This window comes from Natrinema sp. CBA1119, assembly GCF_002572525.1.
Classification (GTDB): domain Archaea; phylum Halobacteriota; class Halobacteria; order Halobacteriales; family Natrialbaceae; genus Natrinema.
This window is the reverse complement of record NZ_PDBS01000008.1, coordinates 1-115343: the sequence shown is the minus strand read 5'-3', so window position 1 is coordinate 115343 and position 115343 is coordinate 1. Positions and strand designations below refer to the sequence as shown.

Below are 115343 nucleotides of genomic sequence, written 5' to 3'. Positions count from 1 at the left end.
TCTGCCCGAGATCGAGGACTCGAACACCGTCCAGTGGTTGTGACATACACCACTCTGTATCTGACGAAGATATATGTACTTTCCCTCTGTCTCCCCGTCGCATTTCACCGAATCGTCCATTCAGAGAGTAAGATAGTCCGAACGGACACGCCGCGGATACCGCAGTCGTGTGCGGGACTGGTACACCACCGATCCCTGGGTAAAGTTATAAAGGCGAGCAGTAGATGTAGTACCCATGGGACAGAATACCCAGCAACGCCACGAAGACGGCGAAACGGTTCGGTTAGCGAAGTTCTGTACCGGCCTGGAGTACGAGTCGTTAGACGACGAGGTGATCGAGGCGGCGAAAAAGGCGCTCGTCGACACGCTCGCGGCGGCATATGCAGGGATCGATACCGAGCCGGGAGAGCGCATTCTCAGTTACGTCGACCAGTACGATAGCGGCGAAGCGACGGTCATCGGTAACGAGAGCGCTCCGCCCGCACAGTTCGCAGCGCTCGCCAACGGAACGCTCGCTCACGCGTTAGACGTCGATGATGGACACAGAAGTGCTGCCGGGCACCCTGGGAGTGCCGTCATTCCGGCAGCACTCGCCACCGCTGAGAAAACGAACGCGTCCGGAACGGAACTCATCACTGCCATCGTCGCTGGATACGAAGGGATGGTACAGACCGCAAAGTCCGTCCAGACCTCTCACCGCGAACGGGGCTTTCATGCGACGGCAACGTGTGGCTGTTTCGGGGCCGCTGCGGCGGTGAGTTGCATTCTCGATCTCGACGAGACGGAGACGGCTCACGCCATCGGTCTGGCGGGGACGCAGGCGGGAGGGCTCTTCGAGTTCCTCGAAAAGGGATCGATGGCCAAGCGGTTCCACCCGGGACGAGCCGCAATGGCCGGCATTCTCGCCGGCGAACTCGCCGCAACCGGGTTCGACGGACCGGACACGATCATCGAGGGAAAAGACGGATTCGCGAGAGCGTTCACCGACGAGTACGATCTCGAGCCGTTCGAGAACCTGGGCGACCCGTTCTCGGTGACCGAAAACTACCTGAAGGCGTTCCCATGCTGTCGCCATATTCACGGTCCGATCGAGGCCGTACAGACGATTCGTGACGAGGGAGTGACGGCGGCCGACGTCGAGTCGATCCGGGTCGAAACGTACGGGACCGCGTCGCATCACGACAAGAAGACGGTCGAGAATCTGCTCGATACGCAGATGAGTATCCCGTACGGAGTCGCGGTCGCACTCGTCACGGGATCGGCGAAACTCGCTCAGTTCGACCCGTCGAACGCGGACAATCCGGAGATTAACGCGCTCATCGACAACGTCGACGTAGTCAAAACCGACGAGATGGAGGCGATCTATCCGGAGACGCGACCAGCACGCGTGGTCGTGACGCTGCACTCCGGCGAACAGTACGAGGAGGTCGTGAAATATCCGTTAGGTGCCCCCGAGAAACCGCTCTCGCGGGAGCAGATCGAAGAGAAGTTCCACGACATCACCGGCGCAGCCCTCTCCGAAGCGCAACGAGAGACGATCATCGAGAACGCGTTCTCGATTACCGAGTACGATTCGGTCGCGACGTTCACGGAATCCCTGTAACGGCTCGTCGCTGCGCTGTCATCCAGCTATCCACCTATCGCATCGAATACGGAACCACAGCCCACCCACGATAGCGACGACCGTTTCCGCTCGAGAATTTAGGACCTCGTCCGGAGGCCGTCTCCCACCGAGTTATCCCGGAGCGTACAGCAGTTACTCGAGACCGTATTTCTTGAGGTAGCTGGCAATTCCGTTCCGCTGGACCTCGACCGTCCCGCCGGCGATCTTCCATCCGCGGACCCACCGGTACATGTACTCGAGCGGCGAATCCTGCATATAGCCGATCGCCCCGTGAATCTGGAGCGCCTCATCGACGACGTGCTGACCGACCTCGTTGGCTTTGACCTTCGCAATCGACGTCTCGAGACGCGACGGATCGCTGTCCTGTGCGTTGGCCGCCGCCCTGTATATGAGAAGGCGCGCTGCCTCGAGGTCGATCGCCATGTCCGCAAGTTTCCACTCGATACCCTGGAAATCGCCGATCGGCTGTCCGAACTGTTCTCGCTCCTTTGCGTACGTGAGAGCCTTGTCGAAGGCGTTCAACCCACACGCGACGCACATCATCGCGTTGTGACAACGTTCCACGTTGAACTCGATCATCAGTTCCTTGAACGCCTCTTTCTCGTGGACCAGAACCTGCTCTTCCGGAACGCGGCAGTCGTCGAAATACAGTTCGTTCTGGACGTGTCCCGCCATGTTCGTCGTCCCATCGTCGAGCGAGAGGCCATCAGTATCCTTGTCGACGACGATGGCACCGATGTTATCGTCGGGGAAGCGAGCGTAGACGAGAAACGCAGCGCACTGTTGGGCTTTCGTTACCCACATCTTGCTTCCGTTGAGGACGAGCTGATCACCGTCATACTCGACGCTCGTTTGCATGTTCCCCGCATCGGATCCAGCCCTGGATTCCGAGATCGCGACGGAGATAATCGCATCGCCGGCACAGACACGCGGGAGATATTTTTCCTTCAGGTAGTCACTCCCGAGTTCGGCGATGACTCGAGGCGGTCCCATTGACGACCGCGACAGAATGTGTGCGGTATCCGGGCAGACTCGGCCGACGGCTTCCTGAGCGAGCAACACTTCGATAGGTGAGTAACCGCCACCACCGTACTCTCTCGGAAGCCCAATACCGAGAAGTTCCTGTTCCGCGAGAACGGTCTGGTTTGGGGCCGGAAACTCGTCTTCCCACGTGAATGCGTCGGCTTCGAACTCCTGTTCCGCAATGTCGGACGCAGTCTCATACACTAACTGCTGCTCATCAGTCAGGTGAAAGTCCATACTGCACGATTGCGGTAACGGACTATGAGAGTTGTGGTAGCGGCGACCACAGTTTCGAACACCAACTGATGTGATTTTACACGGTAATTGCTGTGTGACCGTTTTCGCTCTCGGAAACTGCATGTGTGGCAGTATACCGTATTAATACGCTAATTTCAACAGCTATTATACAATATTCATGTAGGAAGAACCCATCTGTGAATGATAAGCCCAGATAACGACGTACTATGCCAATTGTGCGGATTCGCCGGTCAGAAATTTCCCGGTAAAATCCACGATTTCTAGAGAAGAAATTATATAAATCCGCTTACTATAACATGCGTCATGAGTTCGCATAACAAGGGAGGGATTGCGACTATCGTCACAGAGCGTTCTCACAGACTAAGAAATACAAATTGATTCACCATGCATGAATGAGTGTTAGATGCTTTCCCAGGCATGAATTTTATATAGTGGCCCTTCCATTGGCCACTATGGCAAACAACCGGCAACAGATTAACGCGGTCGGGATTAGCCTCAGCGTCGTTCAAGAACTCGTAAGACGGGATGGGGCGCGTGTAACGGAAATTGCAAACGAACTCGATATCGCTCCGAGCACCTCACACAAACACCTCCAGACGTTGTTAGACGAGGGGTACGTGATCAAAGAGGGTGACCTGTACTATCCGAGCATGGAATATCTCCATATTGGAGAATACACACGACGCCGAAAACCAGCATATCGAAAAGCCGAAACGCGGGTTGAGTCCCTTGCTGAGGAAACCGGTGGTCGCACTCACTTCGTCATCGAAGAGCACGGTCGCGGTCGATACGTGTATACGAGAACGGGGAATCTCGCTGTGGAGACGTTTACTGGAAAAGGAACGGACTTCCCGCTTCACGTCACAGCAGCGGGAAAAGCGATTCTCGCCTATCTCTCCGACGATCGAGTACATGAGATCATTGAGGAACACGGGCTCAACGCCGCCACGGAGCACAGCATCGCTACTGAGGAATCCCTGTTCGAAGAACTCGAGACCATTCGAGAAACCGGTGTCGCATACAATATTGAGGAACACTACGAAGGAAGCAACGCAGTTGCTGCGCCCGTACGAGATCCAAACAGCAGCGTTCTCGGTGCACTGACGATCTCCGGCCCAGCCAAACGGATGAAAGGCGATTTTCTCCGCGAAAAACTCCCAGATCTCCTCTTGGCCACGGTAAACGAACTGGAGTTAGAAATCGTGTACTCGGATTGAGCCGCCAGATCGTCCCGTTTGCTCTCTCCCCGATGACGACCACAGCAACTCCTGTGGGGATTCTCCCCGCTACTCGTATCGATAGAGTCACCGTCCTCGCTTCCTGTCGATGTCGTAGCTCGCCGAACTATATACGTCGATCTGTGAATGCTATCGGTGATCGACAGTAGGGGATAACAATAGTACTATTGTTATTCTAATCCAGGTCCCGGCTATCGCAATATTCGGCCACGTGAGAGAAGTCCGGGGCCGTTAGATTTCCGATATCCGCTGATACTCGTCGTCGAGACTCACCGCGTCTTCCGGTAAGAGCGCTACCACGAGGTAATCGCTGTAGTCGGACAGGTACTCGACCAGTTCCGCGATCCGTTCGGAGTCGATCGCTTCCAGAGAGTCCAGAATCATGACGGGGACGGTCTCGTACACTTCGTGGGCCAGATAGCCGGCGAGTGCGAAGATCAATCCGGTCACTTCCCGTTCGCTCTCACTGAGGTGATTGATCGTATCCTCGTAGGTCGTGTTGTTCTCCGTCTGGCGGATCACGTGCAAATCGAACACGCTCCTGGTCACTTTCCGACGCCCCTCGCGGACTTCCCGTTCGACCCGCTCGATCCAGATTCGATCGAGATTATCGTAACCGAGCAGGTTTAGCACGGTGTCCATGTGCTCGTTGAATTCATCGACGGCCTGCTGTTCGATGCGATCGATCTTCGTTCGCTGTTCGGAAATGTCGTCAGTGAGCGCTTCCCGTTTCTCTGTGAGTTCGTCTTCTTCGTCGATCCGCGCTTCGATCTCCTGGATTTCGGCTTCGACCCCCTCCAGATTCCCCTCGACTTTCCCGAGATCGTACTCCAGTTGATTCGCTTCCTTGTGGAGGTCGAGGATCTCCTCGTAGGAGTCGTTCTCCAACGCTTCGACTTCACTCTCGACCTCGCTGATCTCGGTTCGAATCGTTTCCTTCCGGTCGGTCAACTGTTCGATTTCGTCCTCCGTCGCTTCGATTTCGCGGTCGAGTTCGGTCAGACGCTGCTGGACGTCTTCCCGACGGCTTTGTTGTTGCTGGAGTTCACGGCGCTCCTCTTTCAACGTATCTAACTCGTCTTGAATTTCGTTTGACTCCTGGCTCTTCTGCTGGGAGTACTCTCGGAGTCGGTCGACCGTCGCTTCGATCTGCTCGACATCGACTTCGGTCCCGCACGTCCAACACGTCGTCGTCTCTTCGGGGAGGAGTTCGTCCGTGACCGGCCCGTCCGAACCGAGGGCGGCAGACAGCTCCGTATCCGTCTCCCCGATCATATCCTCGTTGAACTGAATGACGCTCCGACATTCGCTGATTTCGGACTGGAGTTGTCGCTTCTGCGCTCGGAGTCGATCGATACGCGACTCTAATTCGTCGATCTCGCCGACCGGGGTCTCCGGAAGCTCGGCCAACTCCGTCTCGAGTTCCTGCATTTCAGACTGGAGCGAGTCGAGACTGTCCCGTTCCGTCTCCAGATCGTATCGAATGGTCTCCAGCGTCGAACGGTTGTCACGGAGGGTCGAAAGTTTCTCTTCGAGTTCCGCTTTCTCCTCGCGGGTCTGTTCGAGGTCGGCATCGCGAGAATCGAGTTCCGCCTCTTTGTCGGCGAGTTCCGCCTGAATGTCTTCGATACGGTCTCGGAGACTCGTCCGCTCTTCCTCGAGCGACGGCAGTTGCTGTTTGAGTGATTCGATCTCATCGAGTTCCTGGTCGACTTCATGACGTCGCTGGACGAGCCGTTCGATCTCGGCTTGAATCTCGTCGGTGTCGACTGGTCGCATAATGATCTCCCGAAGGTCGTCGCTGTTCGCAACGGCACGACGGGCTTTGTTCGATTCCAGTAAGAATGCGAAGAGGTCCGCCAGCGTCGAGTCCTCAAGGTACGGTTCGCCGCTGGCCGTGATGTGGTCGTTTGTGCGTTTGAGTGATCGATGGTATGTATCCTCCCCAACATTCATTTCGACGGTCGCTTCGTTCGCGTCCCCCTTCACCGAAACGTCGTTGCTTCCGAGGGCAGCCATTACGGCCTGAAGAAGTGATGTACGGTTCGTCGCGTTTCGCCCGACGAGGAGTGTTACGCCGGGAGAAAACGTCACTGACGTATTCTCGATTCCGCCGATCTGTTCCACGGCTAGTTGAACGTCTCGCTTCTGTTGTTCAACACTCATTACTGAAATCATATACTACAACATACAATAAACCCTTCGGTCGATACGATAGACTCCCGCTGATCAGCGACGCGACAGGAGTCAACTTACCGGCAGCTGTCTATTTCTTACAGTCACATTCCTTTTGCTCGAGAATATCTATAACATCGAACTGACGGCCACACTCCTCGCAAAAGACGTTGATATCAACCGTAACTTCGTAAGAGCCGAGTTCGATGTGATCGTTCTCCACCAGTCCGTTCAGTTTCGTCTCGGTAACCAACATCGTCCGGTTGCGAAGTTGTTGGATGCTATCCGTATCCCGTTCAACGGGATTCTGGCTCGGATTGTATTCAGCGCTTCGCTCTTCTTTCAGAAACGACCGGATCGCTCCGTAGGAGACGAAGTCGGATTGAAGCGTCTCAACGTCGACTCCCTCACGCTCTAGTTGTCGTCGGATCCGCGTCTGGTCGGCTGACGTCCCCTTCTCACCCGTGAGCTGGAGATACATATCGTCGTTGTCGGTGCGAAGGCGACTCATCTCCGAACCCCGGATCCTGGACTGGAGAAGACGCTTATTAAATATCGCTGCCAGTTCCCGTAGACTTTTCCGTTCGTCTCCGGATGCCGTCCACATCCGCTCGAGTTCATCACCGATCCCCTCAAAATCATATTTTTCGATGAGTTTCCCTACTTTCGTTCGAGGTTTCGCATCTTCGCCCGTTCCCATAGTGATAACTCAGTATTCAAGGATCATTAGGCTTTCTATTGGACGCGGTCATCAGTATCCCAGTCCTCATCCGCTGCCGAAACGGAGGCATGGGTACAGCAGTCAGGGGATGAATAACAATAGTACTATTGTTATTCACCCATCCAATCTCGAGATCGAAATCTCCCAAGATAGCCCGTAAACACCGGGCCTGCCGTTGATGTCTCACCCACCTTCGGAATCCCCTGTTGGCAGCAGGCCGGTGTCAGCGTTCGAATACTGCTTGGCTCTTCGGAAATTTCCGGTGGCGGGAGCTCACGTCGTGGGACCGTCACGTACGGACACATCTCCTCGAAGTGGTGATCGATTCCAGCGTGGCACAACCGGGCACCGTCACGTCGACATATCTGGCAAGCGCGTTCCGGTAAAGCCGGATCGAATTTTCAGCGATCAGCACTTGATCGGTGAGACAACGATCGCAGAGAACGAGAGTAGTACCGTTCCGAGATTGTCCAAACGATTCGGATCGGAATCGACTCGTACTGTATTCGACTGATCCCCGTTTCTCCAGTTGTAACGCCGAATACCGGCCGTAGTACGTTACTCCCAGTTATGTCAACAAGTACTGCACAACGTATGATCTCCGGAAACTATTCCGGGCATGCCGGAACATTTATCAGGATAAACTCTGATGTGAGAGTATGGGTAACAATGGCCGAATAAAGTCCATCCAGACGGCCTTCGAGTTGATCGAAGGACTCGAGTCGACGCCGCACGGCTCAAAGCCTACCAGACGCTCTGGAAGGCCGACGAGGGCGAACTCCACACGAAAGACGCAGCGTGACGAAGTGGTACGCGCCGGAGGCCGCCGTCGACACCGTCCGTGACTGACTCGTCTTGCACGGTTACTACGGCTACGCCGACGACTTCGGGATTGGTAAACGCCTCCAGGACGTACTCGGCCAGCAGATCGCCGACGGCGCACCCCATATTCAGAAACTCATCGTCGCCCGCGAAACGTTCGGTCGCGAGTACCTCCCGTACAATCGGTGAGATAACCGTCGTCTCCGAGCGAGGGACGATCGCTCGACCGCGATACCGCACGAAACCGTCGGGTCGACGTGGCGGCCCGTCACCAGCAGGTTCTTGGCGGCGCTCTCGCCGACGACTCGGGGGAGTCACTACGTGCTGCCCCAAGCCGGAACCATCCCGAGATCGACGCTGAAAGCCGACCGTAGCGGACTCGTTAGCGATCCGCACGTAGAGGGCGAGCGGGAGTTCTCACCCACGAATACGTGTCACGGAGTGAGGCGTGACGTTTTCAACGTGGTCTATGCTCGAAAACGCATCCCTCAATCATCGTATCGGCCAGTTCGACACGGCTCTTGTGGAGCGCAAAGCAACGATTGCAACTGTTGATGAAACTCAATACCCAGCTCCAGTTTGCTGGTCTCTCGGTTTTAGATACTGTTCGAATTCTATATATATATATATATATATGGTGTTGACTCCCCATCTAGTTAGCGCAGTTGGAGGAGCGAGCAGGTCGTAACTTGGGACTAAATTTCTGCTTGCAGGCCCACTCAGCGAGAGCATGAGAAGGATCTCTAGTAGCCAAGAAAGATGATTGCTCACCATTGGTATGGAGAGTCGAATAAGAGCAGTATCGATCGCTGTTGTAAGTTCAGAAAGGGAGCAAAGAACCGATTGAGAAGGTCCAATCGAATTGTGCGAATAATTCGACGTATAGTCATATTCTGAGGAGGAGATACGTTTCACGCGACTCTTTGTGGGTAGATTTCTTGAGTTGATCGATATAAGCTCCTGTGACATCCATTTTCCGCTGTTTTTTGGGTTCGAGTGGGGCGTCTCTTACACGTCAACATCAGGTTCGGCGGATGTACAGCGTAATTTTGCTATCTCAATTCCACTTCTTTGAGTAGCCGTCGCCAACTCGGAAGTGAGTATTCGACATCATCTGGTTCGACAAGATACTGCTGGACGAGCGCCGGGATCAACGCCGTCACGTCGATACCAACTTCCCCGAGTGATTTGTGGACAGTTTCTTCGAACCCCTTTTGCTCCTTTTCTGAGTGTTTCCGTTTTCTACCATATTTATGAATGTTAGTAGCAAACCGCTCGAGCGGCTCGCCGGTGTCGAGTCGATCGAGCCAGTGTAGCTTGTCCGTTGCTGGATATTGTACTATCGGTAGTTCAGTCTGAGCAAACCCGTTTTTGTATGCTACTGTTGTTCATAGCCGTTGTATTGCCAGATTGTCATTGTTCAGATTATCTGGTTCCAGCAGTATGCGTAGCTCTGCAACCATGTTTCAGCGGTTGCTGGATCGATGTTTCTAAAACAGTTTCAAAGCTTAGAGGTGCGTTGTTTTATCTCTCAGAAGAGACGTTCGACAGCGTTCCGATTTCCGTGTTTTTCGTATCGAAATCGGAGTCCGAGATGGTGGAGTGTAGCTTTGAGCCACGGTGCTGAATCGACGAGAAACACGGCGTCTTCGATGTCGTATTTCTCTGTGAGTTCGCGGAGAAACATCTCAGTAAGTGCAGTTGTGCGCGTTGATTAGACCTTGATGTGGAGAAATTCGTTGGTTTCGGGATCGATAGCCGCGTACAGCCAGTAGCGCTGATCATCGAGTTGGATCACGGTTTCGTCGAGCGCAACGTGGTCCGGTTGTTTTCCAGCTGTCGGCTGTAGATCAGCTTTCTGCACCCAATTATGGATCGCCGATCGTGCTCGTTTGACACCGAATCTCTCTAAGACAGAGACAGTATCCGAAAGTGATAGTCCAGAGGGATGGAGCTGGATACTCAATCACATCAGCTCTCGCGGTGTCGCCTCACGCTCCACAAAATCTAATTGAATGCCGCTCCTAGCACCGGTGAAGTGGTTGAATTCCGGCATGGACATTTAGAATTCAGACCGGCTCGCTTTTCAGGCCTTATCTGAACAGCGCCCTCCCGGGAGCCGGTAATCTGAAACCACAGCAAGCAAATGGGCGAGATCCAAACTATATGTGAGAACCACAAGTAATGGTAGTGCCATCCGGAGAGACGGTCGTCGAGTTCGTGACGATTGTCTTCGTACTCTCGACGATGTTTTCGATGGGAGTAAAGCTGTCCCTCAGCCAGCTCGTCAACGCGCTCAGGAAGTGGCGGCTGCTGACGAAATCCTTGGTAGTGAACCTCGTCGTGGTGCCGCTGATCGCCTATCTCCTCGTTCGGACGGTCTCGGTAGAGACTGGGTTCGCAGCCGGGATCGTGCTGCTTGCGGTCTCACCTGGCGCACCGTTCGGCCCGAAACTTGCAGAGGTCTCCGACAGCGATGTAGCGTTCGCGAGCGGCCTTATGGCGATCCTCTGTATGCTCTCGGTCGTGACGATTCCCGTCTCCCTGTTGCTGTTGCTCCCTGGCGATGTCGCCGTCGATCCCCTCGCCATCGGACGGATGGTTCTGGGCATTCAGCTGGTTCCGCTACTGCTCGGGCTCGGACTGTCGTTCGCCCTCACAAGGTTCGTAGACCGCCTACACACCCTTATTCAGCGGCTCTCTGACTACACGTTCGTCGGGCTGATTGTGTTGCTGGTGGTTGTCTATAGCGACAGTATGGTGTCTCTCGTCGGGACGGGAACGCTCGGGCTCTCGACCGTCGCCGTGGGCGCGTCGTTGGTGCTGGGGTACGCCCTCGGTGGGCCAGCACGAGAGACCCGAGAGGTGCTGGCGACGACGACTGCCGCCCGAAACGCGGCGATCGCGCTGTTCATCGCGACGACCGGGTTTTCGGACCCAAACGTCCTTACCACCGTCCTCGCGTTCTCGTTCATCGGCATCGTCGGGTCCGGACTGATCGCGAGTGTATGGCGACGACAGCCGGTCGGGTCAGCCACGTCCCGCGGCTAACGGCCACCCCAACGCTCCGATCGAGGGTCCTCCCGACGCTGGTTCAGCCTTGGAGAACTTCGATTAGTGCTTCTCCCGTCCGATTGATCCGGTCGAGTCGATCTCGGATGACCTCCGAATCGGCCGACTTTCACGCGGCCAGGTAGAACGCTGACCCGCTGGTGTCGAGCCCGCGGTATCGGTCGACGACATACGCGACAGCTTCGGCCCCGACCTCGCGTTTCGACCGCTCGGTGTCGTCGTCGACATCGAAGTGGAGCAAGGCGTGCGCATACTCGTAACTGATCGATGTCGCTGGGCGTGTCGCTCTCACGATGATGTGCCTACTCGACGATCACTGGAACGCGGGATCGGCGCCTCCGCCAAGTGATCAGCGGCATATTTTTACGGACTACCGGCATCGGTTGCGACGTGGGACGCTACCATCCAGGGAAACACGACTCATTCATCAAGTGTGATACGCCTCGATGTGGCGCAAACAACGCCCCAGAAGGGTCCGCAGAGTACGAAACGGACTGCTGGCGGTGCGGGGAGTCCCTCGGCGGGAAGCCCGAACCCGGAGAGGAGGTCGCCGTCGATATCGTCGATGAGAAATCCGACGGAACGCTCGTCTGCAAAACCGAGAGCGGATTCATCCTCTTTCTCGAGGAAGACATTGCAGCGATCGAGGCCACAGTTCGAGTTACTACCGTCGACGAGACGTACGGAGAAGCGGAACTCATCGAAACGGGATCGTAGCGCATCCGGGATTCGTCTGGTCGGCAAGTCGTGAAGTGCTCACTACGTTCGCAGATGGCCGTCGTGGTACCGCCTCCGTCTGTACTTGTACAACGGGCTCTGATCCGATAGTAACTGAAAGTCACTGTAACCCGATTGCACGATGTGAACGCGGTTCGGAGCGAACGCAGTGAGCGAGAACCGCGGGGATGCGAACGGCGAGCGAAGCGAGCCGTGAGCGAGCGCAGTGAGCGAGAACCGCGAACTGTGCGGTCGGTGTGACTCGTTTCAGTTGTTACTGTAGCACTTCTAAAGCGGGTAACAGTACAAACAAAACGGTTCAGCGACGGACGAAGCCGCGTTACTCGAGCAGGCCGAGCTCCTCGAGGCGGGTAACGATCACATCGACGGCCTGACTGGCGTCTTCCACCTTCTTCCCGCCGGTGATAACCAGTTTCCCGGAGCCGAAGAGGAGGGCGACGACTTTCGGCTCATCGAGGCGATACACGAGTCCGGGGAATTGCTCCGGTTCGTACTCGATATTCTCGAGGCCCAGCCCGATGGCGATCGCGTTCAGGTTGAGGTTCCGGCCGAGATCAGCGCTGCTGACGATGTTTTGGACGATGATCTCGGGGTCCGCTTCGACCTGGATCTGGAGTTCGCGGAGTTCGTCGAAGACGATATTGAGACTCTCGTGGACGGCGTCAGTGCTTTTCGCGCCGGTACAGACAATCTTCCCCGAACGGAAGATCAGTGCGGCGGACTTGGGATTCTGGGTGCGGTAGACGAGACCGGGGAACTGCTCGGGGTCGTAGTCGGCCCCCTCGAGGTCCATTGCGACACTCTGGAGATCGAGTTCCTGCCCGATGCCGGTCGACGCCACTACGTTTTCGATGTTGATGGATTCCTTCGGGTCAGCCATAAGACGTTCAAAAAGATGTATTTAAAGCTTATAAACCTGCGTACTAGCTCTGGCCGGATTGGCATCCGCCTCGGAGTGTACGCTGAGGAATCCCACGGCACCGCATCGCTGGATTGGGAGAGTACGGTTTGGAGTCTGCCACTTGTTCCTGCGGTCGGAATCCGTGGGACACGTCGTGAAGGTGGACTTCAGTCAGATCATTACAATGGGATGTACTGTCGCGGAGTTCAATCCCAAACAGTACGGAGTCGAGTCTCGTGTGTGGAATTTCACGAATCCGGAAGGTAAAGACACGGAGACAGTTCGAGACGTCCGTGACGAAGTCCAAATGCGCGTCGAAGCATCGTTCAACGAAATCGAAGAGATAGTAGCTGACCAGACGAGTGTCAGGTTACTTCGCCAGCGAGTGTCTGACGCGATTTCTGAGTCCTTTTGTTCAAAGGTTAATATTAGTAAAGATTTTGTTGCTCCTGCAGCCGGGGGTATAGTCGCTGCTGACGGGTAGCCGAAGGATACCAATATCTGGCCTTGCTGAAATCCACAATCAGTGATAGTGTCAGCGATCATGGATACCACAAAGCGCGTATGTCTCTCCGAGATTACGAACGACCACACAGCATTATCCCGCTTGCTTCCCTAAGAAAAGGGGATGGCAGACACGGAAAACGGACGAAAGAAGCACGCAGACGACGAGAACCGACCCGAGGACGGAGTTCCGGACTCGCTTCCCGAATGCCACCGTCGCGACTGCACCGAGAGGGCGATATTTATTGTTCTCGAACGATATCAGGAAGAAACCGGGCATGGTGCCGTTGAGGCAGAGGCCGTTCTCTGTCAAGAGCATGCCGCCGAAGAGAGTCCCGCGAATCTTGATGGCAGTTACGCGGATTACGTGTTTCGTGTCGAGCCTCTCCAAGAGACGCTGGACATGGACACAGCATGATCAAACGGATGGAGTTCGATTCTGGCCACGGTGACGCCGTCAATTACTAAGCAGTTTCAGACAGGAGATTTACGCGCTTCACGCCGTCGGCTTCGATACGGTGACACTGGTCGACAGGGCTTGAGACCGACTCTTAATTGGCGATGGGAATCACCGATAAACGGAGATTTGACCCACGACTAACCTATCCTCCGAAACTGTGCTACCACACTGCCCCAGAATTATATATCGAAATATAATTTACAGATTGGTATCAACACCGTTCCGTGAGTTCAGGATATGTCAATCATCTAGTCGCGCCTGCTTCGTGTATTCGCCCATTCGATCTCACAGAGCGAACTCTATTGTCGGCCGGTCAACTGCCTCGGAACTTCAGATCGAGGCGGTTCACCTCCATTCTTTCCACGACGTACACCCTTTCTACTATCCAAGATACCTAAGCTATTGCACCTATTCATCCTATTGTATTCGTTTCATCAAGGCCGTCAACACCCTATTGAACCTAAGGGACCTATTCTTCACAGAAAAAGGTTGAGAGCCCCATTTTGCAAACCATTATCGCTCGAGATCCAGCGATCACTACGAGGACGGAGAAAACGTTCACAGATCAGCACCGAATCGATGAGGAATACGGCCACATCGAACTCACTGACTCCCCGACTGTCGTCGTTCCTCGAGGACGAGTTCGGCGATCCGTTCTGGCTGCTCGTTTGCGAGGCGGAGGACCGCATCGTGAATTTCGCGTGTCTCTTCGTCGAGCAGCCCGGCCTCGGCGAGTGTCGGAACGATCGTCATCCGAATCTCGTTTTCGAATTGGTTCACCGTCTCGGTGCGTGCGTAGAACGGCTTCTGTTTCACTTCACTGTACTCGAACGCCGGTCCCGTTTCTGCAGGCGATAGCGGTTCATCCGAGGTCGCGCCGGAGCTCTCTTCCTCCACGGGTGTCTCTGAAGCAGACTCCTCGTGTATACTCGAGGCGGAGGACTCCGTTACCGACGGTTGTTTGTCAGTTCGATTCGAGTCAGATCGTGACTCGGAGTCGTTCGGATCTTCCGACTCGGACGTGTCCATCTCGTCGTCTTTGAGATCGTCGAACGGATTACTCATCGTTCGACCCCTCCGACGGCAACTATTTCGGCAAGTTCCTCGTAAAAGTCGATCTGATCGTTGTCGGGGTCGTAATCCTGCAACGGTTGATTATGCTGCAGTGATCGCGACAGCGCCGATCGGTGACGGATACCGGGTTTTGGCGGAGCCATCTCGCCGGCGTCGATCGCGTCGAACTCGTCGGCCGTAATCCGAGCGAAGTTCGGGATCGCCTCCTGTAACGATTGTCCTGGATTTACCTCGTAGGTCGCAGTATTCAGGTTCTCGAGTAGTTCCCGATCTTCGGTCTGTTGGTCGATCCGATCGGACAGTTTGTTCGGAACGACAGCGAGGACGTCGACGTCGATGTACTCCCGGGCCGGTTCGATCAACCGTTCCATCGTTCGCTTGTAGCCACCGATCGCACTCGAGCCCGGTTCGATCGGGATCACGACGTTCCCCGTCGCAACGAGGGCGTTGTTATTGAGCATCCCCGGGTACGCCGGGCAGTCGAAAACGATGAAGTCGTACTCGTCACCGAGTAACGGATCGACGATCTTCGATTTGATCCGAGCCGATCCCTGCATCGCGCCCGCAAGGTCTTTTTCGACATCCTCGAGTGTGTTCGAAGACGGAAGGAGGTCGAAGCCGTAATCGGTCGATCGAATCAAGTCATGCGGTGTCGCGTTGCCCTCGAGAATGACGTCACCGAGATTGATCTCACCGTTGTATGCCGCTTCGAAACCGAGGCCGTTCGTTGCATGACCGTTCGGATCGAGATCAGCGTAGAGGGTTCGTCCACGCTCTACAAGCTGGCGCGCGAGATTCATCGAAGTTGTTGATTTGCCGACGCCACCTTTCAAAATAACCACGCTTACGGCACGTGACTCGGTCGTTGTATCGGACATTGTTGGATGTACCTGCCATAGGCGAGCCAGAATAGGCCCCTATTGTTCTGATATCTCCTATTTCAGCTGGTGAAGAATGCATTCCACCCCATCATATTAATTCTACCTACTCGAGGTACAATAGGAGGAGTAGCTACAATAGGTAAAATATGACCAATAGGGAAGGTAGTTCAGGCACCTATTGTAGGAGCCAACACCGATTGTCGAGGCCAACTCAAGAGACAGTAGATAGAGTAGGCACGCCAGATAGGATAGTACCACCACCTACAAAAGACACGATAGGCCCAATAGGTTCAATAGGTAGAATAGCCATAATAGATAGGATAGGCAAGATAGGTGTGATAGAACAAGTAGGTGTGGGAGGATAGGTGCCTATTGTTAGCTCGCCACCGATTATAGCTATTCCAGCTATCGAACGAACCACAGTAGAGGCACCTCAGATAGCCGACCGTCTCCAACAAACATAGTTGATCCATTATATTGCGCATATCTACTGTACACATTGCGACTATTGAACCACCACCACCTATCAAGCATATTGAGCCTATTGTAGCTACCCCACCTATTGTATCTCCAATAGCCAGCCAGTCGTGACGGATCACCGGTGGCATCGTCCCGGCCGAAGTCGGCACCGCTAGGCCTTCCAAACGACGATTCGAACAGCTCCGTCCATCAGAACTCGGTAGACGCACATCCACGCCAGCTGAGCCTCGATATCACGCTACTCGAGGGAAACCGTCGGAACACTCCCACCAGCGAATCGGGATTCGTCGAACGCCGCGAAAGCGTCACTGATGGTCTGGATACGTCCCACAGGTCAGGGGAAACAGTACTGGATATCGTTGTTCTCCGAGGAGTAACTGGAGTACGCTTTCAGGACAGATCCATTCGCTCAGGCGTCGTGATTTGTCGCTTACTCTCCTCATCCCTTTGATGACAAATCTCGGAATCAGTCGCTAGCTGACCATGAAAGTCTGAGAGTGGTAAGAAAGCAACAGTTCTCATTCAATCGTAAAAGCAGTTCCCCAGTCCTGTCTGCCTCGTGGCGGGAGACCTTCATCGACGAAGCGCTCGATAAGTTGGGCACGAATTTGACCGTAATCCAGTATATCACGAGGTTCGATGTACCCGTTCTCTTCAGAGAATACTCCAGTTCGTTCGCACTCTCCCTGCGGAAGCGATTCATTTCGCCATTGTATAGGGCCTCAACAATCTGCCTGCCATCCCCACTGCCTGACGCAGCAAGTTCATTCAGACCACTAATGAAAAGTACTATTTACAGCACCGGAAGCCTCGAGAACCTCCCCGATCCACAGGCTTGTCACGATCCACTCTCCAGGAATCGACGAACTCATTCAGCGCTGCAGCGTTCTCCCTGGTACCGGTAATTGGGTGGAATCGACTGCGAGGAGGTCTTCGTTGCCCTCACCAGAGAGCAGGGTGTTCGACCATCCCCAGTGTCCAATCCGACCGGGGAACTTCGGAGTAACCGATTCGATAAATTCCGAAACGCTATATATTCCAAGCCTCCTCGATTGCACAGTTTCGGAGGATGGAGTCGTAGCCCTCGGAATACTCTCTCTACTAAGAATGGCTGCGGGAGACGAAGAGAATGAAGGAAGTATAAACTCACCCTTGGCATTTGGCATCTACCTAATTCAGCGAGAGAGTCCCGCCGTAAACAGTAGACGCCGAACCTAATTTGCGGCGTTGCTGGTAGGGTGGCTATGGTCGAGACGACCGAAGCAAAACAGGTCTGTCGCGCAGCTTCTACCGTCGTGTATCCAGCGCTCGATTTCGACATCAAACCCAGTGGGCGCTATACGAGAGAGAACTTTCTGGAAGTCTCTCTCTCGTGCCGCCTTTGAACAAGAGTTCGCCAATACAGCTGGGAAAACCTGCCAGCTCAACCACGGCGAGCCAGTCGACGTGACGTCGACGGCTCGCAACGGACTCGCCAAATCACTGCTCTATCATCTTCGAAATCTGGAGACAGACGCCATCGATGACCAGTTCGATGGCGTCCGCGACGGTCTCTTCGAGATTCTCGGGAAACAACGACTCTTACCCGACTGTGTTGACGTTGCTATAGACCTCCACCAGTGGCGGTTTTACGGCGACGCAGACACCGACCATGTCCTGATCACCTATCCCGATCAGGGAACAAATCGAACGTACTGTTTTGCGACGATCTGTATCGTTGCACCAGGAACGCGGTTTACACTCGATGTACTGGCATTGGAGGCGAACGTCTTTCGCGCCAAGCGCGAAGCCGTTCGCTCGCTGCTCGAAACGGCACGAGAGTACGTCTCGGTCAGACACGTCTACCTCGATAGGGGCTTCTATCAGGTTCACGTCGTTACAGAACTCGAACAGCTTGACGTCGACTACATCGTCCGTGCACGCCCGAGTAAAGGAAAGAAAGACCGTCTCAGCGCCGGCGCTGAGACGGTCGTCGATGAGTATCTCATGCAACGAAAGCGTAACCCAACTGCTTCAGCTCCAGTAACTGTATTTGCCGTTCCACATCGATCAACCGAAGACGAGCACGTCTGGTTCGTGACGAACCTTGAACTCAGGACAGAGTCGGCGAGAGCGTACGCGGCGGCGTTCCGCCGCCGCTGGGGAATTGAAACCTCCTATCGCCAGATCGGTGATTTTCTCCCAAGAACGTCGTCGCCGACATTCTCGGTGCGGCTATTCTACTTCCTGTTCGCGGTTGCGATGTACAATCTGTGGATCCTCGCAAATGTGCTTGTCTCAGCTGGTGCTATACCAGAGAAACCGCCGATCTCGACGCGTCTCTTCCAGGAATTCGTCGTTGTGACTGACTACGGATAGCGGTTGATTGATCCGACCGAACTTATCGGTCAGCACGCCATAACTGAGTGGAAACGCTCAGAAACGCCGTGCTGGCGGCGTTTCTTCGCTCCTTCTATCTCTGTATCGCCGAGAGCATCGCAGCTTCACAATCCAAATCGCTTCATCAACTACGACTTCGCTCGGCCGTCGCGTCGAATCGGCAACTACTGTTCACGCCGGGGAGGATGTCATGCGTCCTCGACCGACGACGGGGCGTTCGAAGGCATGGCCCAAACGCTCTTCGAGCACGAACCGGTCGCAAGTACCGATGGCAAGGGTCATTGGATCGTCGTCTACGAAGGAACGACGTACGTCGCGATGCTCGATCTAGTCCAGTACGGAAGTCTGCGACGGGATATGCCGACATCGTCTAACCGACGGAGTCCGCGCCGAGTGCGACACGAACCAAGATCCAATCGGTGGCCGTCACGAGCAGTAAAGAAATAGAAGGCATACATCAATTCCATCCTCGAAAGTTGTGGAATCCCCCACTAGAGACGACAGAGAACACTTCGATAGAGGTGTGGTGATTACCGTACAGGATTGCAGTTTCTGAGAGATTCAATGGGTTATATACGGGATGATAAGTGAAAGAAGTCCTCCAAACGTCGTGTGGATACAACCCCAGAAATTCCGCACTAGACACTCCCTCTCGAGCGATTACATATCGATAGAGGTGTGTGGTGTCGTATCCAGACGGATGGTTCCCGGTAGTACCGGAGGCTCAGTTCTCGTTTCTAACCTGTGCTTTGACGACGGTCGAGACTTCGTCCCCGGAGACCATGTCGATACGCGAGTCCTCGCGAAGCGTTTCGAGGATCGTCTCGGGACGCTCGCCGAACTGGAACTCGAGGAACATCCCCGAACTCGGTCCATGGCTTCGTCGTTCGAAGTCGACGAGAGAGTATGTCGTCATCTCCTTCATCTTGTTAACGTAGGTCTCCTGGTGATATTGGTCGGCCTCGATCGCGTCAGTGAGGAACTGATACACCCGGTAGCCGGTCGTACTACGTGCGGATTCATCGTCCGTTTCGGCAGCGACAGCTGCCGTCGCATAGAGACAAAGCTTCTTCTGTGTGCTGATACCTCGAACGACTTCGAGGACGCGGTTTTTCTCGACTTTGTCCTGCGCCTCACGGACGTGCGCTTCACGAACACCTTCGTCACCTTCGCGTTCAGCGAGTTCACCGGCGACGCGCATGAGATCGATCGCTTTGCGAGCATCGCCGTGGGTCTGCGCTGCGAAGGCAGCCGCCAGCGGAATGACGTCCTCGTCAAGAACGTCGTCATAGAAGGCGTCCTGTCGACGACGAAGAATCGACTGCAACTGATTCGCATCGTAATCGTCAAAGTGGACGTCTTCGGGGGTAAAGGAGCTCAGAGCCCGACTCCCCACGGACTCCATCATCTTCGTATCGTTAGAGATCGCGACGACTGAGACGTGCGCAGTGAGTTCATTATTTGCACCGGCTCGAGACAGTTGATAGAGGAGGCGGGAGAACGCCGGCTCCTGTTTGTCCCGTCGACCGACGAGCATATCGAGTTCATCGAGGACGAACACTGCTGAATCGAAGTTCTTGTTGACGATCCGATAAAGTTCGTCCCACTTTTCCTTCGTCGCGACGCCGTGTTTCGGAACCTCGACCTCGACGAGAGCTTCATCCGCAGCGCGACTCGCTAGTTCGTAGACTGCAACGCCGAGGGTGTCGAGATCCTGGCAGTTGACTTCGATCGTCCCGAAGCGAATGTCACGTGATTCGCAGATCGCGCTAATGTTCTTGCAAACGGCTTTGGTGATGAGAGATTTACCGGTCCCCGAGGGACCATAGAGAAAGAGATTCGGCGGACGGTTGTCCCCGAGAGCGACGCGGAGCATCTTCGTAACCTCCTGGAGTTGTTCGTCGCGACCGACGATTCGATCCTCTTCGACGATGTGATTCGGATCGAGAAGCGACCGATCACGAATGAGTCCCTCTTGCTGATCGAACTCCAGCAACATATCCTCGATCGATTGTGAACCATTGGTCGACGGCGAGTTACTCGAGGATGAAGATATCTCAGGCGCTGAAGACTCGAATGAGGAAATGTCCTCCTCCATCGTTTCGTCCTTCGATGTCCCCGCCTCATCTCGAGGATCCTCGAAGTCATCCATACGGTGACCCATACAGGGTGGGACCAAAAGTGTTGCCCACCTTTGTCGATGTGTATTTCTCCGATTAGACGGATGATATCCGGCGATTTGACCCAGTTGAGACGGCGAGCCCTCAAGGTAGTAAAAACGGCCGACGATGTGTTATGAGAGAGGGGAGTGTTGAGACAGACACCCCTCTATCGATGTGTTCGACGCCTCGAAGGGGAGGGGGTCGATCGATGGGATTGAATGATCGAGAGCGATGGTATCGCTAGATCTCGCGGAAGAGAGTTGATTGGTTAGCAAATCGGTGTAATTCATTCCAATGTTTTTCTTTCTCTTCTTCTAGCTTTCTAGAACAACACTCACACACACCTCTATCGAAGTGTTCGATGTGTTCGACGCCTTGATCATGAGATTCATCAATTCTCTTCGAAAACAGTGACCAGTAAATAGCCCCTCTCAGTCCTTCTCTGTCCAATTTTCCACGGTTACCGGTCTCAACCCTTGGTTAGAAGCCTCGATTCTTCCAGTCACTCGTCGTTTTATCACTTCTATACCCACAGTGAGAACACATCGATAGAGGGGTGTCTGTGCCGCCTTATCCCTGAGTATCTCTCAGTCAGAATCTCTCAGTCAGATTGTTTCTCCCCTTCGGAGAAAACACCGTCCAAAGCAACTATCCGAGACACACTTCGATAACGGTGTGTGTCCTGGCAGCTGATCCCGCCTACTCTCGAAAATTGACCTCTGAGATGTATTTCACCGTTCGATCCGGTCTTCTCGAAGCAGTTCTTCGATGTGTAAGAGACCGTCTCTCAGAAACACATCGATAGAGGGGTGTCCGAACCCCCTTCTGTTTGAAGTTTCCTTTGCAAGAACGATGCAACTAGCCAATTGATTGTTGAGTCCGATCAGAGATAGTCTTCACTGCTGCTTGCCTTCGTCCCGCCGATCCAAAATATGTGGCACGGCGGTCTCAATCGCGTCGATGGCCGAGTCTTTCTCAGAGGTCTGGCGACGCTACTCGACAGCCACACGGCGACGCGATATGGTCCATCGGACCGCGTGTGTAGACCAGCATCACCGCTTTCCCACAATGCGGACACGACGGTAGCGACCAGTTTCCGTCCTCTTCTGACTGTTGCTTCTCGCTCATGGCCACCTCGAGCGGTGACTGTTGGAGTCGACGGCTACTTGAGTGCGATACAACTCTCGTGCGGGACGTTTATATCCCGCCAGAAGTAAGCGAAACATGGCTTTCAAATCCCAGGTAAGGGATTGGAAGCCACGCTTCGGGTGTCTCAGCACCCGGGGCATTTCAACGCATACCCCCGCGGCGACGTGGAGCGCAGCTTCCATTTTGATTGTGTATGGCTAGTCACTTATAGTATTGGGAGTAGTCCTTGTTAGAAATAGTGGGGCACCAATCTTGCTCGGCAATTTCTCGCTAGTGTTCTCGCCGTCGTACTACAATTATATGCGATCAAGCGGTCAGTGCCGGGGCTGACTGAATTCGAATACAGAGATGACTGTCTCATCACTGTCGCACTGACTGAGTTTAGCATCTAAGTACATTCCTGAGAGCGGCAGGTTGAACGAGACGGGCCAGATGCTGATCAAAATCAGCAAACGCAGCCGGAAACACGGACTTGAGATCTATGGTTTCTCCCAGTGCCCGGCCGATGTCACGATCGAGGAACTCAGCCACCGGCGTTTGCTACTTGCGGAGGTCGATCGCATCGAACGGATCGTAGACAGTGGTTACCCACTCGAGGAGTCGAGTCTCTAGCGGCTGTGTATGTACTGCCACGAAACAAAGACAGCAGACGAGAACAATACGATAACTCGAGAGCCTGCACTGACGTGACGTTGACGGACTATCTCGAGTCATAACAGACTCTCCCCCTCATTTTCAGAATAGAGTGGTTTCGAAAGAACACATATCGTATCGAAATGTATCCGCCGGGGTTCACAGCCAGAAAAGAACAGACTTTGAGCTCCATCTACCGGGTTCCTGAGTGGGCTATATACCGGTTTTAATGCATAAATTCAGTAGTTTACACTCGACACCCAGGGTGTGGGCCTTCTCTCTCACTTCTTTAGTTGGTGGAAGGTTTCATTCGACACCTGCGGTATACCAACAGTGTATCAGCTATTCCGATGACTTGAGGTAGTCCTCAAGCGTCACGTCCAGCGCGGTCTCTCGAGACATCTACTCCAGACTGACAGGTGACTCGTGTTGTGGGCTTTAATGTTGCTCAAGGGGCGTGGCGAGACGCCTGTGCGGACACGAAAGATTAGCGAACCCTACGAAGTGTTGTGTGACTGGGAAGGATGCGATCCGGTCTCAACTCGGGCTGTCTATAGTAGCCACTGAAAGTCATTGCACGCCTGATCGAACGGCAGCTGTACGATCAGTGTGTGAATCGTTTCAGTGGCTGCTATAGGAGTACCTTGCAGAACTCGAAACACTAGGGACACAATTCCGATTTTCGAAGTCGGTAATTGTAGACACACCCACCCCATCATGTCCAGTGTCTTTGCGCGCCAGTTTGATCGGAAAGCTGTTGTAGTCACTTCAACCTAAGAAATCCATCCACTCACTACTGTGCTAGCTACCGTTCGGACTAGTTTGTGGATAGACAACTTAAATTTTTCTAACGTTTAAAGTTCTTCATCAACGGAGTCCCCCTTGCTATTCCGGGAAGACACTGGACATAGTGGGGTGGGGGAGAGGGGTAGGAAACGGGACACTAGACACACTGGACACACTCGACGCGGTGGTTTTATGTTGGTTCCCAAACACGCTAAGGCAAGATCACTATGAGCTTGTTCCAGCCTGACACGGATATCTTTCAGGAGCGAGATGTCCTCCGGGAAGATTACCAACCAGAGGAGATTGTCGGTCGCGATGAAGAGCTACAGCAATATATTTCGGCCCTGCAGCCCGTCATCAACGGCGATCAGCCTGCGAATATCTTTCTCTATGGCAAAGCCGGCGTCGGGAAAACCGCCTGTACGCGCTATCTCCTTCGGGAACTCAAAGATGACGCGGCTAAATTCGATGTCGATCTCATGACTATCCGTACGAACTGCGAGGATCTGAGTACGAGCTATCAGGTCGCGATTCAACTGATCAACGATCTCCGCGACCCAGAGGATCATTTGAAGCCGACTGGATATCCCCGACGACAAGTAAACGAATGGCTTTGGGAGGAACTCGACGCGATCAGCAGCACCGTCATCATCGTATTCGACGAGATCGATCACATCGACGATGATTCAATTCTGTACCAGATCCCACGCGCTCGAGCCAACGGCAATCTGGAGGAATCAAAGGTCGGAATCATCGGTATCTCAAACGACTTCAAATTCCGCGAGTCGCTGAGTTCGAAAGTCCAGTCGAGCCTGTGCGAAAAAGAACTCCAGTTCCCTGCCTACAATGCGAATGAGCTCCGAGATATCCTTCGCCAACGCGCTGATATCGCGTTTTTCGACGATGTCGTGCCGCATGAAGTCATCGCGAAGTGTGCAGCGTTCGGCGCTAAAGACGCCGGAGACGCCCGACAAAGTCTGGATCTGCTTATGGAAGCAGGGGACGTGGCTGTTGAACAGGACGCCACGCGGGTAACCGTCGACCACGTTGACCAGGCTCGAGAGTCCCTCGAGCGGAGTCGAATCGTCGACGGCGTTGCTGGTCTCACCCAGCAGGGACATCTCGTGCTGTACGCCCTCCTGATGTTACACGAAGAGGGTGATACACCGATTCGGGCGCGTGACGTGCAGGATCGATACGAAATTATCTGTGGTCGAGCTGCAGTTGACCCGCTCGTTCCCCGACGGATGCGTGACCATCTTGGCGAGCTTTCGATGTTAGGGATTGCGAGTCGTACAGAGCGGAACAGAGGTGAATCGGGTGGTCGGTACTACGAGTATGCTCTCGACACAAATCCCGATCTCCTACTCGAAGCTCTCGACGAGACAGTGGACATGGTGGGGGTAACCGACGCCGTTCAGCAGCGTCTCGATCAGGACCTCTGACACTCGAAAGACACTGGACACAATGGGGTATATTCTGTTGCCTGCTGGTGATTTGGACACTGGACAGAGTGGGGTGTCCTGCTACTCTCGAGGAGTCTGAGACACTGGACAAACTGGGGTAGTCATCCGAGTACCGAAATGGCCGTAAAGACACTGGACACGATGGGGTGTCCTGCTACTCTTGAACTATCCGAGACACTGGACATAGCGGGGTAGGGTGCAGTTCGGTTCGCAGATTATGAGAAGACACTGGACACGAAGGGGTGTGGACACTCAATCAGGACTCGCCCACCTTTTCTCGGAGCTCGGCCGCTGCCCGCTCGAAGTGTTCCGCGAGGAACGGCGTTCCCGACGCCGCTCGCTCATCGAGGAATGCGACGGCGTCTGTGACCGTGTCGGCGTCGCGTTCCGTGGCCACGATACAGTCGACGTACCCGTCGAGTGCCTGTCTGAACGCACTCGAGAAGTGGTCGTATGCGCCGTCGACGCGCTCCATGTTGTCGTCAAGCGACTCGATAAGTGCCCGGTAGACGATCATCGCTGATCTGTACTGCTCCTGCTTGCGGTACTCGTTCGCGAGATCAAACCACTCCGTGAAGTCGATCGGCTCGAAAACGACGTCGTACTCAGGGTTCGTCTCCTCAAACCGCCGATCGATCGAGGTGCGAAGTTCGCTGACCGACCGCCTCGTTGACCCACCGGCATGGGCGAGAAATTGATCGCGGAGGTCCGCATCGATCACGAGTTCTTCACGCAGGAACGCGCGGAGCTCGTCGGCATCGGCACCGTTGAGTGCGGCATCGAGTCGATCGCCTTCGTCTGGGGGACGGTCGTCAACACACCGAAGCAACACGGCGACGACGTGCTTGCACGTTCCCGGCCCGTCGTATGGACAGTCGCACCACGGGGCAAACCTGTCGGCGGCGAGGTCAACACGGACATCGTACTGACGGCTGCCGCTCACGACGGCGGTTACGGTGGTGTCGACGCGGTGAATCTCATGAACACGGCCCTCAGAAAGGTATCGTTCGCCGCGCTCGAAGACCGCGTCCGTGCAGACATCCCGAACTATGTCCTCGGTTACGTCCATGTGCGTGGACGGTATTCCAGCGCGAGCGGGAAAAACCGGTGTGTCGATCTCGCTTTCGCTCCAGATCGGAACGCTCTCGCTCTGAGAGAAGCCGCGATACTGTTGTAGTACCGCATCAACAATACTACGGGCGCGACGGGATACCGCTACGTGTCTCAATGGTGAGATCCTTATAGACTTTCGCGGTAGTCATTTACGGTGGGTTTGACGCACTATTCAGCCGATCTAGGTCATCGTCCTCGTACGCTGCTCGCCACATCGCATGGACTGCACGAGTGACGAGTGACACCTCGGTCACGTCGATACAGGACGGTTCGGCTGTCGTCGTGGCGGCCTCGGAAGGAGGCTGGAAATGGATTTCGGGTGAGTGTGTATTCGGGTGGCGATCGAATCGCCAGTTGACGTCTTCGCTATCGACGTAATGAAACGAATACATCCCCAGTTCGCTCCACTGGATATCGAGTCGCGCAGCGTCGGCGCCTCCAAGACCGTCGCCGAGACTGATCTGCAGTTCCGTGGGTGCGACGACGTCATCGTACGAGGTTGCGTCGACTACCGGCTCAAGCTCGAGCCAGAGGTCACGAATCCGCTGGAGCGCCGGGAGATAGATCGGTCCGAACTCGCCGGGTCGGCCGTTCTCGCTCACACAGCGAGCTGGTGTCTGGCCTCGTCGTAGGCAAGTGCCGCGTGGGCGACGGCGAGGTTCTGCCGCGTCGTTCGCCACGCGGTGAGGTCGTCCCAGCCCTCCGTCTCGTCGGCGTCGAGTTGCTGGCTGAGCTCTTCGGGTGACACCACGTCGTAGCGGTCCTCATAGCGCCGGATCTCGACCTTCATTTCCTTGATGCTGTCGAGCAACTCCGGCCGATTGACTTCCTCACGAAGCTCGCGGATCCGGAATATCAAAACCCGGTCGCTGTTTCGCTTGTACAGCGTCGTTTGGCCGTCCTGCTCCGTCTCGGCGAAGTCCGTGTTCACGAGCGTCTTGCAGTGTCGACGTGCCGTCGGTTCGCTTACGAGGGCGCGGTCGTCGATCTCGGCTGCCGACTGCCCGTCGTGGGTTTGCTCAACGATTTCGCACACCCGCTCGAATGGCGTAGTATCCTCTTTCCAGTCCGCTTTGACCTGCTCGTTGATGTCGTCCCACGACTCGGTTATACTGGGTGCTACGCACCCCATGAACAAATAATTCCCTGAGGAAACTATTCCTTCCAACGGTGCTTGTACAGGTGCATTGTCAGGCTACCTGCACCTCTAACGTGTCTCGATGCGACCGGATGGTCGTTGCAGTGACGCTCGCCGCCGCAGCGCCTTCCGCCTGCGTCAGCCACCATCCTTCTTCGCGACCCGCCTTGTACAGACAGGCAGCTGCGAATCCAGATAGCTTGACGCCCGACACTGCTCCTGTCGATTCCGACTGTTCAGCCAACCGCCGAGCTCGCTGTCGGATGTACGCTGGAACATCGAGTTCTGATGCAAGCCGGGGGATGAATTCGCTAGGGCGAACGGGCTGGGTCGGCAGTCCGAATTCTGTATTCACCGTCTTGTACGCGTTCGTGATTCTCGCTTGTTCAACGCGTGCCGCGTCGACGACGTCGTCGAGTAACCGTGAGTGGCCGTTACAGCGACAGGCCCCGTAAACGCTTGCTGCCGCGATCGCCTCGATTGATCGGCCTCGAAGCAGACCTTCGGTTTGAGCGCTCCGAAACAGCTGACACGCCTGGTCACGGACCGAACCTGAAAGCTCAAGGACGCTTGCGATTCTTCGACCTTTACCTAAGCCGTGTGCGAGATTTCGCTCGGCTTTCGACTGGAACCGACCACGATTCTGTTCCCGCCGCATTCGACATAGCCGCTGGCGCTTTTGTCCAGAGAGTTCGTTCCCGTTCGCATCTTTCCCGCGACCGATCTCGGTCGAAAGCCCTCGGTCATGACGTGCCGCTGTAAGTGGAGCACCTGTCCGCTTTCGCTGGTCCTCGTCGTACGCTCGCCACTCTGGCCCCTGGTCTATTCGACTTTCCTCGATGACCAGGCCACAATCCTCACAGACCGTTTCGACCGAGTTCGTAGTTACACGTCCGTCGCATTCGGGGCATTGGTTGCTTGACTCTGTCTGGACATTTTCGTCGAAGCAAGTTCCGTAGATATCTCTAATTGTCATTGTGCTCACGATTACTGGAGACTCGCCATTACAGCGAGCCCCTCATTCATTGAGGGGCTAACAAACAATTCCAGACTATCACGCCATTTTCACAGGCCGAGTGAGAGGTTTACTAGCTCTCCTTTTACAGCTTCATTATGCGAAACAGTAGTATTTGCAAACACCAGATATTGACAACGGTACTGTGGACAACGGTTTTATCAGCAGACAGTCAACACACTGCTAACTTGCAACTGAAGGACCCTAAACATCTCGCGGATCATCCTGACTCAGCAGAGGAGGCCAAGAGACTGCTGAAAGATATCCGTGATAAAGAACTCAGAGTTGTTGAGGATAAATTTGAGCGTCGACAAAACCGAACACAGAGTTTCCACGATTATATTCAGCGACAGCTAGACCACCCTGCCCAGGTCCTCCCAGAGCTCATTCAGAATGCTGATGATGTCGAACCTTGTGACACGGTCCAGATTGAGTTAACGGACGATATGCTTCGAATCCGGAATAATGGGCGACCAGTGAAGACCGAGGAAGTGGATACACTTTGTGCAGCCGGTGAAAGTACAAAGCACGATCCCGAGTATATCGGTCATTTTGGACTTGGATTTAAGTCGGTTTTTAGCATCTCAGAAAATCCACGGATCCGATCTGGATACTTCCACTTTGAGTTCGATGCTGAGCAGCTGACCGTACCCAGAATCCTTGATGGTGCTGAGCCGATCAATGGCACTGAAATCGAACTCCCACTCAAGGACGATCTTTCCTCAAAGAAGCATGACGAGCTTCAAAATCGTCTGGATGAGGTTTATCGCCTTCTGACCTATCTCCGTAACATTTCCCAGATTGAGGTCACACAGGGAAACAGCACAACTGTCTATCATCGGGAATCGAAGTCTGATTCACCTGAGCGAATCATCTACAAGGATGATAGTATATTCGAGCGGCGTTTAGTCTTTAGGACGGATGATACCCCCTCTGGCGAAGCTTTTGAGCAGCTGGCTGAGGTCCGGCAGATAGACGATATAGAGACAATACGAGAGTCTCCGGTTTCAGTCACGGTCTCTTTTGAGGTTGATGACCAGCATCGTCCCCTCTCTGAGGCGGAGGAGTGCTATCTATTCAATTTCCTACCAACTGATGAACGTTCAGGATTCCCATTTGATATCCATGCGGATTTTCTATTGGAACCGAGCCGGAAAGCGCTAGCTTGGCGGGATGGTGCGTATAATCAGTGGCTGCTTTATCGTGTTGGAGATACGTTTCGGAAGATCGTTGAGCACTATCGGGATCTGAATGCTGAACGTGTCGGCCATCTCCGGCTGTTACCATCGCAAAAATATGGATTGGATCACACTTCTGCCGCAAAAGATGCGGTTGTGGAAGCGCTGAACGATGAGGATTCAATCCCGGGTCAGGATGGAGGATACCATCGGCCTGGGGCTATTGTCGTACCGACATACCACGTCGAAAATGTATTCACCAAGTCTGATGTGAAGCATCTTCTTGGAAGGGCTGTTGAATATCCTGCAGAATCGATGGACGAATCGTTGCTTTCCACACTACGTGGTCGTAGTATTATTGAGGAGGTTTCGGTCGAGAGTCTGTTGAAGCAAAGCGAAGATTCAGCTCGTGAAGACTTCTCTCGGGCAAGCACTGCTCATCTTCTTGTATTTGCTGCAGCTCTCTGGGAGTACTGGGATGATGAATACAGGAATCTTAGCACATTTAGTGATAAGACGGATGCTCGGAATGGCTTTGAGAGTGTCGTCAAAAAGACGCCATTAGTTCCGCTTGAAAGTGGTAAACGGATTGCTGTCTCTCTAGTTGAGGATAGTCCGTTACTGCCCCCAAAACGAGGTAGAGAGGAATATGATATATTTGAGGACGAGTTCCGATTAGTCCAGCTTGATGTTGCTTCGATACCTGAGGAGTACCCCGCAAAGCCATCAGAAATAGTTGAGGGAGCTCGCAAATTCTATTCTCAAGTCCTGGGGACTGAGACGATTGGCTCAGAGATCGTCTTGGAGGAAATTGTAGCCGACGCGTTTGATAGTGTAGAGAGCACCGATGACGCCACTTTGGATACTCACTTAGAGTACATTTTCTCAAATAAAAACCGGTGGGCTACTGCAAGGAAATATGTCGATCTGAAGTTCCGTGTTCGAGATGGTGCTGACGATACTGTCTATCGCAACCCGTCCAGATCCGATATTTTCTTACCTGATGGCTACTTCCGAGAGCAAGGCACCTCTTCAGATGGTGGATACAGTCTTGAGAGGGTACTTGATGGGTTAGATGCGACATTTATCTCAGAGGAGTATGTGTCGCTCACCGGTGAGAGCCAGCCCGAGAGATGGAAGGAATTCCTCATCAAGTGTGGTGTTTTTGAGCACCTTCCAGTCAAGGAGCTAGCCACAAGAGACCGGGCATTCTATACGCTCAAAGAGGAATTAGTTGAGTCGCTTTCTGATTTTGCTCAAGCCTCGACGAAAGCGGACTGGTCGATCCCAGATTCGCGGAAGAAGGGCGGTTCAAAAGACCAATGGTTTCCCCAGAACCGCCGATATTCTCTCTCTGACTATGTACCGTGTGACTGGTTCCGCGATGTGCTGAACCAATTTTCGGAGAACACGGATTCGGAACTTGACCGGGCAAAAGCATTTGACCAGATGCTACAGGAGTACTGGGGATACTACGAAGAAAAGCTCCACCGTCCCCTATACTCAGTACCTCACAAAGCATCGCCAGTTCACCTGACCTGAGTCACCTGTTCTGTTGTGATGAGTCGCCGATAGCGGTTGAACAACGCTGTTCGAAGGCGGAGCTGTCGCGTCGGCGGCTGACCGCCGCCGACAGCGACAGCGTAGCCACTCACAAGGCGGCGTTCCTGGTCGGTGACTACCGGTGGAACCGGTCGTCTGGTGGCCGGTTCGCGGGGACGGCCCGACGCACCGCGAGGGCCGTCCACGCAGCCCGTCGAACCATATTGATAAACTCCTTGTACGGCCACCACCAGAGGCGGCGCCCGCCTCGGCGGGGCGTCGCCACGTATTCGTGGTGGAGATACCGCCAGACGTTCTGCAACAGCAGACTTACTACGACGTACAGCAGTCTCACCGTCGCGTCTCGCGTTGTTGTCGTCGCTATCGTTTGCTCGGACAAGCGATAGCTCGACTCGATACCGAAGCGTTTCGAGTAATGGTATCGAGCGTCGCGTGGCGTGTCAATGAACGGTGCGTCAGCGGCGTAGCCGTGACGCGCCACGCCGTTCTCGTCGTACCGTCCGTTCAGGTACGTACAGTCGATGTAGACCGGAAACTCGACGGTCCAGCTGTGACCGTCGAGTTTCCCTGTCAGGTCGTGGTTGATGACGCGACTCCATCCTTCCGAGAGTTCCTGCTGAATCGTCTCACCCCACCGGATAATCGGGACAACGTAGGCGTAGTTGTGCGTCTGGAGTAACGTGAGACACTTGCTGTCGTAGAATCCGCGATCGAGGTAGACGGCCTTGACTTCGGTGTCAAGGCCGTCGAGGACGCCGAGGAACTCAGCGAGGACGCTGCTGGCGGTGTCGCCGTCTTCGAGACGGCGCACCGCCAGCGTGTAGCGTTTGTTCTTCACACGCGCGTAGAGTGTGGCGTAGGCGTGGAAGGCGGTGGTTCCGCGCTTGGCCTCGGAGTGGTAGAGGCCGTCTGTGTCGGCTTCGTCACCGTAGTAGGGTCGCAGGTGGAGGTCTGCGCAGACCTCCACCTGCTCGGGGAGCAATTCGACGACATCCTGCCGAAGGAGTGTGTTAGCCACTCGTTCGAGCCGTTCCGGCTCGAACTTCGTCCGCAGATGATAGAGAATCGTGTTCGCTGCGGGTGAGTTCTCGCTAGAGCCACATAACGTAGAGACCGAGGTCCCGTCGGCGCACGCGCCGACGAGGACCTCGTAGATGACCTCAGCATCTATTTCAGCGTTTTTCGAAAGGCCGAGCGAAACTTCCTCGTCAAGCCGGTTGACGAGAAAGTTAAGGAGTTCGTCTTCGTGGATTTCATTGTCTGCTTGTTGGGTCTTGAACACACCTTCAGCAAGCAGACGTTCTAACTAACCGGCTTTGTGAGGTACTGATACTACGTCACAAAGCGTGGTAGGGGTGGTGCATATCGAGCGAAACCGACCCAGACGGATCGTTACTCGACATTTGGTGATCTACTCCGAAACACATCTTGGTGTCTAACAAAGGATGAGACTCTTGCTCCACCACGAACACTCTTAGTGGAAAATCCAGCGACTGCGAACCAGCCACCACAGATGTATATTGCCTCAACGGACAGTCCCTATCTTGATCCGCTTGGGGTTAAGACAAAGCTCGGCATTGACGTGACCCTTGAACAGTTATCTAATGCGCCAAGCGTTTGGGGTGATGCTGACCCGCCAACTATCCGGCAGGAGCTGACCAGTCGGCTTGATACCCTGCAGCAGGGACTTTTGGACGCTGGGTCCGATATAGAAGAAAAAATACACGAGGCGCTATCTAATGCACGGTTCATCTATCTTGAGCATAAAAATCCGCAGTTCAGGTCGCCTGATGAAGTCGTCTGGAATGGTCAGGACATAGGGTCGTACATCGTCTCAATCGAATCGGAGTACGGGAAGTATGAGGAGCTGTTCAATACGGTCGGTGTTCGAAGTTCCCTACAAATCTCGGATTATCTTGATTCTCTTGCCGATGTAGCTTGGGATGATGACGACGATCGGGATGTCGTCTGGCGACGAACGGTTCGTAAACTCGTTAGTGAGGCCTCTGAACTAACCTCTTTCCAGGGACTTGAGGCAGAGGTCCGGGAGAAATTGTCCCATCAGTGCCTGTTGGCGCTGTCAAATGAATTGGTGGCGCTTGATCAGTTGGATTATTTCTGCGACAATGAAACCATCAGAGAGCATCTTCGTTCAGATATCGCGGATGAGGTCGTGAAGCCGTATGACCGTAGGGATTATACAAACGAGACAGTCGCTGAGGTGTGGGAGCTGCTTGAGCTTGAGAACCTTGCTGACACTACGACGCTGTCGCTGACGGGTCACAATGTTGTTGTTTCTGAGGAAGGCCCTGTCTGCGAATCTGAAGAGTTCTCGCAGCTTTTTACTGTTGCCTACAGCTTCTGTTCGGCTCATCAGAATACGGAAGCAAGCGATGAACTCCTCGACATCTTTGCTGATTTCCAAGTAATCGTTCATGAAACGATTGAGTGCCAGTATCTGTCCACAAAGGGAGAGCCGATAACTGAAGAATTCGAGGTACGTTGCTACTTGGATCGATCAGAAAATACGATTCGACGAACCGAGGGAACAAGCTCATTACAGGCCTTCACCCGGCGCCTCCCATATGAGCTATCCTTGTCTGCATCGGCGGCAGAGGAATTGGAATCGATTCTATCAGGTGCTCTCGGCAAACGTGAACGGTTCCTGAACTCGTTCCTCGATACGTTTGATATCGATCGGCACTCAATCCAGGCAGCAGTACAGTCCTCGAGCAGATCTGAGGAAGACTCTGCTGAAACAGCTGAGGAAAGCACTGGGTCTGAATCCAAGACAGATTCTGGTACTGGCAGCGACGATCCAGGGGAGCGAGGATATCCAGCAGGGGCAACCAGTGAAGATTCCGATGAGAAACCTTCAATCACAACCTCAAGTGAGGAGGAAGGGTTTGCTACTGCTGGAGACGCCTCTGAAAGTGGTGTCGGCGGAAAGAATCAATCAGCGTCTGCTGATACTGGTTCATCATTGTCTTCAGGATCCTCCCAAGATACCTCTATTGAGGATTCCAACTCTGCCTCCACAGACAAACGGAAGGACGAAGCGAGGGACCAGCAGTCCATAGAGAACGAATTTGAGCCGTCTGATGTCGATGACCCACCAGAGAGGGTATCACGGCGACGCACCTCTACAACACGTACGGTTCGAGATGGGGAATTTATGAAAAAGGTGCGGGGTGCTTATGATAGGACATGTGCCATCTGTGGAGCGCGACGAGAGACCAAAGATGGACTACCGGAGGTCGAGGCTCACCACATTCGACCGGTTAGCGATGGTGGTCCTGACACCCTTCAGAATGGCATTGCATTGTGTCGTCTCCATCATTGGGCGTTTGAGAAGGGGTGGATCGCTGTTTCAGATGATTACGAGATCCTCGTTCGTGACTGGGAGTCCGTGCCCGGATATGGAGAGTTCAGTAGACATCACGGAGAATCACTTCATCTCCCGGATAACCCTCAACATTATCCAAATTCACAGTATCTCAAATATCATCGCCAATCCCACGGCTTCGATGAGTAGCTGTCTGCTTCTTGGCAATCGTATCGGTGCCCCTTGGCTTTCAAGAACGGTTGTGGCTGCGCGCGCAGCGAGCGAAGTGAGCGAGCACGGAGCGGAGGGCGGGGAGGTGGGGTTTGGGTCGGTCCGGCACGTAGCAAAAAGAAGGGTGCGACGACCGGCTACTCCCACCACCGACCGCGCTCAGGGAAGTGGACCGTGGTCCAGCCGGTCAGAGCCACCGAGACGCGCCCGTTGTACCAGTTCTTCGCAGACCCGTGAATGCGAACACGCTCGCCCTCCTCGATCCAGGGTTGGTCACTTGCGACCCACGACGTCAGCTTCGTTCGCCCACTTTCGTCTTCGATGATTCCCACTTGAGAAATGGCTGAACTTGACGGCTCCCACAACTGCGTCACAGTACCTTCGATGCTCACCTCTTTACGATTGACGTCCTCGAGCATCCCGATGGGAACTACCTGTCCCGGCGCCGTCTGCAACTCCTCGAACACCCCAACGACCGCGCTCATCAGGTCTTTCCCACCGACGACGGCTTCACCCAGCCGCCGGCCAATCGCTGCTCGCGACCAGCCACCCAGCTTCTCCGCCAGCCGCATCGACTGCTTGTTCACCGCCGCCAACTGCTTCTGCGTCAGTTCTGCACGAGGGTCGTCCCGCTCTGGGTCCGCCCACGGGTCCACGCTCGCCGCCCGCTTCTGGAACTCTGCACGCCACTCAGCACTCCGCTTCGCTGCGATGTCTCGCGTACGCTTTTCCCGACCTTCTTGCGTCCCCATCTCCGCCTGGGCACTGATGCGCTCCAGTTCAGCCTCTCGCGCCCGAATGCGCTCTTCCTGTTCGAGGGTCGCACCGTAGATCCGCTCTTCACTGGTGTCGACCATCCCGTCCGGGTGGTTCGCATCGACCTTTGCCTGCACCTCCATCTGCACCGTCGCCTGGAATTCCGGCGTCTCATCGACGACCTCGAGGCCGTCTTCATCGACCTTCGCTTCGTCCGCTTTTTCGAATGCCTGTTCATCGACTGAAACTACATCAGTGGTAACGTTGATACTTGACATTGGAATTCTCCAAAATTCCGAAGGCGCTCACGCGCCCGACACCGCGATGCTCCTACATCGCGGTTCTTCGACGACAATGCCCGACAGAACCATCTACGCGCTCTCGCTCGCGCCTTCGTGAGCGCCCCTTGGGGCGCGAGCGAGAGCGCCAAAGGAAGGTCACCCAACCAGAACCACGCGCCGACCCGCGCGGAGCAAGCGTCCAGCGGGATATGCCCGCTCGTGTCCGGCCCGATGTGTGGGACCGTGTCCAGAGCGACTGTCGCCGAGAACGCGCGCCACACGGCGGCGCGCGACAGCGCAGGCGGCACAAAGCGCTGGAACGCGAAAGCCCGCAAGGGGCGCAACCGACGGGGATACCCGCTGGCGTCGAGGGCACATACATTTTAGCTCGGAACGGGCGCTCGCGGTGCGTAGAGCGCCCGCACGCCCGGAATGGTCGGTCGCGAGCGGCGCAGAGGGCGGAAGCGGCGAGCGGGGCGGGCCGTAACAAAGAACCTGTTCAACCGGGCTCGACGCTCAGTCACACAGCCGACATCCTGGTGGACTCAGAAAGGGCGAGGCCGTCTCGGTCACCGGGAGACTACGTCTCCCGAGCTCACGGCGCAGAGCGCCGTGAACGTCCCCGACTCCGCAAGCACCACAGGCACGAGGAGCGCAGCGTGGGTCGCGGGATGCCGAGCGGCCGAGGGCTTTCTATCCGTTCTCGGCCACCGCCTGCCGTCTCGACGGAAGCATTATCCTGCACCGTCACGAACGACATAGTATGCACCACACACCGCCGGTGCAACAGGTGAACGTGCGGACGATGAGCGCTTGCTCTGTTCTTTCGTAGTTGGTAGCGGCGCCGGCGGGTGTATCGCCTTCTCATCGAGCAGCGACGCCGCTTTCACCGAGACAAATGCAGACCACCGAGTACGAACTCCGCAATCGAATCGACCAGCTCACAAACTACCGTGGCGAGGGCACCGAGCTCATCACCGTGGCCGTCCCGCCAGACAAATCACTCCATGCGGTCCGTGAGCGCATCGACCGCGAATATGCACAGGCTGCGAACATCAAATCCGATCAGACACGAACTCACGTCCAGGACGCTCTCGGACGCATCCGACGCCTCCTCCAAGCGTACGAAGAGACACCACCAAGCGGCCTTGTCATCTACGCTGGTGTCGTCGACGGTGAGCTGCAGGATGCCGTCTTCGACGATCTCGACGTCCCCGTCGACGTCTCGCTATACCGCTGTGCGGCTGAATTCGAGACTACCCCCGTCGAGCAGGCGCTCACCCCGTCAGAGGTGTACGGTCTGGTTGTCCTCGAACGGGGCCATGCCGCCCTCGGTCGCCTCGCTGGCGAACGCATCGTTTCCAGTCGGACCTTCGAGAGCCAAGTGATGGGAAAATCCCGTGCTGGCGGTCAGAGTGCGCAGCGATTCGAACGTGAGCGCGACCGCCAGAAACACGAGTTCTTCGAGCAGGTCGCCGACGCTGCCGAGCAGACGTTCCTCGATGAGCCCACTGTCGATGGCGTCATCCTCGGCGGGACGACGATCACCGTCGACGAGTTCCAGCAGGGTGACTATCTCCACCACGAGTTGCGGGACCACATACTAGGCGTCTATCCGATTGAGTACGCGACCAAGCAGGGTCTCTCGCAGCTCGTTGAGCGTGCCGAGGACGTACTGTCTGATGCTGAGCGCCGACGGGAACGGGAAGCTCTCGATCGATTCTTCGCGGCGCTGGGACAGGGTGGAGATGTCGCCTACGGAGCTGATGAAACGCAAACCGCCCTCGACTATGGAGCAGTCGACGTCCTTCTCGTTTCCGACGCACGGCCACCAGCGGAGATTCGTGAACTGGAGGCAGCGACGACTGACCAAGGCGGTGAGTGTCTCGTTGTGTCGACTGACACAGATCGAGGTGCTCAGTTCGATACTGCATTCGGGGGCCTTGGAGCGCTCCTCCGGTTCCGTATTAACTAAGCCGAGTAGTTTTGGACGCCATAGCGGTTCTAGCGTCCCAGTGTACGGGTCTAGAGGCAGTCATCGGTCGCGCAGACGACCTCGAATGGCCGTAAACCGGGCGGCTGCGGTGTCGCTCTTGGAGACACGAATCGTTCACACCGGTCTCAACCGTCGTCCTGTGCGTTCAATTCTGTAAGGAACTGGCCGGCTGCCGTCCCGATACGAATGCCATCTACGTTGCGCATCTCGAGGTCGTGCGTGGCAGTTCGAAAGGGGTAGTGGTCAACGAGGATACGTTGGATAACGGTTCGGACGGAGTCGGTCCCGTACCTGTCGACGACAGTAGCCATCATCTCGTCGAGATGCGCGTCCCGGTGCTCCGTCCGGGGATGCTGTGCGCGTTCGAGCACGAGTTCGACTACATCGTCAACTGATGCGTGCTCGGGATTCTTGGTTCGTTCACGAACGTCGTAGAGAGCGTTGTTATCGGGCATTCCTGTTCACTTCGAAGTATCCTCCACGGTGTCAGGGCTCTTCGAGCAACGAGCGAGCTCGCTGCACGTAACTGTTCGCGCCCCAGCTACGGGCGTTGCTAATCTCATCGAGGAGCAGCCGCGCATCGGCAGCTGATAGGTGTTCAGTTCGAACGAGAACCGAGAGCAGCGTCGGTGTCGTGACGAGTCGGGTATCAGCGAGTGAGGCGTGGATCAAGCCAAGTTGGTTGAACTCGTCACAGAGGAAGAGCGCAGCATCGAGATCGTTCGCGAGCGTGACCGCCGCGTTCTCACCGTCATCGAGTGGAAACTCGGCATCGAGTTCGACCGACTGTGTCGTGAATGACTCTGCTTGGTCAAGTACGGCGGACGCGGCGTGTCCATGGATGTCATCGTAGGAAGCGATCTCTTGGATTTCATCGATGACCGCTGTTGGGACGACGACCTCGTACCGGGAGAGACAGAGTGCGAGTGGATCGGGGTCGTCGTCAGTAACGATCCCGAGACTCACGAGGGCAGAGGCGTCTGCGATAAGCCGCGACATCTATGCGTCGGCGACCTCGTCGATGAAATCCTCCTCCAACTGCTGTTTCAACACTCGGAGGTTTGCCGCCTCCTCGGCGCCGACGAGTGCTTTGAGTTGATCGAAGGTGATCTCGTCGTCGTAATAGGCGGTGGCGATCTCTTGGGTGAGTGCGTCGTCGTGAGCGGCGTCTTGGAGGTACTCCCGAAGCGCGGTCACGAGGACGTCTGTTCGGTCTTCCCCGAGGACTGCGGCCAGTGCGTCGGCCCGGTCGATGAGCCGATTGGGGGCCCGAAACTGCACGCGCTTCTTATCGGTGCTCATGATGTGTACATTGTGAGCCAACGCACTTAGCCGTTTTCGTGTGTACGATGTGAGCCTCACTCGGCCGAGCGTCACTCATCCACGAGATGCCCGAACTCGACACGAAACCGCGTGAGTGCGGCGAGCGTTTTAACGACGAGTCCACACTCATCGTAGGTGTGGTGATCCGGCTTGTTGGGATCGGGAGGCTCTTGGACGGCACAGTCGTCACAGATCTCGAGCGGCTACGCTCCGTACGGCGACCTAGTCCCCACCGTTGCGGTGCTCAGAATCGAGCCGAGCATACGCGTCTGCAGTAGCGCGTAGTTCGGTGAGCGAACTGTTGAGCGTCAGTGGGTCGGGGAGCTGTTCATCGATCTCGCTGAGAGCACGTTCGGCCTTGAGGAGTGCCTCGTGCAGATCGTCGATGGGAACCTGCCCACCATCCACGGCACCACGTTCTGGGTGATACCCTTGATCACCGTCCTCCGAGTCGGGAACCGGATCGTCGACACCGAGAGCTCGGTCAAACTCAGGGACGTCCTGTGGATCGGGCTCGTCTGGCGTCATCGGTCGAGCACCTCAACGTCGGGATTCGCACCGGCTGGCCCAGCGACCGCTTTCGCACGCTCGAGTTCGCGGAATTCTCGCTGGGCCTGCCGTTCGAGGGGATCCGCCCGACGACAGCGGTCGATTCTCTCGCCATCGACGACATCGTCGTCATCGATCGTGAAGCGCTTGCCACGGTGGTCGATCTGCTCGAGCATCAGGATGTAGCCTCCTGAGTCGCGTCTCGAGCGTCCGCCTGCAGGTGGTCGTACCGGACTCACAGCTGTCCGAACAGAACCGGCCAGCGTATCCTCCCCGATCACGGGTGAGTGCCGAACAATTCGGCATCCGACACGCGTTGCCGTCGGTCATCTGGCGATACCTCGCTTCAGGAACTGAGTCGTCTCCGCGTCTGATGACGCTGTTGCTACATCAGTTGTTCGCATGGATTGCTGCAGTGGGCTTCAGTCGAGCCCCCGCACCCCTCTGGGACGACAAACCGTCTCGAGCGAGCTACCAGTTCAACTCGCAATGTATCAGTAGATGGTAGCACGGTTTCTTTATTTAGAAAAATTCTGAAACCGAGCCGCCAGATTTGGCAACTACAGTGGGCTTACAATATGATGTCGGATGGATAACAAACACTATCCTCAATGGAACCCGACAAAATGGACGACCTCACAGGATTCCAACGCGACTTGTTGTATGTCATCGCAGGCGCAGACCAACCATCAGGCCAGGACGTCAAAGACGAAGTTGAACAGTACTACAACGCCGATATCAACCATGGACGGCTCTATCCCAACCTCGACACGCTCGTCAACAAGGAGTTGGTTGAGAAAGGGCAACTCGACAGGCGAACGAACTACTATGCAATTGCAGATAAGGGAGAGAAAGCAATTGAGGACAGACAGCGGTGGGAGGAACAGTTTATCGATTAGACAACAGAGACCTCGTAGTAGTCGGTGTACTTCACGAGATCACAGTTCTGGAACCCGTTTGCAATTGATCCATCGACACAGACATCATCAGAGACTGTGAGGAGAGGGAGTTCTTCTTTCGCGTCTTCACTTAGTTCGTCGTAGTGGCATACTTGGGAGTCTGAGGGGACAGTGTCAACCGGTTCGAGCGTGAGTCTTGGACTCATACTACACAGTATCAATTGGAACGTCTTCAATATTTCTCCGATGATAATCAATGACTGTCTATTTAGAAGGGGCATTTGGATCGTATAACCCTCCAATTGTTCACCTATTCATTGATGATAGAACCGGGACGATCGAGTTTCCGTATGCTGGATACACTGTGACGGTTGAATTTAACGACGAATTCACTGTTCTGATCGAGTAATTGTCAGAAGATAGTAGCATGGTTTCTCTCTTTAGAAGGAATCGTGAAACCCGCGATAAGTACAGCTGCATAGATACCGCTGTGAATCCTGATACCAAGATATCATATTTTCGTACCCGTGCAAGACACATGGCGCATATCGGTCATAGAGGAGCCACTAAAGAAATGCGTTGCCGCGCTCGTAGAACAGCCGTCGCTCCTCGGGGCCCGGAACCCCATGGTAGTCTGTCGGGATCGTCTCGTTGGGCCGCTCGACTGGCAATTCGGGATAGGCGGCAAGCAACTTGACCCCGAGCGAGGCGCCTGCCTCGGCGAGTTTACGGAACACCGAATCGACGGTGTCGGCGTCGTCGAGGGGGAACGCCCGCTGGGCGAGAATCGGGCCTGCGTCGAAGCGCTCGGTCATACGATGTGCTGTGACACCCGTTCGGTCGTCATCGTAGAACAGCGGCCAAAAGGCGGTCGCCCGGTCCCGATACTTCGGCAATAGCGACCCGTGGAGGTTCACTGTGTCGTCAGCGCTCTCTAGCACCGGCCCAGGAAGTCGCTGGCCCGCCACAATCGAGAGCAGAAGGTCCGGTGCGAGGTCCTCCATACACTCGACGAACGCCGGGTTACTCACGTCGGGAATGCGCTCAACGGGGACGCCATAAGTTCGCGCGACCGCCGGAACCGAGTGATACCGACCGGTGACGCGACGGGCGGCCTGCCCGGGCAACGCATCAAGTGCCCGACTCCATCCGTAGCGAAGCGCCATCCGGATACCCGCGCGGGCACCGTACATGCCTGCCTGCGAGCGTAGTTGCTCAGCCGGGGATGCGTTGAAGGGGGCGATGACGACCTGGTCGATAGTATTGGCGTGAGCCTCGAAGAGCGGCTGGAGGTACCTGGGAAGATAGAGCGGTTCCGCACTCGTGAACAGGACGACCCGCACAACCGAGGGAGAGAACCTGAGGAGCATATATCTTCTGGTCGGTGGACACAAAGCCTATTCCAGCCGCTGCGAATGCGCAGCTATGTCCCCACCCTCCGAGGGCAACGCCCTTCGCGCAGTGTTCAGAGACGTGTGTCGGGCTATCGGTGTCCTCCTCGCCGGTGGCCTCGCCATCGCCGTGTTGTCGCTGTGGCACTGGGCCATCTCGTCGATCCAGGCAGCAAGAGACGGACCCGGAACTGAAGAGCGCGACGACCCCGCACTCAGCGAGTACGAACTCGACTGGTACCAGTACATCAAGGCCTTCGACGCCCCCCACGGCCCCGGCGGGGGCCCCGATCGAGCTATCGACTCAGGGGCGTTCGTCCGCGGGCTGCGCGTATGGCTGAAAACGCGTTGTCTCCGTGGCTACACGCTCGAAAAAGAGGTGTACGTGTGCCCGAACGCGCCGCAGGTGTTGCGCGTCCACCAGGCAGGCCACGCGCCCGCGTTCGGGAAGGAGTGTGAGACGCTGGTCCAGCCACGCCGCGAGAACGGCGGTCTCGACGACGAAGCGCTCTACACTCTCGACGTGATGCTTCCGGGGGATTTCCCGCACACGTTGCTCCGCCTGCGCGACTCACGCGGACTCATGGACCGATACGAGGCGTGGCTACGAGACGGCAAGATCGCGCGAGTTAGAGCCTGAGGGCAACTACTGTCGTCACCTCTCTGCTGAACTGTCTCGCTGTACTGAACGGTAACTACAGATGCGAACTGAGCGGTTAGTAGAGAAAAAGACATCCCAAATTCACAACAGAAAATACTTATCAATTGAAATTAAGGAACATGATATGAATAACCGGTCCATTCCTCTGTTTCCATTGCTTGTTATCCTTCTCATGATAGGGAGCATTGGTTATCCCGGTACATTTGCCCCGCTGTATAGCGAGTCTGATTCATCGTATGCGATTACTCACGAGTCCACAGAATCGTTCAACGAGACTATGGAGTCTCCAAGTCTCCGCACAGCTAATCCAACGCCTGTAGAGGACCTTTCGCCTAGCGCACAGCAAGCATTCCAACAGTCAAAGGAGCATCCTATAAGCGAATCTGATGGCTGGCAAGAGCTTGGGCAGGTCAATATCTGTGCTGATTTTCTTCTTATTTGCAATGAGTACTCGGAACCACCAGATTTTCCATCTGAGATGACTCGTACGGTAGAAGTCGAAGTAGGAGGTTTCATGACGGACAGTACTGAGCAATATGGTGTTGTAGAAGACAACGGCGATGTCTATCTCACCCGGACCGCAGATGCAACGTTTTCTACTGGTTCTTCACTTGATGAAATGTTTGTTTTTCTCCACAAAGCGTTCTTGTTTGGACTGTACTCCATATTCCTTATTCTGTTCACTACGTTTCACTACCATACCCATCCGAATCGAGTACTTTCATTTGCAAAGGGTGGATTCGGAATTGTTGTAGCATCGTTTATCTACCCCTATGTAATGATGTTTACCTCTCTTCCGTTTGCATTTGGAGCCATTGTGCTGTGGTTCGTAACCTTGGGTCTAGTGTTATTCGGTAGTACGGAACTTTATATGAAGAGAAAAAAGAGCGATAGAGATGGTCAACCGAGTCGCTAGACTGATGAGTATGTCTGTCGTGATGCTCTGAGTGATCGAGCTAGCTGCTCACTCTGTTACCTGTACTGAACGCGAGTTCCCTGAGCAACTCTGAATAAAGAAATTGTCTTCTCAACTACTGTCATCGATTGAACGTCCCATCCGGAGCGGGGGTGAGCCCAGTTCGGATCTCGAGATCAACACGTCTGAGATGCTTGCAACCATCGGTGGGCTGGCGTTGTTCCCAATCTGGGCAGGTACACGTCCCTGCCTCAACATCGACCGTGTAGGTGTTCCCGCTCTCGCTGGTGGTGTTAACTTAGGAATGAGGCGGTCGAAGATTCGGATGCTCATGGCCGAAACCGACCGCCTCACCGAATCTACTGACTGGATTGACTTGGAGTTTGTGCAGCGAGAGCGGACACCCCGTACGATCATTGAAAAGGGTATTCGCCACCATCTGCAGGACTATCACTTTCGAATACAGTTATTCTTCTCGAGGATTTGGGTGTCGAGCGCAGTCGGACAGCAGTTCATAACTGGGTGCAGAAGGCTGATCTACAGCCCAGAGGTGGGGGGAGCCCGGATCGAGTCGCGGTCGATCAGAAAGCGATCCGGATCAATGACGAACAGTACTGGCTGTATGCCGCAGTTGATCCAGCAACCAATCGAATTCTGCATTCACGGCTGTTTCCAACGTATACGATCGCGATTGCGCGAGAATTTCTCACTGAGCTGGCCGAGAAACACGACATCAAAGATGCCGTGTTTCTCGTCGATGACGCCGACGATCTCATCGGTGGACTTCGCCGAGAAGGGCTCAGCTACCGCATTCAGCCACACGGCTATAGAAATCAGGTCGAACGTATCTTTCGTGAGATAGAACGACGAACCTCTTCGTTCTCAAACTGTTTTAGCCACGTCGATCCAGCCACCGCAGAAACTTGGCTTCAGGCCCACGCCGTCTGGTGGAATCATGTCTAAGTTAACACTACCCATCCTCTGCCGGAAACAAACAAGGTGTCCAGTCCTTGTCTCGATAGCTCGTGGAATAGTTCATCGGTTTTCGAGAGAGTGATCGCTGTTTGTACAGAGAGAATATTCTACTGGTACTGGTCACGTCCGCAATCAGTGTCATAGGCAGCTGCTTTCCTTGATTAGAAGGTGATATCCTATACAGAGTGAAATGTCTATGAGTAAGGTTATCAAGGGTCAGGTATCCACCTTTAGCTAGTTTATATTCCTTCAATATTGCCCAATTATCCCTGTACCATTGGGTGGTTTCATAGACAACTGTGGTCCTGTTTATATCATCGGAATTTAAATATGCCTACGTGGCAGTTAGCCGTGATGTCCACGAGTGAACAGTCGATCGCGGTACCGGATAAACTCGTATCACCACAGGCCAAACTGGTCTATCTGGCCCTGCTCATCATGGAGGACGCGACAGCGACTGACCTCCAGCAACTCCTGGGGTTGCCGAAACTGACGCTCCTTGCTGTCCTCGAGTCGCTTGCTGAGATGGATCTCGTCCACTGGACGGAGGCTGGGTATGTCAGCCGGTAAGTTCGCCGAATCACCGATCGTCCCGACCAGTCCACAGGCTGACCTCCAGGTTACCTGTTACGTACGGTCTGCTGTTCCGGGACCGACTGCCGAGACGATCACCACGATCGTCGAACGGCTGCAGCAACTCTGCGACCACGGGCAGATTGGCACCTGTCAGATTGTTCCGTGGCCGCCGGAACACCATGCGGTCGGCGAATCGGACGACACAGGGAAGCCGACACGACATGGGCTCATCGCCGAGTTCGAGCGGTGGGCCGACCAACACGGTGTGACGCTCGAGCCAGCGTTCCGGCGACAGGAGGTTCCCTCGTCGCCACTCGGCATCAGCGCCGACGAACCGCGTGAACGCGTACGTGTCCCGATCGTGGCGCTGGCACTCTACGAAGGCGAGGCCGCTGCGGAAGATCAGGAGAAAACGTCTCTCCAGGGAGTTGTCCCCTATACGGAACAGCTACGGACAGACACCGCGCGGACATACACCGTCGACGAGTGGCTTACTGCAGTCGACACAGACACAGGAGAGATCGTCACGTATGATTCCCAGGACGATCAGCAGCCCCTGCTGGAGCGACAACAATGAGTGTCAAACAGAAAGAGCGGCCACCCGAACTGGAACAGCCGTCTCGCCAACCACTTGCGGGCCGGACGTGTCTCGTCACCGGCGGCTCATGTGGTATTGGACGCGGGATCGCACGTGAACTGGGTCGTCACGGTGCAACTGTTATCGTGAACTATCGGTCGTCGGAGGCTGCCGCCCACGAGGTCGCTGACGTGATCACGGACGCTGAGACCGAGGGAACGGCCCATCCGGTCCAAGCCGATGTCACGAACCGTGATGAGGTCGATGCGATGCGCGAGGCAATTCAGGACTCGTTTGGGCCGATCGACGTCCTCGTCAACAACGCCGGGATCACAGCCGATTGCACGCTCGCCAATATGAGTCATGAGGACTGGCACCGTGTGATCGATGTCTCCCTCCACGGGTCGTTCAATTGCACCAAGGCATTCTACGACGATTTAGCTACCGTCGACGATGGACGGGTTATCAGTATCTCGAGCGTGATCGGGAAACAGGGGAACGTCGGCCAAGCGAACTATGCGGCGGCGAAAAGCGGGCTGTTCGGCTTCACCCGGTCGCTCGCACTCGAATTGGCGGATGCAGGAGCAACGGCGAACTGTATCGCACCCGGCTTCACATTGACGGAGATGGTCGAAGCGATTCCGGACGAGATTCAGGACGATCTCCGTGCGGATATCCCGCTTGAGCGGTTCGCTCACGTGAGCGAGATTGCAGGGCTTGTTCGCTACCTTGCCAGCGAGGAATCGGGCTATATTACCGGTGAGGTTATCGACATCAACGGCGGGCTTGATCTGTAAGCAATAGCCTCTGATCCGCTCCTCATCCGAGTTTCTTTCCAAGCAACATAACTACCCCCGTAGGTGGCTTGCGATCGTGAGGCGAACGACTATGTGGATTGGTTACATGCTTGGTCATGATCTGCTTCCAGTAGCTGACTATGTACTGGAGGTAGATCAAGGAGCGGACTCGCTTCCGTGAGCACCACCACCGCTGGGACGATCTTAGACGGCGAACCAAGGGGCTAACTTCCCCTTTTCACTCTGCAACGTTCGAAAGAGTAGAGGACAATTCCTAGGGTTTTCTTCATCCAGGTTATGGTGAACTATCCATTACGTAGGTGTGCGCAAGTACCTTTTTCCGCCTCGGGATTCCTCACTTCGTTCGGAACCACTCGGCGCAAAAATCTACGCTAAAAAGGCCGCCTCCGCGGGCTTCGCCCGCTCCGGCGGTGTCGTTCGAAAGCGCTCAGCGCGCTTTCGTGATCTTCAAAAGAGCGCAGAGCGCTCTTTTGGACCTCGCCGAGCGAAGCTCGGCTCAGTGACGAGAGAGCGATGCTCTCTCGTAGCAAACCGCTCGCTTCGCTCGCGGATGCTGGCAGCGGTAACTCCTCGGCCTGTACTGAACGGCAACTACGTGTGCTTATCGAGCAACGAGGATTCTATCAGACCCAAGCTATTTCCACGGAAGCGTGATAAGTAAAAGGCATGAATTCAGCACGAACTCATATTTGGTTAACGCGGATTATGGTCTATTAACGTTCTTGAATATGATCAGCAAAGTGAGCAACAGGACTATTCAGTTAGAATGAATGTCAATAAACTCCTCCACTTATGTGCTGAAGCCTCAAAATCAGAACTCTCCCTGAAGTGGTTCTATCTCAACCTCCCCATCTTGTACTACTATCTCGAAACCTGCGTATTGGAATAGCACTTGGATGTTCGTTTCGGATCCATTGAATAGTGTATTCAATGCGTCTGGGTCTATAGCGTCGTATAGCGGAGGAAGTTCCAGTGGGTTACTGTCGGTTGCTTCTGCTACGGCTTCGGTTACTGCGTTTACTGGTGGTTTGTTCTGTATCAAGCTCGGTGTCATCACTTGATAGTCAAACGTCGGTGTCTGTATTTCATCGGCCTCACCCTCTCCGGAGTTTATATGGTCTCCCCTTAGGCTAATGTATTGAGAAGCAGTGCTTGCTGTCCACGCCGAAGCCGAGTTGACAGAGCGGATGTAGAGATGCAGAGTTCCTCAGCGATCTCATCCATTGTTGTTTCCCTCGGTACATTGAAATAGCCTTTTTCAAGAGCAGTAAGAAGAGCCTCCTTTTGCCCGGTCGTAATACCGTATCGGCTTTCAAGGCCCCCATCCTTCTTTACCGATTTTTCTTCATAGAGGTTAAGCAATTCGAATCGTCGATTCCGTTCAAGACAAGCCTTTCGCAAATGAACAACTGCATCGCGTGACGGAAATCGAGCTAAAAGTTCTTCCTTGTAAGCCGTCGCAGTAAGACGAATAATCGTTATGTCGTGTTCTACAGAAACCGTATGGATTGTTTGGTGTTGCCCCTCATCTGATAGCCTTAGCCCATACAAACGTTTCTCTGGCAATTTTGTTAGACAATCATAAGTATCAATCGTTGGACCTATAGTGAGTGTACTTTCGTATTTTTCAAAGTCGTCGCCCATTGCCCATACAATTATCTTCCACGGTTCATCCCCTGCCGAACGGATATCCTCAAAAAGAAGCTCCATATCTGGAACACTTTCTAGAGAAACTTGCCCCAGCGGAGGACTTATTTCCACCCTCCCTATCAGGGGTCGTGTTTAGTTTGTAGCATTCTGCCAGACAGCGAAGGCCTGGAGCCATGATTCTGCGGTTGATGGTTTGACGTGGCTGAAACAGTTAGAGAATGAAGAGGTACGTCGTTTTATCTCTCGAAAGATACGTTCGACAGCGTTCCGATTTCCCTGTTTTTCGTATCGAAATCGGAGTCCGTGTCGGCGGAGTGCTGTCTGGAGATGTTGTGCGCCATCGACGAGAAACACAGCGTCTTCGACATCGTGTTTCTCGATTAGTTCTCGCAGAAACCGTTCAGTCAATGCGGTCGTAGTCGTCGAAAATAACCGCATATGGAGGATTCTGTTCGTTTCAGGATCGACTGCAGCATACAGCCAATACTGGTGATCATCGATTCGAATCACGGTTTCGTCGAGCGCAACGTGATTCGGATTCGCATCAGTTGTTGGCTGTAGATCAGCTTTCTGTACCCAATCGTGAACAGCCTTTCGCGAACGCTCGACACCGAACTTCTCGAGTTCTCGAACGGTATTCGAAAGCGATAGTCCAGCAAGGTGGAGTCGAATACCGAGCTCCATTAGCTGACGCGGTGTCCGCTCTCGCTCCACAAAACTCAAATCGATCCAGTCGCTACAACCGTTGAGGCGGTCGATTTTTGCCATAGACCAGCACAAAATCGTGCCGCCTCACTTTTCACGCTTAACTAAACACGGCCATATTCAGAACACAAAGACGCGAAACAGCGGTGGACAGAGTGGTACGATGCTTATGAGGTCACCGTTACGGAAGTCATCGAATCATATGGAAGTGGATTTGGTGACAACGCAGACCCGCCCGCATAGGTTACTACTGGAGCGTGTCATACAATGGTTCTCAACAAGAATTGTTCAAGAAACAACTCTTGAACAAAATCAATGACTGGCAAAACTACAGCCACATACGCGAATTGAGAGCTGTATAATCGTCAGGTAGAGGGTGTGAGACGTATTCTATGACACGCTATACTACTGTCTTGTTTGGTTGGAATACTCAGCAATAATGCGAGTAAGCAAGCTCCGTGTCTCTACCGATTCTAGCAGCGCCAATCACGATCTTCATCGGTGACCGATTCGCGCCCTCTATTCAGCACAACTTAGCGGTACTCCCAATTCCTCAGCATGAGGACGGCTATGGGTGTCTCATCACAACCAACCCGCGACTGAGTGGGCAGATCGCCACCGGCGAGCACTCACGACTCGGCACACCCACGAGGATGTCCTCACCGACCGGCAGTTCGAACTCCTGCTGGAAGCGTGTTCAGGCCTTCCAGCGCCACACGATTTCGAAGCGCGATTCATCTGTCTCATCGCAGGCCGACTCGGGCTTCGCGCTGGCGAGATTGCACATTTCCATACTGCGTGGGTGAATTGGAACCGTCGGACGATTCGCATCCCACAACATGAGCCCTGCCGGTGCGGGTACTGCCGACGACAGGCTCGGCAGGAAGTCGGCCACAACGATGATCTGTCGATCGGAGATGCCCTCGCGTCCCGGTGGCACCCAAAGACTGTCGCCTCGGCTCGACTCATTCCGTTCGATCTCTCGCTTCGGCTGGAACTGTGTGTCGAACGTTTCGCCAACCGGTATGATGCGTTTCCCCGCTCACGGTCAACAATTAACAGACGAGTGCAGGCTGCCGCGAGCGAGGCTGATCTCCCAGGTCGTGTCTATCCACACTGTCTGCGAGCGACCGCCGCCAGCTACCACGCGTACAAAGGCGTCGCCCCAGTGCCGCTACAGGCCCTGATGGGGTGGAGTGATCTGGCGACTGCACAGAAGTACATCCGGATATCCGGAACCGCGACCGCCGATGCACTCCGTCGAGTCCACCACAAATAACCGAACAACCACCCTTCTGGTAGATCACCCGGTGCTGCATAGAGAGGATATATTCACCAAGAGACCTGATTTCGTCGTTTCCGGCTCTATTGGTTGATAATCGAGCAGGACAAGACAGTAGGTGATGGCGGGCGTACATTGGGTATGGATAACGACAATCACGATCCGGAGTCCACAGTCACTCACCACGGTCACGATGCTCCTCACGGGTACACTGACGCGGGTAGTCATGCTCACCCAGGTGGACTAACCGTCGCCGCAGATCAACTCCAGCTTGAGGCATCCGAGACGCGATTGGAGCCGGGGAAAACCCACAAGTGGACGTACCAGATACACGATGAGAATGGTGGCGTGGTCACAGAGTTCGAAGATACGCATGACCAGCTTGCTCACTTGATTCTCGTCCGTCGTGACCTCACGCGTTTCCAGCATCTTCATCCGACACTGGCCGACGACGGGACGTGGTCAGTAGAGTTGGTCCTTCCCGATCCCGGCGTTTACCGGGCATTCGTTGACGTCCTGGTAGATGGTCAGCCGACGACACTCGGTGTAGATGTACTATCGTCGGGGCCGGCTCAGTACGTAGAGCGTCCGCAAACCACACGAGAGGCCGCAGTCCAGGGATACAGTGTCGAACTTTCATCAGACCAGATCCCTGCGGGTGAGACTGTCGATATCGAGTTCGAGGTGCATCAGGGCGGAGGCGGCGTCGCTCATCTCGATCCGTATCTCGGTGCACTCGGCCACCTCGTAGCGCTTCGAGACGGTGACCTCGCATATCTTCACGTTCACCCCGAAGAGACAAACCCAGAAGACGGTATCGTTCGATTCGCCGTTCGATTCCCTACCACCGGTGGATACCGTCTCTTCCTCCAGGCGAAGCCCGGTGGCGAGCTGATTACCGCCTCTTTCGACGTACAAGCTGGAGAACGCTAACCCGTTTTCGGGCTACACCAGGTACAACCGTAAATGGAGAGCAAGAGATGCGCCCTGTATTCAGCACGACCACCGAAATATATCATCTACTGAGGGTTTCAACAGGGCCGAGAAAATCAATGCCGGTCTGTTCTGGCATATCGTAGTCAGAGACAATGCAGTGGAAATCCCCTGCTGCGAACGTCTCTAGACCCTCGGTCACATTTGTCACCGATTCGACGGCAAAGCGATCATCTTCTCGATGAAGAAACGTCGCTGTTAGTTCTGCCAGATTTGGTTCATCATCAACGTGGAGAACACGAATTTCGGGCGGAAGAGAGTTCATTATACAATAACAAATAACTGGACCAATATAATCACGTAGGATATATGCTCTGATGCACTGTGAATGACTATCTAACTGAAAAGTAGATGTATCTGGCTCTGCTGAAATTATATTATTCAGATGTATTTTAGCATGAAATCAGCGTACACTACACGTGCTTATTGATCACTAGGTTCGATAATGACTGAAGCTGTTAGAATTGCTGATTAAAACAGTATGTCCGTCAATCACTACTTTTACAGCTATAGTAACCGTTAGAACTTTCCGCCCGTAGATTGTCACTATAGACAATGGACCATTTCGACGAAATCTCCGTCGAAGAACTCCAAGACGCCCTTGGCAAGGTTGAGGAAACAAGCCGACACAACGGTTGTTAGCGGCGATTGCGTACAAGAACGGCCTGACGCAGACCGAACTTGCAGAGTGGCACGACACTGGTCGAAGAACGATCTACAGCTGGCTCATGCGACTCGATACGGACAAACCGCTTGAGCAAGCCGTCTCTGATGCTCATCGATCCGGGAGAAAACGAAAGCTCTCAGGAACACAGCAAGAAGAGTTTGAACAAACCGTTCACGAACCTCCCGAGGAAGTCGGTATCGACGCGCCGGCGTGGACGCCGGCGCTCGTCCAGGAGTTTCTTGAAGAAACCTACGGCGTCGAGTACTCCTATCCGAGTTGCCGCCGGTTACTCAAAGAAGCTGGATTGAGCTACCACAAACCGCGCCGTACAGCCGCCGAAGCCGAGGAATCAGACACAGAAGAATTCCGCGACGTACTCAAAAAAAAGCGAGCGGAGATGGACGCCACAGTAGTCTGCATCGATCAGACCAAGAAATCCGTCCAGGTTGAGCCGCGTGCCGCGTGGTTTCCGCGCGGCACGCGGCCGAGCGTCGAACTTTCTGGCCAACGCGACTGGACGTGTCTGCTTGGCGCGATTACCGAAGACGGCGAGTGCTTCTTCTCACGGTTCACCGAGTACGTCACCGCCGATCACGCGAAACATTTCATTCTCGCGTTATGCAAAGAATTCGAAGATGACTTACTCGTCGTGCTCGATGGAGCACCGTATTTCCAGGCATCGGCCGTCACGGACCTGGCGGCCCGTGACGACCTCGCCTTCGTCACGTTGCCGGCATACTCGCCAGAACTAAATCCCGTTGAGGAGTGCTGGAGACAATTACAATCAGCACTTAGCAACCGATTCTTCGACTCGCTTACTGAGGTCACAACAGCGATCGATACCGCTCTTGATCAACTCTCCATTCCCAAAACGAGCAACTATTTCTAACTACTACTATAGCTGCCCAACACCTCAGCGCGGGAACGGCGACCGATGTGTACATCTACACGACCGATATCGCGGCCGGCGAGGGAGCCGAAACCGTCCTCGCGAGCGAGGGGTACGGTGACTCGGTGACGTTCGTGAACGGCTTCGCATTCACCTCCGCAAAGCCCGCCGCACGACCGACTCGCCGATCGTGGAAGCACAGTTAGAGGCCGCGCTGGACGCCTGGAACGACCTGCCGCCGACGCCGTTACAGGAATGTCCAGTCTGCGGGAAAGTCGGATTGCCAGAACGAATCCAGCAACACAGGTGTGGGCCGGACCGATAGGTCAGCTTAGTTTTTATGGCACGATGAAATTTATCTTTGGATTTAGTGTAATCCAAACGGTAATAATTTGCTTGTCTACAGAAATAGGGATGTTCGAAAGGAAGGGACGACCAGAAACACACGAACGAGCTGGTCTCGACAACGCGTCACTCCATCCTTGCGGAACTATTTAAACAACCCTCCTCGTCTCGTCAAATATGACGGAGGACTTTCTTGGGAGTATAGAGTTCTCGTCAGAATCAGACGACCGAACTCCCGAGGAATTCATCGACCTAGCCCACGATCCTGATATCCTCTATTACCATATCCAGGACTCCAAACAGAAACTCAACCGGGGAGTCGAGGTAGATACCGACGGGAAAGACGATGAGGTCCTCGTCCACTCGAAGGTCGAGATCTTCCAGTCTGTGATGCAGTACGTGGAAGCATTCAGTATCTACTATCTCGCCTACATCAAGGGACGAGAAGACTTAGTGAAGTATCTCATATCCACCTACCCAAGCGAGGTGAAGACGTTCTACACCAAACTCAACGCTGGAGAAGTTGCGGAGTACTTGGGCGACCATGATATCGAGGCCGATTACCGAGACCTCCTAGAATCGCTGTTTGGCTACCGATTCATCACAGAGGACGCAGACGAAGAGCAGTTAGAACAGATAGATCTCGACGAGTTATCGGCAGACTCGATTGAAGACCTCGTTGAGCAGTCAGCCGAAATACTGGACGGCCAGATACAGGATATCGGGAACTTCTATCTCGAGTTCGAGAACGCGTATAACGCAGTCAAACACGGGAATCGGATAATCCCCCAGACAGACAACAAGTTCCAAATCTCAAGAGATGGGGAAGAAGATGTAGATGTCGCGGTTGACCTCGACTTCGCACTCTTCCTTTGCAAGCACGAGGGCAAGGCCTATTTGACCGGAATCCCGGTTGACCACCTCCTTGAGCACTCGCTGGACATAGCTGAACGCGTTCATGACCTCTTCACGTATCTCCGGCGAATAGCAAAGGCAGCGATAGAGGAGGAACGCGAGTTCAGTGTTCCGTTCTACGGTCCCTCAGACGGTGAGGAATCACCGCAGAGATGGGTAAAAGTCTGGAATCCACACAGCGTCCTAATTCTTCCGCGGACAGAGGAGATCGCGGAGCTACTGGCGGAATCCACATCTGAACGTACCGTCGCCAGTCGGCTCAGTTTGGACGGGAGGACCCTCCAGATAATCACTGAAAACGAGGATTCTATCTCTCCAGAGTATCCGGTGATGGTAACGCTGGCACAGCAGGGGGTTCAGGGACTGAGTCCTCAGCCGCTCTTCGGTCTCAACTTCACGTTCACTCTGAACGAGATCGATGTCCAGCAGTACTACGAACTTCTCGAACTGGAGGATCTCCAGCAAGGGGAGGGTGTCGACAACACAGAGCTTCACGATAAGGATCGAGGGGAAGAATTCGAAGTCGGCTCACCAACCTCGTTCAACATTCCCCCCATGACCCGTTTGAACGGGAGCTCATTGAACAGCTGTACTACCTTCAGCTGATCACAGGCACGAAAATCCCGGTACCTCTCGAAATGGCTGAGTCCCACGCCGAAGTTATCCAGGAAGCGATTGAGGCGGATCTCGAACGGGATGATGCGATAGAAGCTGTTGAAAATCTCCGTGAAATCGGGGAGGACGCCGTCGTCACTGGAGTCTACGTTGACCGTGTCACCCGAGCGGGAGACAAGTTAGAGTTCGAGCTGGTAGGGAGTATCTGGGGTGCGTTCGATTTCGGGTTCGAGTTCGAGAGCGATGAGATGGCTGAAGAGTTCGAACAGGAGTGGGGTGAAGAAGGCGACGAGTTCACCATCGGTCTCGAAGGGTATTCAGGATCCTTCGACGAGCTAGTTCAGGAATTGCAGGAGAATGTAGACGACGTCGAACCCTTCATTGATGCTCTATCAATCAGGGACGACAGAACCCAGCCACCGGACATCCTGGTCAATTACTCCATTGGGGAGTCCGGATTCTGGTATACCGAGCACTCCCTTCGTCTCCAGGTCATTGATGAAGAGGCTGGCCACGGCCCCATCGAGTGCGAGCTTTGTGGCGAAGTGACGATGGATGTACAGACTCATCTCACCGAAGACTGTGAAGCAGACCCGTTCGCTTGAGTCCTGTTCAGCCTATACAGACTAGTCGTCCAGGTCCAGTCCTGCTGTAGGCTTCTCTTCGCCCGCGAACGTCTCCAGCAAGTACAGCACGCTGAACCCGAGGTTCTCATGGATCCAGTCCTGATTCGAGTAGATGTCCGTGAAGTCGCCGGTCACGAAGTGGCTGATACCGATTTCCTCCTTCAGGAACACGGCGTCACAGATCAACGCGATATCCGCGTTGTTCTTCATGTGGACTGGCCACTCCTTCAACCGTTTCTCGACGTCGGGATACTCGCGGTCCCGCATCGGTTCCAGATAGACACGGGCCTCGATCTGGTCCTTGTGCTTGATCGACCGCTCCATCAAGACGTCCTTCAGCTTCCGTGCAGCTTCCCGAGCTGTCCGCCGAGTGAGCTCGCCCTCCTTCTCGAAGTACCACTCAAAGTACTTCTGGAGCCGAGGCCGCACTTCCTTCTCCTCGGACTCCTTCATGTCGAACCGGTCGACGTACACGTCCATCACCGTCTCAATATCGAGCTCGTCGTCACTGTAGGTTTGCAGCATCTTCCCGAACTGCCTCAGCTTCAACCGGAGCTTCGCCCGTTTCTCCCCGTACAGGCCTTCGTCCCGGTCTAACCGGATGTCGGCGGAACACCGACTGTTGTCCCCGGTGCTGGAGCAGTACTCGTAGACGGCGTTCTTCCCGGTGTAGATCGTGTTGTCGGTGTCGAACAATCGTTTGGCGTCAGGGTACCACCGGTCATTGATGAAGGTGAGTCCGAGCAGGCAGTTGGTGTCTACGAAGTACCGGGTCATGGAGGGGGTTGGTTAGGGGGCGCGGGTGAGAGACCGAGGAGGGCGATTGCGACTCCGTCAGCGGCTTCAGACACTACTTGGTTCTCTTCCAGGTCTGTGTGTAGCCGGGAGCGTTCTCGCTCTATCAGTTCGAGTTCCTTCCGGATATCCTCTTGTCGGCCTTCGAGGTCCTGCGTGTCTAGTTCCTTGGCGATCTCTTCGGGGGTCAACCCGGTGTTTTCGCGTTGGGCGAGGTCAATGCAGAAGATGGTCCAGAACAATTCAGAGACCTTCAGGGCCTTCTGCGGCCGGTACTCTTCGGCATCAAGTTCAGCACTTACGACCGAGTACCAGAGATCCAGGTCCTGCTCCAGCCACGGGTAGTCGTCGACCGGGAAGGTATCGATGATATCGAAGACCGTGTTGATGACTGCTTCCCTGCTGGAGTCTACTTCGGGGTAATCTGGTTTGTCGTCGATAGCGTCACTGAGCTGTTTGTCGAGTCGTCGGTAGTGGCGTTGAACGTCGTAAGGCGCGTCCTCGTACATGTCATCGGTCAGACCCTCCGTATTTTGCTCATACAGACGGTTGAGTACTCTCGAGAGTGCGAGACGGGCCTTTGTTTCTTCCTCCTGGGAAAGGCTAACCTGGGAAGCCGAAAGGCTACAGCGGACTTCTCGGCCGCCGTCACTCCAATCTACGGCTTTGGTGAATCGCCATACGGCGTTAGGTTGAGTGGTTTTAGCGTGCCTGTGGTAGAGTCCAATCACTCCGCTATCACGGATTCCTTGGGATTGTGACCAAATTGCCCCAGAGTAGCCCCTCAAGTCGTCGGGTCTATACCCCTGAAGTCGATACAGTCTAGTGATTCACCAGAGCCGTTCAATGTCAAAGTCGGCTGGTGGGACGAACAAGGGACGGGCTTGTTCGAGTGCCATTTCGTATTGGGCCATGGTTTCTCCGCTTCCATCAGTGGCGACGAAGATAATACCGTCGCTGAGAGCAGCGATGAGTTCGTTCCGGTCAACGAATGCATGGCGAGTTGGTTCTGCATCCGGTGGACACATCGAGACGAGTAGTCAGCCTGTGTCGATGATCTGGTCGAATAGAGATTGATTCTCTGGTAGATATGCGACGTTGACGCCTGTCCCGAGGACGACGATAGTTGAATTACTCGCTTGAAGCCCACCTCGATGTACTGCTGTATCCGCGCCGTGCGTTCCGACACTAATGGATATAATACCAACCCTCGGATACAATATACCGACCTTCGAACCTATCTGCCTGCTGCTTGAGCGAATGAATCGAGCCAGACGGTGTTGTCTGGGGATTTTGACGGTTAAATCGCTTGCCGTGTTCTACGAATGATCCGGTAATATCCTCGGAATTGGATACGTTCCACCGTTCGCGTGAATTACCTGACCAGTAATGAACGAAGCTCGATCGGACACTAAAAATGAACAGACGTTGGCGATCTCATCGACAGTTCCTATTCGACCTAGCGGAGTCGCTTCGAGGATTGCTTCCTTCGTCCGTTCCCATTCATCAGTTTGGTCCCGACCGACCTCGATAAGCCCGGGTGAGACGGCATTGACGCGGACGCCGTCGCGTCCAAACTCGCTCGCCAACTGTCTGGTTAGGCCCTCAATGGCGAACTTTGTTCCGTACGAGTGAGCATGATTGGGACGACCCAAATACACCATCGCACCGATGACGTTGACTATCGAACCGCCACCGCGATCCAGCATGTCGGGAATGACGTGCTGGGCCGTGAGAAGGTTCCCGCGGAAGTTCACGTTCATTGCCCGATCGATATCGTCAACGGTCAGGTCGAGGAGCGGTTTTATCGGTCTGTAGGTTGCGTTATTCACGAGCGTGTCGATCGGACCGAGTTCCGAACGGATCTTGCTAACCATCTCCTCGACGGCTTCGGGCGACCCTAAATCGCCAAGTGCGATGGCCGTTTCGCCACCCGCCACTTGAACGCGTCTGGCGGTTTCTTTGCACCCCTCCCGGTTTGTGTAGGCGACAACGCCGACGTCTGCTCCCTGTTCGGCTAGTTTCACTGCGATCGCTCGTCCGATATTTCTGCTCGCACCGGTGACGAGCGCCGTTCGTCCGTCCATCTCCATGGGTGGTATACATTCACACATCAATTAAATGTTCGCCTCTCACGAGTATTTCTATGCCGTTCGGTAATGTGCGTGGCTATCAGTTCGGATGGTCTCACTGCTAATCAACCACAGTAATCGATATTCATAAGATAAAACTAATAAATAATCCTAAGTGCTGTTACCACTATGCATATTGAGTACCGTATTCGAGCGACTGAGTTGCACTGGGATGCGAGTCAAACTGTACGATCGAGGCTGCTACGCATCGGCTGCTGAACCGTCCACACTGATCCCCGCCACCGCCGAGGTGTCCGACTTCAATGACGGGAGACTCGGTGTCGACTGGCGCAGAGCTGTTCCTCCGAACGCTCGAGGAATACGTGTGGAACACGTCTTTGGCACCCCCGGTACGACTGAACTGCCGATCATTAACGCGATCGGAGGGAGTGATGAACTGATGTACGTACTAGGGCTTCACGAAGACGTTGCGGTCGGAATGGCCGGCGGCTATGTGTGCACTAGGAGCTACCATGGATACCACGACGACAGTATGATACCCGTCGAGGTCATGAATCTGCATCTCTCGGCCGGTCTTGCACACGGACTTGGGAACCTTTATGCGGCCAAGATGACTGGTACGCCGCTGGTCGTGACGGCTGGAAACCACAGTACGGACTTCCGTCACGAAGAGCCGATCATGGCCGCTGATCTGGTGGAGATGACCAAGCAGTTCACGAAATGGAGCGATGAGGTACTGGCCGTTTCGGCGTTGCCGTCAATGCTGCGCCGTGCCTTTAGAGTTGCACTGACGCTGCCGACTGGTCCTGTCTTCCTCGGACTGCCCCTAGACGTTATGATGGCCGAGACTGACGGCAAACCCAAGCGGTTTGGTGCGGTACCGACGGCCGAACGCGGCGCCCAGTCACAGATCTCGGCCGCAGCCGATCACCTTGTCGACGCGGACGATCCCGTCATGGTTCTGGGCGACCACGTCGCTTGTGCCGGTACCGATGCGGTCGATGCGGCCGTCGAATTGGCTGAAGGGGCCGGACTTCACGTCCACGGAGAAATTCTCTCCTGTGAAATCAACTTCCACCTACGCACGATCAGTGGGTCTCGTATGTGCCACCGGACGAGGACGTCGCTTCGCTGCTTCTGGATACGGACACGCTGCTATTGGTCGGTTGCTCCATGAATACGACGCTCACTCGGCACGACTCGCCGCTCGTCGGATCCGAAACGACCTGCGTTCACGTCAGCTAGGACTCGTGGCAGCTCGGAAAGAATCAACCAACGGACGTCTCGATTCTCGGGGATCCCGGTGACGTGTTGGGCGAACTGGCGGAGAGGGTGTCAAAGCGACTCGGGACGGATCGACGCGAGCGTCGACTCAAGTTGGTCCGCGAAACGAAGCGCGAACTTGAGACCCGCTCGTCTGGTTCTTCGGATAAGTCTGATCGCGGCGTCTAGAAGCCCAAACTTGTCGCGTGTCTCCGCAAGGCGACGGACGATGCGTTTATCGTTGACGAGGGAGTGACCTCCAAGTATCCGTTTCTTGCGGAGTATCCGTTCGAAGCGGAGGAATTGATCTCCAATTCGAACTCGGTTACGGCCTGCCGGCCGCAGTGGGTGCTGCGATCGCGGAAGATATGTCGGACGAACCACGTCAGGTAGTGGGATAGGTCGGAGACGAGTCGTACCAGTGCTATCCACACACGCTCTACTCGGCTACTCGGTACGTCGTCGATATCATCAGTTTTGTCTCCAATAACAGCAACTACGGCCCCTCTAGGATAACACGCTCAAACTACTGGGGGTACGGAGGACGAATATGACTTTGAACCGATGGAGTTCGAATCCGCTATTGATCTCGTCGCGAACGCGAGGAGCCACGGTACGGACGCACGACGCGTTGACGACCAGACAGCGGTGACTCCCCCGATCGAAGAGGCACTCTCAAGCGAGGGACCATCGGTCCGCGACTGAACCACCAACTGCCAGACCGATTCCCGACAGAATCATCATCGCTTCTCCATGCTGTTTAATATATGACACTCACACTTATAAGGACAGGAATCCGTCTGTGAGATACATGTCACGTCAGATAGTGCCAGGTATACACTGGCTTCAAGAGTGTGCTACAGATCTCAGTCATTACATGGATGACGATGAACCGCCGGATTGGTACGAACCCGGTGAGGAGGTTCACATCCCACAGAGCGTCTATCTGATCGAGGATGAACGATCACTGCTGTTCGATACGTTCTCGCCGGCCAGCACTGAACGAGTTCTCGACTCGATAGACGACATCCTCGACGGCGGAACGCTCGATTATCTCGTCGTCTCGCATCCGGACGTTCCTCATGCCGGGAACACAATGGCGATCATGAATGAGTATCCCGACGTAACGCTCGTGGCCCCGGCGTACGGGCAGGCGCACGAACTCTATCATCTGGAAAATGGGATGTTAGTTGAGGAAGGGGATACGATCGAGCTGGGCAAGTACACGGTCGAGTTTCACGAGGCACCGTTTCTCGACTCGGCGATTCACCTCTGGATGTCCGAACAGACGACTGAGACGTTGTTCACCGTCGACTGGCAGGGCTTTCCGCACCTCGGATCGAAATGTCTGCACTTCGTCGACGAGTTCGACCATGACCTCACGCGGGAGCAACTCCTCCAGTTCCACGGCCGCGTGATGTTCTGGTTGCAGTACGTCGATGCCGAGAAACTAAACAGGGAGATCGATTTCGTGATCGAGAAGCACGACCCGGAAATCGTCGCACCCTCGCACGGGAACGTGATTCGAGAGGGCGCTACTGAGCAGCTTAGCATGATGAAAGACGTCGTGAGACAGATTCGAACAAACGGTCGAATCGGAACGTTCGGCTGATCTATACTACCAATGACAATCGAAAAAAACCTGACGTCGGACGTACAGTGGATCAACGAGTGCTACGATCTTGGCGAAAAACACGAACACGTCTCGGTGTATCTGATCGAAGCGGGCGGCGAGTACCTTCTCATAGATTCGGGGTCATTCCACCACCGAGAGGAAATCACTCGGCGACTCGAGACAGCGACTGACGGCGAGGGGATTGACGCGCTCGTTCTCTCCCACTCGGATTACCCCCATTCGGCAAACATCTCTACCTTCAAGTCTCAGTGGGATGACGTTGAACTGATCGCATCCTCTGGTGCACCGTCACTACAGGGGCTGCCTGAGGCGACAAAGTGCGACATAGGTGAGAGTATGACGATCTGCGGCCAGACGTTCAGTTTCATTGATCCACCACTAGCGGACCGGTCGCATACGACTTGGATTTACGATCACGAGTCGGAAGTCCTGTTTACGGCCGATGGGTTCGGAAATCACCACTCGCCGTCGGAGTGTGGATTCCTATCTACGGAATTCGAGGATAGCATCGAAATGGAGGACATCTACACGTTCCACAACGAAACTCTGGTCTGGCTTCGTTACGTCGATCCGGACCGACTCCGAACCGTTCTTGAGTCGATGGTGGCGGAGTACGATCCGTCGTATATCGCGCCGATTCACGGAAATCCGATCGCGGGAGAGGAAATCGATACCTACCTCTCGCGTCTCATTGATTCGGCCGAACGCATTACCGCAGAATACGATATCGGCGATCTCGGAACGACGTAACGTGGCGAGTATCGGGATGAATCCGATTTCTAATGCTCGATCGTCCGTCTGATTTTCGATCCTCGGCCACGGACTGTAAGTCTCATATTCTCCGTTCGCTTTGATTCGTCAGTTTTCGTGTGGGTACTAGCTTGTTCCCATGAGGACTGTCGCTGCTCGGGGAATCTGCCTCGATAGTATTCAATAGATCTGAATAGACGTTTTGGATTGTATGTCTCACACTTTCCGTGTTATAAGCCAATATACCTCGATCCTTCCGAACACGCTGTTTCTGCTCTACTGAATTTAATATGGTATTTGTTATCACACACTATAATTGGATTGCACTACCTCCAACTCTGCTTTACAAACATATGAATGTAACTAAACTCGCCGAGTTACGCGGAACGATCGATGCCGTTACGCACCACCCGACATGGTACTTACAACCATAGTACTGTAAATCCATTTAGTTCTAGTTTTCGTTGTACGTAATCAAACGAATGTATATGTCCACTAGTTATAATTTGCCAGATCGGGGGAGGAAACACTCTTTCCCGCTCTACTGAAATCGCCAAATAGCTCTCAAATACTCTTTTTGGGGCTTCTCTGACTGAAGCACGGACAAAATGGCGTTCTAATGCATTCAGCTAGGAAAGATTTTAGTAGGTGTCTGAAGTTACCGTTTGATATGATACCAAAACACACGCAAGATGGTCCGGTTCGAGCAATCGATCGAGCACTGGGGGTCCTCAATGTGCTTCGGGAGATAAACGGAGGGACGCTCACCGAGATCTCCGAACACGTGGACTTGCCGAAGAGTACGTTACACAATCATCTCGTGACCCTCGAGCGGAACCACTACATCGTTAAAAAGGACAACGAGTACCACCTCGGAGTGCGGTTTCTCAACTTCGGTGAGTTCGTCAAGCAGCAACGGCCCGGCTTCGAAGAGGCCAAACCGGTAGTCGAAGAACTTGCCGAATCGACGGGCGAACGAGTACAGTTCGTTGCCGAGGAACACGGCCACACGGTGTATGTCCATATTGCGGAAGGGGATCGGGCGGTCAAATCGCGCACGGCTGTCGGTCAGCGTGGCGGTGCACAACTCCATGCCACGGCAGCGGGGAAAGCCATCCTCGCGTTTCTCTCCGAGGAGCGCCGCAAGGCAGTCCTCGATTACTGGGGGCTCTCGAAGATCACGGAGAACACGATTCAGGACCGCGAGCGGTTACTGGCCGAACTCGAGGAGATTCGGGAGCGTCGATACGCGCTAAACCGGGAGGAACACATCGAGGGGCTCTACGCCGTTGGTGTGCCCGTGATTGGACCGGACGAGAGTGTCATCGGTGCTATCAGTGTCTCCGGACCGACCCATCGAATGCAGGGAAGGCGATTGACTACCGAACTCCCGGAATTGCTCCTCGGGGCATCAAACGAACTCGAACTTAATATCAACTTCTCTGAGTCGGAGTAGCGATAGATATACTTTATTCGACACTTGACCCTCGTTTCGAGTACTCGTTCCTGTACTCTAATGACTCGAATGTGGTGACTACTGACGACGGCTGATTCGGTCGAGTAGTTCGAGGCCCGTCTCGAGGACCGGGAATTCTGACTCGAGTGTCCCATAGAGGTAGTTGTTGAAGGAGACATGATTATCGATGTCCAGTCCGCTTGTTCGACGCTCCGCGAGAAACTGCTGGCGAGAACGTATCAGTTGCTCGCAACAGTCCTTGAGATCGGACAGTCGATTCCAGTGGCACTCCAGATCGTCGAACATCATGGCACTGATCCGACAGTCTGGAACACCCTCGAGTCGCCGATCGAGGGTTCGACAGTCCTTGATCGCCGTCTGGAGAGAATTGCGTTCACCCTCGAGTACCTCCAGTAACTGCGATCGGCGCTGAAGGCTCCTATCGATGGCAACCTGAAGCTGCCAGTGGAGCAATGGGTTCAGCTCGCCGTTCGCTCGGATCGCGGTCGCGATTTCCGACCCGAGTTCCATCGCGATATTCTCTTCGAGAGATTCGCCGTAGTGCGATTCGTAGTGATCGACCTCCATGACCGTCTTCCGGTACGCGTCGACAAACTCCGCCGTCGATCCGCGGCTCTGGACGATCGTTTGCGCGGCCGGAGTACCCTCATGGGTCATACTCACGGGTTGATTCGATCGAAGGAATTCCCGTAGCTCTTGAAACGCTTGCTGTTCCGACTGTAGTTCCGAACGTTCATCGTCGACGCATGTAATTGCTCGTTCGATCCGTCGTATCTCTGTTGTCATTGGTTCTCTCCGATCTCATCCGATCAGGTAAGGTTGATCAGGGGTCTCAGTGTGCTACATTCTACCGATACACAGGATCTCTCTTAATGATATTGGTCGCATAGACTTTTGCAGACTTTCCGTCTCCGTAGACTGCGCGTCCCGCCGTTCGATCCGGGTCCGCTGGTTAGCACCCCTCCGTTACTCGCCCCTTCGACGCTTCGTGCCAACAGTTCTCATGAGGAAGTGGAGCAAGATATAAGGTACTCCACTTAGTTCTCAGAAGTATGCGGACTAGGCGAAGCGAACTGACTACCCCAGGAAGCAGTATGAAAATGATGGAAAAGGCGGCCGAGTCCGACGCCGATGAGGTCATGCTCGACCTCGAGGACGCCGTCGCCCCGTCCGAAAAGAAAGCCGCTCGAGAGAAGATCGTCGACGCGATCCACGAATTCGACTGGAGCGGCAAAGTCGTCGCGATCCGAATCAACGACCTCGATACACCCAATGCCTACGGTGACCTCGTAACGGTCGTCGAGGGGGCCGGCGAACACATCGACACGATCATCGTTCCGAAAATCAAGCGATCCGACGATATCTACATGGTCGAGAAACTGCTCGACCAGATCGAGGAGAACGAGGGGATCGAGAACACGATCGGTATCGAGACGCTGATCGAAGAGACCGAAGCCCTCCAGAACGTCGACGAAATTGCCGCCACCGGCGACCGACTCGAAGCATTGATCTTCGGACCGGGCGACTACTCGGCCTCGCAGGGTGTCCAACTCAAGAGCATCGGCGCACACGGTGACGAGGGGAACTATCCCGGTGATATCTGGCACTACGTTCGAAATCAGATCGTCGTCGCGGCCCGGTCGAACGGGCTCGACGCGATCGATGGCCCCTACGGCGACTTCTCGGATCCGGAAGGATATCGCGAAGAGTGTGTTCGCTCGTTCACGCTCGGATTCGTCGGCAAGTGGGCGATTCATCCGAGTCAGATCGAAATCGCCAACGAGGTCTACAAACCCGAGGAGGAACAGGTCGGACACGCCCAGAAGGTCGTCGAGGCGATGGAAGAAGGCGCGGGTGAAGGCCAGGGCGCCGTCCGTCTCGACGGCGAGATGATCGACGAAGCGTCGGTCCGGAGTGCCCGCCACACCCTCGAACGAGCCCGCCAGATTGGAATGATCGACTGATATGACGGAGACAAATGAACGAGCGTCAGAGACGACGCGCAAGCGAGTTGAGAAGATCAACTACTTTGAGGACTTCAAGCCCGGCCAGGAGTTCGAACACCATTGGGGTCGGACGATCACCGAGGGCGACAACAGCCTGTTCTCGACCCTGACGATCAACGCAAATCCGATGTACTTCAACGCGGACTATGCCAAGGACCTCGGTCACGACGGCGTCGTCGCCAATCACTTACTCGCGTTCAACGTCGTCTTTGGGATGAGTGTTCAGGACCTGAGCGAGGCCGGCGGTGCCTTCCTCGGCATCGATAATCTCCGGTTCCACGACGAGGTTTATCCCGGTGACACGCTGTACGCCGACAGCGAAGTCGTCTCGAAACGCCAGAGTGACTCCAGACCCCACCAGGGAATCGTCCACTGGAAGACGGAAGGAACGCGACCGAACGGCGATTTAGTCGTCGAGTTCGAACGAAAGAACCTGATCAATAAGCGATCTCACCAGGAGGAATCCGAACAATGACATATCTAAACGACGAACTGCGAATGCTCCGGGACGAAACGCGCGAGTTCGTCCAGAACGAAGTACTGCCCGAAGCGAACGAACGGGACCACAATGACGAACCGATGAGCGACGACCTCATCAAAAAACTCGGCGAAATGGGCTACTTCGGACTTGTGGGTCCTGAGGAGTATGGTGGTCTCGGAATGGGACCCCTAGCGTACGCGGTCGTCACGGAGGAGCTCGCTCGCGGCTGGATGAGCGTTGCGAGCATCATCGCCCGCGGACAGAACCTTCACGGCGCGACCGAGGAACAGAAGGAAGAGTATGTTCCGGACATGGTCCGGGGCAACCGTCTTCAAGCGACGAGCATCTCCGAACCCGGTGCCGGCAGTGACGTTGCCGGCATGTCCACGACAGCGGAGAAGGTCGGCGACGAGTACGAGATCGATGGCACCAAAACCTGGTGTACGTTCGCCAAGGGAGCCGACTTCATCGTCCTCTACGCGAAGACCGATCCCGAGAAACGCCATAAGGGCGTCTCCTCGTTCATCATCGACAAGACCCCCGGGGAGTTCGACGTCGACGGCCTTGAGGCGAACTCTATCGACAAGATCGGCTACAAGGGCTGGGAGACGTGGGAGTTGCACCTCGATAACGTTCGCGTCCCCGAAGACAAACTGATTGGTGGCGAGGAAGGTCAGGCGTTCTACAATATTATGGAGTTCTTCGAACCGGCTCGGATCCATACTGCGGCCAGAGCGATCGGTCTCGCCCGTGGTGCGCTAGAGGACTCGTTGGATTACGCACAGGAGCGCGAACAGTTCGACCAGCCGATCGGCGAGTTCCAGTCCATCCGGTTCAAACTGGCGACGATGGCAACGAAGATCGAGTCGGCCCGTCAACTCACCCATTACGTCGCGAAACAGAAAGAGCGCGGTGACCGCTGTGACATGGAAGCTTGTATGGCGAAGTACCACGCCAGTGAGATGGCCGAAGAAGTCACCAGCGAGGGGATTCAGATTCACGGCGGCAACGGCTACACGACCGACTACCCACTCGAGCGCTACTGGCGCGACGCACGACTGACGAAGATCTTCGAGGGTACGAGTGAGATCCAGCAACGGGTCATTGCCGATCGCCTGTTCGAACGGGGCGTCCACGCGACCGGATCGGGGTCATAACGATGGGGCGAACGAGCGACCACAACTACTACGAGGACTTCGCAGTCGGCGAGATCTACGAGCACACCCGCGGGAAGACGGTCACAGAGATGGACAACGTGGCTATCACGAATCTCGTATTGAACACTGCGCAAGGACACTTCAACGAAGATCGGATGGAGGACAGCGAGTTCGGCGAACGGATCGTTTACGGGGGGATCAACCTCTCGATGGTCTGTGGGCTGGCCTCGGAGGATATCTCCGAGAACGCGATCACGGAACTCGGATACGACGAGGTGCGGTTCAGTAACCCCGTCTTCCACGGCGACACGCTCTACGCAGAAAGCGAGGTACTCTCAAAGCGCGACTCGGACGCTCGGTCTGACGGCGGTGTCGTCGAGTTCCGGGTCCGCGGCTACAACCAGGACGACGAGCAGGTCGTCGGTGCGACCAAGCGCGTCCTTCTGAAGAAACGGGAGTATTACGGGGACGACTAGCATCGACTAAACCGACTATGACCGATCAACCCCCCCGAAATCAGCCCGTCTCGGACGGCCCACTTGCCGATGTTCGCGTCGTCGACCTCACGCAGATGCTTGCCGGGCCGTATGCGACGATGCTGCTCGCCGATCTCGGAGCTGACGTCGTCAAGGTCGAACCTCCCCGCGGAGACATGACTAGAGACAATCAGCCCCATCTCGAGGAAGACGAAGCCTACGGTGGGTACTTCCATAGCGTCAATCGGAACAAGCGAAGTGTCGTCGTCGATCTGAAGTCCGCAGAGGGTCGCGAGGCCTTCCTCGATCTCGTCTCGGACGCCGATGTCGTCGTCGAGAACTTCCGGACCGGGACGATGGAGAACCTCGATCTCTCCTATGAGACGCTCTCGGATCGTAACCCCGGACTTGTTTATGCATCAATTCGTGGGTTTGGCGACCCGCGGTCCGGTGACAGCCCGTACGCAGATCGACCGGCGTTTGATCTCATCGCACAGGCGATGGGCGGCGTCATGAGCGTCACCGGGACCGAAGAGGCCGGCCCGACCAAGGTCGGACCCGGAGTCGGGGATATCTTCCCCGCCGCACTCGCTGTGGTCGGCGTGCTGTCGGCGCTACGCGAGCGCGACCGGACCGATGAGGGCCAGTACGTCGACGTCGGGATGGTCGACGCAGTCCTCTCGCTGTCCGAGCGGATCGTCCACCAGCACTCGTACACCGGCGAGGTGCCCGGTCCACAGGGGAATACCCACCCCCTGCTGTTCCCGTTTGACCGCTTCGAGACCAGCGACGGCTACGTCGTCATCGCTGCGCCCTCGCCCCATCAATGGCAAGCACTGTGTGACCACATGGACCGGCCCGACCTCGCCGACGAGTACGCAGAGAAGCCCGATCGGATTGAGGCGGCTGACGAACTCCGCGAGGTCGTCACGGAGTGGACGAAACGTCACACCAAGGACGAACTGTTCGAGATGCTCGCCGAGGATGTTCCCTGCGGACCGGTCAATAACGCCGAGGATATCTTTGACGACGAACACTTCGCGGCACGCGAGATGCTCGCCGAGGTCGACCACGCCGACACTGGGGAGACCGCTACGATCGCCGGCACACCGATCAAGTTCCCGGAGAGCAACAGCGGAGTCGAGCGGCGGGCCCCCTTCCTAGGCGAACACACCGAAGAGGTTCTGCGGGAGCAGGGATACACGGACGAGGAAATCGACGATATTCTCGGGGCAGGCGAACAGAACTCGAACGAGTAGCGCACCGATACCTGGCTCCAACCCATAGTTTTTCGACGCTCGACCGCACACCGTTGGCTGTCGATGTATCAGAATGACCTCTTTGAAGACGAGACAGCAGTCGTCACCGGCGCGAGTCGCGGTCTCGGACGAGCGATCGCCCGCAGATTAGCCGAGTGCGGCGCCGACGTCGTCGTGGCGGCGCGATCGAGTGACGCCCTCGCCGCCGTCGCCGACGAAATCGAGACCGAAACGGCCAGCGACGCACTTGACGTGACCGTTGACGTGCGCGACACCGATGCCATCGAACGGCTGGTCCAACGGGCGACCGAGTTTGGCGACGGAAGCGTCGAGATGCTGATTGCCAATGCCGGCGCGAACTTCCACGCCCCGGTCACGGAACTGAGCGAAAACGCTTGGCGAACGATCGTCGACATTAACCTTGATGGGACCTATCGGTGCTGCCACGCGTTCGCCGAGGCGCTCGCGGCCGCGGACGTTGGCCGCGTGGTAACGATGAGCAGCGTCATCGGTCGCGATGGCGCCGCCGAGAGCGCCCACTACGCGGCATCGAAGGCGGGTATCGAGGCGCTTACGCGCTCGCTGGCGCTGGAGTGGGCCGAAGACAACGTTCGCGCCAACTGCCTCCGGCCGGGCCTCGTCGCGACCCCTGGTGTCGAGGAGAACCGGGGCGTCACTGCCGACCGGATCGATCGCGACGATGTCGACAGATCGCTCGGCCACCCCGACGAGATCGCTGATCTCGCTTGCTTTCTGGTCTCGCCGGGCGCCAGTTACGTGAGCGGGCAGACCTACACTGCCGAGGGAATCCGTCGTCGACCGGACGACGAGTGATCCGAGCGGGGCGGACCGATCATCGTTTGAGTCGGCGGAACGTTAATTCGGCCGGATAATGTGGGTGAACCATGGCAGACACGGTTTGCGTATTCGACGGCGACGGTGCCGCGCCCGAAGTAGTCCGGCCGACGGTCGACCTGCTCGAGTCGATTGCTCCGTCCGTGGCGTTCGAGACACTGTCGATCGATCGGTTCGTCGACGACCTCGAGAGCGGAACCGTCCCGAACCCGCTTCGGGACCGCGTCGACGACGCCGATGCAATCCTCTTCGGTGCGGCGTCCGACACCCACGTTCCGATCCTGCGATACCTCCGCTACGAACTCGATGGCGGACTGCCGGCTAACGTTCGGCCAGTGCGCTCGCTCGAGGGCGCGACTGCACCACTCGAACGAACTGAGCCGATCGACTACGTGATCGTCAGGCAGAATCTCGAAGGGCTGTACGCCGGGATCGAGGGCGACCTCGCGGAACTGGACGGTCGCGAATCGATCGCGAATTCCTCCACCGTTGGTTTCGACCCGGCGACGGAGCACGGACGGTACGCGATTCGCCCGATTACAGCTTCGCAAGTGCGATGGCTCGCGGGATTTGTCTGCGATCTGGCCGAACGACGGGCCAACAAGAGCGAAAACGGAACCACCCCGCGAGTGACCTGTGCGACGAAATCCAACGTCCTCCCCGAAACCGACGGGCTGTTCGAGGAAACGGTCGAAGCCGTCGCGACGAAGTCATCTGTTCCGTACGAACACGTTCACGCCGACGCGGTCGGTCAGTCGCTGGTCATCGATCCCGATCGGTTCGACGTGATCGTCACCCCGAATCTCGCCGGTGATATTCTCTCGGACGTCGCCGCCGGAACCGTTGGAGGACTCGGTCTCGCTCCCAGCGGTTGTTACGGCCGGACCAGCGCCTACTTCGAACCGGTTCACGGAACGGCGCCCGATCTAGTCGGTGAATCGACGATCAATCCGACCGCGACGCTTTTGTCGGGAGCGATGCTGTTGGACTACCTCGAACGGGAGTCGACCGCGAGGCGACTCAGAACAGCGGTCGACGATGTGTACAGGGGCGGGGACGCTCTCACGCCCGATCAGGGCGGCTCGAGTTCGACGGAAGAAATGGTAGCCGCGGTCGCCGAGCGGCTCTAAAGCGGGGTCAACCAGCGGAATCCGACACGCGATTACGGTATCACATCGTGCGGACAAGCTCTGCGACGTCTGATTCGGTACGGAGACCGTCGAGTCGCGCGTAGATCTCCTCACCTCGATCTCGGTCAAACGCTCTCTCGGCGCACATGTGGAACTTCTCCCGCAGTTCCTCGTCGGAAAGGGGACTCTTGTGGGTCCCCGGTGGCTCCTTGAGTGTGTTTGCGTACGTGTTCCCGTCGGTCGTCTCGATAGTAACGGTAGAACGGTGAGAACCGTACCGTAGGTCGGAATCGACCGCGGCCGTGACTTGCTCCCTGACCGCCTGCACCGGCTCGTCGTCGACGTTCTCGTCGTCGAAGGCGGCGAGGCCGACCCGATCCCGGGCGATTGCGCTGGCGACCGTGTACTGGATCGAGAACTTCCCTTCCAGTCCGGTGTCGGGATCGGCGTGGTGCAAGGCGTCGGCGGCTCCCTGGGAGAGGACGATCTCGACGGATTCGACGTCTTCGGGATTGATGTCGTGTTCGTCCGCGAGTTTCTCGGCGGACGCGATCCCCGTGTGGGTGAAGTAACAGCACGGGTACTTCTTGACGCCGACGCCCTCCTCGACGATCGCCCACCGCTCACCGAGAGCGTATCGCTCACCGTACTCGGCCCCGTCGGGACCGCTGTAGAGGTCAAAGAACCCCTTCTCGCCGTCGATCGCATCGTCGTCCCCGGTCGCTCCCTCTGCGGCCGCTCGCGCGGCGGTCACGCCCGACCGGGCGGCGGCGCCGGCGTGGATCGGTTTCGTCGTCGTTCCGAAGTTCCGTTTGAGTCCGGCTGGGAGCGAGGCGGCGATACTCAGCCCGTGGCGGGTCTTCCGCTCGTCCAGTCCGAGCAGGTTCGCCACCGCCGCCGTCGCGCCGAACGTTCCGAGGGTCGCCGTCGCGTGCCACCCCTCCTCGTAGTGATCCGGGTTGATCGGTCCTGATAGGTAACACTGTGTTTCGAACCCCGCGATAAACGCCGTCAGCAGATCCCGGCCGGTGATGGATTCGGTCTGGCCGACGGCGAGTAGTGCCGGAACCATCGTTACGCTCGGGTGGCCCTGCATGCCGCTCGAGACGTCGTCGAAGTCGAGTCCGTGGCCGGCCGTCCCATTAACGAGGGCCGCGTCCGTCTCCGATGAGTTCTCGCCGTGGCCGATGAGCCGAACGCCGTCCGATGCCGCCATTCGACCGACACTAGCGGCGACCGCCGTTCCGGCGTCGTCTGCGGCGCCCGCGAGCGTCACGCCGACCGTATCCACGAAACACCGCTCCGCGAGGCGGATCCCCTCCGTCGGACAGTCGTCGAACGATAGTTCCGAAACGAACGACGCCAGTTCGGTCTCGGACGATCGATGGTTGGATGGTTGTGTTGCCATGCTACTATGCAACAACTGTCGGTCTAATAGAAGCTCCGACTCCGGCACTGTCGTCCGGTGGGCTTCCCGTCGGGATCACTGACGCGGGAGGAAGAGCACGAGCAGTGCCATCGTTCCGGCGACCGCGGCCAGCAGGACGAACCCCTCGTCGAAGTAGCCGTGATCTGCGAGTATCCCGAAGAGAGGCGGACTGGCGGCGGCGAAGAGCATGTACGTGGTCCGCAAGAGGCCGAGGCTGGTTCCCTGGATCTCTTCGGGTAGCAGGTCCGTCAGATACGGCATCGTAATAGCGATGTTACCGAGCAGACTGCTCAGCAGAACTGTGACCAGGACGAGCGACCACAGCGACTCGACGACGGACAGCGACAGGAGTGCCACGATCGCCAGGACGAAAATCACCGGGAGCGTCCGCCGGATTCCAAACTGGTCGTAGGCCGACCCTGCTAGCGGTTTAACGAAGACCCCGAGTGCGAAGTAAAGGCTGAACAGGGTCGCGGCGACCGCCGGCGAGAGTCCCTTCTCTTCGATCAGGTACGTCGGATAGAAGCCCGTGAGCGTCAGTGCGAGGCTAAACCCGAGAACCAGTATGAGCGTCACAACGACGATGGGGGGTCGGCGGAGTTCGGAGACGACGTATCGCGCCGTCTCGCGGGAGAGCACCATCTCGGACTCGTCCGCATCCGCGGCCTGTTTCGGGACGACGAACCAAAGACCGATCGAAACGAGCGCGAACAGCGGAACGACGAAGCCGAATCCGAGCTGCCAGACGAACGCGGTCGCGATGACGCTCGCCACTACCGGTAGGATTGCGTTTCCGAGGTCCCCGGCCGCGAGTGTGACGCCGATTGCGGCACCACCGTTGTCCGGATACGTCTTCGAGATAATTGTGAACCGGGCGACGCCGTAGAGGGCGGTCCCGAAGCCGAACAGCGCGGTCGCCGCAAACACGACGATGGCGGAGCCGGCACCGACGACCAGTAGGAGCATGAGACCCGCGATGAGCGTGCTGACCACGAGTGTGATCCGTTCCCCCATTCGATCGGAGACTATTCCACCGGGAAGTTGGCCGAGCGCGTATGCGGCCCATAGAACGGTCAGCAGGAACCCCGCGCTAGTGAGATCGAGCCCATAGGCGGTCCGAATGTGTGGCAACAACACGGGGTAGACCATTCGGACGCCCAGCGAGATGAACCAACCGGCGGCGACAGCGAGGACGATTCGACTCCGGCTGTCGTTCAGAGCGTGTTTCGCCCGCTGCGTGAGCGGACCGAGTCGGCGAACGGCGGACGGTAGCATCGTTTGTGTTTATCTATCATACAGAACATTAACTCTCCTGATCTGCTCACTATCGCCGCTTCCGCGACCAACTCGACGGAATCGGCACTCGAGCAGTCAAATCTCGTTTCGAACGCTCAGCTGTTTCCCGCCGTCGACCTCGAGGACCGTACCGGTGACGTACGAACTCGCGTCCGAGACGAGGTACGCGACCGCCTCCGCGTGGTCCTCGGGAGACGCCCATCGATCCATCGCGATCTTTTCCGTCGTCGCGGCTCGTTCCTCCTCGCTCGTTCCTGATTCCGTGAGCGGCGTGAGCGTCGACCCCGGACAGACCGCTGTGACTCGGATATCGTATTCGCCGAGGTCCCACGCCATGTGTTTCGTCAGCCCGATCACGCCCCACTTTGAGGCCGTGTAGTTGGCCGCGCCGTGATAGCTGATGTTGCGACCGGCCATCGAGGAGATGTTCACGATCGAGCCGCCGTCGCCCTCGATCATCTCGGTGACGACGGCCTTCGAGCAGTTGAATACGCCGGTGAGGTTGACGCCAAGTACTTGGTGCCACGCCTCGTGATCCAGTTCCTCGAACGATCCGCGCGAGCCGATGCCGGCGTTGTTCACGAGGGCGTCGATCCCGCCGAAGCGATCGACCGTCCGCTCGGCAAGTCGCTCTACGTCTGCTTTCGACGTGACGTCACAGCTGACCGTTTCGACGGTCACACCCTCCTCGCGCAGTTCGGAGGCCGTCTCACGCATTTCCGTCTCTCTAACGTCTGCAATCACGACGGACGCTCCCTCCCCACCGAGTTTTTCGGCGATCCCGCGTCCGATTCCCCTCGCCGCGCCGGTGACGATGACCGTCTTATCGCTGAAATCGTCCTGCATGGTTACAGGTTCTCCAGATCCCAGCCGACAAACGGTTCCTCGGTCTCGACCTCGAGCGCGTCCATCTGCCGACCAATGACGAGGTATAACCCCACGAGGAGACCGATACCGACGACCTTCGACTCGTCAACGCATGCTGCGAGCGCGTCGTATGTCTCGTCGTCGACGGTTCCGGTGACGTAGCTATCGACGTACTCAGCGAGTGCACGATCATCATCTTCGAACGACTCGTAGTCCCGGTCGCTGATCGCGAGGATCTCCTCCCGGGAGAGCCCCTCGGTGAGACCAATCCGGACGTGTTGGTGCCACTCGTAGGCCGACCGCAGCGCGCTCGCGGCGGTCAGGATCACCAGTTCCCGCTCGTTCGGATCCAGATCGAGCTCCTCTCTGAGCGTTCCTCCGAATGCCCGGAACTGCTCCAGTGACTCCGGGAGGTGTGCGAGCGTCCGATACACATTCCGCTCTTCGGTCGATAACAAGTGACGATACTCTTCGGGCGTGTCCGCTCGAAACGAGCGTAACAGGTCACGGTCCTCTTCCGGGAGGTTCTCCCGGGTTACGTATGGCACTCGAACCATATCCACCAGTTTCACCGAGTGTGTGATAAACTCTTTCATGGTCTGCAAGCGGTTTTCCTCTCTAACCGACTCGGCATGTGAAGTCTCCAAACAGCGTCTCGACGATGACTGGTGAGGAATGAGCGTTATCGGTCTACTCGGTGGCCCACGGAACCGCGTCGCGATCGAAAGACCACGCGTCCGGGTTCTCGCGCAACCACGAGACGTACGTGCCGATGGCCTCCGAGATCGTATACTCGGGAGTCCAGCCGAGGTCGTCGCGGATTCGCGTCGTCTCGCTCGGGGGCAACCCGGACAACTGATCTCCGCTCTCCACGGCCTCGAACTCGAACGCTGCGTCAGGGACGTGGTCTCGGACGACCTCGACGAACGACTCGAGGCTTGTCCGTTCGCCACTGCCGACGAGGTATCGATCGCTGGGCAGGTCGTCGGCGAGGGTCGCGTCGACAAACGCCCGTGCCTCGTCTTCGACGTAGACGATCTCAAACGGTCTCGACCGGGCGGGAACCGGGATCCGTTCACCCGCGACGGCGGCCTTCACGATACAGTCGTCTTGGAGATTGCCGCGCCGTCGTCCGGGTCCGAGCCCGTGAACTGGCTCGAGGGCCGCGAACTGAACGCCGCGTTGCTCGCGGTAGATCGGACCAACGTGTTCGACGACCAGTTTCGTCAGTCCGTACATCGTCGTCGGTCGCCGGGGGACGGTCTCGTCGAGCCGGTCGATGTCGTCACCGACTTCACCGTAGACCGCCGCACTCGAGGCGGCGACGACGCGATCGACTCCCAGAGTGTCTGCGGCCTCGAGGACGTTGAAGGTCCCCCCGACGTTGACCTCGACGGCAGCTCGGGGAGACGACTGCGAGGCGTGCCCGAGTAGTCCGGCGAGGTGGACGATTCGATCGGGGTCGAGGCTCGCGACGGCATCGTAGACGTCCACCGGGTCGGTGACGTCACCCTCGACGAACGTGACGTCGTCTGCGACCGGTGCAACGACCGGCGACGGTTCCGAGACGTCGAGACAGCCCACGTCGTGGCCGTCGGCGATCAATTTCCGCAGGACGTGCGCGCCGATGAATCCGTGACCTCCCGTTACGAGTACTCGCATGCCCACCGATTCCTCGTGTGCTACTAACTAGCTTGCGGTGGTCGGTCCGTTCGACGATTTGAACGGCCTCCGGCCACGGCGGCGAACGGCCACCGACTCGGACCTCTTCGGCCGCCGATTCACTCGAGCGACGGCGCGAACGCCCGCTTTTGGTGCCGAAAGATGGAAGCCAGTAGCTCTCAATTGCCGAGTATGCGCCTCGGATACTCCATCAACTCGGCGGTGCCCGCCAACCGTTCCGTCGATTCGCACGCGAGCGATCTCCTCGAACGCTCCCGGACCGCGTCCGCGGCCGGATTCGACTACGTTCAGGCCGGCGACCACCACGCAGTGGCGGATCACGCGTACCTGCAGAACGTTCCCGCCCTTGCTCGCCTCACAGAGGCGGTCGATAGGGTCGCGCCTCTCTTCTTGCTCCCGCTTCACCATCCGATCCACCTGGCTGAACGGTGCGGAACGCTCGCGGCGTTCGCTGACCGGTTCGATCTGTGGTGTGCGATCGGCTACAACGACGCCGCGTTCGAAGCGTTCGACGTCCCAATGGCGGAACGTGTCCCCCGATTCGTCGAGTCGCTCCGAATCGTCGAGGCCCTGCTGAGCGAAGACTCGGTATCGGTCGACGGCGACTACTACTCACTGGATGACGTCTCGATCAATCCGAGCGCGACGCCCGAGCGCGTCTGCATCGGTGGGAGCGCCGAACCTGCGGTCCGCCGGGCGGGCCGTCTCGGCGATGCGTGGGTGGCGGTTCCGACGGAAACGATCGACGCGATCGAAACGAAGCGCAAATGGTTCGAAAGCGAGGGCGGTGATGAGGTCATCGTCCGCCGGGACGCATTGGTGCTGAAAGACGGCGATTACGCACGCGACGTCGCGAGCGATCTCCTCCGATCGGGTTACCGCGGCTGGGATGCCGAGTCGGAGTACCCGCTCGTCGGAGACGCTGAAACCGTCGCGAGCGATCTTGCGGACCTCGCCGAAGCGGGCGCGTCGGAGGTCGTCGTTCGACCGATGAGCGGCGATCACGCCCTAGAGACGCTCCGGGAGTGCGCTGCGGCACGAAAGCTGTTGTAGGGAGACGCCTCGTCTATCTGGACGACAGGTCACCTATCCGGTGGATTAAAGGTTTCTCGAGAAGTGTGTTACTCCATGGCAACTGCCGCACTAGACGATCTGACCGTCATCGATTTCAGCCGCGTGAGAGCCGGTCCGTGGTGTACCCAGATTCTCGGCGAACTGGGGGCAGAAATAATCAAGGTCGAACGGCCGGGTGTGGGTGACACGTCCCGTGGAAGCCATCCCGAGCAGAACGGGATGGGCGTGAATTTCATCGCCAGGAACCGCAACAAGAAGAGTATCACGCTCAATCTGAAGGACGAAGAGGGTCGACAGATTGCAGAGGAACTGATCGCCGACGCCGACGTCCTCGTCGAGAACTACAGTACCGGGGTGATGGAGCGGTTCGGACTTGGCCACGAGTACCTGCTGACGGAGGTCAATCCGGAACTGATCTACGGATCGATTAAGGGATACGGGGAGAAGGGACCGAAGAAGAACGAAAAGGGCGTGGATCTGGTGATGCAGGCGGAGGGTGGGATCATGAGCGTCACCGGTCCCGAGGGCGGTGAACCGGTGAAAGTCGGACAGGCGATCGGTGATATCGGTGCGGGACTCTACCTGACGATCGCGATCCTCGCGGCGCTCCATCAGCGGGACCGGACCGGCGACGGCCAACACGTCGAGTCCAATCTCTTCGGGACGATCGTCTCGTTCATGGAGGAGTACATCACGATGTATGGGATCACCGGTCAGGATCCGGAACCGCTCGGGACTCGCCATCAGACCGGCGTTCCCTACGAACTGTTCGATGTGAAAGACGGACAGGTCGTGCTGAGTATCTTGGGCGGCGGCTGGGAAACCTTCGTTACCGAAGTCATCGAGGACGAATCGATCCTCGAGTACGATACGCAGCAGCTTCGTCAAGAGAACTACGACGAACTCATGGCCGTCATCCGACCGAAGCTGAAGCAGCTGACCGTCGAGGAAGTGATGGAAATCTGCAAACACTACGGCTTCCCGTGTGGTCCCCTCAACAACGTGAGCGACGTGGTCGAGCACCCTCAGGCAGAGGCTCGAGACTACGTCATGGAGTACGAAGACGAGACGGTCGGGGAGGTCCTCCTCCACGGACACCCGATCCACCTCTCGGAGACGGAACGAGAGCTGCGCTCCGGACCGCCGAAGCTCGGAGAACATACGGAGAAAGTTCTCGCCGAGATGCTTGGACTCTCTCGGGAGGAGATCCAGCGGCTCCGAGCGTCGAACGTGATCGACGACGAGTGATTCAGTCGTTCGACCGGGCCATACCCATCCCCAGTCCACAACGCAAGATAGCCGTGGGGCCTCTCGGCAGCGTTACCACGATTCCTCGCTCGGTTCACGGTCATCCCGAGGCGAGGGTAACGGTTGGTCCCAAAACTACATCTCCAAAACATTTATAACATTCCTTGGTTATGCTCATACCATGGCAGCCAATTACAGGCATAGCCGTCGCAGGGTGTTACAGTACGCAGGTGCAGGAAGCATGGTCGGACTGGCTGGATGTTCAAGCCTGCTCGGAACCGGAGACGGAGACAACGTCCGAGCTGTCGTTCCGTACGGAGAAGGCGGCGGAACCGACATATACACGAGAGCAATCGCACCAGAGATCGGTGACGAGCTCGACGTGAACATCGAAGTGGACAACGTCACCGGATCGGGGGTCGTGAACGGGTTAAACGAGGTCTACGATGCTGAAGGGGACGGATCGACCGTCTGTTTCATGAACGGCCCCCCGTCCATGGCGTTCTTGCGACCGGATCTCCTCGGGTTCGATCACACGGAACTCAAGGAAGGCGGTGCGTTCGCCAGAACCGGATTTGTCATCTCAGCGCATCCGGATGACGAGGTCGAAGATTACGAGGACCTCATCAGCAGGTATCAGGAGGGCGAGCTCACCGACTTCGGCGGGTTAGCCGTCGGTGAAGGACAGTGGCTACTCGCGATGCTTATGAAGGACCTGCACGGTCTAGAGTGGGAATCGTACGTCTCGTATTCCAGTTCTGGGGAACTGGCCCAGGCGAACGCCTCGGAGGAGATCCCGTCCGGAAACCCGACAGAGACGACGATGGTTGGGTTCGTCGAAGACGACCTGCTCACACCCGTCGTCGCGTCGTCTCCCCAAGGAAGTCCCAACTTCCCTGACCTGCCGACGATGGAGGAGGAGGGATACGAAACTCCGTACGGTGATTTCACTCGCGGACTGCTATTCCCGCCAGACACGGACGAAGACATCATCAATGAGTGGACGGGGGCGCTCGAAACGGTCCTCGAGAGCGACGAACTCCAAGAATGGTCCGACGAGACCGGGAACTTTATCGAATTCATGGATCGAGACTATTGGACGGAGCAGTGGAGTGAAGGGCCAGCGAGAATCGAGGAGGCGATCAATGAGGTCGCGTCCGTCGAGAGCTACCGGGAGGAAATTCAAGGGTAGACAAAAGACCAGTAGACAGAACCGCCACAGAGTTTTCTTCCTGAAGATGAATTAATAATGATAGAAAGGATAAGAAATAGTGTTAAGCTAGGTAGTATAGATGAGGAAACAGTACTATTGGGAATTATTTTCGTGCTCTCAAGTCTCATGCTGTACGAGGCGCAGTCGTTCGGTTCCGCTTCACAGCGCTTGCCGGAACTAACGTCGGCAGCGACTGCTATCCTAGCATTTATAGTGCTATTCCGGAACTTCTTGCCGTCGAGGATCGAGGAGAAACTCTTTCCTGAAGACGAGTCGGACAGTGGCGGCGTGATGGGAGTTGATCGGGATGAAGAGGACACCACGGAGACCGAATCGAAAACAGGGAAATTCGGCATTCATGGGGGACTCTTTACAGGGGTCTTGACGGTCGTTTACGCCGCTCTCGGAATAGCCTTTGGCTTCCTGTTTGTCACTCCGCTGTTCATCGCGATATACATGTACTGGTTCGATTACCCGTGGTATTCCGTAATCGGAATGGGTCTCCTCGGACTGATCATCACGTACGTGTTCGTAACGACCTTCAGAATTCCGTTAAATGAAGGAATAGTCGGGGCCATGACCGGAGGGGCCATGATATGAGTGCGATTGGATCTCTGCTTGAGGCGGCGTCGATAGTGATCGGCTTTCCGACGATCATTTGGATCTTCCTAGGCATCGCTCTGGGAATGATTCTGGGAGCCATCCCGGGTATCGGTGCAGCGATCGGTATCGCGATTCTGCTTCCGTTGAGTATAGCGATGGACGGCAGTCTCGCCATTATCTTCTTCGTGTGCATGTATCTTGGCGGCATGTACGGCGGCAGTATCTCGGCGGTTCTGATTAATACGCCCGGGACGGCAGCCGCAGCAGCGACGACGCTCGACGGCTATCCGCTTTCGAAGCAGGGTCTCGCGGTGAACGCGCTCACGCTATCGGCGTTGGCGTCAGCAATCGGCGGGATGATCGCGATCACTATCCTCATCGCGATATCGCCGTTCTTGACGACCATTTTGTTGAGATTCGGTTCGCCCGAGTACTTCATGGTGGCGGTACTGGGCCTCTCGATGATCACGGTCATCGCTCGCGGGTCGATGGCGAAGGGACTGATGATGGGTGCGTTCGGTCTCCTCATTTCCACCGTCGGTCTTTCCAACGTCGGGGGTGCGGTCAGGTACGATATGGGACTCAGGTTGCTCTTCGACGGGATCCACTTCGTCGCCGTCCTGATCGGGCTGTTCGCGGTTACAGAGATGATCAAATTGGCCAGCAGGGAAGGGGGGATTTCGGAAGAAGATTCCGAGATGACCGGGAGTCGTCGGGACGGAATTATTGGGGTAGTGACGCGACCGGTGACCGTCCTCAAATCCGCGGTAATCGGGCTTGGAATCGGTGCGATACCCGGTGCAGGAGCGTCGGTCTCGAATTTTGTGGCCTACGGCGAAGCGATGCGCGCCGACGACGACCCGGATTCGTTCGGTGAGGGGAACGAGCGCGGCGTCATCGCGGCGGAGGCCGCGAACAGCGCCACGGTTGCCGGGTCGCTAATTCCGACACTCTCCTTCGGAATTCCCGGTAGCGGGACGACTGCCGTCCTCCTCGGTGCATTGTTGATGCACGGATTCCGGCCTGGACCGACCCTGTTCACCGAGGAAGCTGTGACGACCTACAGCTTTTTCGTCTCGCTTGTTATCGGTAACATCATCATCGCGATACTAGGTCTCGCGGTAATCGCGTACGCCGGGTACGTGACGAAGATTAGCACTGACTACATTGTTCCGGTTATCATTCCGCTTGCGATATTCGGTGGGTTTGCGATGCGAGAGACGATGCTCGACGTCATCACCGTAGTCCTATTCGGAATCCTAGGATACTACATGGTGAAACACGACTTCTCTATCATCGCGCTCGTTCTCGGCGTCGTTCTGGGGCCGGTTGCTGAAACGAACTTGCACCGATCGCTACAGATCGCGGACGGTTCGTACCTGATTTTCATTCGGAATCCAATATCATTACTTATGGTAATCGCAACTGTCGTGATAATTGTCGGTCCGCTTGCGAAAGTACAGTATCAGAAATTCCGCGGAGCAGATACGGCCTGACACTCTCCCGTCATATCGTTCTCATTTTGCTCCTTCGTGAGTTGTCCTCGACGACGTAACGCTAGGGGATTCTACGTCGATGTGTAATACGTACCGTCGATTTCGCTTCCGGAAGAGGGAAACAGTAATGAGTTTGCGTGAGAATAACTAACTATGGCCATTGTAGCGGCGATAGATCGGTCCTCTCACGCACATCAGGTAGTCGAAGAAGCGGTCTCACTCGCGAACGCATTCAACGACTCGATTCATGCCGTTCACGTGTTGAGTCGGTCTGAGTTCGTCGAAATGGAAGGGGAGAACGTAAGCGAGACTGGTGACGCGATCGATCTCGATCGCGTCCGAGAGATCGCGGCAGCGGTCGCCGAGGAGGCGATTGAGGACGTGAACGCCAGCGCTGACGCAGTCGGACTCGTCGGTGATGCGTCCGACGAAATCATTCGGTACGCGGACGAAAACGACGCCAGATACATCGTCGTCGGAGGGCGAAAGCGCTCACCGGTCGGTAAAGCGATATTCGGGAGCGTCACCCAGTCAATCCTCCTCAACAGCCGACAGCCGGTCGTGGCGATCAGGATCGAGTAGGTACGTTCGACACGAGACGGCGTGGTCCGCACTCATGCTTACTCCCGCGGACGCACTGAGGGAGAGTAGAGGCGATTTTTGACGGGTTCACTCCCCGAGGTGGGGAACGACACCCTCGCCGAGGAGTTCAATGAACTCCATCATCTGTTCATGGTCAACGCCCGGGTTGTAGAGTTTCAACACCATGTGGTCGATCCCCAATCGGTCTTCGAACTCCTCGATTCGGTCAACGCACTCCTCGGGGTCGCCATAGATGAGTCGTCCGTCCGCGAATTCTTCGAAGTTACCGTTGACCGCCTCCTGCATCGCCGCTGGAATCGTGGCGTTCCGGTCGCGATAGTTCTGGACGAGTCGGTCGAAGAATTCCTGGAGCCTTTCGCGAGCGACGTCGGGATCCTCGTCGACCCAGGCGACGCGGAGTATCGGACGGTCGCGTTCCGACGGGTCATCGCCCGCCTCGCGAACGTACTCGTCGAACTTCTCGTACATCGGTTCCAGTTCCTCGATTGTGTCGAGCCATACCGGGAACCACGAATCACCGAGATAGGCAGCTCGCTTGAGTGCCTGTTCGACTCCGCCACCGACCCAGACCGGCGGGCGCGGACGTTGAACCGGCTCAGGCGTCAGTTCGAACTCCTCGAACGAGACGTATTCGCCGTCGTACGTCGCGATGTCGTCCTCCCAGAGCGCGTTCATCGCCTTCAGGTTGTCCGTCATCCGCGCCCCGCGCTTGTCGAAGTCGTAGCCAAGATTTTCCATCTCGGACTTGCGCCAACCGACACCGACGCCGAGATTAAATCGTCCCTCCGAGATCTGGTCAAGGAGGTTCACTTCGCCGGCTAACCGAACGGGATTCGCCTGTGGCAGGAGCGTTACGCTGGTCCCCAGTTCGATCGACTCGGTACGAGTCGCCAGCCCCGCTAGGGCCATATGCGAAGAAGGCCAAATGATGTCCCAGCCGTGGTGTTCCGCAACCCACGCCGAATCGAGGCTCTGTTCCTCTGCATAAGTGACCTCTCGGAGTGCGTTCTGAAAGTTGTCGCTCCCCTCGCTGCATCGGAAACCGAGCTTCATATCGTCCGTGACTCTGCCAGTCATTATCAAACTCACGACTGGTACTCACGGGAGACGCCACGATCGATATCTCCGTGCTGGTACCCGGAAATCGGTCTACTTCCGCGAGTGTCCGACCGCACACTGGGCGTAACCTTCACGGTCTGGCTTCGAGTACTACGTCTCAGTATGACTAGATCCGACAGGCAGTCCTCGAACATGTGGGATACAAGCCGATACGACGGCTCACACTCCTTCGTCTACGAGTACGGTGAAGACCTGCTCGAACTGCTCGATCCGACCGAGGACGAACGGATCCTCGATCTGGGGTGTGGTACGGGTCATCTCACAGGCGAGATTCAGACCAGCGGCGCGACGGTCGTCGGACTGGATCAGTCAATGGAAATGATCGCAGAAGCGAGATCGACGTATCCCGAATGTGAGTTCGTCTGTGCCGACGCGCAGATGTCCGCCGTTGACGACTCGTTCGACGCTGTGTTTTCGAACGCGGCGCTACACTGGATCGACGATCAGGACGCGGCCCTCAAGTCGGTCGCGGACGCGCTCAAACCGAACGGGCGATTCGTCGCGGAACTTGGTGGGGCCGGAAACGTCGAGCGCATCACCGACTCCGTTCGGAGCGAACTCCGCAACCGGGGGTACGACGTTGACCACCCGTGGTACTTCCCAAGCATCGGTGAATACGCATCGCGCCTAGAGGACCACGGGTTCGAAGTGCAGTACGCGACGCTGTTTGATCGACCGACGACGCTCGAGGGAGCGGACGGGCTCGAGTCGTGGCTCCGGATGTTCGGCGATCACTTCTTCGAGCCGCTGTCACCGGACGAACAAGCGGCGGTGATCGCCGCGGTCGAAGACGACCTTCGGGACGAACTCTTCCGGGACGGAGGTTGGATCGCCGATTACCGCCGGCTCCGGTTCGTCGCAGTCACGCACATGGGGGACCGACTACCTCACGGTGACTAAACGAGAACGGATCGCCTCATTCATTGGGTAACGTTAATATGTGTCTTGATCCATGATACCGTATGGAGTTCGGGTATACCCTCGTCTCACAGTACAAGCAGGATCGAGACATCACTAGAATCGGGAGTGAACTGACTCATCAGGTAGAACTCGCGAGAGAGGGCGGGTTTGACATGGTCTCCGTCTCGGAGCACCACGTGACCGACGACCAGTACCTGAACAACGAGGCGTTGCTCCCGTACCTCGCGAACCACGTTGGGGGCATGGGTATCGGAACCGGAATCTGCCTGTTACCCTACCATCACCCGGTTCGCGTCGCGGAGTGGGGAGCAACGGTCGACGTCTTGACTGGCGGGAATTTCTCATTGGGAGTCGGACAGGGGTATCGAGACGAGGAGTTCGATGCGTTCGGAATCGACAAGGAGGATGCGCTCGGTCGGTTCGTTGAAGGGATCCAGATCATCAAGAAACTCTGGACGGAAGACTCCGTCAGCTACGACGGCCGCCACTATGAACTGGACGACGTCTCTATCAACCCGAAACCGCACCAGGACCCGCGCCCACCGATATACATCGGCGCGAGCAACACGTCTAGCGTCCAGCGAGCGGCGCGCATCGCCGACGGCTGGCTGGGCGCCCACGTCCCCCTTGACGTCATCGACGAGTACGCCTCCGCGTTCCGGGACGAACGGGCGTCAACCGACCACAACGACGGATACGTTTCGATTGGTCGAGAGGCATTTGTCGCAGAGACCACGGAGGAGGCGGAGGAGATCGTTCGCGAGACCCTCATGCGGAAATACGAGCGGTATATCGACTGGGGGCAGGACGAGGTGTTCGAATCCGACGACTTCAGATCGCAGTGGGAGCAGCTAAAAGAGGACCGTTTCCTCGTCGGAAGTCCCGAGGACGTAATTCGAGAGATCGAACGATATCAGGAGACGGTCGACCCCGACCGCATCGGCGTCAGAATGCAGTATCAGGGGCTCGATTTCGAGGATGTCCGCTCCTCGCTCGAACTCTTCAGCGAGGAAGTTATTCCGTCGTTTGAGTCCTGAGACTCGTCATCTACGTCTACTGAGAAGCCGTCCGACGTCTGGACCGCTGCGTATCGTCCCCGACAGAATCAAATTTCGACACCAATCTATTTGTATCCGAGGAGAGATAGTCAAGAGGAGGACAATGAGTGGCACACTCCACGCAACGATAGACGACGGTATCTGTACGCTCACAATTGAAAATAGCGAGAAGCGAAACGCTCTCTCGCCGTCGATCCTTCGCTCGATTGAAAAGGAGATATCAACGGCCGAACAGCGAGACGACATCCGCGCTCTCGTCATCACTGGAAGCGGGGACCGCGCGTTCAGTTCCGGCTACGACATCTCGGAGTTCGAAGCGGCGGACGAGGGGGAGGGAAGTCGGGCCTTCGAAAAAGCTGTGACGAGCATCTACGAGTTCCCATATCCAACGATCGCGATGATCAACGGCGACACCTACGGCGGTGCGATGGAACTAATCGCCGTCTGCGATCTCAGGATCGCCGTCGACGAGGCGTCGTTCGCCGTCACCCCCGCCAAACTCGGTCTTGTGTACGGAGACCGCGGCATCAACCAGCTCATGCACCACATCGGTCCAGCGAACGTCCAAGAGCTCCTGTTCACTGCCCGGTCGATCGACGCCGATCGTGCCGCCGAAATGGGGCTGTTGAACCGCGTCGTCGATCAATCGGCACTCGAGGACACTACGTACGATATCGCCGAAGACATCAGCACCAACGCACCGAAGTCGCTTCGGGGGATGAAGCGAATCGTCCGGTCCCTCCTTGACAAGCGGTCGCTGAACGAGACGGAAAAGGAGTTCGTCCAGCACATCCGAGACGAAGCCCGAGAGAGTAAGGATCACCAAGAAGGCGTTCAAGCGTTCTCCGAAGGGCGGGAGCCGACGTTCAACGACGAATGACTGTGAGACGAAGTGGTGTGACGCCCGGAATCTACTGGCCGATAAATTCGGGTGCTCGACCTTCCGAGAATGCCTCAACGCCTTCCTGATGGTCGTCGGAACGGAACATCCGATCGCGAATCTCCGCGACCCACTTTTGCTCGCCTTCGGTCATCGCGCCCTTCTGTTCGATACTGTGGGTAATCTCTTTCATGTGTATCAGCGACAACGGCGCGTTCTCGGCGATCGAGTCCGCCATCTCGTAGGTCGTCTCCTCGAGTTCGTCGTTCGATACCACTTGATTGACCATCCCTTCCTCGTTGGCCCGGTCCGCCGCAATGGGATCCGCGGTGAACAATAGTTCCTTCGCCGTCGGCATATTGGCGATCTCCACGACCTTATGGATCGCTGAGCCTCGGTAGACCAGACCCAGTTTCGCGGGCGTAATCCCGAATCGCGCGTCCTCAGCGGCGATCCTGAGATCGCAGTTCGCGACGAGTTCGACGGCGCCGCCATAAGTGTCGCCGTTGATCATCGCGATCGTCGGGTACTCGTAGGTCTCGAGTTTTGAGATCATCTCCGGCCAGAGCTCCTTCTGTTCGTCCGTCCGTTCGGTCCGGTCCTGCGTGAGATCGAACCCCGCACTGAACGCCTCCGAGCCCGCCCCCGTGAGTACCAACACGTAGTAGTCGTCGTCCGCACTCAGTTCATCTAGGACGGCCGATATCTCTCGGATCATCGAGTATCCGATCGCGTTTCGCTTCTCCGGGTTTCGGATCGTGATCGTACAAACGCCACCGTCGATCTCGGTGTCGATAGTGCTAGTCACGTTCATATTAACGATCAGCGACCAAATAAGTGTTATCTGTTAGTATCTTCGACGGCGTCGTTCTTGACTGGCGCCCCTCTCGAAGGAGTGGTACGACTCCACAGTTCATCGAATGGTCCGTTTCACTACAGTTCGACGGTTCCGATTCCCTCACGCGTCTGGATATCGGTTCCGTACGCATCAGATAGCGTCGACAGGCGCTCAAGGACGGTAGCAGCGACCGCACCTTCAGCCAGCGCTGGTGTTCCATGGTGGGATACGTCGCGATCAACCCCCAGTTCGATCGGATGGAGACGGATCTCGCGCAGGCCGCTGTCGTCGAAAGAACAGACCGGAACGATGCCCTGCTTTTCGACGTCTTCGGCAACGGGGCTCCCGAGTGCTTCCTGGACGTCGAGGGGGGAGGCGTCCCGCTCGAGGCTGAGCGCCTCGTAAGTCTCCGCTGGGAAGAACGGAACCATGTGGTACTGCAGCGCGAAATTTCCGAGGCTATAGAAGATCGGGGCACCGCCGTATAGTTCGATTCCTCGCACTCGGTGCGGACCGTGACAGCAGACCATATCGACCCCCGTGTCGATACAGTCTCGCGCGAACGTCTCGAGCTCCGATGGAACCGATTCGTCGTTATATCGGCCGCTTTCCCCCTCGTGGCTGTGGACGCTCATGATCACCACATCCGCATTTCGATTCGCGGTCTCAATTTCCGTCTGGATCTCTGCGAGGTCGTCGGAATGGAGTTCGAAGGAGATTCGGTTCTTTTCGCCCCGCTGGAACTCGATCGTATCGCCGGCGGGTCCGTCGTCCAAGCTCAGGAGTGAAACTGCCTCAGTATCGTCGGATTCATCTACGTATCTACCTCGATCGTTGATCAAATCGTCCATTCCCAGCGCATCGCGTAGTTTCCGGAGCCCTTCGAGATGGTTGTCAGTGACCGTGTAGCGAGGGCGCATGCGAAGGGACGCAACCCCGGGACGACCGGGGGCATCTCGACGCCGATGGGCTGCTTCGGTTCCGGGAACGAATGTCGTCGTCACAGCCAATAAAGCGACGCGTCCCGCCCGCGTCTCGAGATAGGTCGGCGCTCGCGCCGCTGCTCGATTCTGTCCGATACCCGCGTACGGAAGGTCACGTCGCTCTAGAATTTTGATCGTCCTACTCACCCCCGACTGTCCGTAATCACCGATGTGATTATTTGCCGCTGAGAAGAGGTCAAACCCCGTTGACGTCAGTTCGTTGATGACCCGCGGCGGCGATCGAAAGTGAGCCAGCGGTCCTGCAGTGGGCGCGTCCTCATCCTCGTAAAGCGGCCCCTCGAGATTGATCACCGAGGCATCGGCGTCGGTGATGACGCGCCGAAGTTCTCGGAATCTTCCATGCCTAATCCGTGTCAGTCGCCGCGTCACCATTGCGTCACCGGCGGCGGCAACCGTGAGTGTATTCCCGGTCCCAGACATAGTCTCGTATCATTACGGCCGGGTATAATTATTGCGTCTCTCTACCACATCGTGTTCAGATAAGCTGATTCCATGCGAAGTTAAACGATTTGAGCCAGTCGTCGGCTGTTTCGGTTTCGGTGTTGCTGAAACAGTTTGGGAAACAGATAGTCCGTTGTTTTACTTCTCTAAAAACATGTTCAAAAGCATTCCGATTTCCATGTTTTTCGTATCTGAAATCGAATCCATATCGATGACACGCATCTTGTAATGAGTGCGAGCCATCGACGAGAAACACGGCGTCGTCGACATCGTGTTTCTCGCTGAGTTCGGTGAGAAATGAATGAGCGAGAACCTTCGTTATGGTCGGTCTCAACTTTGTATGCAGTAGTTCGTTGGTTTGTGGATCGACAGCGGCGTACAGCCAATACTGCTCATCATTGAGCAGGATCACGGTCTCATCGACCGCAACGTGATCCGGCGACTGCCCATCTTCAGGCTGTAAATTAGCCTTGTGAACCCAATTATGAACAGTGGCTCGAGCGCGTTCGACACCGAATACCTCAAGAACAGAAATAGTATTTAAAAATTATAATTCGGCCAAATAGGAACTGTCTAGTTAAGCGATTCCGGGGTTTATCGCCGTTTTAGCGTCTGATTCGGCATCATAGTGAAAGCGGAGATAGTCACCCTTTGCGAGAAGTATACTGAAGCAGCTGAATTTCCGCCGCTCATGGAACAGTGTGTCGTTGTATCAGGATATAGATAGTGATTTTACAGCTGATGCCGCAACTTTACCATCTCTCTGTCCTGCGGTTTTCCTTATCTAAACAGTGCCCATCATAACCCATGACTACCCGAACCGTTCCGACGAGAACGTTCTCACGTCTCAAGCAGCGAAGAAATCCGATGACCAAAAGACGTTAGTCGTTACTGAAATATGTAACCGTATGACGTGGACAGTGATGCCATCGTTCGAGACGTATGAGCTATAGTAGCCACTGAAACGATTTACACGCTGATCGTAACGCAGTCGTGCGATCAGGTGTGCAGTGACTTGCAGTGGCTACTATAGCACGCGAGTCGTTCTCGTGGGGCCTCCCTGAAGAGTTCAACCCGGCAGTGGATTTCCTCCGAAAACACGATGACACGAGTCGGACCGCACTCCGGTACGAGGATCCAGACGAAGGACTCACGACGTACTCGTTCGATGACCTCGACGACCGCTCTGATCGACTTGCAGCCGCACTGGCCACCCTTGGCGTCGAAGCTGGGGATCGTGTCGGCGTCGTCGTCGTCCCGCAGAAACCACAGAACCCGCTGACTCATCTCTCGAACTGGAAGCTGGGTGCCGTCTCCGTCCCGCTGACCGTCCTCTTCGGTCGTGACGCGTTGCAGTACCGGCTCGCGGACAGTGAGGCGAAAGCGGTGGTCGTCGATCCGAGTGTTCGCGAGACGGTCGACGAGATTCGCGACGAGTGCCCCGCACTCGAGCACGTGATCGAACTCGGCGACTGCGATTCGGTCGAGGGCGAGGCCCGCGCCTTCGACGACCTCGTCGCCGCCCACCAGCCCGGTATCGAGGTCTATGACTCGACGCCCGCGACGCCAACCGCGATCATGTACACGAGCGGGTCGACAGGGCCGCCGAAAGGCGTTCGCCACAGCCACGCGCTCTGGCTCGGTCGAGCCGCCGCTGCGTACAACTACTTTGATCAGGGTCTCATGCCCGGCACTACCACGGTATGGACACCAGCCGACTGGGCTTGGGGTGCTGCACTCGGGGGCACCATGTTCGCTGCGTGGCATCACGGCTGCACCGTCGTTGGCTGGCCCCGTGCGGGTTCGATGCCGAGGAAGTCTATGACCTCATGGAGCGCCACGACGTGACGAAAGCGTTCATGCCGCCGACTGCACTCCGGCTAGTGACATCGGTCGACGATCCCGAAGAGCGGTTCGACCTCTCTCTCGAGACGTTCGCTTCCGCAGGCGAACCCCTTACTTCGGAGGTCGTCGACTGGGTCGAGTCGACGTTCGAGGACGTGGCGATCAACGAGTTCTACGGTCAGACTGAACTCAACCTCGTCGTCGGCAACTCGGAGACGTGGTTCGACACGCGGCCGGGCAGCATGGGAAAACCCTTCCCCGGCTACGAGATTGCCGTGCTCGACCCGGAGACCCACGAACGACTCAAGCGCGGCGAGGTCGGCGAACTCGCCCTTAAACCTGGCGATCGCCGGGTCTTCCTCAACGAGTACCACAATCTGCCGGAGAAGACGGCTAACAAGGAGATCGAGGACGGATTGTTCCTCACAGGGTATCTCGTGAAACGCGACGAGGACGGCTATCTGTGGTTCGTCTCCCGGACCGACGATGTGATCCTCACCAGTGGGTATCGCGTTGGCCCGATGGAGGTCGAAGAGGCCGTTCTCCAACATTCAAAGACCGAACAGGCCGGTGTCATCGGCGTTCCCGACGAGACCCACGGCGAAGCCATCAAGGCCTTTGTTCAACCCGTGAGTGAAGACTATGACCCCGATAACTTGCGTGAGGAGATCCGTGATCTCGTCCGCGAACGTCTCGCAGAGTATGAATATCCGAAACGTATCGAGTTCGTCAATGAACTGCCGACGACCTCCTCAGGTTAGATTCAGCGCAGAGCGCTACGTGAGCAAGACGGGGTCGATGATCTGCGCGATCAGTAACCGAGAGCGCTCTATCGATTATCGAAGATAACGACACTGACCCCGACTCAAAACGCACGAAATGTGTACTCAACCGTATCGACGTGTGTCCGTCAACGATGGAATCGGTCGGTTGTCTCCTCTCTTCGGTCGCCTGAGACCGGCACCGTATCCGAAACGGATAGCAATCTGGATGTATCGAACTCCTTCCGACCGCTGATTGAACATCACAAATAGTCTGTCATTTCTCAGGAGGATAAAATTGCGCCTCAAACCGCACTGGTAGGGATCCGGGGTGGGAAAGCGGACAATCCGCCCGTGTCTGTACCGCTGGTCGCTCGAGATATTCGGGGAACCGATAGGCGGGACGGTTAGACACGGATGTGGGTGTGGCTGGATTGGCAGTGATTTTGTCCCGCCAATTATAGTTATATTATCTCACATCATAAAATCTCGTTCGGCGGCAAAGACGCTGTATCGACGGCGAGCAATTATTGCATCGACCACCGACGAGGGCGTACTTCAAAATGTCAGTAGCAACACTGCGAGCGAGACCGCGCTGCAGACCAGCAACGCCAGTAGAACGACGACGGCAGGCACGGGCCCCGCGTTCCGGAGATCGGCCAGGCGAATCTCGGTTCCGAGGCCGACGAACGCGAGCAGGAACAGCCAGTTGGAAGCGTGCTCGAGGGACGCCCGCTGGGTCGCGGAGAGAACGCCGGCGCTTGCGACGAGCGCCAGCGCAAGCATCCCGAGAACAAATTTCGGGAACTCGTCCCAGAGCGTCCGTACCGACGGACGGCTTCTGGCTCCCGATCGGGCGTAGTAACTCGCGTACGCGAGGGCGACGACGCCGATCAGCGCGTTCCGCGAGAGCTTCGTCATCGTCGCCCACTGGCCGGCCACCTCCGAGTGGGCGAACCCGACCGCGACGACTGGTCCCGTCGAGAACATGCTGACGCCAGCCCAGATACCGAAGACCGTCCCCGAGAGGGTCAGCAGGTCGCCGACGATCGGATAGACGGCGATCGTAACCGCGTCGAACAGGAGAACCGTCGCCGCCGCGTAAGCGACCTGGTCTTCGCGCGCGCTGACGGCACCGGCGACCGCGACGACCGCCGAGACGCCACAGATACTCGCACCGGCTGCGAGCAGCGAACTGAGCCGTTTGGATAGCCCGAAGACAGTCCGCGCAAGGAATTCTACCACAACGAGCGTGAGCGCGGCGACGGCGATCACGACGAGGAAGACGCGACCGCCGACCTTGAGGACAGTTCTGAGCGATATCGACGCGCCCATGAGCACGATCCCGGCTCCGAGCCACAACTTGTGAGTTTCAAGCCCGGGCGCGAATCGCACCGGAACGCCGACGACGTTCGCCGTGATGACGCCGAGCGCGATAGCGAGGAAGAGATTGTTGACGCCAAGCGACAGTGCGAGCGCCCGCGCCAGCACTGCGCCGAGGCAGAGGGCAAGCATTCCCGGCAAGAGACGACGAACGGCCATCTCGTTACCAGGGGATTTTGATTTCGACCATGCCGACCAGTGCGACGACCGTTCCGGCAACGATTGTGCTCTTCCAATCGCGTTCTAGTTTCGACCAGTGAGCGGTCGCGGTCTCGACTACCGGCAGACACTCTCTGATCGACATGTATGTGGACACTGACGCCAACACAGTTAATGGTTTCCGAAACTGTCGTAGCTATCGGAAAATATCTCTCCTACCGATGACGTATCCGGCGGATATTGACGTCCTCCGCACGACTGACGTCGTAGGATTCCTCCGTGGGCAATCCGGCCAGCAGATCACCCCGACTGTGGACTTGCGGGTTCGCCGACGCTGGTTTGGTCGAACGAACGCGACTGTTCCCCACAACTACTGGGTGTCCAGCCATAACCGTTCCACTCCCAGTATGTCCCGTTAGGGGGCGTCCCTGCCGCGGCCAGCGGACAGGGCGGCGGGCCGCGCTATTGTCTCAACCTCGTCTTGCAGCAGATTTCACGCCCCTGCAATGTCACTGTGCGCGTCCCACTCGCAGTTATAGCACCGGAAAGCGTCGCCTTCGCGCGTCACGTCCTCGCTCCCATACTTGGGACACTCGCTACTTGAATCGAACTCATTCACCTGTTCAACGGTGATGCCGAGATCGCCAAGTGTGAGTTCAGTGTGGTCGACCAACTGTCTGTGCGACCAGACCGTGTGTATCGATCATCCCGGGAAACGCGTCGAGTGGTTAGAAACTCCTACTCGGTCGCAACGGTATTAGTCAACTTACCTATGCCTTCGACCTCGATCTCGACGGTATCCCCGTCGGAGAGTGGCCCGACACCCGCTGGCGTCCCCGTAGCGATAACGTCGCCGGACTCGAGCGTCAGATACGTCGTAATCTCCTCGATGAGTTCTGGAACCGGAAAAATGAGATCGTCACGCGTTCCCTCTTGACGGAGTTCGCCGTTGACTCGCGCCCGGACTGAGGCGTCTGCTGGTACTTCATCTGGTCCCGCAACGACCGGACCTATCGGTGCTGCACCGTCGAACGCTTTGCCACGGATCCAGTTTCGTTCGTCGAACTGATCGTCTCGGTTCGAGACGTCGTTGACACAGGTGAACCCCTCGACCACGTCCATCGCTCGTTCGCGGCTGACGTTGCGGCACTGTTCGCCGATGACGACGCCGAGTTCAGCCTCGTAGTCGATGCGGTCCTTGCCGGCCAAGAGCGGGATCGTATCGCCGTGACCGGCTACTGCGTTCGGCCCTTTAAGAAACAGGAGCGGACGATCCGGTATCTCCTCTCCGGATTCTTCGGCGTGAGCCGTGTAATTGAGGCCGATACACACGATTTTGCTCGGCGCTGACGGTGGCAAAATATCGACCTCGTCGAGGGTGTACGACCCCCTCCCGAAGTGGACGCTCTCGTCGTTCCATTCGCCCATTCGAACAGCTCCTGCCGGGTCTCGAAATCGAACGCGATGCATGACCTTCCTTACTTCAAACAGTTATAAAAGGTTTCTGCCACGTGTGCCACGTATCATCGGCTCAGTTGCACGGAGAGCGCTTCGTTCTGGACGAGGTGCTACAGTATTTCGCCGTTCGCCGTCCAGATCGGACCATGGATGCCAGCGCGTTACAAGCGGGTATCTGCCTGACTGAAGTAGATCTACGGTTGCAGGACGAGGTTTTACAAGTCCGCATCCGAATCGAGCCGATCGGCGCTCTCGGCGACGATGTCGGCGAGACGTGACCAGTGCTTAGGCGTGTATCTCCCAATATGGGGAGTTATGAGGCAGTTATCGAGAGATCAGAGTGGATGATCCTGCGGAAGCGGTTCGGGATCCGTGACGTTGAGGGCTACGCCGCGTATGGAACCGTTACGGAGGGCAGCCGTGAGGTCCTCAGTGTCGACGATCTCACCTCTGGCCACGTTCACGAGGACGTCGTGGGGCGGCAACGTCGCGAACGCTTCCGCGTCGATGAGTCCGCTCGTTGTCTCCGTCAACGGACACGAAACGACGGGGTAGTCCGTCTGGGCGAGTGCGTCGTGAAACTCCCTCTCGTCAAACCCGATAACTTCGTCAGTCGGCCCGCCCTTTGCTGGTGTATATCGGACGCCGATCGTCTCCACTTCCATTCCATCCAGCCGCTGGACGAAGGCTTTCCCAATAGAGCCCAGTCCGATGATCGTGACCGTCGAATCGGTCAGTTCGTGACCCTGAAAGTAACTTCCAATTACGAAGCACGGGACGCTAAGTCAGTACTACGGAGGGAGTGATCGGGTCTGCGGACGTTTGTCGAACTGATACGGGTATTCGGCGAGGTAGTTGCGGAGAGTGTCTCCTATGATCCTTCTGACACGCAAGTAATCAGGACCCGATCCCGAAGACTTGCCGAGCGTTTTTGTTCAATACTGTCTCGACTCCCTTGTCGTCAAGGTTCTTCGTCAGGGTTTTTCCGAGCGTCGATGGATTGTCGAAGTCCCAGTGGGGGAAGTCGCTGGCAAACAATATAGAGTCACGGCCAACCAGATCGAAAATTTGTTTCATGTGGCTTGCATCGAGTGGTTCCTCGAGCGGCTGCGTACCGAAATAGAATCGATCGCGCACGTACTCTTCTGGCGATTTCTCGAGAAGTGGCGATGCATTGGGCTGCATATTGTGTTCCTTGTTTAACCGGTAAGCCATATACGGCACCCATAGTAATCCTGCCTCCAAGAAGACGAAGTCCAGGTCGGGGAATTTTTCTGGCGTTCCCTGCTCCATGAGGCTAGTCATCGTGAGCATCTGGGTCCACGGATGACCCAGTGCATTAACTGAAACGTATTCCTCGAGCCCCTGATTCTGGCGGGGGAAGTCAGTGAGGAACGCATCGACGTGACCGTGGTAGACGACTGCCAAGTCGTTGTCCTGCGCTGCCTGATATATGACGTCGTAGTCCGGGTCGCCGAGCGGGCGGTCAGGCCCACCAGTCGCGATATAGATGCCGACGATCTGATCCTCACCGCCAATACGGTCAATCTCTTCGGCTGCCCGCTGTGGATCCTGCGTTGGAACGGTGACGGTCCCGTAGAAATGATCGTGTCTGTCGAGGTAGTCATCTAGAAGCACCTGGTTGTACCCACGCGCTAACTCGACCGCAAAGTCGGTTTCCGGGAGCCGTGGAACCCACGACATCGGATTCAAGATGGGATAGTCAACGCCGAATTCACCACATAGTCGCTGGTCCAGTTCATCAGCGTCTGCAATCGTGTGTGGGTCGCTATCTATCTTTCCACCGGAGTTACGATCCCAGCCGCTCCACGGAAGCGGTGACGGTCCTGAATGGTTCACTAGGCGACTCTGGTGTGGTTCGTTCATGTACGCTGTGACATCTTCGTAGTCGATTGCCCCGCCAAGGTGGACATCAACGTCGATGACTGTCGATTTCTCCATCGGCCCTGTTGGGGATGACCCTCGCTGGGATGCCATACCTCACCACAGGTGGCGTAATGACTTTATCTTTTCCACATATATAATTTCTTAACACTCTCCCACTAAGGGACAGAGACGACTACTTTTCCATCCTTTTCATATACTGAATACGTGGGAAGCGAATACGATCGGTTCGTCGTACATTCGCCGGTTTCAAGATCGAATTCCCAGGCATGCCACGGGCAGTACAGGAACTCTCCCTCCCGAATCCATTCGTCGGTCGTCTCTAATGTTTCAGGGTCAAAGTCTGCGGTGTACTTTCCGGTTACAGTCCCCTCGCAACACGGTGCGCCCTGATGGGGGCACCAGTTGAGGTAGGCACGGTACTCTCCATCTAAGTTGAAAACGCCGATTTCGCTGCCCTCTATCTCGGTTATAAGACGGTCACCTGCCGGAAGATCGTCGGCGTCTGCGACTACGTGTTCGCTCATCGGTGACGAAACCCCTCCACGTTCAGTGGGTAACTGATTGATTTGTCTTGATCGATCATCAATATCGTCATCGGGATTCATTATAATAAAAATTTGGCTGAATCAGAGGATATACTTCCCGTGGCTTATAACGACTGTGAGGCGATGCCTCTGCCTTTAGGCGAGAGGATGAAGCCGACACGAAGGGGTCAATCCATCGCTCATTCCAGCATTTATTCCCTCTGATTTGTGAAATAGCGATCTCATCAGCCGAGATCACTGGCTTAGAAGGATGAAACCGAGGAATTCGATTCCGTCCTATGAAAATCGATGTCCTCGACTTCGTTGAGCAGTGTCATGACCTAGCCAAACAAGCGTTGAGGAAGCACGCGAGCGAGCTCGCCAGCAGCGGGTTCGCCCGCTTGGGTCTATGTCATCTTACACTGTTTCCGTCTCGAAGAAGACTACAGTTGCCGTGGAACGCCGAATCCGTTGAAGTAGATGTCCGAAGTTCGTGATACACTCGGTCTCGATAGAGAGAAGTTCCCCGACTACAGCACGATCTACAAGTCATTCGATCGGCTGGAAATGCAGGTGTGGCGGCCGTTGCTGCGCGTTTCAGCGCAGCAACACCCGCAATCTGGTCAGCCGCTCTCGACAGCACGTTCTTTGACTGCCGCCGTTTTCGTCGTACTTCCGCCAGCAATCAGGGAACACCGTGCAAACGCTGAAAGTGACGACATTAACTGATATAGAGTCGCTCGCTGTTCTTGACGTCCATTTCACAGCACGGTGGAAACACGATACGAAGACCGGACCGCAGGTCGTCCGCCGAAACGTGAACGACCTGCAGTCCGCGGCTGCCGACAACGGGTCTCAAGACTGGCACACTGAGTACGATTTCTCCGTACTTGACGTTGAGTACCTTATTCACTACCACTGCTCATCACCGAATGTAAGCATGACCCACGCGCCCACCCGGGCAAAAGGTTACCACGTGATTTACTTACCAACCTTTCGTGATTGCAAAATTGATTGCGTGTATCCCACAACGGCTTGAACAGGTCTACAACGGTCTCACCGAGCAACCACCCCATCAAAAGGTTATTAGTACTATTACCAGATACTAACATATCATACGATGCCTAGTTCGCATTCACCTGCGGCAGTACAAAACGCACTTGCATCAAGTGATCCGATTGCACTCTTAGATATCCGACCCTCACTCGACTACGTGGCGGGGCACATTCGGGAAAGTACGTGGGTACCGAGACGTAAACTTGAGCAGCGTCTTCCTAATTTGGTGCCAAACCAATCAACGCCTGTTGTACTATGTGATGGCAGTGGTGAGCGGTCGATTCGTGATGCTCGGTGGCTTGAAACGCTGGGATATGAAGACGTTAGCTATCTAGATGGAGGAATAGCGGCGTGGCGGGAGGGGGGTTTCGACCTCATACAGGCGGAAGGTGATGTCCATGCTACCGCCTTCAATTATGAGAGCAAGAAGTTCGGCGAACAGGTAGCAGCGACGCGGGACCTCCCGATGATTGAACCCGACGAATTGGCGGCGAAACGGGACGAGGCCACCATTGTTGACGTACGTACTCCTTCTGAATACGAGAAATCGGGCACGATCCCCGATTCAGTCAACATTGAGGGTTTCGACCTACCGCTGTACGCCGAGGCACTCCGGGACAACGATGAACCGGTGGTAGTCCATTGCGCCGGACGAACCCGGAGTATCATCGGAACAGCAACGCTCCGGGAACTAGGCATAAACAATATCTATGAACTAGAAAATGGTACGATGGGGTGGCAACTTTCTGGATACGACCTAACAGACGGTCCCGGTCGACCACAAGAACTAGAGACGGACCCACAACAGTACGCTCAACTCCAAGAAGTAACAGAACGACTCCTTCAGGACACCGATGTCTCGTTTCTCTCCCCTGCAGAACTAGATCGACTCGACGATACAGTAGACGACAGGCAAACGACGTACATATTTGACGTACGAACGGAGGAAGAGTTCGTGGAAGGCCACCTGCCCGATTCGCTCTCGGTTCCTGGCGGACAACTTATCCAGACCGCCGGCCGCCACATCGCTGTTCGTGATGCGGAAATTGTTCTAGTTTCAGAGACGCATATTCGGTCTGCAATTACAGCCTATTGGCTCGAGAATATGGGTTTCTCGAACGTGAGTGTTCTGGACGGAGGAACGACTGCATGGGATGAGAGCGATCGCCGCCTAGAGAAAAACTATGAGCCTCGGAAACCGCTCGGAGCTGATATCGTTGATGAGACAGTCGAGCGCATCTCTGCTACTGAGCTAGCAAGTACGAACCGCGAGATAACGATAGTAAACATCGATGAACTTGATGTCTACACTGCTAGTCACATCCCAGGTGCTTGGTGGGCTCCGCGATACGAGGTAGCGAACGTGCTCGCTTATGACCTCGATCCCACTGGGACCGTCGTCTTGACCTGCGAGGACGGAACTATCTCCGAATGCGCTGGCGCACAGCTTATTCATATGGGGCAAATTGAAAATCTCGCTATCCTCGAAGGCGGACTCAAAGCGTGGGAAGAGGCCGATCTGGAGACAGACGAGGGGGAAGAGCGTGCTCTTCGAGAATCACGTAAAGCGGTCCGAGAACCCTACGCACAGGGAGAACAGGAAATGAAGCAATACTTAACGTGGGAGGAGAGACTGGTCGAATGAGGCTGTCAAAGAGAACTATCCTACAATACCGGTTTTGCAACTGCGGAATGGGTTTAAGGTAAAGAAACGAAGCGAGGCACCTATATAGACGCAATCCACCATCCGTTGAATCGGCGTCTACAGATACCGTCGGGAATACACGGCACTCGGTCAGCGAAGCAGACACCGCCGAGGGGAAATTAACACCACAGCCACTACGTCAGTCGTCAAGAGCGACATCCGGATCGATAGCGTTGTCGCGGTAGATCCTATTACTGAACAGCAACGCGACGAACAATGCAGCGATGAGCGTGGCGATGGAGAGATAGGTGAAGCCTTTTCGGATACCGGCTGAGCCGGCAAGAAAGCCGATCGCTGTCGGTGAGAGGGCGCCGAAGACCCGCGACGCGGTCCAGAGGTAGCTGAACGTCCGACCCTCACGCTCGTCGGGACCTAGATCGCTCACTAACGAGTCGCGGGCAGGACTATTGCCCCAAAGGCCGGCACCGAAGACAATCAATACGACGATAAGTGCGACCGGACCGAGCGAAGCCAGCGAGAATACGAACATCGCGGCCGCAGCCATGATTAGGGTTGCAACGAGGACTAAGCGGTGCTCGTAGCGGTCGACGAGATAGCCACCGACGAAGCGGCTGATAGCCGCGCCGACAAGCAGCACGGACAGCGCAAAGTCGGCGAATGACTCCGGGCCGAACGATATCGAGCCGAGGCTAAACGAGTATCCGTAAACATCTGTGATGAACGCGGGGACAAACGTGATAGTACCTTGGACGACGATGCTGTAGGCCGCAAAGTAGCCCACGAGAACGAGCATGGGATAGAGGTATCGCCGTCGGTCAGCTAGCAGACTCTCCCAGGTCTCGGCATTATCGTCCCTCTCAGCCTGATCTCCCACAGGTCGCGTCTCGAAGCCCGAGGCGCCGAGGATCACGTAGAGTCCAGCAGCGCAGACGAGGCCAAGCAGGCCGAAACTGAACAGGATCGCCTGCCAGCCGAGTACGAGGATGAGTACGCCAACGGCCGCCGGACCAACAGCGTCGCCAATCTTCGAACTGCCCCCCCAGATGCCAAGGAGTTTTCCGCGGTCGTCGGCCGTCGCGTTGGCAGTGAGTAGGGGAACGCCGACGGGAACATGGGCACTGGTCCCAAAACCTGAGATGACCATACTGGTCGCCATCACCACGAATGGCCCGTCGAAGGCGAGGCCGGCGATTGCCGTCTCGGGCAAGGCTGTGCCAACGAGAGGCGCCACAGAAAACAGGAGGTAGCCGAGTCCCACGATCGCAAGGGCGCCCGAGAGTGTGATCCGTCGGTCGTACCGGTCTGATAGTTCGCCCATCGGGAGCAAGCCGACCGAGGAACCGACGAAGTAGGCACTGACGAGCATGCCTAGCTTCCAGAGCGGATATCCCAAGGCCCCTGTCAAGACAGGAATGAAAGCTGGGATAAGCCGCATAAAGACGTGGAAAATGGAGTGGATCCCTCCCATCAGCGCGGCAAGTAACCAGTGGTGACGATCCATGGCCCACAGATGAACGTCCTCTTGTTTAATATGTAGGGTAGGAGAAGTCATCCAAAAAGGAATCAGAGGTGGCCAGATGGGATACCAATAAAAGCCCTGTCACCAATCACTACGGTTGATAATGACTGGGGTAATTATTTATATCTGAAGTTTAGGGTAAATGCGCCGGGGAGAACGTTGACGAGAAAGTTAAGGAACTGGTCCTCATGGATTTCACTTCCCACTGTCTCTGTTTGTTGGTCACAACTAAGCTAGCGGATTTCTTAACTACCGGCTTTGTGAAGTACTGAGTCTGACTTCCTCATTGTCGACTGGCAGTCAATCCTGTTCGGCCTACTTGATCTCGTTCGCGTAGCCGGACTACACACAACTTGCGGCGCCCGGGCGTTGAGATATGCAGACGGCCGACTGAGTTGTGATAGACGACGATGCCGACGGTAGCAGTGAGTATCATGATCCCACCACGTTGAATCAGCATCTTCGGAGAGTGCGTGCTAATTACGCAGTCTAGGTATCGAATCGCGCTAAATCGGCCTCTCCACCGTTTCATCTACGCTGAATTGACTCAAATGTGAATGCACTAGAAAATCTCTCCATTAATTGATTTAAAACTATGGCGTATATATGTGTGATTTCCAAATCTCTCTTAGTAAGGATGCTGATCTAAACGGTTATCAGGCTCGTGTAGAGGGTCCGACGGGTTGCAAAACCATCTCGACCGGCCGACCGTCGTCCACTGTCGAAGTCAGGTCATTTACAAGCATATGATTGTAATTAACTGGGCCGATACACGTCGATTTCTGTTAGAAGAACGGACTCAGTTTCTGCTCTGCTGAATCGGACTCAAACAGTAAACAAACGCGTCTCGACCCCATTTACCCTTGTGTTCTATCCATAGAGGGCAAGGTGGAAAATTCAGCTAGATAAGACTTTAGTGACTCTACCTCATTAGTTGGCATATGATACCAAAAGACGAGCACGACTCTCCGGTTCGAGCGGTCCGGACGTTACGTATCCTCGACGTAATTCGCCAAATAAACGGAGGGACGCTCACCGATATCGCTGAGGAAATTGATCTACCGAAGAGCACGTTACATAACCACCCATCCGTCTTTAGCTAAGGGGAGAACCACGTGACAGCGACGGCTTATCGAGGCTACTTTTCGAGAGGAATGAGGAGGCGACGAGTATGTACAACGACACCTCCTCATCGAGAATTATGCGTCGGCTCACTACACTGTTTCCCTCCGAGTTCCTCGAAGAGCACGCCGAGGAACTCGGCGTGGTCGAGCGAGAGGGTAAGCTCCAGATTCCTGTCCTCGTGTGGGCGCTCGTGTTCGGCTTCGCCGCAGGCGAAAGCCGAACACTCGCTGGGTTCAGACGCTGCTACAACGCCACAGCTGACGAACCAATCTCTTCTGGCGGGTTCTATCACCGGCTGACGCCGACACTCGCGGAGTATCTCCGCGACCTCGTCGAGGCCGCGCTCGACGAGGTCGCTGTACCCGACGCTGTTGACGCTGATATCGACCGATTCAGAGACGTAATGATCGCTGATGGAACGGTGTTGCGGTTGCACGAGTTCCTCTCTGATGAGTTCCAAGCCCGTCACGAGGAGCAGGCTGGAGCGAAGCTCCACCTGCTCCACAATGCCACCGACAAGACGATTGAACGGATCGACGTGACGGACGAGAAAACACACGACAGCACTCTGTTCAAGACAGGTTCGTGGCTGGACGGACGGCTGGTTCTACTCGATCTGGCGTACTTCAAGTACCGCCGCTTCGCGTTGATCGATGAGAACGACGGCTACTTCGTGAGTCGGCTGAAAGCGAACTCGAATCCGGTGATAACGGCAGAATTACGGGAATGGCGCGGCCGCGCCATTCCCTTGGAGGGCAAGCAGCTCCACGAAGTGGTCGATGATCTCTCGCGGAAGTACATCGACGTTGAGGTCGAAGCGGAGTTCAAACGTGGGCCGTACAACGGAACACGGTCGCTGGACACGAAGCGGTTCCGCGTCGTCGGCGTCCTCGTTGCGGACGCCGACGACTACCATCTCTACATCACGAATCTACCGAGAGAGGAGTTCCTCCCGGCTGATCTAGCAACGCTGTATCGGTGTCGGTGGGAGGTAGAGACGTTGTTTCGTGAACTGAAGACGCAGTACGAACTGGATGAGTTCGACACAAGCAACCCGGCTGTTGTGGAGATTCTGCTGTATGCGGCGTTGCTGTCACTGCTGGTGAGTCGTGATCTGTTGGGTCTGGTCACCGAGCAAGCCGATGATGAGATCGTGTTTCCGCCAGAACGCTGGGCGGCGACCTTCCGGTCGCACGCCCAGCTCATCCTCCACGAACTCGGTGAGTACCTCGGCTACTCGCCACCGCCGTTGCTGGAGCGGTTGATTGAGGATGCACAGAAGATCCACCAGCAACGACCGATCTTACAAGAGACGCTCGCTACCGCTACGCAACCGAGGTGTGAGTCTTAGCTAAAGACGAATGGTGATTGTACTTATTCACACTACTACTAACATAGTCTAAACCAACGCCCTCTGGTGATTCACCAGAGCCGATGGGAGTGAAACCCTTGAGTTATGATGACAAGAAAACGACCGAGGCCTACATTATAGTAACCGTTAGAATTTTCCGCCCGTAGATTGTCACTGTAGACAATGGACCATCTCGACGAAATCTCCGTCGAAGAACTCCAAGACGCCCTTGGCAAGGTTGAGGGAAACAAGCCGACACAACGGTTGTTAGCGGCGATTGCATACAAGAACGGCCTGACGCAGACCGAACTTGCAGAGTGGCACGACACTGGTCGAAGAACGATCTACAGCTGGCTCATGCGACTCGATACGGACAAACCGCTTGAGCAAGCCGTCTCTGATGCTCATCGATCCGGGAGAAAACGAAAGCTCTCAGGAACACAGCAAGAAGAGTTTGAACAAACCGTTCACGAACCTCCCGAGGAAGTCGGTATCGACGCGCCGGCGTGGACGCCGGCGCTCGTCCAGGAGTTTCTTGAAGAAACCTACGGCGTCGAGTACTCCTATCCGAGTTGCCGCCGGTTACTCAAAGAAGCTGGATTAAGCTACCACAAACCGCGCCGTACAGCCGCCGAAGCCGAGGAGTCAGACACAGAAGAGTTCCGCGAGGAACTCAAAAAAAGCGGCGGGAGATGGACGCCACAGTAGTCTGCATCGATCAGACCAAGAAATCCGTCCAGGTTGAGCCGCGTGCCGCGTGGTTTCCGCGCGGCACGCGGCCGAGCGTCGAACTTTCTGGCCAACGCGACTGGACGTGTCTGCTTGGCGCGATTACCGAAGACGGCGAGTGCTTCTTCTCACGGTTCACCGAGTACGTCACCGCCGATCACGCGAAGCATTTCATTCTCGCGTTATGCAAAGAATTCGAAGAGGATTTAATCGTCGTGCTCGATGGAGCACCGTATTTCCAGGCATCGGCCGTCACGGACCTGGCGGCCCGTGACGACCTCGCCTTCGTCACGTTACCAGCATATTCCCCGGAACTCAACCCAGTCGAAGAGTGCTGGAGACAGCTGCAATCAGCACTTAGCAACCGATTCTTCGACTCGCTTTCTGAGCTGACAACAGCGATCGATACCGCTCTTGATCAACTCTCTATCCCTAAATTGAGCAATTATTTCTAACGTCTACTATAGGTCAGTGTCTACGTGAGAGAAGAGCTTCACGTCGGAACGTGGTTCGATCTCGGAAGGCGAGGGACCGTATGTCTCAGAGTCGGGCGGATTTTGTCGGGCAACGACTAAATCCTCTCCCCTCGCCATCTGCTGCTTGTGACCATACTACCATCAACTTATTGGATAGTTGAAACTAACAAAAACAGTTAATGGCCATCACCACAGGCAATAGAACGCCTCCGACCCCCTTCCCCCACACATATGGAGGCACCCCCGTATCTCCCCATTCCGTTTTCAGTACAATATCGAAAGTATCGGAACCTGCCCTCCCGCGGTGGAGAGGAGGTGGATCTGTTCTCCAATGGTTTCGAGGCTCGCTTTAGCGACGAAGCGCAAGTTTAGGATATAGTCGAGCAGTTCTGGCTGCGGGATGAGGCACTCAGTCGGGAGACCTGAACGGAGGTGGACAGTAAAAGTGCGGCGCTACTCCCCGATATCGTTCCATACAATCTTTCAGCCTTCATCGTACTGGGCCGGAACCCGTCCAATCTTGTGACCTGGGACGTCACCCTGCGATTCGGTCAAATTCTTCAGGTGTTTTACTCTTCTATTCGTCGTTATTTCCATGAATCGTTTTGGGAGGTGATCCGGCCCTTTGACAGTAACCAAGACCACCTTTCGGTCATTCTGTGATTGGATCTCATCTACGATCGCCTCATATGTCTCAGTCATCATGCTTTCATATTGACAAAAAAGACTGTCCTTTTTAGAACCCCTCATTTGGCCATTTTTCCTTGAAACCGAATTATGTAGCCACCTGAATCACAGGTCATATGACTGTTCTAAGACCTTTGCGACCGTAAGCAGCGTATCGAATTTGGCCGGATCATCGGTGAGTTCGATCGTCTGATTGTCTCTATTGAAGTGAACAAACTCCAGTGGCCGCGTTTTTGGGAGGTGTTGGTGGTACAGCGTTAGTTTGATGTCCTCGAGATCGTCGACAGACTGTGTTCCCGCTGCCGTATCTGCTTCCATCTCTGCGACTGCTTCCACGACATCGTCTATGTGAACCGCCCCATTCTGCTCCTTGAGATAGTACAATGTGTACCGCCGACGCTCATCATTCAAGAGCCCTAACACTTCATCAACGGAAACCATGTGTGATATAAACAACCGTGGATGTAAAACCGTGATGGTCCTTGCGGAAAACATCCCCAAGCAATATAGCCGTCAGAAATACAATTTTCGCCATTTATTAATGCCATTACGTTTTAATCCTGCTATGGGAGGGAAACCAGCCAAAACAAAGATCATATCTAATGCTATTATTGATATTATTTCAAAAAAAAAAAGAGGGCGTAGGCTCGTTAGATCTTCCTCCATTGTACGACAGTATCGATCCTGACGCCCTTGGAAATCTGTTTTCGACGACTCAAGACGGGGAAAAGCGATCTGGTTGGATTAAATTCCGATATGCTGGGTATTGGGTCCTCGTTGAATTTGATGAAGAGCCAACGGTCAAAGTCGAAGAGAGCCCACCAACGAAATAACGGAAGTATTGGAACCAGCTAGGATAGCGCTAAGACGGTCCTCATCTTTCTTTGGATATGTATGACTACGTCAGAAACAGCGGGTCCTTCGATACGAACTCGGCCAAAGACTCCTTGAGCTCCGTGGTGAGATAGTCCGTAGTTCGTCGAAAGGAAGATATAGCGGCAGGGTCATCTGGGGGATGGCCACCTGCCGCATATTTGTATACCTGAGTTATCTACAAAACAATAGTTCCAATATGCTTTGGTATCTCGAGAAAACGCCGGCCAGAGGCCAGTGTTAGAGCCCCCATCCAATGTCAATGGGTATCGACTTGGGTGGGTCCGAGATCGATGATCTTGACAGTTTGGCTTCACGTCGGAACGTGATTTGATCTCGGAAGACGAGGGACCGTATGTCTCGTGTCGGACGGATTCTGTCAGACAATGACTGAACCCATTCCCCCTCGTCATCATCATATTGTGTCCGTTTCCGAAATAACTCTGTTGGCCGTATAAGTTGGTAACAACGATGTTACGAACAGATTATCGCAAGGGAAGTTCGCTACTCTCCGGATATCGTCATCACTGTTATCTATCTCAAATATACTGAGGTCTGCTATCAAATAACGGAATGAACGATTTTTACGTTTGGTTACGTTTATAGCGTCCACCACCCTGTTTTTAGCAGTCCGTGGGGTTTCGAAGCCACCACCTACCTGTCCCCACGGACGCTTTTCCCTTCGAGAGAAACTGCAATAAAGCAACAGGCGACAAATAGTATTACTCGTCCTCGAGTAGTTCGTCAGAGACCTGTTTTAGCTTCTAAAACTACCCCGGCGCCTGACCATATCAGGGCGCCTCTCAAGGCCCTTTATCCAGGCACATTTTATCGTGAAATATATGAACACTGCATGTGCGAATAGATCATTCTACTTCTTCTCTTGGGGGATAGAAGGAATCTCAGGATGCTAACACACGGATACAATCATTATTGTTGCACCGGAAACGTATTTCGGTAACAAATGTAGTTGGCTGATATTCCATTGGTTCACTGCAACGAGAGCACTCAACAGTGAACGTCATATTTCACCTCGAACTCTTATACGGGTAAACCTTCCTATTATTTCTCTATTAATTCTGGTGAAATAGCTGTGCTGAATTCTGTCTGTATTGAATGGCAACTACATATGCGAACTGAACAAAGCACACATACTTCATATCATTTTATGTTGGATTAGTCAAAACTCATACGAGACATGCTTGAACTCGGTGAGACAGCGCCTTCATTCACTCTTCCAGGAACGGACGGTGAGACAATCGACGAGTATAGCCTCAAAGAGTACACCAATGAAGGCGCTGCTGTGTTAGCCTTTTACCCATTCGATTTCAGCCCGATTTGCACGGAAGAGCTCTGTGACTTCCGCGATGTCGAGTGGCTAACGTTCACCGAGGGTGTCAATCTCTTCGGCATCTCTACTGATAGTGCGGACGTGGTGAATCGCCAGACGTAGCTTGATTTCACTGTTTTAGAGATCGCTTGGTGTTGTGAACCACACACATCAAAACGAGTTCACGAAATTCACCGTACCAAGTTCGCGCACGCACGGCGTCGCCGAGCGTGCGCTTGATCGTTGAAAAGACGGTCTCACACATCGCTCGTTGGCGGTATCGAGGCCCATCGATCCGCGCGTTATGCGCGTGATCGATGGGCCGAAACTCACGATGTTTGATCAGCGGTCTCACGCCGTCTTCGCGGAGTTTTTCGCGTAAATCCATCCAGTCGTAGCCTTTGTCGGCAGCGAGGCTGGCGAGGTCGCCCGCGTTGCGGCGGGCGACCTGCCAGCCGAGCTGTGTGTCGTGGCGTTTCTCGGTCGTACAGTGAACGTCCAGAATTGCTTGGCTTTCTGTGTCGACGAGAGCTGTCGCTTTGAGCGTCTGAACCCGGTAATTCGTCCGACGGCAGTAGTGTTTGCTAGCGTTTTCGCGGTCGAAAAACGTCGCGTCAATGGCGGCGTGACCGCTCTGGCCGTGCAGCTGCGCCGAGAGGCGCAGCAGCACTCGCCAGAGTGCGGTCTTAATCCTATCAAACCACTTGACTAGCGTCGAGTGATCGGGGAGATCGGTCGGTTCAAGGCCGATCTCCCCGAGTATTTGTGGCATCTCGCTCAGCAAATCGAGTGCTTCTCGGTAGGATTTTTCCAGGTAAACCCGCAGACAGTGCAGCGACACTACCGCATACTCGGCGAAGCCGCCACCCCCTTCGGGGGCGGCGACTTCGCCTCGCTCACCAACAGCATTTTTAGCTAACTGAACGACTTTGCTCGTGAAGCGGGAGATTTTCGACATAGAGCATCGGCGGTTTCCCGCTTCATACTCCTAGTTCTGACGGTCGAAACCGACGCCGTCCAACGATTCACCAGAGCCGATAGTGCCTATTCCCACCGCGCGTTCATCAACGAGCACGATTTGACATTCCCACTCTTGAGCGACAGCCTCGCTGAAGTCTGTGAGGAGTACGGCGTCCGATACGATATCTGGGAACAGCATCAAAACGTCTCACAGCGGGCACTCTTCGTTATCGACGACACACAAACCGTCCAGTATGCATGGATGACAGAGGATGCTCTCGTGAAGCCGGACCTGTCGGAGGTTCAAGATGCAATGAAGTCAGTCGATGTTTTCGACTCGTAGTAATCAAACCAGAGCGATACTACGTCCATTTTTCGTCTAAGACGTTCATGACTGTTCGCTCAAACTCTGGTGTTACAAGCTGAATCCCGCGAGGAAGGACGACGTCCGTTTCTTTCCTGTCGCCGAAAATGAACCGATAGATCGTATGGTTGCCAACATGGACCGTTATCGCAATCGGCATCTCAGCATCCAGTATCGTTTCAACCCCTAATGTGTCCACCGGGAACGTAGTGTGTATCGTTGCAATGGAGATATTACCAAGGTCCGAGGCCCGATTCCGATAAATAGTGTTAACCTCGCTCCCCTTCCGATGGGCCACCAACCGAAACTGGCTATTCGTCTCTGTCGCTAAGACATCCAGCAATAACTCGTCTGTGTACCCTGCGGCATCAGTGAGCGCTTCCGCAGCTGTTGTTGTCGAGAGAACGGCTTCGGCCGTATTGACGTCGTCAAGACTTCGATGGACCGATTCTACATCGTCCCGTGGCAGCGCTGCCTGCTCTGCATTGAACTTTTCCATGAACGTGTAGATGGTTGTCAATGCCTTGTCCCACGTCTCAACAGTCGTCGCCATGTTCCGATCCCCGAGGGTTCCTTTACCAGCTCGGTCCTGATGGACATGGACAACAAACCCTGTTGAATTTGTGTCAGACTGCCCCTTCCTACCCGCACGGGGTGCCGGTTTAATGCCTACTTCTATCCGTTTTGCATTGTTGCTGAATCGCACTGATCGCTCATCGAACCGATGCGTCGTCCATCCAGGCGGCGGAGAATCCATACTGACAATTCTCTTCACCATTCTAAAAATACGGTGGTTCGGCTTTGTTGAAATTCTCTTATTCAGACAGATTCTCGTCCGAAACAGCTAGTCAATAAAAGATGCAAATTGATCACTCAATTTCTAACTGGTCGCTCCCGCCATCCCCCTCATTGCCGTTTTCCTCCCATTCGAGTTCGAACTCGATACTCAATTCACCGGGCCCGTCCGTTGGCCCCTCGCGTTCGGCTTTGACCTCAAACGTCGGGCGTGCTGGTGGTTCCATTGTCACAGACTCGGAACCGGATTTGAGTGTGATTGCATCCCCTTGTTCGAGCTTATCAGCGACATTGCGGAGATACGATGCGATTTCTTCTCGGGTCTGGTCACTCTCTGATTTGAACAGGACTTCTTCAGGCATAATGAACGGTACGCTTCCTGCACCGATAAGTGAATCCCTAATAATAAAGCGATCATGACTCAGAAGCCCTTGCGATGTAGGGACATCGATTATGGAGTGAGCCTGCAGTATCTCATCCGGACCTCTTGTGAGGTTGGACACCATGAGTGAACGAGATACCCCACTCCCGAGCACGGATCTAGCACAGACGTACAACAAATCGGCGTCACATCGAAATGTAACAAAATGGACTGTGAATCCGTAATCCACACAATCGTTACTTCTGTCTCAAAAGCGACTGGAAAGAATCCCACCGAAATCCCCCCGCTCTACAACAGCATCGATGTCGATGCCCTTGCAGATCTCTTTGGACCACAATCTACTGATTCACATCATTTCCCATCGGATACTGTCAACTTCCAGTACGAGGGTTGCGATGTCACAGTCTTCGCAGATGGGGAGGTAGTCGTGAAAGGACCCGAGTAATAGCAGAAGGCGGATTCGGTGGGCCGTAATCAACCAAACTGTGCGCGGAATTAGTTTCCGGCATCGGGACCGTTAAACATAATTGTGAGTAGTTTCCGCTCAGCGGCTTGAATATGCTCGGAAAAGGTGGCTGATGTAATACCGAGTTCCGTAGCGATGTCTTCGCCGGTGCATTCGCGAGGCCACTCGTAATATCCTTCTTCAAACGCCGCTTTGAGTACTTCGCGTTGGCGATCCGTGAGATGATTCTGGAGGACTCGTTGGAACCCGGAGTCTGGAAATCGGGGCGCAATACCGTCTTTTTCCCGCTTCGAGAGCAGCGATACATCCGGATACTCTTGCAAAAATGTCTCGACGACTTCCGATGGATTTTCTTCAGCAGGGATTTCGGCGACGAGACGACCAACGCCTTCTCTCCCGCAGACTTCGCGCGGGAGCGCTCCGAGTTCGGTTAGTCGAAATGCAGGACAATCGCCAGATACAAGAAATTCCAAACTGCCTCCATCCTCATACTCGGCAAGGATCGTGACGTCGACGGTCTCCATCTCGGTTGCGTAGCCTGCTACTCGCTCCGGTTCGACTCCGCTAACGTGGAAGTATTCGGCGTACCGCCCATCGGGACGAGGGAGCATTTCGGCGAGTTCGAACCGGCACGATTCCTTCTTAGTGACACCCACGAACGGATACCGAGAGTCCTGAAAGCCAAACTCGACTTCACACACAGGTCTGGCTGATGGTTCTTGCAGAGACATTGGTGTACCCGTACTCAGGGATGGGAGAAATATCTTGTGGTATGCATTATCATGACACAATGTACTCCGGGATTATCGACCTAATTGCTGGGCTCTGGTCAAGACAGAGTGTCACTAATTGTGACGGCTCTGCAAATAGCAAGAGAAACCGGTAGCCGCCGATTGACGATCAAAACCACCTTGACAGTCAGGGAAGATAACTATTTGAGGTGGTGGGGAACGGTAGCTATGGGCAACACCCTCGACGAACCTCCCCAGGATGGGATTGTGAACGTAAATACGGACACGCTACACAAACGAAAGCGGGGTACCTCCGGGTTCCATACAGATTGTGGTGTGACCCGCCACCTTAGGCAAGAGCAGTTACACAACACCTCCGTAGAACAGGCAATTGCCAGTAATGGGATTAGCAAATGCGGACGGTGCTTTTCGGATGCAGGCGGCTATTGAAGAACGCCCCTCCAACTTTCTGTGCGCACGGATAATTAACAGGAAAGCAATGTTGGCACCATTAAGGTGGAGTCTAAGGCTATGTTGGAATCATCTTTGTTCGACATCTTGATCGCTGAAATATCTGTTGGGAGTGGTCACTGTGCTAAGCGATCTGTAAGTCCCCTCTTTTGATTACTCAGAGTGATCGGTCGATGTTGTGACTGAGACAGGTGATAGTGAGTTCACGGAACTGCTTCCACCACCGTCGTGAGCGGACGAACGCACCGAACTTCCGCTTGAGCGTTGAGTTGACAGTCTCTGATTGACTCCGTTGTCCGTAGAGATCAGCGTCCAAGCGTGCGTTCCATGCCCGGTGAAGTGACGTGAACTCACGATGCTTAATCAGTGGACGAACCTCGTATTGACGGGCAAGTCTCCTGATTTTCTGATCATCGTACCCTTTGTCACCGAGCAGAATATCGATGCTCTCGGGATTGCGTTTGATCAACGACGGAGCGATCTGGCTATCGTGTTTTCGTGTCGTCGTCACGTGGAGATCGAGAATTGCGTTCACCTTTGTATCGACCAACAGCGTCACTTTGAGCTGCTGAATCGTGAGCTCGGCGCGTTTCGTGTAGTGTTTCGAAGCGTGACTGCGGTCAAACCCTGACGCATCAACTCCAACAACTCCGCTCGTCGGAAGTAGCGTCGTTGAGAGAGTCAGCATAATACGCCATACGGCCATATCAAGCCGGTTAAATGCCTTACAGAGCGTTGATGGCGTAGGAAGTTCGGCTAATCCAAGAACTCGTCGGATGCGTGTCATCTCGATCAGTTCGTCAAGTAGACCACGGTAGGTTGTGTTCTTTCGAACTTTGAGACACAACAGAACAACGTGCTGCGGGAGTGTATAGCGGTGTTTGGAGAACTTCGAGGAGTATTGAGAGACCGCTCGGCGTGCCAGATGGATCGCCTTCTCAGTAAAGCGGAGAATCTGCGACTTCGGGAGGGCCTTCATCTCGTGGAATTACAGGGCGAACCTGTAACTCTTTGAGGATTTCAACAGAGCCGGTGGTTCCAAATTCATAAACTTCCCCTCAAAATCCGATTTTGTCCTCCCTCTGCCGTAAGCGGGCTATGTTGGTCAGTGATCTTGGCATCGTCTGCTTTGCTGATCTCGCTATGATGGGAGTGGAACATTCGTTATCTCGAAGCGCGCGCCGCCGTTCGACCCCTCCGTCACCGTAATCTCCCAGCCGTGCGCGTCGACGATTTCCTGAACAATCCTCAGCCCGAACCCAGTTCCATTATCGTTCGTCGAGTAGCCGGCAGCAAACACCTGGTCGCGATCGGCCGGTGGAATCCCCACTCCATCATCTTCGACGAAGAACCCATCGCGGAGTGGCCCAACAGTCAGCGTTACTGGTCCCTCGTTGTGTTCGATCGCGTTTCGAAAGAGGTTCTCGAAGAGTTGAGAAAATCGACTCTGGTTGGACCGCACGGTACAATCGTCGGTGATAGTCAGAGTAGCGTTATCTGTGTCGAGATGATGCCAGCATTGACGGACTACATCTTCAAGGGACAACGCCTCGAAATCGGCGACGGTCCGGCCTTCGCGGGCGAGCGTCAGTAGATCCTCGATGAGCGTCTCCATGCGCTCAAGCGCCGCGTCGATCTCCTCGAGAGACTCACTCTCGTACTCGTCTTGCACCTGGTCAAGCCGTCCGGTTGCGAGCGTCAGCGGATTGCGCAGATCGTGTGAAACGACATGCGCAAACTCTTCGAGCCGTTCGTTCTCCGTTTCCAAGGTGGTTTTCTGCCCACGGAGATACACTTCGTGTTCGACCCGGTCGAGCGCAGCGGTGATGGTTGTTGCCAGGATGTCCGTCAGTGCTTTATCGGTGTCGTCGAACGCGTGCGTATCGGGCGACGACGTGATAAAGACACCATGCTCGTCCAGGGCATGAATGATGCCACTCCGAGCGGGCGTCTCCGTAGCCTCGATCGCATCGTTCTCACAGACATCGTTGATCACAACCGTATCGCCGCGTTCGTACACGTCCCAGATGACGGAGTCGATGGATCGTGACGGGGCAGTCCGATCGTATGAGGGCGCTGTCCCGAATTGCTCTTGGAACTGGTCAGTGACGGCAACAGACTCGAGGGCTGTTCGTGCTCGATTGGCAAGGTAAATCCCGCTTAACGGAAGGTCAAGGGTATCTCGAACTGTTTCGACTGCGAGAGTCGCCACCTCCTCGCGGGTGTTAGCCCGGATAAGCGCCTCGAGCTGGAGATATAGCTGTTTGATGGTCTCTTCCCGTGTCACGCGATCGAGCGCGGCTTCAACATTGGCTGTCAACACGCTCGCCACCGATTTGGTTTGCTCGTCGAAGTCACGGGCGGTCGTCGACCCAGCGATGAAGACGCCGTGCTCGCCGAGTGGGAAGATCAGTTCACTCCGAATCGGTGTCTCCGGATTGTACACACCCGGTTCAGCGCTCACATCCTCGTAGAGTTGTGGCTCCATTGTTTCGAAGACCTCCCAGACGAATCCTTCGCCTGCATAGAATATTGGGTATTCGCCGAACAAGGCTCGTCCTTCCCGTGTCTCCGTCAGCGGCACGAGTGCATCCAGATTGTCGTCGTATACGAGCACACTGTTCACTTCAAGCCCAAGGAGGTCGCGCGCCGCGTCGGTCGCAATCTGTGCGACATCGTAGGTAGAGTCAGCCCGCATGAACATCCGTGTTCGCTCGTGGAGCGCGTCCAATTGTTGTGCGTGATCCATTTATTGAGCGGGGATCAAGGGATGACGATTCGGTGACAAACTCACTATGTTTGAGACCGATTAATTCGGTCTCGACTACCGGATGGCGTCTCGTGGCTGGTTCGGTTCCCGAATATTTTCTCAAAAATGTGGATAATTGTACTATAAGTAGACAGGTTCTACAGGTTGATTAATGCTCTGGCCATCTCGAGCGTGCTTTTCCAATTCAATGGCCAAGAAAAATATTTTCGTGAGCTACCATTTTTCGTGCAAGAGCTTTTCAAGGGGGACAGGACGAGCCAGCAGGCTGGGAGCTGTTGACATCATTCTGCAGTGTGAAGAGGAGTGTTCTAAAGGAGGTGTCCTGTGGGATACTGCCCCTCTCAGCCGGAGGCCCCTCCCGAAGAAAGTGTCACGCCATAGGCCCGAGATCTCAAAAGCCACCCAGACTCAAATTAGTGTTGGTGACTGACACGGAGAAGATCTACCGGCGTGTCCGAAAGGCGATGAAACGCTCGGCCAAGCGTCTTGAACAGCATGAGTCTGGTGAATTTAAACGGCCAGCTGTCTGAAACACACACAACCTCTGGATTCTGCATGGATCCTTGCCAGGAGTTGGATACATCCAATCCACCGTGGTGCATCGTTTGCCTGTACTTACCGGACCGAGTGTTCAGATTCTCACCTGTTTCTGAGTAAAGAGGTCGTATTACCAACTACTGTTAATCGGTGTCGACGACGATCTCGGATTTGACTTCGAACGTTACCGCTCCCGTTGAGAGCGTCTTGGCGATCTCCCGGCGCTGCTCGAGCGTGAGGTCGTCACGCTCGAGGACCTGGCGGGACGCCTGGACGAACTTCGGTATGTCATCGCAAGCGCTCACCACTGCTTCCGTCTTGTTCCAGTCGTAGAAGACGGCTGCGCGTTCGATCGCGTCCCGTCGGTACACATAGTCGCCGTCGGTTCTGATTCGCATACTCGTACACACGAGCCCCGAAATCCTCGTTTTTTCGGCTCACTGGATGGCCCATTTCGGCCCAAAACAGGCGGAACGTGTCGGTCATCCAGAGACGAACACGGTCTCGAGCGACTGAACGACTCGAGATATGTACACGAGGGTTCGTGTCTCGTGTGCATATTCGGGAAATGGGATTTGTCGACGTGCAATCAGAGAGGGTGAGGATAGAAGTTGGTAGAGTTACTCCGTCTCAGACTTTGCCCTTTTTTCCCTCAACCAAGCGGATATGTTCTCTTTTGCATATACAATAAATCCAGAAAACAGGGCAACAGATGAAATAATCCCGATTATAATAGACATCACAAATACAATCATAGATGTAACAAATGCACTGGTAGGTAACATCATTACTGCATTGTTAAGAGATAATGTCCCTACAGTCACCAATTCATAATTATCAGGTAACCATATCAGTCCATTCGATGAAATAACAATAGAAACGACCGACAATAATAGGAGGATACTCGCGAGTTTAATGTCAGACTTAATATTCCCATCTAAAAACTCAAATAAATACATAATTGCCCCTAGAACGAAAAACCCAATAATCGTGAGCGGGACTATTTGAAGTATTGAACTTTGATCGAGGATAAGCCATCCAATTGACCAAAATAGGAGATAATAGGATAACGAGAACAGTATTAATTCAACATTCTTAACACGTAAGTGTGCTCGCATGAGCTCAAACTTCCCTCCAAGTCTCTGTGTCATCTCCTTGTATATCAAAAATGTTAGAAGAGCCACGATTAATAACGAGCCACCATGTCCATATCCTAAATACTTCTCTGTAAGGCCCGCATCGCTACCCTGAAGATCATGAGTGTAGACCGCAGTTGCAGCGAACACGCCCAAAACAAGGAATAATTCTGAGGTGTCTTTAATGAACTCAGATAGGTCGAAATCAGTTCCCAT

The 115343-nt window shown here is 55.5% G+C and carries 104 protein-coding genes and 13 pseudogenes (1 of these 117 running past the window's edge); 56 read left to right on the top strand and 61 right to left on the bottom strand.

From position 1 onward, the window contains the following. On the bottom strand, positions 1 to 46 hold the 5' portion of the coding sequence (locus tag CP556_RS22765) for a CaiB/BaiF CoA transferase family protein (protein WP_098727892.1). The gene continues 1145 nt to the left of window position 1, outside the view; the window shows 46 of its 1191 coding nt (coding positions 1–46); the start codon lies at positions 44 to 46; its stop codon lies off the left edge, out of view. 189 nt (positions 47 to 235) lie between these two features. Between CP556_RS22765 and CP556_RS22760 the strand changes: the two genes are divergently transcribed. Further along, positions 236 to 1603 (top strand): MmgE/PrpD family protein, encoded by a 1368-nt coding sequence (locus CP556_RS22760; RefSeq protein ID WP_098727891.1) that lies wholly within the window; start codon positions 236 to 238, stop codon positions 1601 to 1603. Between the two features lie 153 nt (positions 1604 to 1756). Here CP556_RS22760 and CP556_RS22755 read toward each other — a convergent pair whose 3' ends face one another. Next, the gene (locus CP556_RS22755) at positions 1757 to 2884 is read right to left on the bottom strand and encodes an acyl-CoA dehydrogenase family protein (RefSeq protein WP_098727890.1); all 1128 of its coding nucleotides are present in this window, start codon (positions 2882 to 2884) and stop codon (positions 1757 to 1759) included. A gap of 473 nt (positions 2885 to 3357) precedes the next feature. Here CP556_RS22755 and CP556_RS22750 point away from each other — a divergent pair, with 473 nt between their 5' ends. Continuing rightward, positions 3358 to 4122 (top strand): IclR family transcriptional regulator, encoded by a 765-nt coding sequence (locus CP556_RS22750; RefSeq protein ID WP_176548320.1) that lies wholly within the window; start codon positions 3358 to 3360, stop codon positions 4120 to 4122. Positions 4123 to 4374: 252 nt separating this feature from the next. On the opposite strand, the gene CP556_RS22745 is transcribed toward CP556_RS22750, so the two are convergent. Together CP556_RS22745 and rdfA are read right to left on the bottom strand one after the other, a co-directional pair. Further along, positions 4375 to 6309 (bottom strand): archaea-specific SMC-related protein, encoded by a 1935-nt coding sequence (locus tag CP556_RS22745; RefSeq protein WP_098728254.1) that lies wholly within the window; start codon positions 6307 to 6309, stop codon positions 4375 to 4377. 100 nt (positions 6310 to 6409) lie between these two features. Continuing rightward, entirely contained in the window at positions 6410 to 7018 is a 609-nt protein-coding gene (rdfA, locus tag CP556_RS22740; RefSeq protein WP_098727888.1) for a rod-determining factor RdfA, read from the bottom strand. Between the two features lie 876 nt (positions 7019 to 7894). Here rdfA and CP556_RS25595 point away from each other — a divergent pair. Then, the gene (locus CP556_RS25595) at positions 7895 to 8050 is read left to right on the top strand and encodes an acyl-CoA dehydrogenase family protein (RefSeq protein ID WP_141551748.1); all 156 of its coding nucleotides are present in this window, start codon (positions 7895 to 7897) and stop codon (positions 8048 to 8050) included. A 1231-nt stretch (positions 8051 to 9281) separates the two neighbouring features. On the opposite strand, the pseudogene CP556_RS22730 reads toward CP556_RS25595, so the two are convergent. Further along, a pseudogene (locus CP556_RS22730) lies at positions 9282 to 9917 on the bottom strand (IS6 family transposase). Positions 9918 to 10045: 128 nt separating this feature from the next. On the opposite strand from CP556_RS22730, the gene CP556_RS22725 reads away from it, so the two are divergent. Further along, positions 10046 to 10912, top strand: a complete 867-nt coding sequence (locus CP556_RS22725) for a bile acid:sodium symporter family protein (RefSeq protein WP_098727886.1) — start codon at positions 10046 to 10048, stop codon at positions 10910 to 10912. 43 nt (positions 10913 to 10955) lie between these two features. Here the strand turns inward: CP556_RS22725 and CP556_RS22720 are convergent. Continuing rightward, positions 10956 to 11192, bottom strand: a pseudogene (locus CP556_RS22720) (DUF955 domain-containing protein); the annotation flags it as partial. Between the two features lie 131 nt (positions 11193 to 11323). Between CP556_RS22720 and CP556_RS22715 the strand changes: the two are divergent. Then, the gene (locus tag CP556_RS22715) at positions 11324 to 11650 is read left to right on the top strand and encodes a TRAM domain-containing protein (RefSeq protein WP_098727885.1); all 327 of its coding nucleotides are present in this window, start codon (positions 11324 to 11326) and stop codon (positions 11648 to 11650) included. 340 nt (positions 11651 to 11990) lie between these two features. On the opposite strand, the gene CP556_RS22710 is transcribed toward CP556_RS22715, so the two are convergent. After that, positions 11991 to 12551, bottom strand: a complete 561-nt coding sequence (locus CP556_RS22710; protein ID WP_098726710.1) for a TATA-box-binding protein — start codon at positions 12549 to 12551, stop codon at positions 11991 to 11993. A gap of 649 nt (positions 12552 to 13200) precedes the next feature. Between CP556_RS22710 and CP556_RS22700 the strand changes: the two genes are divergently transcribed. After that, positions 13201 to 13494 carry a hypothetical protein gene (locus CP556_RS22700; RefSeq protein ID WP_098727883.1) on the top strand — a complete coding sequence of 98 codons (294 nt, stop codon included), beginning with the start codon at positions 13201 to 13203 and terminating at the stop codon, positions 13492 to 13494. A gap of 645 nt (positions 13495 to 14139) precedes the next feature. On the opposite strand, the gene CP556_RS22695 is transcribed toward CP556_RS22700, so the two are convergent. Together CP556_RS22695 and CP556_RS22690 are read right to left on the bottom strand one after the other, a co-directional pair. Continuing rightward, on the bottom strand, positions 14140 to 14601 hold the full coding sequence (locus CP556_RS22695; protein WP_098727882.1) for a DUF7970 domain-containing protein: 462 nt from the start codon (positions 14599 to 14601) through the stop codon (positions 14140 to 14142). Next, entirely contained in the window at positions 14598 to 15488 is an 891-nt protein-coding gene (locus tag CP556_RS22690) for a ParA family protein (protein WP_176548319.1), read from the bottom strand. The genes CP556_RS22695 and CP556_RS22690 overlap by 4 nt, the downstream gene beginning before the upstream one ends. A gap of 1812 nt (positions 15489 to 17300) precedes the next feature. Here CP556_RS22690 and CP556_RS22685 point away from each other — a divergent pair. Then, complete coding sequence (locus CP556_RS22685) at positions 17301 to 18329, top strand: transposase (protein ID WP_141551747.1); 1029 nt, start codon at positions 17301 to 17303, stop codon at positions 18327 to 18329. Between the two features lie 745 nt (positions 18330 to 19074). Here CP556_RS22685 and CP556_RS22675 read toward each other — a convergent pair. Further along, positions 19075 to 20502: an orc1/cdc6 family replication initiation protein gene (locus CP556_RS22675; RefSeq protein ID WP_098728253.1), complete on the bottom strand. Its 1428-nt coding sequence runs from the start codon at positions 20500 to 20502 to the stop codon at positions 19075 to 19077. Between the two features lie 2233 nt (positions 20503 to 22735). Between CP556_RS22675 and CP556_RS22665 the strand changes: the two genes are divergently transcribed. Continuing rightward, positions 22736 to 22861, top strand: coding sequence for a hypothetical protein (locus CP556_RS22665; protein WP_098727878.1), 126 nt, complete (start codon positions 22736 to 22738; stop codon positions 22859 to 22861). A 446-nt stretch (positions 22862 to 23307) separates the two neighbouring features. Continuing rightward, the gene (locus CP556_RS22660; protein WP_098727877.1) at positions 23308 to 24525 is read left to right on the top strand and encodes an orc1/cdc6 family replication initiation protein; all 1218 of its coding nucleotides are present in this window, start codon (positions 23308 to 23310) and stop codon (positions 24523 to 24525) included. 277 nt (positions 24526 to 24802) lie between these two features. Here CP556_RS22660 and CP556_RS22655 read toward each other — a convergent pair whose 3' ends face one another. The 4 genes from CP556_RS22655 to CP556_RS22640 all read right to left on the bottom strand — a co-directional run bounded on the left by CP556_RS22655 (position 24803) and on the right by CP556_RS22640 (position 27773). Beyond that, the gene (locus CP556_RS22655; protein WP_098727876.1) at positions 24803 to 25615 is read right to left on the bottom strand and encodes an SWIM zinc finger family protein; all 813 of its coding nucleotides are present in this window, start codon (positions 25613 to 25615) and stop codon (positions 24803 to 24805) included. A 193-nt stretch (positions 25616 to 25808) separates the two neighbouring features. After that, positions 25809 to 26261, bottom strand: a complete 453-nt coding sequence (locus CP556_RS22650) for a toxin-antitoxin system TumE family protein (RefSeq protein WP_098727875.1) — start codon at positions 26259 to 26261, stop codon at positions 25809 to 25811. Continuing rightward, positions 26258 to 26770 (bottom strand): winged helix-turn-helix domain-containing protein, encoded by a 513-nt coding sequence (locus tag CP556_RS22645; protein WP_098728252.1) that lies wholly within the window; start codon positions 26768 to 26770, stop codon positions 26258 to 26260. Before CP556_RS22645 ends, CP556_RS22650 begins: the two co-directional genes overlap by 4 nt. A 79-nt stretch (positions 26771 to 26849) precedes the next feature. Continuing rightward, positions 26850 to 27773, bottom strand: a complete 924-nt coding sequence (locus tag CP556_RS22640; protein WP_098727874.1) for a transcription initiation factor IIB — start codon at positions 27771 to 27773, stop codon at positions 26850 to 26852. Between the two features lie 227 nt (positions 27774 to 28000). On the opposite strand from CP556_RS22640, the gene CP556_RS22635 reads away from it, so the two are divergent. Continuing rightward, entirely contained in the window at positions 28001 to 30532 is a 2532-nt protein-coding gene (locus CP556_RS22635; RefSeq protein WP_176548318.1) for an ATP-binding protein, read from the top strand. A gap of 136 nt (positions 30533 to 30668) precedes the next feature. Here CP556_RS22635 and CP556_RS22630 read toward each other — a convergent pair whose 3' ends face one another. Then, positions 30669 to 31835: an ISH3 family transposase gene (locus CP556_RS22630; protein WP_098725114.1), complete on the bottom strand. Its 1167-nt coding sequence runs from the start codon at positions 31833 to 31835 to the stop codon at positions 30669 to 30671. Between the two features lie 231 nt (positions 31836 to 32066). Between CP556_RS22630 and CP556_RS27030 the strand changes: the two genes are divergently transcribed. Next, entirely contained in the window at positions 32067 to 34088 is a 2022-nt protein-coding gene (locus CP556_RS27030) for an HNH endonuclease (protein WP_098727873.1), read from the top strand. A gap of 158 nt (positions 34089 to 34246) precedes the next feature. Here CP556_RS27030 and CP556_RS22620 read toward each other — a convergent pair whose 3' ends face one another. Then, a complete protein-coding gene (locus CP556_RS22620) occupies positions 34247 to 35143 on the bottom strand; it encodes a DNA-binding protein (protein WP_098727872.1) in 897 nt (298 codons plus the stop codon). Positions 35144 to 36044: 901 nt separating this feature from the next. Here CP556_RS22620 and prf1 point away from each other — a divergent pair. Continuing rightward, positions 36045 to 37121, top strand: coding sequence for a peptide chain release factor aRF-1 (prf1, locus tag CP556_RS22610; protein ID WP_098727871.1), 1077 nt, complete (start codon positions 36045 to 36047; stop codon positions 37119 to 37121). A gap of 146 nt (positions 37122 to 37267) precedes the next feature. On the opposite strand, the gene CP556_RS22605 is transcribed toward prf1, so the two are convergent. From CP556_RS22605 to CP556_RS22585, 6 genes and pseudogenes are all read right to left on the bottom strand, one after another. Continuing rightward, positions 37268 to 37597 (bottom strand): DUF8158 family protein, encoded by a 330-nt coding sequence (locus CP556_RS22605; RefSeq protein ID WP_098727870.1) that lies wholly within the window; start codon positions 37595 to 37597, stop codon positions 37268 to 37270. Positions 37598 to 37628: 31 nt separating this feature from the next. After that, positions 37629 to 38141: a PIN domain-containing protein gene (locus tag CP556_RS22600; RefSeq protein WP_098727869.1), complete on the bottom strand. Its 513-nt coding sequence runs from the start codon at positions 38139 to 38141 to the stop codon at positions 37629 to 37631. Beyond that, positions 38142 to 38444, bottom strand: a complete 303-nt coding sequence (locus CP556_RS22595) for a hypothetical protein (RefSeq protein ID WP_098727868.1) — start codon at positions 38442 to 38444, stop codon at positions 38142 to 38144. It abuts the gene before it with no gap. 83 nt (positions 38445 to 38527) lie between these two features. After that, positions 38528 to 38659: pseudogene (locus CP556_RS27645) on the bottom strand (DUF7558 family protein); the annotation flags it as partial. Positions 38660 to 38687: 28 nt separating this feature from the next. After that, positions 38688 to 38993: a hypothetical protein gene (locus tag CP556_RS22590; protein ID WP_098727867.1), complete on the bottom strand. Its 306-nt coding sequence runs from the start codon at positions 38991 to 38993 to the stop codon at positions 38688 to 38690. Next, positions 38990 to 39190, bottom strand: a complete 201-nt coding sequence (locus tag CP556_RS22585) for a hypothetical protein (RefSeq protein ID WP_098727866.1) — start codon at positions 39188 to 39190, stop codon at positions 38990 to 38992. Before CP556_RS22585 ends, CP556_RS22590 begins: the two co-directional genes overlap by 4 nt. A 450-nt stretch (positions 39191 to 39640) precedes the next feature. Here CP556_RS22585 and CP556_RS22580 point away from each other — a divergent pair, with 450 nt between their 5' ends. Next, on the top strand, positions 39641 to 39913 hold the full coding sequence (locus CP556_RS22580; RefSeq protein WP_098728250.1) for a PadR family transcriptional regulator: 273 nt from the start codon (positions 39641 to 39643) through the stop codon (positions 39911 to 39913). On the opposite strand, the gene CP556_RS22575 is transcribed toward CP556_RS22580, so the two are convergent. Together CP556_RS22575 and CP556_RS22570 are read right to left on the bottom strand one after the other, a co-directional pair. Next, a complete protein-coding gene (locus CP556_RS22575; protein WP_098728251.1) occupies positions 39910 to 40119 on the bottom strand; it encodes a DUF7979 domain-containing protein in 210 nt (69 codons plus the stop codon). The genes CP556_RS22580 and CP556_RS22575 overlap by 4 nt on opposite strands. Before the next feature lie 360 nt (positions 40120 to 40479). Continuing rightward, complete coding sequence (locus tag CP556_RS22570; RefSeq protein WP_176548317.1) at positions 40480 to 41256, bottom strand: formyltransferase family protein; 777 nt, start codon at positions 41254 to 41256, stop codon at positions 40480 to 40482. Positions 41257 to 41338: 82 nt separating this feature from the next. Between CP556_RS22570 and CP556_RS22565 the strand changes: the two genes are divergently transcribed. After that, positions 41339 to 41944 carry a hypothetical protein gene (locus CP556_RS22565; RefSeq protein ID WP_141551746.1) on the top strand — a complete coding sequence of 202 codons (606 nt, stop codon included), beginning with the start codon at positions 41339 to 41341 and terminating at the stop codon, positions 41942 to 41944. Positions 41945 to 42089: 145 nt separating this feature from the next. Next, complete coding sequence (locus tag CP556_RS25590) at positions 42090 to 42881, top strand: hypothetical protein (protein ID WP_176548316.1); 792 nt, start codon at positions 42090 to 42092, stop codon at positions 42879 to 42881. Positions 42882 to 43002: 121 nt separating this feature from the next. Here the strand turns inward: CP556_RS25590 and CP556_RS25585 are convergent. After that, positions 43003 to 43167, bottom strand: a pseudogene (locus CP556_RS25585) (SWIM zinc finger family protein); the annotation flags it as partial. 45 nt (positions 43168 to 43212) lie between these two features. Here CP556_RS25585 and CP556_RS22555 point away from each other — a divergent pair. From CP556_RS22555 to fabG, 4 genes and pseudogenes are all read left to right on the top strand, one after another. After that, a pseudogene (locus tag CP556_RS22555) lies at positions 43213 to 43844 on the top strand (IS6 family transposase). A 366-nt stretch (positions 43845 to 44210) separates the two neighbouring features. Continuing rightward, a complete protein-coding gene (locus CP556_RS22550) occupies positions 44211 to 44426 on the top strand; it encodes a helix-turn-helix domain-containing protein (RefSeq protein ID WP_098728249.1) in 216 nt (71 codons plus the stop codon). Continuing rightward, complete coding sequence (locus tag CP556_RS22545) at positions 44413 to 45009, top strand: HTH domain-containing protein (protein WP_098727862.1); 597 nt, start codon at positions 44413 to 44415, stop codon at positions 45007 to 45009. The genes CP556_RS22550 and CP556_RS22545 overlap by 14 nt, the downstream gene beginning before the upstream one ends. Next, positions 45006 to 45806: a 3-oxoacyl-ACP reductase FabG gene (fabG, locus tag CP556_RS22540; RefSeq protein WP_098727861.1), complete on the top strand. Its 801-nt coding sequence runs from the start codon at positions 45006 to 45008 to the stop codon at positions 45804 to 45806. The genes CP556_RS22545 and fabG overlap by 4 nt, the downstream gene beginning before the upstream one ends. A gap of 832 nt (positions 45807 to 46638) precedes the next feature. Here fabG and ddfA (CP556_RS22535) read toward each other — a convergent pair. From ddfA (CP556_RS22535) to CP556_RS22525, 3 genes are all read right to left on the bottom strand, one after another. Further along, the gene (ddfA, locus tag CP556_RS22535) at positions 46639 to 46881 is read right to left on the bottom strand and encodes a DdfA family disk-determining factor (RefSeq protein ID WP_098727860.1); all 243 of its coding nucleotides are present in this window, start codon (positions 46879 to 46881) and stop codon (positions 46639 to 46641) included. A 71-nt stretch (positions 46882 to 46952) separates the two neighbouring features. Beyond that, on the bottom strand, positions 46953 to 47537 hold the full coding sequence (locus CP556_RS22530; RefSeq protein WP_098727859.1) for a helix-turn-helix domain-containing protein: 585 nt from the start codon (positions 47535 to 47537) through the stop codon (positions 46953 to 46955). Positions 47538 to 47609: 72 nt separating this feature from the next. Next, positions 47610 to 48245 (bottom strand): IS6 family transposase, encoded by a 636-nt coding sequence (locus CP556_RS22525; protein WP_098727858.1) that lies wholly within the window; start codon positions 48243 to 48245, stop codon positions 47610 to 47612. A gap of 57 nt (positions 48246 to 48302) precedes the next feature. Here CP556_RS22525 and CP556_RS27450 point away from each other — a divergent pair. Next, positions 48303 to 48425: pseudogene (locus tag CP556_RS27450) on the top strand (antibiotic biosynthesis monooxygenase); the annotation flags it as partial. A 331-nt stretch (positions 48426 to 48756) separates the two neighbouring features. Then, complete coding sequence (locus tag CP556_RS27445) at positions 48757 to 49461, top strand: site-specific integrase (RefSeq protein WP_098727857.1); 705 nt, start codon at positions 48757 to 48759, stop codon at positions 49459 to 49461. Positions 49462 to 50103: 642 nt separating this feature from the next. Here CP556_RS27445 and CP556_RS26275 read toward each other — a convergent pair. Continuing rightward, on the bottom strand, positions 50104 to 50382 hold the full coding sequence (locus tag CP556_RS26275) for a hypothetical protein (protein ID WP_176548315.1): 279 nt from the start codon (positions 50380 to 50382) through the stop codon (positions 50104 to 50106). 97 nt (positions 50383 to 50479) lie between these two features. Next, entirely contained in the window at positions 50480 to 50722 is a 243-nt protein-coding gene (locus CP556_RS22505; RefSeq protein ID WP_098727856.1) for a response regulator, read from the bottom strand. Between the two features lie 290 nt (positions 50723 to 51012). Here CP556_RS22505 and CP556_RS22500 point away from each other — a divergent pair. The 4 genes and pseudogenes from CP556_RS22500 to CP556_RS22485 all read left to right on the top strand — a co-directional run bounded on the left by CP556_RS22500 (position 51013) and on the right by CP556_RS22485 (position 54493). Further along, positions 51013 to 52013 (top strand): IS630 family transposase gene (locus CP556_RS22500; RefSeq protein WP_098727855.1). Its coding sequence is split into 2 segments (ribosomal slippage): positions 51013 to 51070 and positions 51070 to 52013, totalling 1002 coding nucleotides; the frame shifts between segments, so codons are not numbered across the junction. 8 nt (positions 52014 to 52021) lie between these two features. After that, a pseudogene (locus tag CP556_RS22495) lies at positions 52022 to 52219 on the top strand (PIN domain-containing protein); the annotation flags it as partial. Positions 52220 to 52535: 316 nt separating this feature from the next. Continuing rightward, positions 52536 to 53879, top strand: coding sequence for a hypothetical protein (locus CP556_RS22490; RefSeq protein WP_098727854.1), 1344 nt, complete (start codon positions 52536 to 52538; stop codon positions 53877 to 53879). Positions 53880 to 53911: 32 nt separating this feature from the next. After that, a complete protein-coding gene (locus CP556_RS22485) occupies positions 53912 to 54493 on the top strand; it encodes a hypothetical protein (RefSeq protein ID WP_098727853.1) in 582 nt (193 codons plus the stop codon). 21 nt (positions 54494 to 54514) lie between these two features. On the opposite strand, the gene CP556_RS22480 is transcribed toward CP556_RS22485, so the two are convergent. The 4 genes and pseudogenes from CP556_RS22480 to CP556_RS22465 all read right to left on the bottom strand — a co-directional run bounded on the left by CP556_RS22480 (position 54515) and on the right by CP556_RS22465 (position 57402). Then, complete coding sequence (locus tag CP556_RS22480) at positions 54515 to 55291, bottom strand: hypothetical protein (RefSeq protein WP_098727852.1); 777 nt, start codon at positions 55289 to 55291, stop codon at positions 54515 to 54517. Further along, positions 55288 to 55818 (bottom strand): hypothetical protein, encoded by a 531-nt coding sequence (locus tag CP556_RS22475; protein WP_098727851.1) that lies wholly within the window; start codon positions 55816 to 55818, stop codon positions 55288 to 55290. Before CP556_RS22475 ends, CP556_RS22480 begins: the two co-directional genes overlap by 4 nt. A gap of 321 nt (positions 55819 to 56139) precedes the next feature. Next, positions 56140 to 56529: pseudogene (locus CP556_RS22470) on the bottom strand (DNA-processing protein DprA). 99 nt (positions 56530 to 56628) lie between these two features. Further along, on the bottom strand, positions 56629 to 57402 hold the full coding sequence (locus CP556_RS22465; protein ID WP_098727850.1) for an SDR family NAD(P)-dependent oxidoreductase: 774 nt from the start codon (positions 57400 to 57402) through the stop codon (positions 56629 to 56631). Between the two features lie 302 nt (positions 57403 to 57704). On the opposite strand from CP556_RS22465, the pseudogene CP556_RS22460 reads away from it, so the two are divergent. The 4 genes and pseudogenes from CP556_RS22460 to CP556_RS22445 all read left to right on the top strand — a co-directional run bounded on the left by CP556_RS22460 (position 57705) and on the right by CP556_RS22445 (position 62507). Further along, positions 57705 to 59370 (top strand): annotated as a pseudogene (locus CP556_RS22460) (thiamine pyrophosphate-binding protein). 172 nt (positions 59371 to 59542) lie between these two features. Further along, a complete protein-coding gene (locus tag CP556_RS22455) occupies positions 59543 to 60277 on the top strand; it encodes an oxygen-binding di-iron domain-containing protein (RefSeq protein WP_218012002.1) in 735 nt (244 codons plus the stop codon). Between the two features lie 12 nt (positions 60278 to 60289). Next, complete coding sequence (locus CP556_RS22450) at positions 60290 to 61051, top strand: oxygen-binding di-iron domain-containing protein (RefSeq protein ID WP_098727848.1); 762 nt, start codon at positions 60290 to 60292, stop codon at positions 61049 to 61051. Positions 61052 to 61721: 670 nt separating this feature from the next. Continuing rightward, complete coding sequence (locus CP556_RS22445; RefSeq protein WP_176548314.1) at positions 61722 to 62507, top strand: IclR family transcriptional regulator; 786 nt, start codon at positions 61722 to 61724, stop codon at positions 62505 to 62507. Positions 62508 to 62585: 78 nt separating this feature from the next. Here the strand turns inward: CP556_RS22445 and CP556_RS22440 are convergent, their stop codons facing one another. Continuing rightward, positions 62586 to 63314: a DUF7260 family protein gene (locus CP556_RS22440; protein WP_486187791.1), complete on the bottom strand. Its 729-nt coding sequence runs from the start codon at positions 63312 to 63314 to the stop codon at positions 62586 to 62588. A gap of 266 nt (positions 63315 to 63580) precedes the next feature. On the opposite strand from CP556_RS22440, the gene CP556_RS22435 reads away from it, so the two are divergent. The 7 genes from CP556_RS22435 (at position 63581) to CP556_RS22405 (ending at position 69892) form a co-directional block, all read left to right on the top strand. After that, a complete protein-coding gene (locus CP556_RS22435; RefSeq protein WP_098727845.1) occupies positions 63581 to 64492 on the top strand; it encodes an HpcH/HpaI aldolase/citrate lyase family protein in 912 nt (303 codons plus the stop codon). A gap of 1 nt (position 64493) precedes the next feature. Next, positions 64494 to 65009 carry a MaoC family dehydratase gene (locus tag CP556_RS22430; protein ID WP_098727844.1) on the top strand — a complete coding sequence of 172 codons (516 nt, stop codon included), beginning with the start codon at positions 64494 to 64496 and terminating at the stop codon, positions 65007 to 65009. Then, a complete protein-coding gene (locus CP556_RS22425) occupies positions 65006 to 66172 on the top strand; it encodes an acyl-CoA dehydrogenase family protein (protein WP_098727843.1) in 1167 nt (388 codons plus the stop codon). The genes CP556_RS22430 and CP556_RS22425 overlap by 4 nt, the downstream gene beginning before the upstream one ends. Before the next feature lie 2 nt (positions 66173 to 66174). Beyond that, a complete protein-coding gene (locus CP556_RS22420; protein ID WP_098727842.1) occupies positions 66175 to 66648 on the top strand; it encodes a MaoC family dehydratase in 474 nt (157 codons plus the stop codon). Positions 66649 to 66665: 17 nt separating this feature from the next. Beyond that, positions 66666 to 67907 (top strand): CaiB/BaiF CoA transferase family protein, encoded by a 1242-nt coding sequence (locus CP556_RS22415; protein WP_098727841.1) that lies wholly within the window; start codon positions 66666 to 66668, stop codon positions 67905 to 67907. A gap of 63 nt (positions 67908 to 67970) precedes the next feature. Beyond that, the gene (locus tag CP556_RS22410) at positions 67971 to 68741 is read left to right on the top strand and encodes an SDR family NAD(P)-dependent oxidoreductase (protein ID WP_098727840.1); all 771 of its coding nucleotides are present in this window, start codon (positions 67971 to 67973) and stop codon (positions 68739 to 68741) included. 71 nt (positions 68742 to 68812) lie between these two features. Continuing rightward, a complete protein-coding gene (locus tag CP556_RS22405) occupies positions 68813 to 69892 on the top strand; it encodes an isocitrate/isopropylmalate family dehydrogenase (protein WP_098727839.1) in 1080 nt (359 codons plus the stop codon). Positions 69893 to 69932: 40 nt separating this feature from the next. Here CP556_RS22405 and CP556_RS22400 read toward each other — a convergent pair whose 3' ends face one another. The 5 genes from CP556_RS22400 to CP556_RS22380 form a co-directional block, all read right to left on the bottom strand. Further along, a complete protein-coding gene (locus CP556_RS22400) occupies positions 69933 to 71300 on the bottom strand; it encodes an MmgE/PrpD family protein (RefSeq protein WP_098727838.1) in 1368 nt (455 codons plus the stop codon). Between the two features lie 75 nt (positions 71301 to 71375). Further along, the gene (locus tag CP556_RS22395) at positions 71376 to 72596 is read right to left on the bottom strand and encodes an MFS transporter (RefSeq protein WP_098727837.1); all 1221 of its coding nucleotides are present in this window, start codon (positions 72594 to 72596) and stop codon (positions 71376 to 71378) included. Between the two features lie 96 nt (positions 72597 to 72692). Further along, entirely contained in the window at positions 72693 to 73463 is a 771-nt protein-coding gene (locus CP556_RS22390) for an SDR family NAD(P)-dependent oxidoreductase (protein ID WP_098727836.1), read from the bottom strand. A gap of 2 nt (positions 73464 to 73465) precedes the next feature. After that, complete coding sequence (locus CP556_RS22385; protein ID WP_098728247.1) at positions 73466 to 74041, bottom strand: carboxymuconolactone decarboxylase family protein; 576 nt, start codon at positions 74039 to 74041, stop codon at positions 73466 to 73468. Between the two features lie 133 nt (positions 74042 to 74174). Next, positions 74175 to 75146 carry an NAD-dependent epimerase/dehydratase family protein gene (locus tag CP556_RS22380; protein ID WP_098727835.1) on the bottom strand — a complete coding sequence of 324 codons (972 nt, stop codon included), beginning with the start codon at positions 75144 to 75146 and terminating at the stop codon, positions 74175 to 74177. Between the two features lie 192 nt (positions 75147 to 75338). On the opposite strand from CP556_RS22380, the gene CP556_RS22375 reads away from it, so the two are divergent. From CP556_RS22375 to CP556_RS22350, 6 genes are all read left to right on the top strand, one after another. After that, complete coding sequence (locus tag CP556_RS22375) at positions 75339 to 76220, top strand: LLM class flavin-dependent oxidoreductase (protein WP_176548312.1); 882 nt, start codon at positions 75339 to 75341, stop codon at positions 76218 to 76220. Positions 76221 to 76295: 75 nt separating this feature from the next. After that, positions 76296 to 77489 carry a CaiB/BaiF CoA transferase family protein gene (locus CP556_RS22370; RefSeq protein ID WP_098727833.1) on the top strand — a complete coding sequence of 398 codons (1194 nt, stop codon included), beginning with the start codon at positions 76296 to 76298 and terminating at the stop codon, positions 77487 to 77489. 181 nt (positions 77490 to 77670) lie between these two features. Continuing rightward, positions 77671 to 78681, top strand: a complete 1011-nt coding sequence (locus tag CP556_RS22365; protein ID WP_098727832.1) for a Bug family tripartite tricarboxylate transporter substrate binding protein — start codon at positions 77671 to 77673, stop codon at positions 78679 to 78681. Between the two features lie 57 nt (positions 78682 to 78738). Next, entirely contained in the window at positions 78739 to 79302 is a 564-nt protein-coding gene (locus tag CP556_RS22360; RefSeq protein ID WP_098727831.1) for a tripartite tricarboxylate transporter TctB family protein, read from the top strand. Then, positions 79299 to 80801: a tripartite tricarboxylate transporter permease gene (locus CP556_RS22355; protein ID WP_098727830.1), complete on the top strand. Its 1503-nt coding sequence runs from the start codon at positions 79299 to 79301 to the stop codon at positions 80799 to 80801. Before CP556_RS22360 ends, CP556_RS22355 begins: the two co-directional genes overlap by 4 nt. A 153-nt stretch (positions 80802 to 80954) precedes the next feature. Then, a complete protein-coding gene (locus CP556_RS22350) occupies positions 80955 to 81383 on the top strand; it encodes a universal stress protein (protein WP_098727829.1) in 429 nt (142 codons plus the stop codon). Between the two features lie 87 nt (positions 81384 to 81470). Here the strand turns inward: CP556_RS22350 and CP556_RS22345 are convergent, their stop codons facing one another. Next, positions 81471 to 82457, bottom strand: a complete 987-nt coding sequence (locus tag CP556_RS22345) for an LLM class flavin-dependent oxidoreductase (RefSeq protein WP_176548311.1) — start codon at positions 82455 to 82457, stop codon at positions 81471 to 81473. A gap of 168 nt (positions 82458 to 82625) precedes the next feature. Here CP556_RS22345 and CP556_RS22340 point away from each other — a divergent pair, with 168 nt between their 5' ends. The 3 genes from CP556_RS22340 (at position 82626) to CP556_RS22330 (ending at position 85382) form a co-directional block, all read left to right on the top strand. Then, positions 82626 to 83423, top strand: a complete 798-nt coding sequence (locus CP556_RS22340) for a class I SAM-dependent methyltransferase (protein ID WP_098727827.1) — start codon at positions 82626 to 82628, stop codon at positions 83421 to 83423. 62 nt (positions 83424 to 83485) lie between these two features. After that, positions 83486 to 84481, top strand: coding sequence for an LLM class flavin-dependent oxidoreductase (locus tag CP556_RS22335; protein WP_098727826.1), 996 nt, complete (start codon positions 83486 to 83488; stop codon positions 84479 to 84481). Between the two features lie 124 nt (positions 84482 to 84605). Then, complete coding sequence (locus CP556_RS22330) at positions 84606 to 85382, top strand: enoyl-CoA hydratase/isomerase family protein (protein WP_176548310.1); 777 nt, start codon at positions 84606 to 84608, stop codon at positions 85380 to 85382. A 31-nt stretch (positions 85383 to 85413) separates the two neighbouring features. On the opposite strand, the gene CP556_RS22325 is transcribed toward CP556_RS22330, so the two are convergent. The 3 genes and pseudogenes from CP556_RS22325 to CP556_RS22315 all read right to left on the bottom strand — a co-directional run. Continuing rightward, positions 85414 to 86190: an enoyl-CoA hydratase/isomerase family protein gene (locus CP556_RS22325; RefSeq protein WP_176548309.1), complete on the bottom strand. Its 777-nt coding sequence runs from the start codon at positions 86188 to 86190 to the stop codon at positions 85414 to 85416. Positions 86191 to 86315: 125 nt separating this feature from the next. Further along, positions 86316 to 87644 (bottom strand): CapA family protein, encoded by a 1329-nt coding sequence (locus tag CP556_RS22320; RefSeq protein WP_098727823.1) that lies wholly within the window; start codon positions 87642 to 87644, stop codon positions 86316 to 86318. Positions 87645 to 87699: 55 nt separating this feature from the next. Next, positions 87700 to 88206: pseudogene (locus CP556_RS22315) on the bottom strand (IS6 family transposase); the annotation flags it as partial. A 479-nt stretch (positions 88207 to 88685) separates the two neighbouring features. Here CP556_RS22315 and CP556_RS22310 point away from each other — a divergent pair. Then, positions 88686 to 90271 (top strand): annotated as a pseudogene (locus CP556_RS22310) (acetate--CoA ligase). A 558-nt stretch (positions 90272 to 90829) separates the two neighbouring features. Here CP556_RS22310 and CP556_RS22305 read toward each other — a convergent pair. The 4 genes from CP556_RS22305 to CP556_RS22295 all read right to left on the bottom strand — a co-directional run bounded on the left by CP556_RS22305 (position 90830) and on the right by CP556_RS22295 (position 93283). Beyond that, on the bottom strand, positions 90830 to 91813 hold the full coding sequence (locus tag CP556_RS22305) for a YeiH family protein (RefSeq protein WP_098727821.1): 984 nt from the start codon (positions 91811 to 91813) through the stop codon (positions 90830 to 90832). Between the two features lie 4 nt (positions 91814 to 91817). Further along, positions 91818 to 91958: a hypothetical protein gene (locus CP556_RS26270; RefSeq protein WP_176548308.1), complete on the bottom strand. Its 141-nt coding sequence runs from the start codon at positions 91956 to 91958 to the stop codon at positions 91818 to 91820. Positions 91959 to 92306: 348 nt separating this feature from the next. Beyond that, positions 92307 to 92486 carry a zinc ribbon domain-containing protein gene (locus CP556_RS27025; protein WP_486187790.1) on the bottom strand — a complete coding sequence of 60 codons (180 nt, stop codon included), beginning with the start codon at positions 92484 to 92486 and terminating at the stop codon, positions 92307 to 92309. A 65-nt stretch (positions 92487 to 92551) separates the two neighbouring features. Further along, positions 92552 to 93283: a fumarylacetoacetate hydrolase family protein gene (locus CP556_RS22295; RefSeq protein ID WP_098727820.1), complete on the bottom strand. Its 732-nt coding sequence runs from the start codon at positions 93281 to 93283 to the stop codon at positions 92552 to 92554. Between the two features lie 134 nt (positions 93284 to 93417). Here CP556_RS22295 and CP556_RS27020 point away from each other — a divergent pair, with 134 nt between their 5' ends. Further along, positions 93418 to 93549, top strand: coding sequence for a hypothetical protein (locus tag CP556_RS27020; RefSeq protein WP_255291617.1), 132 nt, complete (start codon positions 93418 to 93420; stop codon positions 93547 to 93549). Here CP556_RS27020 and CP556_RS22290 read toward each other — a convergent pair. The 3 genes and pseudogenes from CP556_RS22290 to CP556_RS22280 form a co-directional block, all read right to left on the bottom strand. Further along, positions 93487 to 94026, bottom strand: a pseudogene (locus CP556_RS22290) (NAD(P)-dependent oxidoreductase); the annotation flags it as partial. The gene CP556_RS27020 and the pseudogene CP556_RS22290 overlap by 63 nt on opposite strands. A gap of 142 nt (positions 94027 to 94168) precedes the next feature. After that, positions 94169 to 95269 (bottom strand): amidohydrolase family protein, encoded by a 1101-nt coding sequence (locus CP556_RS22285; protein ID WP_218012000.1) that lies wholly within the window; start codon positions 95267 to 95269, stop codon positions 94169 to 94171. Between the two features lie 65 nt (positions 95270 to 95334). Next, the gene (locus CP556_RS22280) at positions 95335 to 95703 is read right to left on the bottom strand and encodes a Rieske (2Fe-2S) protein (protein WP_098727819.1); all 369 of its coding nucleotides are present in this window, start codon (positions 95701 to 95703) and stop codon (positions 95335 to 95337) included. A 299-nt stretch (positions 95704 to 96002) separates the two neighbouring features. Between CP556_RS22280 and CP556_RS22275 the strand changes: the two are divergent. Both CP556_RS22275 and CP556_RS22270 read left to right on the top strand, forming a co-directional pair. Next, a pseudogene (locus CP556_RS22275) lies at positions 96003 to 96676 on the top strand (transposase); the annotation flags it as partial. 147 nt (positions 96677 to 96823) lie between these two features. Then, on the top strand, positions 96824 to 98404 hold the full coding sequence (locus CP556_RS22270) for a rhodanese-like domain-containing protein (protein ID WP_098727818.1): 1581 nt from the start codon (positions 96824 to 96826) through the stop codon (positions 98402 to 98404). Between the two features lie 199 nt (positions 98405 to 98603). On the opposite strand, the gene CP556_RS22265 is transcribed toward CP556_RS22270, so the two are convergent. After that, positions 98604 to 99926, bottom strand: a complete 1323-nt coding sequence (locus CP556_RS22265; RefSeq protein WP_176548307.1) for an MFS transporter — start codon at positions 99924 to 99926, stop codon at positions 98604 to 98606. Between the two features lie 959 nt (positions 99927 to 100885). Here CP556_RS22265 and CP556_RS27440 point away from each other — a divergent pair. From CP556_RS27440 to CP556_RS22250, 3 genes are all read left to right on the top strand, one after another. Next, positions 100886 to 101047, top strand: coding sequence for a helix-turn-helix domain-containing protein (locus tag CP556_RS27440; protein ID WP_098727816.1), 162 nt, complete (start codon positions 100886 to 100888; stop codon positions 101045 to 101047). Between the two features lie 98 nt (positions 101048 to 101145). Beyond that, the gene (locus tag CP556_RS22255) at positions 101146 to 102420 is read left to right on the top strand and encodes an IS4 family transposase (protein WP_098727783.1); all 1275 of its coding nucleotides are present in this window, start codon (positions 101146 to 101148) and stop codon (positions 102418 to 102420) included. Positions 102421 to 102603: 183 nt separating this feature from the next. Beyond that, positions 102604 to 103604 (top strand): IS630 family transposase gene (locus tag CP556_RS22250; protein ID WP_098727815.1). Its coding sequence is split into 2 segments (ribosomal slippage): positions 102604 to 103096 and positions 103096 to 103604, totalling 1002 coding nucleotides; the frame shifts between segments, so codons are not numbered across the junction. 813 nt (positions 103605 to 104417) lie between these two features. On the opposite strand, the gene CP556_RS22240 is transcribed toward CP556_RS22250, so the two are convergent. After that, positions 104418 to 104753, bottom strand: a complete 336-nt coding sequence (locus tag CP556_RS22240) for a DUF7344 domain-containing protein (RefSeq protein WP_098727813.1) — start codon at positions 104751 to 104753, stop codon at positions 104418 to 104420. A gap of 161 nt (positions 104754 to 104914) precedes the next feature. Between CP556_RS22240 and CP556_RS27435 the strand changes: the two genes are divergently transcribed. Together CP556_RS27435 and CP556_RS22235 are read left to right on the top strand one after the other, a co-directional pair. Further along, a complete protein-coding gene (locus CP556_RS27435) occupies positions 104915 to 105145 on the top strand; it encodes a HalOD1 output domain-containing protein (RefSeq protein ID WP_394340755.1) in 231 nt (76 codons plus the stop codon). A gap of 1238 nt (positions 105146 to 106383) precedes the next feature. After that, the gene (locus CP556_RS22235) at positions 106384 to 106638 is read left to right on the top strand and encodes a redoxin domain-containing protein (RefSeq protein ID WP_098727812.1); all 255 of its coding nucleotides are present in this window, start codon (positions 106384 to 106386) and stop codon (positions 106636 to 106638) included. A 7-nt stretch (positions 106639 to 106645) separates the two neighbouring features. Here the strand turns inward: CP556_RS22235 and CP556_RS22230 are convergent, their stop codons facing one another. Further along, a complete protein-coding gene (locus tag CP556_RS22230; protein WP_098726460.1) occupies positions 106646 to 107473 on the bottom strand; it encodes an IS5 family transposase in 828 nt (275 codons plus the stop codon). On the opposite strand from CP556_RS22230, the gene CP556_RS22225 reads away from it, so the two are divergent. After that, positions 107435 to 107818, top strand: a complete 384-nt coding sequence (locus CP556_RS22225) for a redoxin domain-containing protein (protein WP_098727811.1) — start codon at positions 107435 to 107437, stop codon at positions 107816 to 107818. The genes CP556_RS22230 and CP556_RS22225 overlap by 39 nt on opposite strands. A 19-nt stretch (positions 107819 to 107837) precedes the next feature. Here the strand turns inward: CP556_RS22225 and CP556_RS22220 are convergent, their stop codons facing one another. Together CP556_RS22220 and CP556_RS22215 are read right to left on the bottom strand one after the other, a co-directional pair. Beyond that, a complete protein-coding gene (locus CP556_RS22220) occupies positions 107838 to 108392 on the bottom strand; it encodes a hypothetical protein (RefSeq protein ID WP_098727810.1) in 555 nt (184 codons plus the stop codon). A gap of 316 nt (positions 108393 to 108708) precedes the next feature. Continuing rightward, entirely contained in the window at positions 108709 to 108996 is a 288-nt protein-coding gene (locus CP556_RS22215; RefSeq protein ID WP_098728245.1) for an amphi-Trp domain-containing protein, read from the bottom strand. A 225-nt stretch (positions 108997 to 109221) separates the two neighbouring features. Between CP556_RS22215 and ddfA (CP556_RS25580) the strand changes: the two genes are divergently transcribed. Continuing rightward, positions 109222 to 109461, top strand: a complete 240-nt coding sequence (gene ddfA / locus CP556_RS25580) for a DdfA family disk-determining factor (protein WP_141551744.1) — start codon at positions 109222 to 109224, stop codon at positions 109459 to 109461. Between the two features lie 50 nt (positions 109462 to 109511). On the opposite strand, the gene CP556_RS22210 is transcribed toward ddfA (CP556_RS25580), so the two are convergent. The 5 genes from CP556_RS22210 to CP556_RS26260 all read right to left on the bottom strand — a co-directional run. Next, positions 109512 to 110213: a helix-turn-helix domain-containing protein gene (locus CP556_RS22210; protein WP_098727809.1), complete on the bottom strand. Its 702-nt coding sequence runs from the start codon at positions 110211 to 110213 to the stop codon at positions 109512 to 109514. 628 nt (positions 110214 to 110841) lie between these two features. Continuing rightward, entirely contained in the window at positions 110842 to 111663 is an 822-nt protein-coding gene (locus tag CP556_RS22200) for an IS5 family transposase (protein ID WP_098727807.1), read from the bottom strand. 162 nt (positions 111664 to 111825) lie between these two features. Further along, entirely contained in the window at positions 111826 to 113415 is a 1590-nt protein-coding gene (locus tag CP556_RS22195; RefSeq protein WP_176548305.1) for a sensor histidine kinase, read from the bottom strand. Positions 113416 to 114134: 719 nt separating this feature from the next. Further along, positions 114135 to 114389, bottom strand: a complete 255-nt coding sequence (locus tag CP556_RS22190) for a DUF7692 domain-containing protein (protein ID WP_098727805.1) — start codon at positions 114387 to 114389, stop codon at positions 114135 to 114137. A 222-nt stretch (positions 114390 to 114611) separates the two neighbouring features. Beyond that, on the bottom strand, positions 114612 to 115343 hold a 732-nt coding region (locus tag CP556_RS26260), incomplete at its 5' end, for a hypothetical protein (RefSeq protein WP_098727804.1).

Excerpts from the sequence above, each read along its gene's own strand:
- CP556_RS22760 (WP_098727891.1), top strand. The coding sequence starts at position 236 with ATGGGACAGAATACCCAGCAACGCCACGAAGACGGCGAAACGGTTCGG.
- CP556_RS22755 (WP_098727890.1), bottom strand. The coding sequence starts at position 2,884 with ATGGACTTTCACCTGACTGATGAGCAGCAGTTAGTGTATGAGACTGCG.
- CP556_RS22750 (WP_176548320.1), top strand. The coding sequence starts at position 3,358 with ATGGCAAACAACCGGCAACAGATTAACGCGGTCGGGATTAGCCTCAGC.
- CP556_RS22745 (WP_098728254.1), bottom strand. The coding sequence starts at position 6,309 with ATGAGTGTTGAACAACAGAAGCGAGACGTTCAACTAGCCGTGGAACAG.
- rdfA (WP_098727888.1), bottom strand. The coding sequence starts at position 7,018 with ATGGGAACGGGCGAAGATGCGAAACCTCGAACGAAAGTAGGGAAACTC.
- CP556_RS22725 (WP_098727886.1), top strand. The coding sequence starts at position 10,046 with ATGGTAGTGCCATCCGGAGAGACGGTCGTCGAGTTCGTGACGATTGTC.
- CP556_RS22710 (WP_098726710.1), bottom strand. The coding sequence starts at position 12,551 with ATGGCTGACCCGAAGGAATCCATCAACATCGAAAACGTAGTGGCGTCG.
- CP556_RS22700 (WP_098727883.1), top strand. The coding sequence starts at position 13,201 with ATGGCAGACACGGAAAACGGACGAAAGAAGCACGCAGACGACGAGAAC.
- CP556_RS22695 (WP_098727882.1), bottom strand. The coding sequence starts at position 14,601 with ATGAGTAATCCGTTCGACGATCTCAAAGACGACGAGATGGACACGTCC.
- CP556_RS22690 (WP_176548319.1), bottom strand. The coding sequence starts at position 15,488 with ATGTCCGATACAACGACCGAGTCACGTGCCGTAAGCGTGGTTATTTTG.
- CP556_RS22675 (WP_098728253.1), bottom strand. The coding sequence starts at position 20,502 with ATGGATGACTTCGAGGATCCTCGAGATGAGGCGGGGACATCGAAGGAC.
- CP556_RS22665 (WP_098727878.1), top strand. The coding sequence starts at position 22,736 with ATGTTGCTCAAGGGGCGTGGCGAGACGCCTGTGCGGACACGAAAGATT.
- CP556_RS22660 (WP_098727877.1), top strand. The coding sequence starts at position 23,308 with ATGAGCTTGTTCCAGCCTGACACGGATATCTTTCAGGAGCGAGATGTC.
- CP556_RS22655 (WP_098727876.1), bottom strand. The coding sequence starts at position 25,615 with ATGGACGTAACCGAGGACATAGTTCGGGATGTCTGCACGGACGCGGTC.
- CP556_RS22640 (WP_098727874.1), bottom strand. The coding sequence starts at position 27,773 with ATGACAATTAGAGATATCTACGGAACTTGCTTCGACGAAAATGTCCAG.
- CP556_RS27030 (WP_098727873.1), top strand. The coding sequence starts at position 32,067 with ATGTATATTGCCTCAACGGACAGTCCCTATCTTGATCCGCTTGGGGTT.
- CP556_RS22620 (WP_098727872.1), bottom strand. The coding sequence starts at position 35,143 with ATGTCAAGTATCAACGTTACCACTGATGTAGTTTCAGTCGATGAACAG.
- prf1 (WP_098727871.1), top strand. The coding sequence starts at position 36,045 with ATGCAGACCACCGAGTACGAACTCCGCAATCGAATCGACCAGCTCACA.
- CP556_RS22605 (WP_098727870.1), bottom strand. The coding sequence starts at position 37,597 with ATGCCCGATAACAACGCTCTCTACGACGTTCGTGAACGAACCAAGAAT.
- CP556_RS22600 (WP_098727869.1), bottom strand. The coding sequence starts at position 38,141 with ATGTCGCGGCTTATCGCAGACGCCTCTGCCCTCGTGAGTCTCGGGATC.
- CP556_RS22595 (WP_098727868.1), bottom strand. The coding sequence starts at position 38,444 with ATGAGCACCGATAAGAAGCGCGTGCAGTTTCGGGCCCCCAATCGGCTC.
- CP556_RS22590 (WP_098727867.1), bottom strand. The coding sequence starts at position 38,993 with ATGACGCCAGACGAGCCCGATCCACAGGACGTCCCTGAGTTTGACCGA.
- CP556_RS22585 (WP_098727866.1), bottom strand. The coding sequence starts at position 39,190 with ATGCTCGAGCAGATCGACCACCGTGGCAAGCGCTTCACGATCGATGAC.
- CP556_RS22580 (WP_098728250.1), top strand. The coding sequence starts at position 39,641 with ATGGACGACCTCACAGGATTCCAACGCGACTTGTTGTATGTCATCGCA.
- CP556_RS22575 (WP_098728251.1), bottom strand. The coding sequence starts at position 40,119 with ATGAGTCCAAGACTCACGCTCGAACCGGTTGACACTGTCCCCTCAGAC.
- CP556_RS22565 (WP_141551746.1), top strand. The coding sequence starts at position 41,339 with ATGTCCCCACCCTCCGAGGGCAACGCCCTTCGCGCAGTGTTCAGAGAC.
- CP556_RS25590 (WP_176548316.1), top strand. The coding sequence starts at position 42,090 with ATGAATAACCGGTCCATTCCTCTGTTTCCATTGCTTGTTATCCTTCTC.
- CP556_RS22550 (WP_098728249.1), top strand. The coding sequence starts at position 44,211 with ATGTCCACGAGTGAACAGTCGATCGCGGTACCGGATAAACTCGTATCA.
- CP556_RS22545 (WP_098727862.1), top strand. The coding sequence starts at position 44,413 with ATGTCAGCCGGTAAGTTCGCCGAATCACCGATCGTCCCGACCAGTCCA.
- fabG (WP_098727861.1), top strand. The coding sequence starts at position 45,006 with ATGAGTGTCAAACAGAAAGAGCGGCCACCCGAACTGGAACAGCCGTCT.
- ddfA (WP_098727860.1), bottom strand. The coding sequence starts at position 46,881 with ATGACACCGAGCTTGATACAGAACAAACCACCAGTAAACGCAGTAACC.
- CP556_RS22530 (WP_098727859.1), bottom strand. The coding sequence starts at position 47,537 with ATGGAGCTTCTTTTTGAGGATATCCGTTCGGCAGGGGATGAACCGTGG.
- CP556_RS22525 (WP_098727858.1), bottom strand. The coding sequence starts at position 48,245 with ATGGCAAAAATCGACCGCCTCAACGGTTGTAGCGACTGGATCGATTTG.
- CP556_RS22505 (WP_098727856.1), bottom strand. The coding sequence starts at position 50,722 with ATGAACTCTCTTCCGCCCGAAATTCGTGTTCTCCACGTTGATGATGAA.
- CP556_RS22490 (WP_098727854.1), top strand. The coding sequence starts at position 52,536 with ATGACGGAGGACTTTCTTGGGAGTATAGAGTTCTCGTCAGAATCAGAC.
- CP556_RS22485 (WP_098727853.1), top strand. The coding sequence starts at position 53,912 with ATGGCTGAGTCCCACGCCGAAGTTATCCAGGAAGCGATTGAGGCGGAT.
- CP556_RS22480 (WP_098727852.1), bottom strand. The coding sequence starts at position 55,291 with ATGACCCGGTACTTCGTAGACACCAACTGCCTGCTCGGACTCACCTTC.
- CP556_RS22475 (WP_098727851.1), bottom strand. The coding sequence starts at position 55,818 with ATGTACGAGGACGCGCCTTACGACGTTCAACGCCACTACCGACGACTC.
- CP556_RS22465 (WP_098727850.1), bottom strand. The coding sequence starts at position 57,402 with ATGGAGATGGACGGACGAACGGCGCTCGTCACCGGTGCGAGCAGAAAT.
- CP556_RS22455 (WP_218012002.1), top strand. The coding sequence starts at position 59,543 with ATGGATGACGATGAACCGCCGGATTGGTACGAACCCGGTGAGGAGGTT.
- CP556_RS22450 (WP_098727848.1), top strand. The coding sequence starts at position 60,290 with ATGACAATCGAAAAAAACCTGACGTCGGACGTACAGTGGATCAACGAG.
- CP556_RS22445 (WP_176548314.1), top strand. The coding sequence starts at position 61,722 with ATGATACCAAAACACACGCAAGATGGTCCGGTTCGAGCAATCGATCGA.
- CP556_RS22440 (WP_486187791.1), bottom strand. The coding sequence starts at position 63,314 with ATGACAACAGAGATACGACGGATCGAACGAGCAATTACATGCGTCGAC.
- CP556_RS22435 (WP_098727845.1), top strand. The coding sequence starts at position 63,581 with ATGCGGACTAGGCGAAGCGAACTGACTACCCCAGGAAGCAGTATGAAA.
- CP556_RS22430 (WP_098727844.1), top strand. The coding sequence starts at position 64,494 with ATGACGGAGACAAATGAACGAGCGTCAGAGACGACGCGCAAGCGAGTT.
- CP556_RS22425 (WP_098727843.1), top strand. The coding sequence starts at position 65,006 with ATGACATATCTAAACGACGAACTGCGAATGCTCCGGGACGAAACGCGC.
- CP556_RS22420 (WP_098727842.1), top strand. The coding sequence starts at position 66,175 with ATGGGGCGAACGAGCGACCACAACTACTACGAGGACTTCGCAGTCGGC.
- CP556_RS22415 (WP_098727841.1), top strand. The coding sequence starts at position 66,666 with ATGACCGATCAACCCCCCCGAAATCAGCCCGTCTCGGACGGCCCACTT.
- CP556_RS22410 (WP_098727840.1), top strand. The coding sequence starts at position 67,971 with ATGTATCAGAATGACCTCTTTGAAGACGAGACAGCAGTCGTCACCGGC.
- CP556_RS22405 (WP_098727839.1), top strand. The coding sequence starts at position 68,813 with ATGGCAGACACGGTTTGCGTATTCGACGGCGACGGTGCCGCGCCCGAA.
- CP556_RS22400 (WP_098727838.1), bottom strand. The coding sequence starts at position 71,300 with ATGGCAACACAACCATCCAACCATCGATCGTCCGAGACCGAACTGGCG.
- CP556_RS22395 (WP_098727837.1), bottom strand. The coding sequence starts at position 72,596 with ATGCTACCGTCCGCCGTTCGCCGACTCGGTCCGCTCACGCAGCGGGCG.
- CP556_RS22390 (WP_098727836.1), bottom strand. The coding sequence starts at position 73,463 with ATGCAGGACGATTTCAGCGATAAGACGGTCATCGTCACCGGCGCGGCG.
- CP556_RS22385 (WP_098728247.1), bottom strand. The coding sequence starts at position 74,041 with ATGGTTCGAGTGCCATACGTAACCCGGGAGAACCTCCCGGAAGAGGAC.
- CP556_RS22380 (WP_098727835.1), bottom strand. The coding sequence starts at position 75,146 with ATGCGAGTACTCGTAACGGGAGGTCACGGATTCATCGGCGCGCACGTC.
- CP556_RS22375 (WP_176548312.1), top strand. The coding sequence starts at position 75,339 with ATGCGCCTCGGATACTCCATCAACTCGGCGGTGCCCGCCAACCGTTCC.
- CP556_RS22370 (WP_098727833.1), top strand. The coding sequence starts at position 76,296 with ATGGCAACTGCCGCACTAGACGATCTGACCGTCATCGATTTCAGCCGC.
- CP556_RS22365 (WP_098727832.1), top strand. The coding sequence starts at position 77,671 with ATGGCAGCCAATTACAGGCATAGCCGTCGCAGGGTGTTACAGTACGCA.
- CP556_RS22360 (WP_098727831.1), top strand. The coding sequence starts at position 78,739 with ATGATAGAAAGGATAAGAAATAGTGTTAAGCTAGGTAGTATAGATGAG.
- CP556_RS22355 (WP_098727830.1), top strand. The coding sequence starts at position 79,299 with ATGAGTGCGATTGGATCTCTGCTTGAGGCGGCGTCGATAGTGATCGGC.
- CP556_RS22350 (WP_098727829.1), top strand. The coding sequence starts at position 80,955 with ATGGCCATTGTAGCGGCGATAGATCGGTCCTCTCACGCACATCAGGTA.
- CP556_RS22345 (WP_176548311.1), bottom strand. The coding sequence starts at position 82,457 with ATGAAGCTCGGTTTCCGATGCAGCGAGGGGAGCGACAACTTTCAGAAC.
- CP556_RS22340 (WP_098727827.1), top strand. The coding sequence starts at position 82,626 with ATGACTAGATCCGACAGGCAGTCCTCGAACATGTGGGATACAAGCCGA.
- CP556_RS22335 (WP_098727826.1), top strand. The coding sequence starts at position 83,486 with ATGGAGTTCGGGTATACCCTCGTCTCACAGTACAAGCAGGATCGAGAC.
- CP556_RS22330 (WP_176548310.1), top strand. The coding sequence starts at position 84,606 with ATGAGTGGCACACTCCACGCAACGATAGACGACGGTATCTGTACGCTC.
- CP556_RS22320 (WP_098727823.1), bottom strand. The coding sequence starts at position 87,644 with ATGTCTGGGACCGGGAATACACTCACGGTTGCCGCCGCCGGTGACGCA.
- CP556_RS22305 (WP_098727821.1), bottom strand. The coding sequence starts at position 91,813 with ATGGCCGTTCGTCGTCTCTTGCCGGGAATGCTTGCCCTCTGCCTCGGC.
- CP556_RS26270 (WP_176548308.1), bottom strand. The coding sequence starts at position 91,958 with ATGTCGATCAGAGAGTGTCTGCCGGTAGTCGAGACCGCGACCGCTCAC.
- CP556_RS22295 (WP_098727820.1), bottom strand. The coding sequence starts at position 93,283 with ATGCATCGCGTTCGATTTCGAGACCCGGCAGGAGCTGTTCGAATGGGC.
- CP556_RS27020 (WP_255291617.1), top strand. The coding sequence starts at position 93,418 with ATGGATGCCAGCGCGTTACAAGCGGGTATCTGCCTGACTGAAGTAGAT.
- CP556_RS22285 (WP_218012000.1), bottom strand. The coding sequence starts at position 95,269 with ATGGCATCCCAGCGAGGGTCATCCCCAACAGGGCCGATGGAGAAATCG.
- CP556_RS22280 (WP_098727819.1), bottom strand. The coding sequence starts at position 95,703 with ATGAGCGAACACGTAGTCGCAGACGCCGACGATCTTCCGGCAGGTGAC.
- CP556_RS22270 (WP_098727818.1), top strand. The coding sequence starts at position 96,824 with ATGCCTAGTTCGCATTCACCTGCGGCAGTACAAAACGCACTTGCATCA.
- CP556_RS22265 (WP_176548307.1), bottom strand. The coding sequence starts at position 99,926 with ATGGATCGTCACCACTGGTTACTTGCCGCGCTGATGGGAGGGATCCAC.
- CP556_RS27440 (WP_098727816.1), top strand. The coding sequence starts at position 100,886 with ATGATACCAAAAGACGAGCACGACTCTCCGGTTCGAGCGGTCCGGACG.
- CP556_RS22255 (WP_098727783.1), top strand. The coding sequence starts at position 101,146 with ATGCGTCGGCTCACTACACTGTTTCCCTCCGAGTTCCTCGAAGAGCAC.
- CP556_RS22240 (WP_098727813.1), bottom strand. The coding sequence starts at position 104,753 with ATGGTTTCCGTTGATGAAGTGTTAGGGCTCTTGAATGATGAGCGTCGG.
- CP556_RS27435 (WP_394340755.1), top strand. The coding sequence starts at position 104,915 with ATGCTATTATTGATATTATTTCAAAAAAAAAAAGAGGGCGTAGGCTCG.
- CP556_RS22235 (WP_098727812.1), top strand. The coding sequence starts at position 106,384 with ATGCTTGAACTCGGTGAGACAGCGCCTTCATTCACTCTTCCAGGAACG.
- CP556_RS22230 (WP_098726460.1), bottom strand. The coding sequence starts at position 107,473 with ATGTCGAAAATCTCCCGCTTCACGAGCAAAGTCGTTCAGTTAGCTAAA.
- CP556_RS22220 (WP_098727810.1), bottom strand. The coding sequence starts at position 108,392 with ATGGCGACGACTGTTGAGACGTGGGACAAGGCATTGACAACCATCTAC.
- CP556_RS22215 (WP_098728245.1), bottom strand. The coding sequence starts at position 108,996 with ATGCCTGAAGAAGTCCTGTTCAAATCAGAGAGTGACCAGACCCGAGAA.
- ddfA (WP_141551744.1), top strand. The coding sequence starts at position 109,222 with ATGGACTGTGAATCCGTAATCCACACAATCGTTACTTCTGTCTCAAAA.
- CP556_RS22210 (WP_098727809.1), bottom strand. The coding sequence starts at position 110,213 with ATGTCTCTGCAAGAACCATCAGCCAGACCTGTGTGTGAAGTCGAGTTT.
- CP556_RS22200 (WP_098727807.1), bottom strand. The coding sequence starts at position 111,663 with ATGAAGGCCCTCCCGAAGTCGCAGATTCTCCGCTTTACTGAGAAGGCG.
- CP556_RS22190 (WP_098727805.1), bottom strand. The coding sequence starts at position 114,389 with ATGCGAATCAGAACCGACGGCGACTATGTGTACCGACGGGACGCGATC.